The following is a 113,731-nucleotide window of genomic DNA, read 5'->3' as shown; positions in this document are numbered from 1 at the left end:
GCCGCGCTGTCGATGTCGTGCCAGATCGACGGCCACAGCCTGCACATCTCGCCCTCGATCGGGATCTGCCTGTATCCGGACGACGGGGTCGACGTCGAGACCCTGATGCGTCACGCCGACGCCGCGATGTACCAGGCCAAGGCGGCCGGCCGCAACAATTACCAGTTCTTCACCGAGCGCATGAACCTGGCGGCGGCGCGCCATTTCGAGCTCGAATCGAGCCTGCGCGGCGCGCTGGCGCGGGAAGAGTTCGCGCTGTATTTTCAGCCGATCATGTGCACCGAAACGCGCCGCCCGCGCGCGCTGGAAGTGCTGCTGCGCTGGCGCCGCGACGGCGCGCTGGTGGGACCGGACGAATTCATCCCGATCCTGGAGGAGAGCGGCATGATCATGGAGGTCGGCGAGTGGGTGATCCGCAGCGCCTGCGTCCAGGCCATGCAGTGGCAGCGCGAGGGGCTGGACGTGGTGCCGCTGGCGATCAACCTGTCGGCGCGCCAGTTCACGCACCAGGGCCTGGTCGACTCGATCCGCGCCATCGTCGCCGAGACGGGGATCGCACCGAGCCTGGTGGAGTTCGAGATCACCGAGACTGCCTTGATGCAGCACGGCGGCCAGACGCTCGAGATCCTGCGTCAGATAAACGCAATGGGGATGTGCCTGTCGATCGACGATTTCGGCACCGGGTATTCGAGCCTGGCCTACCTGAAGCGCTTCCCGGTACGCAAGATCAAGATCGACCGCGCCTTCGTGCGCGAGCTCGAAGCCAGCACCGAGGACCGCGCCATCGTGGCGGCGGTGATGGCGCTGGCCAACAGCCTGCAGTTGTCGGTGGTGGCCGAAGGGGTGGAGACCGAAGGGCAGTATGCCTTGCTGCGCTCCTTCGGGTGCCAGTATGCGCAGGGCTATCTGTTCGCGCGGCCGTTGCCGGCGGAGCAGGTGGCAAGCTTGCTGGCGGGGTGATTCCAGCGTACGCTGGACGCGTGGACGGACAAGCCGTCCACCCTACGTGTGTGCGGTAGGGTGGAAGGCTCGCCTTCCACGCGTTCAACCACCGTCAAACGATCGGGCTGCCCGGTGTCAATCCGCCAAGGTCGCCACCACCGGCGCATGATCCGACGGCTGCTCCCACTTGCGCGTCTCACGGTCGATGTGGCACGCGGTGCAGCGATCGGCCAGTGTCTTCGACAGCAGGATGTGATCGATGCGCAGGCCGCGGTTGCGGCGGAAGGCCATCTGGCGGTAGTCCCACCAGCTGTATTGCTTCTCGGGCTGTTCGAACAGGCGGAAGGCGTCCGACAGGCCGAGCGCCATCAGCTCCTGCAGCGCGGCGCGCTCTGGCAGCGAGAAGTGGATGCGGCCTTCCCATTCGGCCGGGTCGTGCACGTCGCGCGCTTCGGGCGCGATATTGTAGTCGCCCAGGATCGCGAACTGCTCGTGCGCTGCCATTTCCGCCGCCACCCAGGTGCGCAGTGCGTCCAGCCAGGCCAGCTTGTACGTATATTTGTCGGAACCGACTTCCTGACCGTTCGGCACATAGGCGCAGATGAAGCGCACGCCCCCGATCGTGGCCGCCAGCAGGCGCTGCTGAAGGTCTTCATAATGCGGGTTGTTCCTGACCACGTCCTCGATCGGAAGCTTCGACAGGATGGCCACGCCGTTATAGGTCTTCTGGCCCGAGAACGCGACCTGGTAGCCGGCGGCGTTCAGCTCGGCCAGAGGGAATTTGTCATCCGTGAGCTTGGTCTCCTGGATGCAGACCACATCGACCGGATTGGCTTCCAGCCATTGCAGGAGATGCGAGAGCCGGACTTTCAGGGAGTTTACGTTCCAGGTAACTATTTTCATTGTTCTATGTGTGTCATGGTAGAGTGTTGGCTGTAACATACTGTTGTGCGGCCAAGTTGCTTGCCAACGAGCTATTATCACCGAGTTCGCGATTGGCCATCGGGTGGTCGCTCTTTCCTTGGATGGAAGCGAAGGCGCCAAATTGGCTAAGTCGCAACAGGCGATAATAAAATTGATTAACAGGTTGCCAAAGAGTATTGCTCCATCGCCGGGTCAGCGCTATAAACGAGATCAGGTGGAGTTTGATACGAACGAACTCGGCAGTGTGAGTTTGTTGCTTTTCGGTAATAATAAAATTGCGTGAGGGCAACTTCCATTGTACCATTAGCGTGTCGTGAAGCAGGTTCGGTCGGACCACACGGTTGTCCAAGACCATCGACACGCGGTAGTGGTACTATTGTGAAATATTCGGTTTCACGAGTTAATAATCCGAACGCAGATTTGAAAAAGGACAGAAATGCGCAGTGCATTTGAAGCGTGGGCCCAGCGTGAGGGTCATATTGTTCGCCGCCGCGAAGACAAGCCCGAGGAATACCTCGTTTTTGAAACCCAGCGCCGTTGGGTGATCTGGCAGGCAGCGCTGGCGCATGGCGCCAAGGCGGCCGCCGACGCGCCGTCGAAGTTCGCCAAGGACGGCGTAGCGCCGGCGATCGCCCAGGACGAGGCTGCCGTGCGCAACCGCGTGCTGAACGAAGTGCTGGACGCCTTCAGCGAACTGGACGAGACCGCCGGCATGGAAGGCGTGCTCAAGGTCATCCAGGGCCTGAAGAAAAAGCAGAAGGCCGAGGCCGAAAAGGTCTGACCTCGTCCGCATGCCGACGCGTTACCGCCATTACAAGGGCGGCATCTACGAGCTGGTGTGCGAAGCAGTGCTGGAAGCCGATCACACACCCGTGATCGTCTATCGCGGCCAGGATGGTGTCGTGTGGGTAAGGCCCCGTGACGCCTTCTTCGAGACGGTGACGGTCGACGGCAGGATCCTGCCGCGATTCACCCTGCTCGACGCGACGTCCGCTTGACCGCAGGGCAGGGCTTCAAGAACGGCGCAATGCTGCCGTTAAAGAAGCATCTGCCTCTTGATGGTCGCCATGTCGTTTCTCCTTCGTCCGTTTGCCGCCGCCGTGTTGCCCGCCCTTGCCTTGCTGGGTGGATGCGCGACCATGTCCGAATCGCCCGTGCAGCAGCTCGAGGTGCGCGCCGTGCTCGATTATCGCGAGATCGGCGGGGTCGGTTGCATCCTCAGCAATGACGTGGGCCGCTGGTATATGATCGCCCCGGGGCGGGTGACCGTCACCCGCAGCAGCCAGCCGATCTCGATCAGCTGCAAGAAGGGCTCGGCCGCCACCGCCGCCGAAGTCGTCCAGGCCAGGCTCGATACCAGCAACCTGATGGGCAACCTGGTCATCAGCGCGGGGCTTGGCTACTTCGTCGACCGTCATTCGGGGGCGGGTTATGGCTATCCAGCCATCCTGACCGTCGTGATGCAGCCGTCCGCGCCGCCGCCCGAGGCGGCGGGAGCGAATCCGCTCGATACGCGGGTGTTCTGATCCATCAAGTAAAACGGCCCCGCATGCGGGGCCGTTGTCGTTGCATCGCCTCAGGCGGCGATTACACCCTCGCTTTACACCCGATTCATCAGGAACGTGGTCAAGAGCGGCACCGGACGGCCGGTCGCGCCCTTGTTCGCGCCCGATTTCCAGGCGGTGCCGGCGATGTCCAGGTGGGCCCAGGTGTACTTGCGGGTGAAGTTCTCCAGGAAGCAGGCCGCGGTGATCGAGGCCGCGCCCGGGGTGCCGATATTGGCCAGGTCGGCGAAGTTCGACTTGAGCTGGTCGTTGTAGATATCGCCCAGCGGGAAGCGCCATGCCACGTCGCCGGCCTGCTTGCCGGCATCCAGCAGTTCCTGGGCCAGGCCGTCGTGGGCCGCGTCGTCGCGCGTGAACAGGCCGCTGGTGTGGTGGCCCAGGGCCACGATGCAGGCGCCGGTCAGGGTCGCGATGTCGACCACGGCGGCCGGCTTGAAGCGCTCGGCGTAGGTGAGGGCGTCGCACAGGATCAGGCGGCCTTCGGCGTCGGTGTTCAGCACTTCGATGGTGGTGCCGTTCATCGCGGTGACGATGTCGCCCGGCTTGGTGGCGCGGCCCGACGGCATGTTCTCGCAGGCGGCGACGATGCCGATTACATTGAGTTTCAGGCCCATCTCGCCGATGGCGCGGAAGGTGCCGAGCACCGAGCCGGCGCCGCACATATCGTATTTCATCTCGTCCATGCCTGGACCGGCTTTCAGCGAGATGCCGCCGGTGTCGAAGGTGATGCCCTTGCCGACCAGGACCACCGGCGCGTCTTTCGACTTGCCGCCGTTGTGCTTGAGGACGATGAATTTCGGCGCTTCTTCGCTACCGCGCGTCACCGACAGGAAGCTGCCCATCTTGAGCGCTTCGAGCTGCTTGCGTTCCAGGACTTCGATGTCGAAGCCATAGTCGTCGGCCAGCTTGCGCGCGGTGGTGGCCAGGAAGGTCGGGGTGCAGACGTTGGGCGACAGGTTGCCCAGTTCCTTGGTCAGGTTCATGCCGTTGGCGATGGCCGCGGCCTGGGTCAGGGTCGCCTTGTCCAGGCCGGCGGCCGGGGCGGCCACGACGATCTTGCGCACGCCGGTAATGGCCGGATCTTTCTTGCTCTTCTGGCCGTCGGTGCGGAATTCGGCGTCGCTGGCGCCGATCACGAGCGCGCGCAGCGCCCAGTTTGCGTCGCGCTCTTTCACGCTCTCGAGCGGGAGTGCGATAATGGCGTCCGCCGCGCCCAGGGTGGAGAACACCTTCAGTGCGGCGGTGACGCCGGTAGTGAAGCTTTTCTCGCTGACGACTTCATCGGCGCCCAGGCCGACCAGCAGCACGCGCGTGGCGCTAACGCCGGTCACGCCGCGCAGCAGCAGGGTCGAACCCGGTTTGCCGCTGATGTCGCCCGACTTGAGCGCCGCGCTGATGTCGCCGTTCACATCGAGTGCTTTGGCCGCAGCCGACAGTTTCTTGTTCTCGTACACCGCAACCGCGATGCAGCCTGATTTCGCAGCGGCCAGGGTGTTTTTTGTGTCGAATGCTTTTATGCTAAAGTCCATTTGGTTCTCCGGTTCGATGTTTGGCGGCGGACTGCCTAATCTGCAATTATAACGACTCTATTGAATGATTTTCCGACGTTCCCTGCAACGTGAATTGGCGAGCGCCGCCGGCGCCACTTTTACGGTGCTGTTTTCCATCCTCGTCACCTGGACCCTGATCGCCATTCTCGGCCGGGCCGCGGGTGGCAAGGTGGCATCCGGCGACGTGCTGGCGCTGATCGTCTTCCGCAGCGCCGAGCTGCTGCCGATCATCCTGATCCTCACGTCCTTCATCGCCGTGGTGGCCACCGTCACGCGCAGCTACCGCGATTCCGAAATGGTTGTCTGGTTCGCCTCGGGTCAATCCCTCCTCGGATGGATCCGGCCGGTGCTCACGCTCGGCCTGCCGATGGTGGCGCTGGTGGCCGCGCTGTCCTTCGTCGTCACGCCCTGGGCCAAGATGAAGAGCGCCGAATTCGTCGAGCGCTTCCAGAAGCGCGAAGACCTGCAGCGCGTGGCGCCCGGCCAGTTCCGCGAATCCAGCTCGAGCGACCGCGTGTTCTTCGTCGAACGCAGCGCCGAGGGTTCGACCGTGGTGCAGAACGTGTTCGTCGGCGGCGTCGACGGCGACAGCCACTCGGTGGTGGTGGCCAAGCAGGGCGTGATCGAATCGGACGGCAAGGGCGGCCAGTTCCTGGTGCTCTCCAATGGCCGCCGCTACGAGGGCGTGCCGGGCCAGGCCGATTTCCAGACCATGGAATTCGAGCGCTACAGCATGCGCGTGGCGACCCAGGCGCCGATGATCGGCGCCGACGTGCCGGTAGCGGCGCTGTCCACGCCGGCGCTGCTGATCGCGCCCAACCGCTTCACCCAGGCCGAGCTGCTGGCGCGTATCGCGGCGCCGATCACCTGCCTGGTGCTGATGCTGCTGGCGATCCCGCTTGGGTTCGTCAATCCGCGCGCGGGTTCGTCGGCCAACCTGATCATCGCCTTGCTGATCTTCTTCACGTATAACAATCTGGTGCGCCTGTCCGAGGCCAGCGTCAAGCAGGGCAAGCTGGCCTTCGCCATGGGCTGGTGGCCATTGCACCTCGCTGCGCTGCTGGTGGTGGTGGGGCTGTTCGCGTGGCGCCTGAACGTGAACCACCGCTATCATCCGCTGGTCCTGATCAGCGCCTTCAAGCGCCGCCGTCACCTGAAGAAATCGCCGGCCGCCAAGCGCGAGGAGGCGCGCGCAGAATGAAAATCCTCCAACGCTATTTTGCCGTCAATATTTTCCAGGCGGTGGCCTTCGTCCTGGCCGCCTTCCTGGCCCTGGTCGCCTTCATGGACCTGACCAGCATCCTGCCGTCGGTCGGCAAGAACGACTTCGGCATGCAGCACGCCTTGCTGTACGTCCTGCTGCTAGTACCGGGCAATGTCTATCAGGTGATGCCGGTGGCCGCCCTGATCGGCACCATCTATACGATGGCGCAATTCGCATCGAGCTCGGAATTCACCATCATGCGCGCCTCGTCGATGTCGACCCGCCAGGCCGCCATGATGCTGTTCAAGATCGGCGCGGTATTCGTCCTGATTGCCTTCGTGTTCGGCGAACTGATCACGCCGCGCACGGCCCCGGTCGCCGAGCGCATGCGCCTGACCGCCAAGGGCGGTTCGGTGTCGGCCGAGTTCCGCTCGGGCATGTGGACCAAGGACAGCGTGCACGCGGAGGGCGTGCGCGGCAACATCACCGGCTCGCGCTTCTTCAACGTGCGCCGCATCGCGCCCGATGGCCAGCTCGAGGACGTGCGCCTCTACGAGTTCGACAACAATATGCGCATGCGCTCGATCGTCACGGCGGCGCGCGGCACCTATGGCGGCAACAATACCTGGCGCCTGTCCGACGTGACCGAGACGATGTTCGCCAACAGCCGCGAGCTGGCGGCGCCCGGTTCCGCAGTGCCGGCCGGGCAAACCATCCAGAGCACCTATGGCCACGAAACGGCCTCGGTCTCGACCCGCAAACTGGACAGCTACGTGCTCGCGTCCGAGATCACGCCCAAGATCCTGTCTGTGTCTCGCTCCGATCCGGAACGCATGTCGGCCGCCGAACTGGCTGTCTACACGCGCCACCTGGCCGAGAACCGGCAAGAGACCGAACGCTTCAAGGTCGCGTTCTGGAAGAAAGTCGTCGATCCGTTCTCGATCTTTGTGCTGATGGCGCTGGCGCTGCCGTTCGCCTACCTGCACACGCGCAGCGGCGGCGTCAGCCTCAAGATCTTCATCGGCATCATGATCGGGGTGAGCTTCCTGCTCATCAATTCGCTGTTCTCGCACCTGGGCGTGCTGACCATCTTGCCGGCCTTCCTGACGGCGGTCGCGCCAAGCCTGCTATTCCTGCTGATGGCGCTCGGGGCGCTGTGGTGGGTGGAAAGACACTGATGAAGCACGGACTGATCCTGTTCGCCCATGGCGCGCGCGCCGCTTCCTGGGCCGCGCCGTTCGAGCGCCTGCGCGACGCCACGCAGGCCCGGACGCCGGATGCCGAGGTAGTGCTGGCCTTCCTGGAGCTGATGACGCCCAGCCTGCCGGACACGGTGGCGGCGATGGTTGCGCGCGGCATCGACCAGGTTACCGTGGTGCCGGTATTCTTGGGGCAGGGCGGCCATCTGCTGCGCGACCTGCCGGCCCTGTGCGACACGATCCGCGCCGCGCATCCCGGCCTGGATCTGAACGTGGTCGGCGCCATCGGCGAAGATCCGGGCGTGCAGCGTGCTATGACCGATTATTGCGTGGCCTCGCTCGGTGCCCGGGGCGATTGAACGCACCGCCGTCACTACAGCGCCAGGTTGCCGACATGTGACAGCCAGCGCGCAACGACCGCTAGTTCTTCGTCGGAGAAGCCGTCGCTGATCCGGAGGTTCAGCTCCTTGAGCATCTCGCTGCTTTGTGCGCTCGCCTCCGCGCCGGCTTGAGTGAGTCGCAGCCGGGTTACGCGTCCGTCATCGTGGTCGGCAATTCGTTCAATGAGCCCGGAAGCTTCCATGCGCTTGGACAGATTGGTGGTCGCCGCCGGCGCTACCTGCAGTGCTTGCGCAATGTCGCCAACGGTGGCCTGGTTGCGTGACGCCAGCAGAAAAAGAAGCCCGACTTGGGCGGTGCTGATGCCTTCCCACGTTCCAGGCCTGGTTTCGGTCCAGCGCTGCAGTCGTCGCTGCGCTTGATTCAGTAGAAAAACAAAGCGAGGGGACTTGACCTGCTTGCTCATTTTGCACCCTTATTCGTTTCCAGATCATCGCCGAGGTCGACATGCTCGAGTTGTTCCAGCAGCCAGGATCCGACCCGAGGCCATAAGCGCTCTTCCGAGCGTTTGCGGAAGAATCCCATGTGCCCAATGGCTCGCATGTCAGCCTGACGCGGTGCAATCTGATGCCGCTCGATCTTCGCGTTGGTCAGCGGCGCAATGAGCATACTGATCGCCGCTGGATTGGCCCAGGGATCGTCGTCGAAGCCCAGCACCAGCAGTGGTATCCGCACACGAGACATGCGCCGCGCGGCATCCATGGCAGGATCATCGAAAAAATAGCGAGGAAGCGTCGTCCAGCGGCTCCACTGGAGCATCACATTGCGCGGCAAGTCCTCGCCGAGTCCGAGCTTGCGTCCTGGCATATAGCCCAGCACCCTGCACAGCAGCGGGGCCAGGACGCGCATGATGCCCCAGACCTTGGTTCGTTCTGCAGCTCCATTGATGGTCGCAGTCACGCCGGCATGTGATGCGACGAGCACGGCTGCGCGAAGCGAATTCGTATCCGCTGACAGAGCCAGGGCGTGTCCTCCCAGGCTATGTCCGACAGCCAGCATCGGTAGCGCCGGAAAGCGTGTGATCGCCCACCGTGTGACTGCGCCCACATCATCATCCATCCAGTCGGACATCGACACAGTCGAGCCGCGCAAACTGGCAGGCCGCGACCGTCCCGTGCCGCGGTAGTCGTAAGTTACGACATGGAGACCAAGTTTCACCAGATAGCGTGCGAAGGGCTCGTAATAGCGTTGCGTGACTGCTGTTCCGGGGTGCAGCAGCACAACTGCCTTCGCTCTCGTCGAGGTCCACAAGCTACCTTCGATATTGCCATGGACGGGAAGTGGGATTTGGAACGGTTCTGGATACATCGCATTCGCCACTTAGTTAACGTGTTAACTAAATTAGCATGACTGAGAGCCTGGTACAAGTCACGGAGCAAATGGAAGGTCTTGTAAAGCGTGCTAGGCCGTCTGGTGCTCGCGCCTGGCCAGCGCCTCTCCCATCATCACCAGCACCGGCCCATGGCCCGGCTCGAGGCCGCGCGCAAGGTCGGTGAGGGTCAGGCGCAGGATGCGCTCGTCGGCGCGGCTGCAGTTTTCCACCACCACCACCGGCAGGTCGGCGCGCCGCCCTTCGGCCAGCAGGCGCTCGGCGGTGGCCGCGGCTTCGCGGCCGCCCATGTACTGGACCAGCGTGTCGGTTTCGGGTAATGCGGGATGGTCCGGTTCGTCCGGCGCGGTGCTCGAGGTGAAGAAGGCGACGCTGCGCGCCAGGCCACGTTTCGTCAAAGGCTGCTTGGTCGCGGCGGCGGCGGCGACGGCGGTGGTGATGCCGGGGACGACCTCGACCTCGATCCCTTCGGCCTCCAGCGCGCGCAATTCCTCGTCGGCCCGGCCGAACAGCATCGGGTCGCCGCCCTTCAAACGAACGACCAGCGCATATTTTCGCGCGCACTCGACCAGCTGCTCGTTGATCAGGGTCTGCGCCATCGAGCGCTGGCCCGAGCGCTTGCCGACCGAGATCTTTTCGGCCCGCACGCACAATTCCAGCATCTCGGGCGTGACCAGGGCGTCGTACAGCACTATATCGGCCTGGGCCAGCAGGCGCGCACCGCGCACCGTGATGAGATCAGCCGCGCCGGGTCCGGCGCCTACCAGATACACTTTTCCCAGCACGGCCATACTGTCCTCTAGAACGATTACGCTTCGATGCGGATCATACCCGCTGCCACGGTCTGGTGGGTGACTTCGTCGATCAGGATGAAGGCGCCGGTGGCGCGGATGTCGGCGTAGGCGTCGGCCGCCAGCGGTTGCTGCACGGTCAGCTGCACGCGCGCGATGTCGTTCAGCTTCAGGCCTTCGGCGGGATGGCGTTCTTGCGTATTCACGTCCAGGATGGTGTCCAGGCGCGCCACCTTGGCCGCGGTCTGGCGCGTGCCGTGCTTGATCCAGTACTTGCGGCGCAGGTCGAGCGGTTCGTCGGCCATCCAGCACACATCGGCCGTCACCTGCTTGAGCAGGGTCGCCGGCTGCTCGCTGCCGGCCAGCATGTCGCCGCGCGAGACGTCCACGTATTCATTCAGCACCAGGGTCACCGACTGGCCGGCCACGGCCGATTCCAGCGAGCCGTCGAAGGTGACGATCTCTTTCACCGTCGCGCTCTGGTTCGAGGGCTGCACGGTCAGCTTGTCGCCGACCTTGACCACGCCCGATTCGATGCGGCCCATATAGCCGCGGAAGTCGTTGGCCTCGTGGCCATTGTGGCGCGCCACCAGCTGCACCGGGAAGCGGAACGGCGCGGCGTGCGACTGGTCATAGACCGACAGCGATTCGAGCAGCTCGATCAGGGTCGGGCCTTCGTACCAGGCCAGTTTGTCCGAACGGTCCACCACGTTGTCGCCGGCCAGCGCCGACAGCGGGATCGCGGTGATGTCCTTCAGGCCCAGCGAAGCGGCAAATTTTTGATATTCGGCGACGATGCGCTCGTAGACGCTGCGGTCGTAGTCGACCAGGTCCATCTTGTTCACGGCCACGACCACGTGCTCGATCTGCAGCAGCTTGGCGATGGTCGAATGGCGCTTGGTCTGCGTCAGCAGCTGTACGCTGCCGTCGTCGCCCAGCTTCACCTTCGACACGTCGATCAGGATGATCACGGCGTCGGCGGTCGAGGCGCCGGTGACCATATTGCGGGTGTACTGCTCGTGGCCCGGGGTGTCGGCGATGATGAACTTGCGCTTCGGCGTAGCGAAATAACGGTAGGCCACGTCGATCGTGATGCCTTGTTCGCGCTCGGCTTCGAGGCCGTCGGTCAGCAGCGACAGGTCGATGGTGTCGCCCACGGTGCGCTTGTGCTTGGCGCGCGAGACGGCGGCCAGCTGGTCGGCGAAGATGCCCTTGCTGTCGAACAGCAGGCGGCCGATCAGGGTGCTCTTGCCATCGTCCACCGAGCCGGCGGTGATGAAGCGCAGCAGGGTCGAGCCTGCCTGTTGGTTCAGTTTGTCTGTCATGGCGTTCATCAGAAATATCCCGCTTTTTTACGTTTTTCCATCGAGGCTTCGGAGGTCTGGTCGTCCATCCGGGTCGCACCGCGCTCGGTCACGTCGGTGACGGCGGTTTCGGCGATGATGCCGGCCACGGTATCCGCATCGGACGCCACCGGGCAGGTGCACGAGATGTCGCCCACGGTCCGGAAGCGCACGGTGCGCGTTTCGACGGTCTCGCCTTCGCGCGCCGGGGTCAATGGGGTCAGCGGCACCAGCAGGCCGTTACGCGGAATCACTTCGCGCTGGTGGGCAAAATAGATCGGCGGCAGCGCCAGTTTTTCGCGGGCGATGTACTGCCACACGTCCAGCTCGGTCCAGTTCGAGATCGGGAACACGCGCATGTTCTCGCCCGGGTGCACGCGGGTGTTATACAGATCCCACAGCTCGGGGCGCTGGGCTTTCGGATCCCATTGGCCGAACTCGTCGCGGAAGGAGAAGATGCGTTCCTTGGCGCGCGCCTTTTCTTCGTCGCGGCGGGCGCCGCCGATGCAGGCGTCGAAGCCGTATTCGGCGATCGTTTCCAGCAGGGTCACGGCCTGGGCCGCATTGCGCGAATCCGTCTGCGGATTGCGCAGGCGCACGGTGCCGCGCTTGATCGAGTCTTCGACGCTGCCGACGATCAGGCGCTCGCCCAATTCAGCTGCACGCGCATCGCGGAAGGCGATCACTTCGTCGAAATTGTGGCCGGTGTCGATGTGCACCAGCGGGAAGGGGAATTTGCCCGGGCGGAAAGCCTTCTCGGCCAGGCGCAGCAGGACCACCGAGTCCTTGCCGCCGGAGAACAGCAGGGCGGGATTGCTGCATTCGGCCGCCACTTCGCGCAGGATGTGGATCGCTTCCGATTCCAGCGCGTCCAGGTGGGCGGCGTTCACATCGCTCAGTACTACATTGTCGCTAACAGTTGTCATCGCTATGCCTGTTCTTTTCTCGGTTCGTGGCTCAAGCGGCCACGGATTTGATGCGAATAAGTTTGCCGTCCACCACGTGCAAGCCGCATTCCTTGGATTCCGGGTTTTCCCACCACCAGCGGCCGGCGCGCACATCCTCGCCCGGCTGGATGGCCCGGGTGCAGGGTTCGCAGCCGATCGACGGGTAGCCGCGGTCATGCAGGGCATTGTAGGGCACGTTGTTGCTGCGCAGGTAGTCCCAGACGTTCTGCTCGCTCCAGTCGGTCAGCGGATTGAACTTCTGCATGCCGTGTGCACGGTCGTCTTCCTGCGCCGCCAGTTCGGCGCGCGTGCTGGACTGGGCACGGCGCTGGCCGGTGATCCAGGCGCGCTTGCCGGCCAGGGCGCGGCCCAGTGGCTCGACCTTGCGGATACGGCAGCATTCCTTGCGCATCTCGACGCTGTCATAGAAAGCGTTCAGGCCGTGGTCCGCGACGTAACGCTCGACCGCCTCGGGTTGCGGGCGGTACAGGGCGATATCGTAGTCGTACGCTTGCTTGACGCGCTCGATCATCGACAGCGTCTCGGCATGCAGGCGGCCGGTTTCGAGCGAGAAGATCGCGATCGGCAGTTTTGCCTTCAGGATCAGGTCGGTCAGCACCATGTCTTCGGCCGCCAGGCTCGATGCGAACACGGCGGGCGTGAAATCGCGGGCAATACGGGTCAGTATCGCGTGGGTTTCATCCACGCGATGATGCAGGTCGCTCATGCTGAAAGCTCCTAGATGCCGGCGCCGATGTCGCGGTGTTCGGCCGGGGTATCGCGTGGAACCCGGCGGAACAGCGGGATCGGATTGTCGACCGTCGCCTGGTAGGTTTCCGAGAACACCGACAGGCCCTTGACGGCGTCGTGGATGCTGCGGTCTTGCCTGGTGGCGTAGGCGTCGAAGCCGCAGCGCGCCATCTGGAACAGCTGGTCGCGCAGCACGTCGCCGATGGCGCGCAGTTCTCCGGTCCAGCCCAGGCGCTTGCGCAGGTTGTAGGCGATCGAGTAGCCGCGGCCATCGGTGAATTTCGGGAAGTCGATGGCGATCACGGCAAAGCGCTGCAGGTCGTCCTTGATGGCGGCGGCGCTTTCGTCCGGCGCCAGCCAGACACCCAGTTCGGCGCGCGCGAGCAGCGCATCGCGCTGGGCCTGCCACACGGTCAGCGGCACGATGATCTTGCCGGCCGGGACTTCCACGCTCTCGGCCGTTTGGCCCTCGTCGAGTTTCAGAACGCTCCAGTCGTCATTGACCACTTCGCGACCCTTGATGATCTGTGGGTGTTGATCAAGCATAGTGGTCCTCTCCAACCAGTTCTTCCGCCGCGATCGGCGTGGCGTATACGTGTTCCTTGAATGGGGCGACGCCCAGGCGCTGCACGGTGTCGACGAAGCGCTCACCGTCGATGCGACAGCGCACATAGACTTCGAGCAGGCGTCCAATGACCTCAGGCATCTGCACCGCCGAGAACGACGGGCCGATGATCTTGCCGATGGCGGACTCATTGCCCTGGGCGCCGCCGATCGACACCTGGTACCACTCGCTGCCGTCCTTGTCCACGCCCAGCACGCCGATATTGCCGACGTGGTGGTGGCCGCAGGCATTGATGCAGCCCGAGATATTCAGTTCGATGTCGCCGATATCGTGCTGGAAGTCCAGGTCGTCGAAGCGCTCGGCGATGGCGGCGGCGATCGGGAGCGATTTCGCGTTCGCCAGCGAGCAATAATCGCCGCCGGGGCAGGCGATGATGTCGGTCAGCAGGCCGATATTCGGCGTCGCCATGCCTTTCGACTTGGCCAGCTGCCAGACCTCGAACAGTTTACCTTGCTCGACGTCGGCCAGCACCAGGTTCTGCTCGTGGGTCACGCGCACCTGGCCGAAGCTGAAGCGGTCGGCCAGCTCGGCCACGAAGTCCATCTGCTCGGCGGTGGCGTCGCCCGGCGGCACGCCGGTCTTCTTGAGCGACAGCACGACGGCGGCATAGCCCGGCACCTTGTGCGGCTTGACGTTGCGGTTGAGCCAGTTGGCGAAGGCACGGTTGTCTGCTTGCGCGGCGCCGACGTCGGTGTCGGCCAGCTCGCGGTAGGCATGCGGCTGGAACCACTTGGCGACGCGCTCGAACTCTTCTTGCGTCAGGGTCTCGGGACCATCCTTCAGGTCGGCCCATTCCTGCTCGACCTGGCGGGTAAACTCTTCGACGCCGAGGGCCTTGAGCAGGATCTTGATGCGGGCCTTGTACTTGTTGTCGCGGCGGCCGTGGGTGTTATACACGCGCATCACGGCTTCGGTATAGGTCAGCAGGTGCTGCCACGGCAGGAAGTCGCGGATCACGCTGCCCAGGATCGGGGTGCGGCCCATGCCGCCGCCGGCCATGAACTTGAAGCCCACCTCTCCGGCCTCGTTATGGACCACGGTCAGGCCGATATCGTGCACGGCGATCGCGGCGCGGTCTTCCAGGGCGCCATTGATGGCCACCTTGAACTTGCGCGGCAAGGCCAGGAACTCTGGGTGGAAGGTACTCCACTGGCGCAGGATTTCGGCGAAGGGACGCGGATCGATGATCTCGTCGGCCGCCACACCGGCGAACTCGTCGGTGGTAATGTTGCGGATGCAATTGCCCGAAGTTTGGATGGCGTGCATTTCGACCGAGGCCAGGTCGGTCAGGATGTCCGGCGTCTGCTCCAGCTCGATCCAGTTGTACTGGATGTTCTGGCGCGTGGTGAAGTGGCCATAGCCGCGGTCATACTTGCGGGCGATATGGGCGAACATGCGCACCTGGCTCGACGACAGCAGACCATACGGCACGGCGACGCGCAGCATATAGGCGTGGCGCTGCATGTACAGGCCATTCTGCAGGCGCAGGGGCAGGAATTCTTCTTCCAGCAGCTCGCCGGAGAGGCGGCGGGCGACCTGGTCGCGATACTGGGCGATGCGCTCGCGCACGATGAGGTGGTCGTAGTGGTCGTAGCGGTACATGTGCAGGGTCCGTAGGCAGAGGCGGATGGTGTTCGCCCATTAAATAATGTCCCGATGATACGGAGCTAAGCTTATATTCCAAACTACGGATAATTTATTTGCTTATATACGTAACCCGAATAAGCATCTTAGAATGTCGTTCGTTACCGGCTTGCTGTCTATTTAACAACAATAATTATCAAATGAATCTCCATCAACTACGCTTCGTGCGCGAGGCCGTCCGCCAGAACTACAATCTGACCGATGCCGCCAAGGCATTGTTCACCTCCCAGCCCGGGGTCTCGAAGGCCATCATCGAGCTGGAAGAAGAGCTTGGCGTCGACATCTTCACCCGCCACGGCAAGCGCATCCGCGGCCTGACCGAGCCGGGACGGCTGGTGCTGCAGTCGGTCGAGCTGATCATGCAGGAGATCGACAGCCTGAAACGCATCGGCAAGGAGTACGCCGCCCACGACAGCGGCAGCTTCACCATCGCCACCACCCACACCCAGGCGCGCTATATGCTGCCGAAGGTGGTGCAGGGCTTCATGCAGAAGTATCCGAAGGTGCGCCTGTCCCTGTTGCAGGGCAATCCCAAGCAGATCGCCGACATGGTCAAGAACGACCAGGCCGACCTGGCCATCGCCACCGAATCGATCGCCGCCGTCGACGGCCTGATCACCTTGCCCGCCTACCAGTGGGAGCACGTGGTGGTGGCGCCGCCGGACCACCCGCTGTTCAAGTCGCGCGCCATCTCGCTGGAAGAGATCGCTACTTACCCCGTGATCACGTATGATGCCGCCTTCGCCGGGCGCAGCAAGATCGACCACGCCTTCGGCCTGCGCAACCTGAAGCCGGACGTGCTGCTGGAAGCGATCGACGCCGACGTGATCAAGACCTATGTCGAGCTGGGCATGGGCGTCGGCATCATCGCCGGCATGGCCTTCGACCCCGAGCGCGACCGCAACCTGCGCGCGCTGCCGGTCGGCCACCTGTTCGGCATGAACACCTCGCGCGTGGCGATCAAGCAGGGCGCCTACCTGCGCAGCTATATCTATACCTTCATCGAGCTGCTGACGCCGACGCTCAATCGCAAGATGGTCGAGTCGGCGATGCGCGGTGGGGAAAACTACGAACTTTGATGGTCAAGGAATTAAAGATGGACAAGAACCCGGTCATTGCCTACTACGACAGCATCGCCGCCCACTACGACAACGCGTCCGCCGAGTATTCGGAAGAGCAGCAGGAAGACCTGGACGAGGCGCGTGAGCAGATCGCCACCTTGCTCAGCGGCCACCGAATCCTGGAACTGGGTTGCGGCAGCGGCGCCTGGACCGACGTGCTGGCCGAAACCGCCGAATCGGTGCTGGCCACCGACGCCAGCACATTCATGCTCGACCTGGCGCGCATGCATGGCGAAGACCTCGACAATGTCGAGTATCGCCTGGTCGATGCGCTGGCGCTGCCGGACGACCTCGCCAGCGGCGACGAAAAATTCACCGCCGTGTTCCTGGCCGGCCTGTGGGCCCACCTGACGCGCGAGCAGGGGGATGCACTGCTGGTGTCCCTGAAGAAGACGTTGGGCAAGGACGTGCTGCTGGTGATCTTCGACGACGCCTATGTGGAAGGCGAGAGCGCCACGACCGTGCGCACCGACCTGCTGGGCAATACCCATGAATTCCAGCTCGATGCCGACGGCGCGCGCCATGAACTGGTCAAGAACTACCCGACCGACAGCACGCTGCGCAAGCGCCTGGACAAGGTCGGCCGCGAGATCAAGATCGCGCGCTGGGAGTTCTACTGGGTGCTGACCTGCCGGCTGAAATAATGTCGCAGGATTTGCACATCTGGGTTGATGCCGACGCCTGTCCGGCCGTCATCAAGGACATCCTGTTCCGGGTGGCGGAGCGCTTGCAACTGAACGTCACGCTGGTCGCGAACCAGCTGATCCGGGTGCCGGGCTCGCGCTTCATCCGCGCGCTGCAGGTGCCGGCCGGGCCGGACGTGGCCGACGCCGAGATCGTCGAACGGGTGAATCCTGGCGACATCGTCGTCACCGGCGACATCCCGCTGGCGGCGCTGGTGCTGGACAAGGGCGGTTTGCCGCTCAATCCGCGCGGCGAGTGGTACACCAGGGACACCATCGCCCAGCAATTGACGATGCGCGCCTTCATGGAAGAGCTGCGCGGCAGCGGCGTCGACACCGGCGGGCCGGCCGCCTTTAGCCAGGCCGACCGCCAGCAGTTTGCCAATGCACTCGACCGCGAGCTGGCGCGGCGCCGACGGCCCAGCTAGTCGATTGCACGATCCTGCGGTGCGCGCGGCATTGCGCTAGATCGGTAGAGTTCGCTCATCAATTGAGGAGCGGACATGAAGTTCGACAGACCGGCAAGGATCAATCCGATCGACCGCCTGAAGGTGGTCGGCAAACCAACGCAGCGCATCGATGGCGCGCTCAAGACCTGCGGCGCCGCGCGATACGCATACGAACAGCAAGAGACGCCTGACGCGGTGTACGGCTACATCGTTGGCGCCGGCATTGCCAAGGGCCGGATCGTCTCGATCGACCTCGCGCCGGCGCGCGCCGCACCCGGCGTGCTCGGCATCGTGACGGCCGCCAATGCCGGCAAGCTCGGCAAGGGCGAATTTTCCGATGCGCGAGCGCTGGCCGGCCCGGAGGTCGAGCATTACCACCAGGCGGTGGCGATCGTGGTCGCCGAGACCTTCGAACAGGCGCGCGCGGCGGCGGGCCTGGTCACGGTGCGCTACGTGAGCACGCACGGCAGCTTCGACCTGGCCGCCGAGCGCGCCCGGGGGGCGGCCAAGCAACCGGTCAAGCCGAACCCCGACCTGGCTTCCGGTATCGGCGATTTCGATGCCGCTTTCGCCGCCGCGCCGGTCAAGCTGGACGAAACCTACACCACGCCCGACCAATCGCACGCGATGATCGAGCCGCATGCGACCATCGCAGCCTGGCAGGGCGATCGGCTGACCTTGTGGACAGCGAACCAGCTGGTGGCATGGGGCGTGCGCGACATGGCCAGCACGCTCGGTATGCCGAAGGAAAACGTGCGGATCGTGTCGCCGCACATCGGCGGCGGCTTCGGCGGCAAGGGCGGGATCATGGCCGACGCGGTGATGGCCGCGCTGGCGGCGAAGCAGGTGGGGCGGCCGGTCAAGGTGGCGCTGCAGCGTTCGCTCATCGCCAACAACACGACGCACCGCGCCGCCACCATCCAGCGCATCCGCATCGGCGCCGGCAGGGATGGCAGGATCACGGCGATCGGCCATGACAGCTGGTCGGGCAACCTGGGCGACAAGCCCGAGGGGGCCACGGCGCCTACGCGACTGCTGTATGCCGGCGCCAACCGCATGACAAAGCTCAGCGTGGCCCATCTGGACTTGCCCGAAGCCCACGACATGCGCGCGCCTGGCGAGGCGCCGGGCATGATGGCGCTCGAGGTGGCGATGGACGAGATGGCCGAGAAGCTCGGCCTCGATCCAGTCGAGTTTCGCATCCTGAACGACACGCAGGTCGACCCGGAGTCGCCCGACGTTCCGTTCTCCACGCGCCGCCTGGTCGAGTGCCTGCGCCTGGGCGCAGAGCGTTTCGGCTGGAACAAGCGCAGCACCAGACCCGGCGCGCGGCGCGACGGGCGCTGGCTGGTCGGCATCGGCATGGCGGCGGGCATCCGCGGCGCGCCGGTGGTCAAGTCGGCGGCGCGCGTGCGAATCGAGTCCGGCGGCGCCGTCATTGTCGAGACCGATATGACCGATCTCGGCACCGGGACCTACACCATCCTGGCGCAGACCGCGGCCGAAATGCTGGGGGTCGGGCTGGACCAGGTAGCGGTGCGCCTCGGCGACTCCGATTTTCCGGACGGGGCGGGATCGGCTGGCCAGTGGGGTGCGGCATCGTCGACTGCCGGCGTATACGCAGCCTGCGTCAAACTGCGCGAAAAGATTGCGCAGCAACTCGGCTTCAGTGGTACCAATGTCGAATTCACGGGCGGGCGGGTACGCGCGGATGGGTCCAGCCGGCTGCTACTCGACGCCGTCGCCAAGGGAGCGCTGAGTGCCGAGGATACGATGGAATACGGTGACCTGGATCAGCGGTTTGCCCAGCAAACCTTTGCCAGTCACTACGTCGAGGTCGGTGTGGACGCGGTCACGGGCGAGATCTGCATCCGCCGCATGCTGGCCGTGTGTGCGGCCGGGCGCATCATCAACCCCCTGGCCGCACGCAGCCAGATCATCGGCGGCATGACGATGGGAGCCGGCGCCGCGCTGATGGAACACCTGGTAGTGGACAAACGCACCGGTTTCTTCGTCAATCACGACCTCGCCGGCTACGAAGTGCCGGTGCACGCCGACATTCCGCACCAGGACGTGATCTTCCTCGATGAAGTCGATCCAACGGCCGGTCCACTGAAGGCCAAGGGCATTGGCGAACTCGGCATCAGCGGGGTGCCGGCCGCGATTGCCAATGCGGTCTATAACGCGACCGGGATCCGCGTGCGGGATTATCCGATCACGCTAGACAAGCTGCTCGATCGCCTGCCAGACATCGAGTCATGAACGCCGCACGGTCCGTATCGATCTCAGAATGAAAGAAATATTGGCCTGCGCACGGTACAGTTGCGCTATTGATAATAGTGTTGTACTTGTTATAATGAGGCAAGGGTGCACGCGCAATTGAAAGCGCGGCAGGATGCGCGATGGTCGGGCCGCCACGCGTAACCGTTCACGCCCATGTCAACCGGACGCAGGCGTGAACGTTGAGAGCTTGCCATGCACGCCAACGTCACACGCGATCGCCCCTTCGAACCTCTATCGTCAACATTCCCGCGGGTGGCCGCATGACGCGCACCCGCTACGGCCTGCGCTCGCCCGACAGCGCCGACGGCCGCAGCGGCGCCAGCCTGCTGATCGAGCGCATGTACTCCTGGCGCGGCTACCAGGGGGCAAGGCTCGACGCCGACGACCCACACCGCATCACCCTGACCGCCTCCGACCGGGACGAGGTAGTGGGCACCCTGACCATCGGGATCGATGCCGGCCACGGGCTGATGGCCGACCATATGTACAAGGAAGAACTGGATGCCTTCAGGCGCGAGGGTGCGCGCCTGGCCGAGGTCACCAAGCTGGCCTTCGACCATTCGGTCCAGTCCAAGCATGCGCTGGCCAGCGTATTTCATCTCGCCTTCATCTACGCGCGCGAAATGCACGGCTGCACCGACGCCGTCATCGAAGTCAATCCGCGCCATCGCCGCTTCTACGAACGCATGCTCGGATTTCGCCGGGTAGGGGAGCTGAAGGTGAATCCGCGGGTGAACGCGCCATCCTACCTGCTGCACGTCAGCCTGGCCTATGTGGCGCAACAGGTCGAGGCGGTGGGCGGCGCGTTCAAGCGCGGCATCGATACCGGCGAGCGTTCGTTCTATCCCTATTTCTTTTCGCCGGAAGAAGAACGCGGTATTGCGGCCCGGCTGCTGCGCACCGAGGGTGCCGACGCCGATCGCTGAACGCGCGCAGGTTTCGATGGTGGACTCAGGAAAAGAGTCTGGGATCGTAGTGCCAGCGCTTGAGCGTGGTAGCGCCGATCCCGGCGGCGCCATCATGCCTCGGATTGATCAACACATTGTATTCGTCGGGCACGATCACGGAAGGGACGAGCAGCAGCGCCGTCGTGCGTGCCATGACCCAGGCGTCGCCGACGGTCCTGGAGGTGAGCCCGGCCGGAATCGCATCCCATCCCGCGGGCGGTGGATCGAGCACCCTGCGCGCAGCCCACAGCGCTTCGGGAATGTCGATCCTGACCAGGTAGCGGTTGTACGGCAGGCCTTCACCGCTGAAGTAATGTACCGTCTCGAGCGTGGCCAGGGCAATGCTGCTCGCGGAATAGACGACAGGTGTGCCCTTGCTGTTCCATCGTCCTCCTGTCGTCCTGGCGCCGATGCCCTGCATATCGTGCGCGTTGTAGTCCGGCGTTTCGCTTGCGATGCGCCAGGCCGTGACGGTCACGCGTAGACCCCGCTTTGCGTCCTTGCGAGCAGTTCGGCCACCAGGCGCTGACCTTCGATGGTGTCCATATAGCTGGCAGGCGTGGCGCCAGCCAGCGCCGGAACCGGGCTGGCGAGCCAGCCGGCCACCCAGCGCGCCGCATCGAAGCCGTCCGGATCGCCCGATTGCTGCACCATGGTGTGCACCATGCCGATCAACATGCCCACCCCGAGCACACGCTCCGACTCGTCCCTGGAGAGGGGCGTGGCGCTTCTCTCCTTGCGATTGATCGTGGCCCGCGACAGGCCGAGGCTCGCGAGCAGGTGTTCCTTGCTGATGCCCATGTGCATGGAGAGTTCGCCGATACTGGAGGCGGGGACACCCTCGCGGATGAGCGCGATCCTGGCCTGTGGATCGACGTGGTAGAGCTGGCTCGCCTCGGCGACAAAATGGGCGGACTCTCCACTCGTGGCAGAGGTGGGATAGGCGGCGGCATCGGCCAGGCCGGATGCCGCGCCGCCATGGCCGGACTTGCGGGTGTGCGCTGCCGCTGCCGTTGCTTTCACATTTCGTGACATGGACATGATCGTCTCCTTTGATGCTTCACTCTACTTCAGGTGAGACAAACAGTCATTGAAGTATGGTCGCTGATTGATCGGTCGCAAGCGATGGCCCGACACAGCTCGGAAATCATTGTGGGCGCCATAAAAAACGCCGGCATGTGCCGGCGTCAGGCGTTCCCGCGGACGCGAGAACGAAAGAGGAAACCGTCGCAGGCCGCGGAACGCGACCTGTGCGGCCCTGCATGATTAGAACGAGTGACGCAGGCCGACGGTGAACACCGATGGATCGGCGCCCAGCGCGGTGGCTGGCGGGGTCACGTTGTTCGACGAAGCGTTGATGCCAAAGGCACCGCGGCCGTTGTTGCGCAGTTGGGCGTAGGTCGTGTAGATGTTGGTGCGCTTCGACAGCGAGTAGGTGTACGACACCGACACGGTGTTGCCCTTGGCATCGGTGTTGTCCAGCTTCTGCTGCTGGAAGTTCAGGAAGAACTTGTTCGCGCCGACGGCGTACGACGCGCCGATATTGGCGTTCGTGTATTCAGGGTTGACAGCGTTGCCGGCGCCTTCCAGCTCGGCCTTCATCCAGTTACCCTTGATTTCGAACGCGCCGAAGTTGTAGCCGGCGCCGAACGCCATTTCCTTGTCGTCGCCTTCGGTCAGGCGTTCGATGGTGTGGTAGCCGGCGCCCAGGTACAGGCCGCCGTTCTTGTATTCCAGCGATGCGCCCAGCAGGTCGCCCGACGGGTCGACGGTCGTTTCGCCGGTCGAGTAGGCGGCGTTGACGACGAAGCCCGACAGCGAGTTCGATTTGTAGTTGACCGAGTTGGCCAGGCGGCGGGTCAGGCGGCTGGTGCCGAAGGCCGACAGGTTCGAGCCGTACAGGCCCTGGCCGTTGATGTCGGTCGCAGCGGCGACGGCGGCGATCGGCGAGTATTCGCGGCCGACGGTCAGGGTACCGAAGTCGCCCTGCAGGCCGACCACGGCGCGGCGGCCGAAGGTCTGGGAGTCGGTGGCGCCGGTGTCGAGCGACACGCCGGCTTCGATGTTGAACAGGGCTTTCAGGCCATTGCCGAGATCTTCGGTACCGCGGAAGCCGAGGCGGCTGCTCGACTGGTTGCCCGAGCTGACGGTGGTACGACGGTCTTGACCCGGTGCGTCGGTGTCCTCGACCGCGATGGCGGCGTCCATCACGCCATAGATCTGGACGTTGGTCTGGGCTTGGGCGAACAGTGGCAGGGACGACAGCACAGCGGCAGCCAGGAACTTATACTTCATGAAGATCTCCAGTTTAGTTTCGACAAGATGTTGAGTTATCAATCAACTCAGATCGACAGCGATCTTATCGAGCCAATATGTCGAGTTCATGACATCCTGACTATGTTGTTTTTACGCAATAGCCCGAATAATATTCTTTACTTTCGGCCTCCGTAGAAAACTTTAGACGACATGTCCGCTCAGCGGCAGCACGATGTCGATGCGGGTGCCGGGCGGTTCGTCGCCGGCGATGGTGATGTCGCCGTGCATGGCCCAGACCCGCTCGCGCATGCCGACCAGGCCCAGCGACTGGGCTTTTTCCATGTCTTCGGCGCGGATGCCGCGGCCGTCATCCTGGATCGTCACCAGCAGCTCGCCGTTGGTGCGATACAGATTGAGCAGGACGTTCTGCGCCCCGGCATGGCGCGCGATATTGGTCAGCGCCTCTTGTACGATGCGAAACACCGCCGTGCTGGCAGCGTCGTCCAGGCGTAGCTCGGCCTCGTCGGCCAGCAGGGTGCAGCCAATGCCGTGGCGCTCGACGAATTCGTCGCGCAAGCCCTGCAGCGCGAAATACAGGCCGCCCTCGTCGAGGGCGCGCGGGCGCAGGTTGGTGGCGATCCGGCGCAGCGAGGTGATGGCGGTGAGCAGGTTGGTTTCCATGCCGGCGATCAGGCGCACGCTATCGTCCGGCAGTTGATCGACCCGGGTCAGCAAAGTCAGGTCCATACGCAGCGAGGCCAGCAACTGACCGAGGTCGTCGTGCAGCTCGCGCGCGATATGGGTGCGTTCTTCTTCGCGGATGCTTTGCAGGGCCGAGGACAGCTGGCGCAGCTGGTCGTGCGAACGCGCCAGCTTTTGCTGCACCAGGTGGCGCTCGGAGACGTCGCGCAAGATCACCGTAAACACGAGGCGGCCCTCGTGCTCGACGCTCGAGATCGATCCCTCGACGGGAAACAGCTGGCCGCCGGCGCGGATGCCGGTGACGGCGTAGTCGGTGGCGCGCCGTCCCGCGCGGCCGCCGCCGGCCGGGAAAAAGTCGAAGGGGGTGTGCGCTTCCGGCGAGGGCGGCTGGATGAAGCGCGACAGGCGGTTGCCCTGCATGGCGCTGACGCTGGAATTGAACATCTGCGCCGCGGCCGGGTTGGCCAGCAGGATGGTGGCGTCCTCGTCGACCGACAGGATGGCGTCGCTGGCGCTGTGGACGATGCGGCGGCTGTCGACGCCGCGCCCCTTGCGCTGCGGACTGCGGGCCCGGCTCAGGGCTGCGGCCATGTTGCCAGCGCAATAGCCGCCCAGAAAGCCGGCCACCAGCACGGCCGGACCGGAGCGGCGACTGCGTGCCCTGCGCTGAGATCTCATGCGGGATAGAGGAGGAAGGCCGCGGACGCGGACCGGGTCCTCTACATTACGCGCATGGAGACATGCGGGCGTTGAGACCAGACAAGGCGCCGGCGCTGGAACGCGCCGGCGCCGGCTTCACATCTGCTTGAACAGGTGCAGGAAGCTGCGGCTGACCTCGAGCTTTTCCGGGCGGCCCTTGACCAGCACGAGGTGACGGCCGCGGATGTCGCGCGTGACGCCCTCGATCGCATTCACGTTGACCAGGGTCGCGCGGTGGATCTGCCAGAACAGCGAGGGATCGAGCTCATCGGCCAGGTCGCGCACTGGCTTGCGGATCAGGGCTTCGAAGCCGGCCGTCTGCACGGCCGTGTATTTCTCGTCGGAACGGAAGAACAGGATCTCCTCCACCGGGATCATGCGCAAGTCCTGGCCGATGCTGGCCTGGATCCATTGCAGGTGTTTCTGCTTCGGCGCGGCGATCTTCTCGGCCAGCTGGCTCAGCATGGCCGACACGCTGTCGTTGACGCTGCCGGCGACCTGCGGCTTGTCCAGGCGCTCCTTGAGGCGGTCGACCGTGATCTTCAGGCGGTCCGGCTCGGTCGGCTTGAGCACGTAGTCGATCGCGCCGCGCTCGAAGGCTTCCACCGCGTATTGGTCGTAGGCGGTGACGAACACGATCTGGCTACCGTCGCCGATCTCGCGCGCCGCTTCCATGCCGGTCTTGCCCGGCATGCGGATATCGAGGAAGGTGAGGTCGGGATTCAGCTCGGCGACCAGCTGTACGGCTTCTTCGCCATTCTTCGCTTCGCCGACGATCTGCAATTCGGGCCAGGCTTCCTGCAGGCGCATGCGCAGCTGGTCGCGCATCAGTCTTTCGTCATCGGCAATAATCGCGGTAGGCATGGTGAGTCTCTTCTCAGGTTTATTATGCAATGATTATTCAATGAAACCGGGCGCCAGGCAAGCCGGGCCGCCAGCTCTCGGCCTCAAGCCTGTTTCGACAGCTGATAAGGCACTTCGATCGTCGCGATCACGCCGCTCGGGCTGTTGGCGCCGATGTGCAGGCGGGCGCTGTCGCCGTGCAGCAGCTTGAGGCGGTCGCGGATCGTCTGCAGGCCCAGGCCGGTGCCGTCACTCGGCACCACGCCGAAGCCCACGCCGTCGTCGGTCACGGTCACGCGCAGCTTGCTGTCGGCCACCTCGGCCACGATCCTGAGGGTGCCGCCTTCGGGCTTGCATTCCAGGCCGTGCTTGATCGCGTTCTCGACCATCGACTGCAGCATCATCGGCGGGAAGGCCGCGCTGCGCAGGCCGTCCGGGATCTGCAAGTCGACCGTGAGGCGTTCTTCCATCCGCATCTTGAGCAGGGCGAGATAGGCGCTGACCATGTCCACTTCGCGCCCGAGGCCGGTAAGCACCGCGTTGTCGCGCATCTGCGGCAGCACCGCCCGCAGGTACTGGATCAGGCTGCGCTGCATGGCCGAGGCGCGCGGCGGATCGACCCGGATCAGGTGCTCGACCGAGGCCAGCGTGTTGAACAGGAAGTGCGGTTCGACCTGGGCCTGCATCATCTGCATCTTGGTTTCCGACAACTGGCGCTGCATGGCTTCGCGCTCGGCGGCGGCGTTGGCGACCTGGGCCTCAGCATCGGCGCGCTTCTTGCCGCCCACCAGGGCCTTGGTGCCGAACAGGGCGAGCAGGAGCAGCAGCACGAAGTTCATGAACCAGGTCGAGGCCTGCTTGTGGTAGCGCGACACCTTCTGCTCGGCGGCATCCTCGACCGCCGCTTCGATGGCGTTGGACAATTCTTCGCCAATCTGGGGCGGCAGCTCGATGTGGACCGAATCGTCGCCCGGGTGGATATTGATGCCGCTACCGCCGATGGCGGGCGGCTTGGGCGGCAGCGGCGGATGGGGCGCCTCTGGTGCATCCGGATCGGCTGGCGGAACCGGTTCGGCAGGTTCCGCCGGCTCGGCCGCGCCGCCGCGCGCACGTGTACGCGGATTGAAGCGGATGCCGCTCTCGTCGATCAGGATGCTGGCTTCGCTGCGCCGCCCGGCATCGCGCTCGGCGCGGGCGATCTCTTCCTGGGCCGGGCCGTTGAACAATTCTTCTTGCAGGATGCCGGCGGCGGTCAGGGTCAGGCAGGCGAATAGCAGGAACTTCCACCACGATAGCTGGGTGACCCAGGTCGCCACCGCGTCGAAGGCCCGGTAGAGCCGGGACAGGATGCCCGTCAAATACTGTTGTGTCGAACTGCGTGCTTGCATGGTCGTCAATCTTGTATGTACGCCATCATCGATCGTCGCGGATGGAGCGTTGGAATGATGCAACTTTAACGCGCCGGACGCGTCAGGGCCAGTCCCCTGCGACAGCCTGCAGGATTCGGGGAATGGACGGTACTCATGCGCTGGAAATGATCGAACTCAACAGCTATTAATTAGAAACATTGCAAGGTATGATGATCTTCTCCGATGGCCGGGCCATGCCGGGACCAATCACAACCGATGACGAAAGGGTGTGCCGATGTCCGCTATTCCCCACAAATTCCGCCTCGTGACCCGCAGCGACTTCGACGGTCTCGTGTGCGCCGTGCTGCTCAGGCATCTCGAACTGATCGACGACATCCTGTTCGTCCATCCCAAGGACATGCAGGACGGCGAGATCGTGATCACCGCGCGCGACATCACGACCAATCTGCCTTACGTCGCCGGCGCCCACCTGGTGTTCGACCACCACCTGTCGGAAACCATCCGCAATACCGGCCGCCGCGAAAACCACATCATCCACCCCGAAGCGCCGTCGGCGGCGCGCGTGGTGTACGACCACTACGGCGGCGCGCGCACCTTCCCGGCCACCTGGAGCACGATGATGGCGGCGGTCGACAAGGGCGATTCGGCGCGGTTTACACGCGACGAGGTGCTCGATCCGCAAGGCTGGGACCTGCTGAACTTCCTGATGGATGCGCGCACCGGTCTCGGGCGCTTCCACGATTTCCGCATCTCGAACTACCAGCTCATGATGGACCTGATCGGCCATTGCGCCACCCAGGACGTCGAACAACTGATGGCGCTGCCGGACGTCGTCGAGCGCAGCACGCTGTATCGCGAGCACAGCGAGCGCTGCAAGGAACAGATCCGGCGCTGCGCCAAGGTCGAAGGCAACCTGGTGGTGCTCGACCTGCGCGAAGAGCCCGTCATCTATGCCGGCAACCGCTTCATCATCTATGCCCTGTTCCCCGAGACTAATATCTCGATCCACGTGCTGTGGGGCGTCAAGCAGCAAAACACCGTGTTCGCCACCGGCAAGTCGATTCTCAACCGGACCTCGAAGACGAATATCGGCGCGCTGATGCTGGAATACGGCGGGGGCGGGCACGAGAATGCCGGCACCTGCCAGGTGGACAACGAATTGGCCGAGGACGTGCTTGGAGCGCTGGTCAAGCGCATTACCAGCGAAGGCTAGTTGACACGTCATTCCCGCGCAGGCGGGAATCCAAGTCTTCTGGCGTCACCGCATAAGTATCTGTTCACGGCTGCGCATCGGCCTTGGATTCCCGCCTACGCGGGAATGACGGCTAAGCAGTATGCTGCCGCTGCGCCAGCAAATGCCGCGCCGCGTCGGCCGACAGCGGTTCGGAGAACCATTGGCCCTGCATCTGGTCGCAGCCGTGGTTGCGCAGGAACTCCACCTGGGCCTCGGTCTCGACCGCTTCGCCGACCACCGTGATGTCGAGGTTGCGGCCGATGTCGATCAGGGCCTTGGCCAAAGACCCGCCGCGACCGTGGTCGGCGATATTGTGCACCGCCGCCTTCGACAGCTTGACCTGGCGCACCGACAGCTGCTGCAGGAAGTTCAGGTCGGAGATGCCGCGCCCGAACTGGTCGATCGACAGCATGGCGCCGACGTCGCGCAACTGGGCCGCCAGGTCGCGTCCCAGTCCTGGATTCCTGATCAGGTCGGCCTCTGGGATCTCGATCTCGATGGTGCCGGGCGGCAGGCCGTAGCGTGACATGCGCTCGGCGATGCCTGCGATGAAGGTGGGCCGGCTGTACTCGCGGTGCGAGACGTTGACCGCCACCGGCAGCGCCGTATAGCCGGCATGGCGCAGGTCGCGCGCGAAGGCGCAGGCCTGGTCCAGCACCCGGTTGCCGATCTCGACGATCTGTCCACTTTCCTCGGCCTCGGCCAGGAAGGCCGCCGGCAGCATCACCCCGTTGACCGGATGGCGCCAGCGCAGCAGCGCCTCGAAGCCGCGCACCTTGCCGCTGCGCGCGTCCATGCGCGGCTGGAACAGCAGGAACAGTTCGTCGTCGTCGAGCGCGCTCTTCATGCTGCCGGCCAGGCTTGCGCGCGCCTCGCTGGCCAGGCGCATCTCGCTGGAATAGAAATGCACGCCGCCGCCAGAGTTCTTGGCCCGGTACATGGCCATGTCGGCCGCCCGCACCAGGTCGGCCGGGGTGTGGCCGTCGTGCGGGAAGGCGGCCACGCCCAGGCTGGCGCCGACCGGGATTTCGCTGCCGCGGAAGGCCACCGGCATGGTCAGCGCGCGGCGCACGCGCTCGACCATGCGCAGCGTGAAGCGCAGGCTGGGCTGGTCGACAAGCACCATCACGAACTCGTCGCCCGACATGCGCGCCGCCGTGTCGCTGTCGCGCACGGTCGCCTGCAGGCGTCGCGCGACCACCTTCAGTACCGCATCGCCGGCGTCGTGGCCGAAGGTGTCGTTGATGGCCTTGAAGTTGTCGAGGTCGATCAGCACCGCCGCCACCAGCGTCTGATGGCGCTGGGCCAGGTGCACCGCGTGGTCGAGCCGGTCCCACATCAGGGTGCGGTTGGCCAGGCCCGTCAGGCTGTCGTGGTTGACCTCGTGCTCCAGGCGGTCGGCGCGCTGCTTGCTGGCAGTGACGTCGACCAGGATACCGACGAAGTGCGATACCTGGCCATTGTCGTCGTGTACCGGCGTGATGTGCAGGTCGTTCCAGAACACTTCGCCGTTCTTGCGCAGATTGCGCATCACCACGTGCACCGAGCGCTGCGCGTGCAGCGCCTGGCGCATGCGGCTGCGCTCGTCCGCGTCCATCCCGGGCGCTGCCATGAAGCGCGAGTCGCGGCCGATGACCTCGTCGGCCCCGTAGCCGGTGATGCGTTCGAAGGCCGGGTTGACGTATTCGATCGGATGGTCGGCGCCGCCGTTATGGGCGATGATCACGCCGTTGCTGGCGGCGTTCAGGGCGCGCTTGTACAGGTTCAGCTGGCGCTCGTGCGCGCGGCGCCTGGAGATGTCGATGCCCATGCCGAACAGGTACTGGCCACCGGTGCAGTCGATGCGGGCGCCCCGCAGCAGGACGGGGGTTTCGCGGCCGCTGCGCGCGACGTAGTCGACTTCCATCTCGAGTTCGGTATTGTCCTCGAACATGCGATGGACCTTGTCGGCGAATTCGACCCGGTCGCGCGCGTCGAGCATCTCGAAAGCATTGGCTGTCGCGAGTTCCTCGGGCATCATTTCACAAACGCGCTCGAGGTTATGGTTCCACATCAGGATGCGGCCCTCGGGGTTCAGGATGTAGAAGGTGCCGGGCAACAGGTCGACCACGTCCTTGAGCGCGGTGGCGCCGAGGCGTTCGCTTTCGGACGGCGCGCCGGAGACCGGGATGACGGTGACGCTGTAGCCGCGCGCGGCGCCGCTCGCATCGAGCTGGGCGGCCAGTGCGACGATGGCCATACGCGGCGCAGGCGCCGGCAAGTCGACCCGGGCCGCGCCATCCTCGCGCAGGGCCGGCCATGGCGGCGAACCCAGCAACTGGGCGGCTTCCCGGCCGAGGGCGTCCGCGGCGGGAAGACCGAATAGTGTGGCGCACTGGGGATTCCAGGTAATGATCGTACCAGCCTCATCGGCCAGGAAGCTGACCTGCTCGGAGGGGTCGAACGCTGACATGGCGGGCCGCCTTTCTCGCTTCCATGCACGTGCTGCAGCAGCTCGTGCCTGTGTGAAGCCAGCTTACACCTGTTCCGAATTCACTTGGCAAGCGTTACGTACCGTGCGCAACAGCATCAGGCCGCAGGCGGCGCGGATGGGTATAGACCACGTGACGGCCTGCGCGCACGAAACCGGCCAGGGTCAGCCCGGCGCGGTCCGCCAGCCGTACCGCCATCGCCGTCGGGGCCGAGATGGCGGCCAGCAAGCCAATGCCGGCGCGCGCCGCCTTCTGCACCATCTCGAAGCTGGCGCGGCTGGTGACGAGCGCGAAGCCGTCGCCGGCGTCGATGCCGGCGCGCGCCAGCGCCCCGACCAGTTTATCCAGCGCATTGTGGCGGCCCACGTCTTCGCGCACCAGCAGCAAGTGGCCGTCTCGATCGGCCCAGCCCGCCGCATGCATGGCGCCGGTGGCCTGGTGCAGGCGCTGCTGGCCGGCCATGGCCGCCATGGCGCGCTGCAGCGCATGCGGCGCGAACAGGCCATCGGTCTCGCAGACGTCGCCGTCGCGCGGGTCGTTCTGGGCCATCTCGCGCTCGAACCAGGCCAGGCTGTCGATGCCGCACAGGCCGCAACCGGTCTGGCCCAGGCGTGCGCGCCGCGTCGCCTTCAGGCGCGCCATGGCGCCGGGCGCGATGCCGATGGCCAGCGCGATGCCGTTCGGGCCGGCTTCCACCTCGACTTCGCGCACGTCTTGCGCCGCGCGGACGATGCGTTCGGACAGCGAGAAGCCGACGGCGAAGTCTTCCAGGTCTTGCGGCGACGCCAGCATCACGGCGTGGCTGATGCCGTTGTAGACCAGGGCCACCGGCACTTCCTCGGCCAGCAGCTCGCTGCCGTTGTCGATCAGGCCATCGTGCCAGCTTGACGCCGGCACGCTGCTGGCGAGCGCGAACGTCTCGTCGCCGACCTCGCCGAAAGGCGCGCGCGCGTTCATGGCGCGGCCACGGCGGCACTGCGTTCGAGCAGCACGTCGATCGACTTCGCCGCCGGCACCTTGCTTTCCTTGGCGTGGTGCCACAGCGGAATCAGGGGATTGCACTCCGGGTAGTAACCGGCGATGCAGCCCGCCGGCACGTCGTAGGGCACGATCTGCAGGCCGTCGACGCGGCGCTCGATGCCGTCGTCGGCTTTGGTGCGCAGCGTCACGACGTCGCCCTTGTCCAGGCCGTAGCGCGCCATATCGGCTTGACCCATGAACAGCACCATGCGGCTGCCGTGCACGCCGCGGAAGCGGTCGTCGTGACTATAGATCGTGGTGTTGAACTGGCCATCGCTGCGGATCGTGAACAGGCGCAGCACTTCGGGGCCGCCGTCCATGTCCGGGTTGCCGGGCAGTTCGTCCGGCGCCGTGAATTCGGCCTTGCCGCTCTCGGTCTTCCAGATCCGTTCGGCGGCGCCGAGCGGCTTGCGGAAACCGCCCGGCGTCCACATGCGCTCGTTGAAGTCGTGGAAGATCTCGGGGAAGGTGACGCCCATGGCGTCGCGGATGGCGCCATAGTCCGCCACCCAGGCATCCCAGTCGACGCGCGGGTTCGGATCGAGCGTGGCCTTGGCGATGCCGGCCACGATGGCCGGTTCGGACAGCAGGGTAGGGGCGGCCGGCTCGGCCATGCCGCGCGAACCGTGCATGCACGAGGTGCTGTCTTCGACCGTCACCGCCTGCTCGCCCGTGCGCTGGCGGTCGATCTCGATCCGTCCCAGGCAGGGCAGCAGGTAGGCGGCCTTGCCGTGGATGACGTGATTGCGGTTGAGCTTGGTCGCGACCTGCACCGTCAGCGGAAGTTCGCGCCAGGCCGCTTCCATCAGGCGCGTCTCCGGCACGGCGCGCAAGAAGTTGCCGCCCAGGCCTATGAAGGCTTGCAGCTCGTGCTTCAGGATCGCTGCGCAGGCGTCGACCGTGGTCAACCCTTCGTCGCGCGGCGGCTCGAAGCCGTACTGCTCCTTGAGCTTGTCGAGCGGGGCGAGTTCGGGCTTTTCGGTGATGCCGACCGTGCGCTGGCCCTGCACGTTCGAATGGCCGCGCACCGGGCAGATGCCGGCCCCGGGCTTGCCGATATTGCCGCGCAAGAGCAGCAGGTTGACCAGCATGGTCACGTTCTGCACGCCGTTGCGATGCTGGGTCATGCCCATGCCGTAGACACCCATCGCGGCGCCGGCCTGGCAATAAACTTCGGCCGCCTGTTCCAGCGCGGCGCGCGGCAGGCCCGATTCGCGCTCGATCGCCTCCCAGCCGCAGGCGCGCACGGCGCGCTCGAATTGCTCGAAGCCGTGGGTGTGCTCCTGGACGAAGCCGACGTCGATCACGCGCTGTGCGCCGCTTTCCCTGGCGACGTCGTCCAGCGCGAAGACGACCTTGCACATGCCCATGATGGCGGCCGTGTCGCCGCCCGGCCTGATCTGGTGGTACTGGGTGCTGATCACGGTCTCGTGCCCGGTCAGCATCTCGACCGGCGATTGCGGATTGGTAAAGCTCACCAGGCCGCGCTCGCGCAGCGGATTGAAGGTGACGATCGGCACGTCGCGCTCCCGCACTTCCTGCAGCTGGTGCAGCATGCGCGGGCTGTTCACGCCCACGTTCTGGCCGAAGAACAGGATGCAGTCGGTGTGCTTGAAGTCATTGAGCCCCACGGTGCCGACGCCGACCCCGATGGTCTTTTGCAGGCCGACCGAGGTGCTTTCGTGGCACATATTCGAGCTGTCCGGCAGATTGTTATTGCCGTACATGCGCGCCAGCAGCTGGTACATATACGAGGTTTCCAGCGAGGCGCGGCCGGAGGCATAGAACACCACCTGCTTGCGCTCGCAGGCGCGCAGCCGGGCGCCGATCTCGGCGAACGCCACGTCCCAATCGACCGGGCGGTACTTGTCGCTGGCGGCGTCATAGCGCAGCGGCACCGTAAGGCGGCCATGGTCTTCCAGTGCGTGGTCGCTCCAGCTTTCCAGTTCGGTGAGCGTGTGGCGGTCGAAGAAGTCGGGGCCGATCGCACGGCTCGTGGTTTCCCAGGCGGTGGCCTTGGCGCCGCTGGAGCAGAATTCGAAAGGATGCGGGTCGGCCGGCTTGGCCCAGGCGCAGCTGACGCAGGCATAGCCGTCGGCCTTGTTCTGCTTGAGCAGCAGGCGCGTGTCCTTCAGCACCACGTGCTGGCCGCTCAGGGCTTTCTTGACGTCGTCGACCGACCCCCAGCCGCCGGCGGGCATGGTGGCGGCTTCGATGCGGACGGGTTTTTCTTGCTGGCTCATCGGGCTCTCCCTGCAGATGGAGGGTCTACCGTAGCCGCCACCTCCGCCGACTCTCGGTGCGAGCGCGCACATTGGCCGGGAATCATGAACAAATGACGGGTCATTAGAAGGGCGACGCACTTAAATTGAGATAACCGCAAATAACGCATTAGTTAAATACCTATCGTTTCAATAAAGATAATTGATTTCATAAATGACATACTCATCTATAAGATGGCTATCTCTGCTTGAACTTAAATAGGTTTTGACTATGAGTTTTGCTTTACCTTCTCCCGGCCGTCTGGCCTTGTGCGCACTGACGCTGACCGCCGGGGCCATGGCGCTGGCCCAGGGCGCTTATGCCCAGACCCTGACCAAGGACAATGGCGCCCCGGTCGGCGACAACCAGAACAGCCAGACCGCCGGCCCTGGCGGCCCGACCCTGCTGCAGGACGTGCACCTGATCCAGAAGCTGCAGCGCTTCGACCGTGAGCGCATCCCGGAACGCGTGGTGCACGCGACCGGCACCGGCGCCCACGGCAGCTTCGTCGTCACCGATGACCTGTCGGACCTGACCCGCGCAAAGATGTTCAAGCGCGATACCGTGACCCCGGTCTTCGTGCGCTTCTCGACCGTGATCCCGAGCCGTTCGGGCGCGGAAACCGTGCGCGACCCGCGCGGCTTCGCCACCAAGTTCTATACCCAGGAAGGCAACTGGGACCTGGTCGGCAACAACCTGCCGATCTTCTTCATCCGCGACGCGATCAAGTTCCCGGACATGATCCACGCGCTGAAGCCGGACCCGGTCACCAATGTGCAGGAACCCGAGCGCGTGTTCGATTTCTTCTCGCACGTGCCGGAAGCGACCGCCATGCTGACCCGTGTGTATTCGAACTACGGCACGCCGGCCAACTACCGCCAGATGGACGGCAGCAGCGTGCACGCGCTCAAGCTGGTCAATGCCAAGGGTGAGTATGTGTACGCCAAGTTCGCCTGGAAATCGCGCCAGGGCGAGCGCAACCTGCGTCCGCAAGAAATCCCACTGATTCAGGGCAAGAGCACGGCCCACGCCACGGTCGACCTGTACGAATCGATCAAGGCCGGCAAGTTCCCACGCTGGGACCTGACCGTGCAGGTGCTCAAGCCGCAAGAACTGGACAAGTTCGACTTCGACCCGCTGGATGCGACCAAGATTTGGCCCGGCATCCCGGAGCGCAAGGTCCGGCACCATGACCCTGGACCGCGTGCCTGACAACTTCTTTGAGGCGACCGAGCAAGTCGCGCTGGCGCCGGGCAACCTGGTGCCGGGCATCGAGGCGTCGGAAGACCGCATGCTGCAGGGCCGCCTGTTCTCGTACATCGACACCCAGCACCACCGCCTGGGCGCCAACTTCCAGTCGCTGCCGATCAACAAGCCGCTGGTCCCGGTGCGTAATCATCAGCAAGATGGCCAGGGCAATATCGATGGGCGCAAGGGCAGCGTGAACTACCAGCCGAGCCGCCTGGCGCCGCTGGTCGAAGACCCGAATGCCCGCTCGAGCAATCTGCCGCTGACCGGCACGACCCAGCAGCAGCGCATCGCGAAAACGCTGAACTTCCGCCAGGCCGGCGAGTTCTACCGCTCGCTGAGTGCCCAGGACCGTGACGACCTGATCGCCAACCTGTCGGGCGACCTGAAGCGTGTGCAGAACGTGGACAGCCGCGACACCATGCTGTCGCACTTCTGGAAGGCCGATGCCGACTACGGCAAGCGCCTGGTGAAGGCGGTGGGTGGCGATGCGGCGAAGATCGCGGCGCTGGCTGCGGCGCTGAAGGAGTAATCTCGCTGAAGGAGTGATCCGCTAGCAGGCGATGTCTCCCGCTAGCGTAAAAAAGTCGTCCCCGCGGAGGCGGGGACCCAAGTCTGCAAGCGTCACCACATGAATGTGCATGAGTGGCTGTGCTGAATAACTTGGGTCCCCGCCTGCGCGGGGACGACGTCTTTTGCTAGTGGCAGAAACGACGCGACTTGGCGGCGCTCAGGCCGCTGCGACTTCCTGCTTTGCCGGCAACGCGATCTCGTTGTTGACGCTGAACTGGTAATCCTTGAACACGTGCTCCGCGCTCAGGATCTGGTAGTTGCCGTCCGCCAGCAGGTGGGTAGTGTCCTTCAGGCGGTAGGTGTAGTGGCCGCAGGTCCAGCAATTGAAGTTGCGCATGTGCGTGCACAGGCAGGTCTTGTCCATCACGACCACTTTCTTCTGGTCGGGATGGGCCTGCACCTCGCGGTTGTACGAGTTGATGTAGGCGCAGTTGCCGGTGGCGTCCAGCAGGTAGCCGTAGGATTCGCAGCCCGGACGGATGCCGGAGCCGATCGCCGGGGTATTCTTGAGCATGCGCATCGGATAGCCGGTCGGCGACACGCCGTTGACTTCGATGTCTTCTTCGCTGGCGCGGAAGTATTCCTGCTTGACGCTGTCCGGCAGGCCGCACTCGTTGGTGACGGTGAAGCGGGTCGCCACCTGCACGCCGGCGGCGCCTTTTTCCATGAAGCCGGCCGCGTCCGAACCCGTAAACACGCCGCCGGCTGCGATCACCGGGATGCCCAGCTGCTCGGCCTGCATGAAGGCGTGGATTTCGTCCATGATGGTGTGCAGGTCATACTGCTTCCAGTCATCAAGGCCGAAGCCCAGGTGGCCGCCGGCCAGCGGGCCTTCGACGATGACGAAGTCCGGCTTGCGGTCCAGGCGCGACACCTTCTTGAGGAACAATTGCAGCGCGCGCACCGAGGACACGATGATGCCCAGGTGGGCGTCGCGGAAGCGTGGGTGATCCTTGATCAGCTCAAACGAACCCAGGTGCAGGCCGGCCGACAGGGTGATGCCGTCGATACCGGCGTCCAGTGCCGCACCCAGGCGCACGCGCAGGGTTTCCTTCGGCGCGTTCATGGTCAGCTTTTCCATGCAATTGACGTAGATAAGGCCATCGCCTTTCTTCGCTTCCATGGTCGAACCGACGTGGCGACGGGTCGCCTCGGCCAGGTGATCCAGGTCGAACTGGACCACCGCCTTGTTCATATTGTTGATGTTGAACTTGTAGGTCTTCGTCTTGTCTTTAACGAAGGTGGTGTCGAACTTGCGGTCGGACACGTCCTGCGACATGGCGTCGGAGATATGACCGATACCACCGAGGCGGGCCGCTTCGAGGGCCAGCTCGGACGTCGAAATGTCCACACCCATTCCGCCAATCATGATGGGCACATATTCCTTGTTGCCCATACGTAGGCGGAAATCATCAACACGTTTCATTGCTATCCTTAGACTACCTAATCTGCCCGGGGTTGCGGCGGCGCACAGCGTCACGAAAACGCATGAATTTCAAGGCGCCATTCTACTCCAAGCGGGGCAAGGCGCCGCGGAACCTGTCCACGCGTGCCTTGCTCTCAAGCCGGTCATGCCGGCCACATGCGACTCAGTTCTAAAAAATCAGTCGCGGAAATTATTGAAGGCCAGCGGCAGCTCTTGCACGTCCTTGCGCAGCATCGCCATCGCCGTCTGCAGGTCGTCGCGCTTAGCACCAGTAACGCGCACCGACTCGCCCTGGATGCTGGCTTGCACCTTCATTTTGCTTTCCTTGATCAGTTTGGTGATCTTTTTCGCATCTTCGGTCTCGATGCCGTTGCGCACCTTGATCACCTGCTTGACCTTGTCGCCGCCGATCTTCTCGACCTTGCCTTCGTCGAGGAAGCGTACGTCGACCTTGCGCTTCGACATTTTGTTGATGAGCACGTCCTTGACCTGGCTGAGCTGGAAATCGGAATCGGCCAGCAGCGTCAGTTCGCGCTCTTTTTGTTCGACATTGGCCGAGCTGCCCTTGAAGTCGAAGCGGGTCGTGATTTCCTTGTTCGATTGCTCGACCGCGTTCTTGACTTCGACCATGTCTGCTTCGCAGACCACATCAAACGATGGCATGGAGTGTCCTTATTCTATAAAGCGTTTAGATTAATCCCTCTATTTTAGCGGACAACGGCCCGAATCGCGACCGTTTTGCCAGGCTGGAAAGTAGGGAATGCCTGAACCACTATAATGAAACGACATTTTTTATCCAATACGTCATGCATCCAGACCTGCCCATCGTCCACGACCAGCCGCTCGCCGGGCTGAATACCTTCCGCATCCCCGTCACCGCCCGTCAATACCTGCGCGTCACGGGCGCCGAGCAATTGACGGCGCTGCGCGCCGACCCTTCTCTCGCGAATCTGCCGCGCCTGGTGCTGGGCGGCGGCAGCAACCTGCTGTTCACCCAGGACTTCGAGGGCCTGGTGCTGCACATGGCCGGCCAGGGACGGGAGATCCTGGGCGAGCAGGGCGACAAGATCCTGGTGCGCGCCCAGGCCGGCGAGAACTGGCACGCCTTCGTCGGCTTTACCCTGGCGCAGGGGCTGGGCGGGCTGGAAAACCTGTCCCTGATCCCCGGCACGGTCGGCGCCGCGCCCATCCAGAACGTGGGGGCGTATGGCGTCGAAACCAAGGATGTGTTTCACAGCCTGACGGCCTTCGACATGGCCAGCGGCCAGATCCTCACCCTGGACGCCGCCGCCTGCCGCTTCGGCTACCGCGACAGCATCTTCAAGCACGCCATTGGCCGCGATCTGATCGTGCTGGACGTCACCTTCGCCCTGCCGGCCGCCTGGCAGCCGAACCTGCGCTATGCCGAACTGGCGGGCGCGGTGCAGGAAGCGGGGCTGGCGTCACCGACGCCGCGCGAGATCGGCGCCATCGTCGAAGCGATCCGACGCCGCAAGCTGCCCGATCCACTCGAGATCGGCAATGCCGGCAGTTTCTTCAAGAACCCGGTGGTCTCGGGCGAGGAATGCCGGCGCCTGCTGGAGATGTATCCGAACCTCGTCCACCATGCCCAGCCGGACGGCAGCGAGAAGCTGGCGGCGGGCTGGCTGATCGACCAGTGCGGCTGGAAGGGAAAGAACATCGGCCCGGCCGGTGTCTATCACAAGCAGGCGCTGGTCCTGGTCAATCTGGGCGGCGCGATCGGGACCGATGTGGTGCGCCTGGCCCAGGCCATCCAGTCCGACGTGGCGGCCCGCTATGGCGTGGCGCTTGAACCCGAACCGGTTTTCATCTAAGGACTCGCACATGAAGAAGGCAATTGTCACCGGCCACACGCGCGGCCTCGGCGCCGCGGTCGCGGCCGAACTGCAGGCGCGCGGCATCGCCGTGCTGGGCCTGGCGCGCGGACGCTCACCACTGGCCGGCATCGAACAGATCGAGCTTGACATGGCCGATCCGGCCGCCCTGCAAGCCTGGCTCGCGGGCGATGCGCTGCGCGATTTTCTGCAGGATGCAGGCAATGCGCTCCTGGTGAACAATGCCGGCGTCGTCACGCCGGTCGGTCCGCTGGCCGCGCAGGATCCTGCCGAGGTGCTGCGCGCCGTTGCGCTCAATGTGGGCGCCCCGCTGGCGCTGGCCGCCGCCTTCGTGCGGGCCGCGCCAAAGGCCCAGCGCCGCATCCTGCACGTCTCGAGCGGCGCGGCGCGCAATGCCTATCCCGGCTGGGCCGTGTATTGCGCGACCAAGGCGGCGCTCGACCAGCATGCGCGCGCGGTCCTGCTCGACGGTGATGTGGGCGTGCGCGCCTGCAGCCTGGCGCCGGGCGTGATCGACACCGATATGCAGGCCGCGATCCGGGCCACGCCGGATGCCGATTTCCCGATGCGCGAACGGTTCGTCGCGCTGAAGGAGGGTGGCGCGCTGGATTCGCCCGAGGCATGCGCCAGGAAGCTGGTCGATTACCTGCTGGCGCCGGGATTTGGTAGCGAGCCGGTGGATGACTTGCGTAACTAGTTGACAGCCTTACGACACTTGTCGCATGATTGTGGCTACCGTCGCAATCTGGAGTGTTGTTCATGGCCGTCCCCTCGATCACCGAACTGAGCCTGCTGAAAGCCCTGTGGCGCCGGCAGCCGCTGAGCGCCCGCGAAATCCATGACACCGTGGTCGAGGAACTGGCCTGGTCGTATTCGTCGACCCGCAAGACGCTCGAGCGCATGCTCGAGAAAAACATGGTGCGCCAGGAAGTTCGCCATGGCGTGCAGGTGTACGAGGCGGTGAGCGACAAGGTCGACACCCTGGCCGCCTTCGCCCACGATTTCGGCCGGCGCGTGATGGAAATCGATACGCCGCTGCCGGTCAATATGTTCACCGGCAGCAAGCTGGTCGACGATGCGGAGCTGGCCCGCCTGGAGCAACTCCTCAACGACTGGCCCGACGACAAGGGCGATGCGCCATGAGCACGCTCGACCAGCTCGCCATCCGCTTCCTGTTCGCCAGCGCCGGCTGCCTGGCGGCGGGTCTGGCGGTATGGGGCGCGACCCGGCTGGCGCGGCGCGCGCTGCCGGCGCTGGGCATGCAGCGCTCGACCTGGCTGCTGGGCCAGGCCGCGATCGCGGCCACCTTCTTGCTGCTGCTGATGCCTCCTGCGCTGCAGGCGAATATGCTACCGGTGTTCGAAGTCGACGTGAGCGCGGCGGCGGCGAACCTGCCCGTTGTCGACAGGCCCCCCGAGACCGTCGCCGGCATGCTGGCGGTCGCCGTGGATGGGCGTTCGCCGCTGGCCTGGCTTGCCTGGGCCTGGGTGCTGGTCTACACGCTGGGCCTGGCATGGATGCTGGGCCGGCTCTGGCGCGGCCAGCGGACGCTGACCCGGTTGATGCGAGGCGGCGCGCGCCAGCCAGCTGCAAGCGGGCCGGGCATCGTCGAAGTCGACGCCCCGATCCCGCCCATGCTGGTCGGCCCGTTCAAGCCGCGCCTGCTGCTGCCGCTATCCTTGCGCGACATCGATCCGCTGCAGCGCGAGCTGATCGTGGCCCACGAACTGACGCACTGGCGTCGCGGCGACCTGTGGTGGCTGACGGTGGGCGCCATGCTGCAGGCCCTGTGCTGGTTCAATCCCGCCATGCGCCTGCTGCGCGAAAAGCTCAGCTGGGCGCAGGAACTCGGCTGCGACCGCGACGTGTTGCGCGGCCGGCCGCCGCGTGAACGCCGTGCCTATGCCGCCGCGCTGGTCGCGCAGCTGCGCATGCAGCATCATGGGGTGAACGGGGCCTTGGCATTCGGCGGTGTCAGTCCCGATACGCTGGCGGCCCGGGTCGAACTGATCCGCGCCCCGGGCGCGGCGCGCCACGCCGCACTGGCACGCGGCGCCGGACTTGCGATCCTGGCGCTAGCCTTCGCCGGCAACCTGGCGCTGCAGCCCGCGCTGGCCTGGAGCAGCCATCCGAAGACGCTCGATTGCACCCTCATGCTCGACGCCGCGAGTGGCGCGCGCCTGGTGGAGCAGGGCGATTGCGGCGTGCGCGCCACGCCGGCCTCCACGTTCAATATCGTCGTCAGCCTGATGGGCTATGACGCCGGCATCCTGGTCGACGCCCACACGCCGGCGCTGCCGTTCAAGAAGGGCTATATCGACTGGCTGCCGGCCTGGCGCACCACCACCGACCCGATCAGCTGGATCCGCAACTCGACCGTGTGGTATGCGCAGCAGGTGACCTCGCGCCTCGGTGTCGACGGCCTGCAATCGTATCTGCAGCGTTTCGACTACGGCAACCGGGACCTGTCGGGCGGCGTCACCGATGCCTGGATCGGTTCCTCGCTGCAGATCTCGGCACAGGAGCAGGCGGCCTTCCTGCGCAAGGTCGTCAACCGGGAGCTGGGCTTGACTGCGCAGGCCTATGACACGACGGCGACCCTGCTGCGCCTGCCCACGCTGCCGAATGGCTGGGACGTGTATGCCAAGACCGGCACCGCCGTGCTGGAGCAGCCGGCCGGCACGACAGAGCCGCCGCGTTCCTACGGCTGGTTCGTCGGCTGGGCCAGCAAGGACGGCCGCACGATCGTGTTCACGCGCCTGACCCTCGACCGGCAGCACCCGGAGCGCGCGGCCGGCCCGCTATTGAAAGAAGCCTTCCTGCGCGAACTGCCGTCAAGGCTGGACGCGCTCTAAACCTTATTTGAGGAACCCTTCATGAAGATCACAAGCCTGGCATTGGCCGCGGCTGGACTCGTCGCGTGCATGCCTTCCGCATCCGCCAGCGACTGGAACACGCCGCAGGAACCCTTCGCCCTGTCCAGCGACAGCTATTACGTCGGCACGCGCGGCCTCAGCGCGGTGCTGATCGCCTCGAAGCAGGGGCACATCCTGATCGATGGCGCCATCCCCGAGGCGGCAAGCCAGATCGCGGCCAGCGTCCGCAAGCTCGGTTTCAAGGTCGAGGACATCCGCATCATCCTCAATTCGCACGAGCACTTCGACCACGCGGGCGGGATCGCCGAGCTGCAGCGGCTGTCCGGCGCCGAGGTCAAGGCGACTGCAGCTGCGGCGCCGGTCCTGCGCTCCGGCAAGGCCAGCCGCGGCGATCCGCAATATGCCGGCCTGCTCGAACACGACATGACGCCGGTGGCCAAGGTCGGCATCGTGCGCGACGGCGAAACGGTCAAGGTTGGCCCGCTGGCAGTTACCCTGCACGCGACGCCCGGCCACACCCAGGGCGGCTCGACCTGGACCTGGATCTCGCGCGATGGCGGCAGGCGCGTGAACATGGTGTACGCCGACAGCCTGAACGCCATCGCCGCCGGGGCTTTCCGCTACAGTGGTGACCCGGCCTATCCCAACGCGCGCGGCGACGTGGAGCGCTCGATCGCGAAGGTCGCGGCGCTGCCTTGCGACGTGCTGGTCTCGGCCCACCCGGAGGGGAGCGACCTGTGGAAGCGCCACGCGCAGCGCGCCACGCTCGGCAACGCGGCCTTCGTCGACAAGACCGCCTGCCGCGCCTACGCCGACAAGGGCCGCGCGCGGATGCAGAAAACGCTGGCGGCGGAAGCGAAGACCCCGGCGATCGTCTGGCGCGACAATGCGAAGATCACTGAACTGTTCGACAAGGCCGGCGTCACCGGCACCTTCGTCGTGCAGGATGTCGCCATTGGTGAATTCACGGGCCACGACCGCCAGCGCGCCAGCATCCGCTATGTCCCTGCGTCGACCTACAAGATCCCCAATTCGCTGATCGGCCTGGCCACCGGCGCCGTCTCCAGCGTCGACGAAGTGCTGCCGTATGGCGGCGGGCCGACCTACCTGCCGCAATGGGCCAGGGACATGCCGCTGCGCGAGGCGATCAGGATATCGAATGTCCCGGTGTACAAGGAACTCGCGCGCCGCATCGGCATGCCACGCATGCGGGAAGGCCTGCGCCAGCTCGATTACGGCAATATGGATGCGGGGTCGGTCATCGATGCCTTCTGGCTCGAGGGGCCGTTGAAGATCAGTGCGGTCGAGCAGACTCGCTTCTTGGGCCGTCTTGCGCAAGGCAAGCTGCCGTTTCCGGCGCCGGCGATGGCGACGGTGCGCGAGATCGTGCGGCAGGAAGATAACCCGAATCTTTACGCGAAGACTGGATGGTATATGCCGGATGATCGCAAGAACCAGATCGGCTGGTGGGTGGGCTGGGTCGAGAAGGGTGGCAAGGTATATGCGTTTGCGCTCAATGCCGACATCACCGACGATACGGTTGGCGCCAAGCGGGTGCCGCTGGGGAAGGCGGCGTTGCAGGCGCTGGGACTCTTGTGAACGAGGGAGCAGCTAGCCGCAGATCTCGTGAAAGAGATCGCGCCAGGATGGGTTGAGTGACTGGATCAGGTTGATCTTCCAGTCGCGGTTCCAGCGTTTGAGTTGTTTTTCGCGGGTGATGGCGCAGATGATGTCGGTGTGGATTTCGTACCAGACGAGGTGTTTGACGTCGTACTTCTTTGTGAAGCTGGCGGTCGCGGCTTCCTTGTGTTGCCAGATACGTTTTATCAGGTCGGACGTGACGCCGATGTATAGCGTGCCGTAGGGGTGGCTGGCCAGCATGTAGACGTAGGAGGGTTTGTCCATCCGGCCAGTTTGCGCGGGCGGTCATGGGAGGCGTTTGTGGCTGCTCAAAGGACTGGGGTTCCCGCCTGCGCGGGAACGACGGTTTTGAGGGGAGTGGCAGAGGGATGCTCTCGCCCGCAGCTTTAGCACGTCGTTCCCGCGCAGGCGGGAACCCAAGTGCCTGCGCAAACCACCACAAACAAAAAGCCGCCCGCAGGCGGCTTCCCGTTCAACCCTGGCCGGCGTCACCGCCGGCCAGACTCACTCTTACTGCCCGCGCTTCGCGCGCGCCTTTGCGGCAATACGCATGCGCAGCGCGTTCAGCTTGATGAAGCCGCCCGCATCCGCCTGGTTGTAGGCGCCGCCGTCTTCGTCGAAGGTGGCGATGTTCATGTCGAACAGCGAATCGGTCTTCGAATCGCGCGACACGACGATCACATTGCCCTTGTACAGCTTGATGCGCACCCAGCCGTTGACGGTGGCCTGGGTGTGGTCGATCAGGGTCTGCAGCGCGACGCGTTCCGGCGCCCACCAGTAGCCGTTATAGATCAGCGAAGCGTAACGCGGCATCAGGTCGTCCTTCAGGTGCGCCACTTCGCGGTCCAGCGTGATCGATTCGATCGCGCGGTGCGCGCGCAGCATGATGGTGCCGCCCGGGGTTTCGTAGCAGCCGCGCGACTTCATGCCGACGTAGCGGTTTTCCACCAGGTCCAGGCGGCCGATGCCGTGCTTGCCGCCCAGGCGGTTCAGCTCGGTGAGGACGGCGGCCGGCGACAGGCGCTTGCCGTTCAGGCCGACGATGTCGCCTTTTTCGAATTCGACATCGAGGTATTCCGCTTCATCCGGCGCCTGCTCGGGCGACACGGTCCAGCGCCACATCGATTCCTCGGCTTCGGCGCTCGGGTTTTCCAGGTGGCGGCCTTCGAACGAGATGTGCAGCAGGTTGGCATCCATCGAGTACGGCGCGCCGCCGTTCTTGTGCTTCATGTCGACCGCGATGCCGGCGTCTTCCGCGTACTTCAGCAGTTTTTCGCGCGACAGCAGATCCCATTCGCGCCATGGGGCGATGATCTTGACGTCCGGTTTCAGCGCATAGGCGCCCAGCTCGAAGCGCACCTGGTCGTTGCCCTTGCCGGTCGCGCCGTGCGAGACGGCGTCGGCGCCGGTCTCGTTGGCGATCTCGATCAGGCGCTTGGCAATCAGCGGACGCGCGATCGAGGTGCCCAGCAGGTATTCGCCTTCATACACGGTGTTGGCGCGGAACATCGGGAACACGAAGTCGCGCACGAACTCTTCGCGCACATCGTCGATATAGATGTTCTCTGGCTTGATGCCGAACTTCAGCGCCTTGGCGCGCGCCGGTTCCAGCTCTTCACCTTGGCCGAGGTCGGCGGTAAAGGTGACGATTTCGCAGCCATAATTGTCTTGCAGCCATTTCAGGATGACGGAGGTGTCGAGGCCGCCGGAATAGGCAAGTACTACTTTCTTGATGTCGCTCATGGGAGTTCCAGTGATGGAGGGATGGTAGAGGAGTAATGGTCAGCTGGCGCGCAAATCCATCCTGTCATTACAACAGGACGGACGGCCAACGATCAAGCTTCGGGGGTAAAAAATTAATCTTCAATGCGACCGAGCAGCAGGTATTCGATCAGGGCTTTTTGCACGTGCAGGCGGTTTTCGGCTTCGTCCCAGACCACCGATTGCGGGCCGTCGATGACGCCGGCCGAGACTTCCTCGCCGCGGTGTGCGGGCAGGCAGTGCATGAACAGGGCGTCGCTGGCCGCGCGCGCCATCTTGGCTTCGTCGACGATGAAGCCGTCGAAGGCTTTCAGGCGCTCTGCGTTTTCCTTCTCGTAACCCATGCTGGTCCAGACGTCGGTATTGACCAGATGGGCGCCGGCGCAGGCGTCCGACGGGTTGTCGAACAGCGTGTAGCGCGTGGTGTTGACCAGGCCCGGATCCATCTCGTAGCCCTTCGGCGTCGAGACGTTCAGGTGGAAGCCGAACACTTCGGCCGCCTGCAGCCACGAGTACAGCATATTGTTGGCGTCGCCGATCCAGGCCACCGTCTTGCCGGCGATCGAGCCGCGGTGTTCCCAGAAGGTGAACACGTCGGCCAGCACCTGGCACGGATGGTGTTCGTTGGTCAGACCGTTGATGACCGGGACGCGCGAATTGGCGGCGAAGCGGTCGATGATGTCCTGGCCAAAGGTGCGGACCATGATGATGTCGCACATGCGGCTCATCACCTGGCCGGCGTCTTCGACCGGCTCGCCGCGGCCCAGCTGGCTGTCGCGGGTGTTCAGGTAGATGGCGGCGCCGCCCAGCTGGTGCATGCCGGCCTCGAAACTGAGGCGGGTACGGGTCGAGCTCTTTTCGAACACCATCACCAGGGTGCGGTCGACCAGCGGATGATAGACCTCATAGGCCTTGAACTTGCGCTTGATGATCGCCGCGCGCTTGATGACGTATTCGAACTCGTCACGCGTGAAGTCGGAGAATTGCAGGAAGTGCTTGATCGGAGTGGTGCCTGGCATAATCTGGTCTACTCGTTTGTTGTCCCTTGAATTATAAGGGCTTTTTCTTTCCGTTAGGGAAAGTGACTGTTTCTATTTCCTAATAGAGCGTCTGCGCCGACTCGTGCAGCAACTGCCCATACAGCTCGTGGCGCATGCGCGCGATCTTGCCGTCGGCGACCGCGTCCAGCACCGCGCACTGTGGTTCGGCCAGGTGGCGGCAGTTATAGTACTTGCAGCCGCCCAGATAGGGCTTGAACTCGACGAAGGCGCGCTCGAGCATCCCTTCCGTCAGGTGGTACAGGCCGAACTCCTGGAAGCCGGGCGAATCGATGATCGCCGAGGTCTTGCCGTCGACCTCGGGCAGCCAGTACAGCCTGGTAAACGTCGTGGTGTGCTTGCCGGTGTCGAGGGCGGCCGAGATTTCGCGCACCGCGATGTCGGCGTCCGGCACCAGGAGGTTGATCATCGACGACTTGCCCATGCCGGACTGGCCGATGAAGATCGACGAGTGGCCTTCGAGCAGCGGGGCCAGGGTGGCCACGGTCTGTTCGGGGTTCCCGGTGGCCGATACCTCGTGCACCGGATAACCCAGCGCGGCATACGGCGCAACGCGCTCGCGTGCGCGCGGCAGCAAGTCTTCGACGTCGGTCTTGTTCAGGATGAGGTGGGCCTCGATGCCGGCCGCCTCGCAGGCGACCAGCGCGCGCGACACCAGGTCGTCGGTAAAGCCCGGCTCGGTGGCGACGACGATGAACAGGCGCGAGATGTTCGCCGCCAGCAGCTTCGATTTATATTGGTCGGAGCGATAGAGCAGGGTGGTACGGTCCGCGATCTTTTCGATCACGGCCTGGTCGTTCGAGGTGCGCTTGAGGTGCACCACGTCGCCCACGGCCACATTGGTCTTCTTGCCACGCGTGACGCATTGCAGCTTTTCGCCGCCGGCGTCGGCCAGGTAATGGCGGCCGTGGGCCGCGATGATGGTGCCGGTCAATTCACTGTTCTTGTCGCTCATGCGCTGGTCATTCCAAGGTAAAGCGCATTCACTTTCGCGGCGCAGATAAAATCGTTTTCAGTCAGGGCGCCGCCGGCCGAGTGGGTACTCCAGGTCACGCGGCAGGTGGCGTATCCGACCGTCATGTCGGGGTGGTGATCCTGCGTGTCGGCGACCTGCGCCACCGCGTTGACGAGGGCGATGGTGGCGCGGTAGTCCGGCAGCTTGAATTCGCGCGACAGGATGCCGTCGATCGCGGTCCAGCCGGGTACGTCGGCAAGCAGGGCGTCGATCACCCACGGATCGAGCCCCTTGGCGTTGTGGATGCAGTCGCGATGCTCCAGCTTCATGCGCCCGCCATCGTCAGGTGTTTCACGCGCACCGAGGCCGGCGGATGCGAATCGTAGAAGGCCGAGTGCAGCGGGTCCGGGGTGAGCGTGGAGGCGTTGTCCTCGTACATCTTGACCAGGGCCGATACCAGGTGACGGCTATCGGTATGCTGGGCCGCGAAGGCGTCGGCCTCGAATTCGTGCTTGCGCGAGCTGATCGACGACAGCGGCGCCAGCGGGAAAGTAAACACTGGGAGCACCAGCATGAACAGGATCAGGGCCATGCCGTCGTTCGAGACGTTCATGAAGGGCAGCACGCCCAGGCCGGTATAGAACCAGGTCTGGCCTTTCAGGTAGCCGAGCAGGGCCAGGAAGGCCAGCGACATGGCGAACATCACGGCGACGCGCTTGACGATGTGGCGCAGCTTGAAGTGGCCCAGTTCGTGGGCCAGCACGGCTTCGATCTCTTGCGGCTCGAGGCGCGACAGCAGGGTGTCGAAGAACACGATGCGCTTGGCCCGACCGAAGCCCGAGAAATAGGCGTTGCCGTGGGCGCTGCGCTTGGAGCCGTCCATCACGAACAGGCCGCGCGATGCGAAGCCGACGCGCGCCATCAAGGCTTCTATGCGCTGCTTGAGGCTGGCGTCTTCGAGCGGGCTGAATTTATTGAACATCGGCGCGATCACGCTCGGGTAGATCGCAATCATGAGCAACTGGAAGCCGCTCCACACCAGCCAGGTATAGAACCACCACAGCTCGCCCGACTTGTCCATCAGGGTGAGTACGACCCACAGCAGCGGCAGGCCGATGATGGCGCCGACGATCGTGCTCTTGACCAGGTCGCTGAACCACAGTCCAGGGGTCATCTTGTTGAAGCCGAAGCGCTGCTCCAGCACGAACTGGCGATACCAGTCCAGCGGCAGGTCGAGCAGGCTGGAAATCACGCCGAAGGCGACTACCAGCGCCATCTGGTGCCACAGTCCCGGACCGGTCAGCGGCAGCAGGGCCAGCGACAGCAGTTGCAGGCCGCCCAGCAGGGTAAAGCCGATCAGGACCGCGCCGCCCCACAGCATGCCCACCAGGCCGAGGCGGGTCTTGGCAACGGTATAGTCGGCCGCTTTCTGGTGCGCCGCCAGCGGAACCTTTGGCGCAAACTCGGCCGGCACGCTGGCGCGATGGCGCGCGATGTGCCGGATGTGGCGCGCGGCCAGCCAGGTGCGCAGCACCATGGTGAGCGCGAAGAAAACGACGAACAAAACCGAAAACCCGAATGATGACATTCTGTGCCTGTGAGAAAATGCAGGATTAAGTGTAAAACACGACTAGGCAAAGAGAGAATTATGTCACAAGCTACACCAACCACCGAGTCCGCCGCAGCCCAGCGTCCAAACGAGTTCAACCTGGTCTGGGTGGACATGGAAATGACCGGCCTGGACCCGGACAACGACCGCATCATCGAAGTGGCGGTGGTCGTCACCGACCCAGAGCTGAACATCATCGCCGAAGGCCCGGTATTCGCCATCCACCAGTCGGACGCAACCCTCGACAAGATGGATAACTGGAACAAGGGCACCCACGGCAAGTCGGGCCTGATCGACCGCGTAAAAGCCTCGACCGTGACCGAAGCCCAGGCCGAGCAGGAACTGATCGCCTTCCTCAAGCAGTACGTGCCCTCGAACAAGTCGCCGATGTGCGGCAACTCGATCTGCCAGGACCGCCGCTTCATGGCGCGCGGCATGCCGAAGCTGGAAGCGTTCTTCCACTACCGTAACCTGGACGTGTCGACCCTGAAGGAATTGTGCCGCCGCTGGAAGCCCGAGGTTGCCACCGGCTTCAAGAAGCACCAGAAGCACACGGCCCTGGCCGACATCACCGAATCGATCGAAGAACTGCGCTATTACCGCGAGCACTTCATCCAGAAGTAATGTTGTATAAGTTGCAGTAAAAAACTGCGATGTATTGATAAGAAGGTATGCGACAATCGGCGGTATGGTTCCGCTCCCGCATACCGCTTTCTTGAGTGACGGCCAGGTAGCTGCGCGCATGCGCGGCCACGACTGGCAGGCGTCCAGCCTCGGCCCGGCCGACGGCTGGCCGCCATCGCTGCGCACCGCAGTGGACATGATGCTGCATTCGTCCTTCCCGATGTTCATCGCGTGGGGACCGCAGTTCGCCTTCCTGTTCAACGACGCCTACATCCCCATTTTGGGCGAACGCTATCCGTGCGCGCCCGGCCTGCCGTTCGCCGACGTGTGGCCCGAAGCCTGGCCAGACCTGCGGCCGCTGCTCGAGCGCACCATGGCGGGCGAGGCGGTGTTCTTCGAAGACCTCGAGATGAACCTGCTGCGCAATGGCTATCCCGAGCGCGCCTGGTTCACCTTTTCGTATGCCCCGTTGGTCGATGCGGTCGGCCAGGTCGGCGGCCTGTTCTGCACCTGCATGGAAACCACCGGCCGCGTGCTGGCCGAGCGGCGCGCCGCCTTCCAGCTCAGGGTGTCCGATGCGCTGGGCCCGATCGACGATCCGGGCGAGGTGATCGCCACCGCCAGCGCCTTGCTGGGCGTGGAGCTCGGCGCCGCCCGGGTGCTGTATGCCGAAATAGATCCGCTCAGCGGCCAGCTGGACGTGCCGCGCCTGTGGTCCCAGGATGGCGCCGCGCCGGCCGCGCTGCGCTCGCCGCTGCACGACTTCAGCCCCGCAGTGGTGGACGAGCTGCGCAGCGGCGCCGTGGTGCAAATCCACGACGCGGCCAACGACCCGCGTGCGCAAGACCTGCGCGCCGCCTGGCGCGACGAGCGCATCGGCGCCTTGCTGGTGGTGCCGCTGGTGAAATCCGGCCGCCTGATCGCCTGCCTGGGCGTCGATGCGCCGAACCCGCGTTCCTGGACTGCCCACGACGTCCAGCTCGCGCGCGACGTGGCCGAGCGCACCTGTGCCGCGGCCGAGACCGCGCGCGCCCAGGCGCTGCTGCGCGAGGAGCGCGACCGCAGCCGCGACATCTTCGACAATATCTCCGAAGGCTTCGCGCTGTTCGACCGCAACTGGATCATGCAGCGCATGAACGCCGAAGGCCTGCGCATCTGCTCCGTCACGCGCGAGGAGGTGATCGGCCGCAACCACTGGGAAGTATTCACCGCCATGGCCGACAGCGAGGCCGGCCACATGTACCACCGCGTGATGGACACGCGCCGCGCCAGCGCCGCCGAGCAATGCCACACCTTCCCCGACGGGCGCCGCATCTGGACCGATATCCGCGCCTATCCGACTCAGGACGGCGGCATCGCCAGCTTCTTCCGCGACATCACCGACCGCAAGCTGGCCGAAGAAAAACTGATGGACGCCGACCGCCGCAAGGACGAATTCCTGGCCATGCTGGCGCACGAGCTGAGGAACCCGCTGGCGCCGATCAGCGCCGCCGCCGAGCTGCTCCGTATGGGCAATATGGACGAGCGCCGCGTGCACCAGAGCAGCACCATCATCGGCCGCCAGGTGCGCCACATGACACGCCTGGTGGACGACCTGCTCGACGTGTCGCGCGTCACGCGCGGCCTGATCACGCTGGGCCAGGCGCGGGTGCCGGCGCGCGCCGTGGTCGAAGAAGCGGTGGAGCAGGTGCGGCCGACGATCGACGCGCGCTCGCAGCAGCTTGGCGTGCGCCTGCCTCCCGAACACGCCGCAGTGCGCGGCGACAAGGCGCGCCTGGTGCAGGTGGTGGCCAATGTGCTGGGCAACGCCGCCAAGTACACGCCGCCGGGGCGCGGCATCGACCTGCGCGCCGAGGTACTGGGCACGCGCCTGGTGCTCAGTGTGCGCGACGAAGGCATCGGCATGGACCGCGAGCTCACCGGGCGCGTGTTCGACCTGTTCACCCAGGCCGAGCGCTCGTCCGACCGGTCGCAGGGCGGGCTTGGACTGGGACTGGCCCTGGTCAAGCACCTGGTCGAGCTGCATGGCGGCACGGTGGGCTGTTCCAGCCCCGGGTTAGGGAAGGGCAGCACCTTCGTGATCAGCCTGCCGCTGCTGCAGGAAGAAGAAACGTCGGCGCCTGCGCCGGGGGCCGCTTGTCCGGCCGGCGCCGCGTCCTTGCGCGTGCTGGTGGTGGACGACAATCACGACGCCGCCGAGACGCTGGGCCTGCTGCTGTCGGCGCAGGGGCATGAGGTGGCGATCGAGCACGCCTCTCTGCCGGCGCTCGAACGCGCGCGTGGCATGCGGCCGGATGTTTGCCTGCTCGATATCGGGCTGCCAGAGATGGATGGGCGCGAACTGGCGCGGCGGCTGAAGGCCGACCCGGCGACGCGCGACGCAACGCTGATCGCCATCACCGGCTATGGCCAGCAGCAGGACCGCGACGCCGCGCTGGCTGCCGGCTTCGCGCATCATCTGGTCAAGCCGGTCAATGTCGATGTGCTGCTGCGCGTGCTGGACGGCGTGCGCACAAAAGAACATGCCAGTCAGTCAGAGACGTTTGCCGACGTCGTTCCCGCGCAGGCGGGAATCTAAGTAATTGGAGTAGCCACAAGAACAACCGAAGGAGACTAGATGAAAACAAAACGCACTGTCATCGCAAAATCACTGGCGCTTGTATTACTCTCCACCCTGGGCATTGCTTCCCACGCCGCCAACCCGATCGTCCCCGGCTGGTACGCCGACCCCGAAATCCGCATCTACGGCAACAAATACTGGATCTATCCCACTTACTCGGACCACTACGGCGCCCCGCGCACCTCGCGCGGATTCACTCCAGAGCAGGACGCCATGCGTGCCAAGTCCGACCTGATCTGGGAACCCTACCTGAAGCAGACCTTCCTCGATGCCTTCTCGTCGACCGATCTGGTCAACTGGACCAGGCACACCCACGTGCTCGACGTCGAAAACGTCTCGTGGGCGGCGTATGCGGTGTGGGCTCCGTCCGCCATCGAGCACAACGGCAAGTACTACCTGTTCTTCGGTGCCAACGACATCAAGGCCAACGGCCAACTGGGCGGCATCGGCGTAGCGGTCAGCGACCGGCCCGAAGGCCCGTTCAAGGATGCGCTCGGCCGCCCGCTGATCGACAAGATCCACAACGGGGCCCAGCCGATCGACCAGATGGTGTTCAAGGACGACGACGGCCAGGTGTATATGTATTACGGCGGCTGGAAGCACGCCAACGTCGTCAAGCTGGCGCCGGATCTGCTGAGCGTCGTGCCGTTCCCGGATGGGGCAACCTTCAAGGAGATCACGCCCGATCCGGCCTATGTGGAGGGTTCCTTCATGGCCAAGCGCAATGGCGTGTACTACTTCATGTGGTCGGAAGGAGGGTGGACGCGGCCGGACTATCGCGTCGCCTACGCCATGAGCAAGTCGCCGTTTGGACCGTTCAAGCGTATCGGCACCATCCTGCAGCAGGATACAACGATTGCCAATGGGGCGGGGCACCACTCGGTGGCCAATATTCCGGGCACGGATGACTGGTACATCGTCTATCACCGCCGGCCGTTGGGCGACAAGGACGGTCACCACCGCGAGACGGCGATCGAGCACTTGTACTTTAATGCGGATGGCACGATCAAGCCGGTGATCATGACGAAGGAAGGAGTGGCGCCGCGGCCGATTTCGACTGGAGGCTGAAAGTGGCGAGCGGCTGAGAAGACCGCTCCACGCGCTTGCAAGAGACCACGAAGCAGCCAAAGCAACGGTATTCGGGCGAAGAACGTGCGGGCAGTGCTATCGCTGATCGCTTTGTATGGCCGCTATCGACCCATTGCAGACGTTGACGGCTAAGAGAAGGACGGGCGGTTTGAACTCGGTGGTGACTTTTTTCGCGTTACCGCTCAATCTCTTTACGGTTTTAGGCCGTTGGTGCAGTAGATGGCGCTTGGGAATCTGTATCGTTGATTGCGTGCTGCAGTAGGTCCGGTAGGTTCGGATCGTCGTACGAGCGTACGCTGTTTGGTGGCAGGCTGGCGAACAGACGCTGCCAGAACGCGTTGGCACGGGTGTCGGCGCGAAAAATCGCTACCAACCACGGGCCGGTGAAGGTGCGCGCTAATGCGTGCACAGCCTCAAATGCCAAACCCTGGCGCCGATAACGCTTCAGAATGAACAAATCGGCCACCTCTTCGGCTACGCTGCCGTTCGGCAGCCTGAAGGGTTCGGTGACCACGAAGCCCGCCAGCACACCATCTTTTCTAATCCAATAGGCACCCTTGGCGGGGTCATTGATGTAATCGGCAATTTGTTCTGGAGAGGCATCGAACAAGCCGTCCGGACCTATGTCTTCATCCGCCCAATCGGAACCCTCGTAGTAGTACAGCTGGAACAGGCGGAACAGAGCCTCAGCCCCGCCTGGCGCGATCCTTTGCAGCGGATGCGACGGTGCGCTCATGCCTGCTCTCTTGTATCAAACATCTTCAGCGAATGATGTATTTGTGCGTCATCCATAGTATTTGAGAAGCTGGTTAGTGGAACGTCTGGTCCTGGCCGTTAGCGGAAGTCCTAGGAATGAAGTGTATGTGGTCGTTGCCCGTGAATCAACTTGAACCTGCGCAATACTTCGCCATTTGATCGCCTGCACTGTTTTTGGATGGCGCTGCACCTATTTCGTGCAAATGTGATGTAATGACGCTCTCTGCGCTCATCCTTGGTGCAATGCCATCCTTTCTTTTATCCATCCTGAGGCGGCCGCACCCGGTCGTCTTGCCGCCGATCGGCCAGGCGCGGGCTGCGTTCGGCGCGCTGTTCGGCCTCGCCCTGTCCGGCGTGCTGAGCCAGGTCGTGCTGGCTTGGAGCGCCCCGGGCGCCCACGTGGCCTGGCTGGTCGCCCCCATGGCCGCCTCCGCCGTGTTGCTGTTCTGCGTCCCCGCCAGCCCCCTGGCCCAGCCCTGGCCCGTCATCGGCGGCAATGTCGTCTCAGCCCTGGTCGGCGTCCTCTGCGTCCAGTTGCTGCCCGATCCGATGATCGCCGCGCCACTGGCGGGCGGCCTGTCGATCGCCATGATGTTCCTGCTGCGCTGCCTGCATCCGCCCGGCGGGGCGGTGGCGATGACGGCGGTGCTGGGCGGGCCGGCGGTGCATGAGGCCGGCCTGTCGTTCGCGCTGGCGCCGGTCGGCCTGAACACCGTACTGCTGGTGCTGGCGGCGATGCTGTACAACCGGGTAACCGGCGCCCATCACGTGCACAAGCCCGCGCCGGCGCCGCTAGATGTGGCGGCAGAGGACATCGACGCCGCGCTGGAACACTTTGGCGAAGCGCTCGACGTCTCGCGCGAAGACCTGGCCGTCATCGTCAACGATGCCGAGCACCATGCGGCCGAGCGGCGCGTGCGTCGACTGCATGCCGGCGACGTTGTGGTACCGCCGCTGGCGCTGCTCGAACCCGACATGCCGCTGGCGACGGCGCGCGCCATCCTGCTCGAACATGGATTGCCTTCATTGCCGGTGGTGGATGGGGAAGGGCGGCTGCTTGGCGTGCTGACCTTGAATTCCCTGCTGCGGGCGGCGGCCGAGGCGGAGGCGTGGAGCATCAAGGCGCGGGCGCTGATTGTGCTGCGCGGCCGCAAGGATGCCGAGCGGGTGGTGGAGCTGATGATTGTCGGGATTGCAGTGCAGGCCGGGCAGCCGGCGAGTGATGTGGCCACGCTGGCGGGCCGCCATGGCCTGGCGCGGGTGCCGGTGGTCGATGCGGCGGGAATGCTGGTGGGGATGGCAGGGCCGGTCGAAGTGCTCGATGCCTTGCATGGGGTGGCGTTGGCGACGCAGGGGTGGAGGTTGCGGCGTCGACGTGGGGATTGATATTGGCGCGGCGCTGATTTCGTAGACGATGATCGCGCTGTCAACGATCACCGCGTCGGCGGCATAGCCGCCGACCCTACAGGTGGATCAGGCCGATAAAAGTGAATCAGGCCGATCCAGGTGAATCAAGCCGATTCAGCCCCACAGCACTTCTTGAACTTCTTTCCGCTGCCGCAAGGGCAGTCGTCATTGCGGCCGACTTTCGGCTCTTCGCGTACCACGGTCTCGACCGCGGCCTTGCGCAGCGGCAGCCAGTAGCGGTAGATATCCGGCACGTTGGCCTCGATCTGCAGCGCCAGGGCGTGGATCTGGTGCGGACTGTCGACCAGGTCCAGCTCTTCTTCCTCGATCTCGTCGGCGCCGAGCAGGTAGATCGGGCGGATCAGTTCGGCAACGTCCGAGTTCTTGATCGGATCCCAGGAACCGGCGCGCAGTTCGACGCCTTCCCAGAAGCCCCAGCACCAGGCTTCCGGATCGATCAGCACCTTGCCTTCGAATTCATGTTCGACGAACAAAGGCTCGAATTCCTTGGGCGAGACTTCGAATGTGATCAGGATTTCGTTCATGAACCGCATAATCAGGTTCATGATCTTTTCCAACTCGCGCGGATTCTTCCACTTCGGCGCATCCGCCTCGCTTTCGCCCCACACCTTCGGCAGCCATTCGGAAGGCATGATGGTTTCCGGACCGATCGCGATCGCGGTCAGGTAGCCGTGCAGGGTGTCCATCGTCATCGCGTCGTCGGAGCAACGGTCGGACAAGAGGAACTGGTCGAGTTCGTCGAATTCTTTTTCGGAGAGGGGCTGTTCGAGATGCATGGGAGTGTCTGGTGATGGCGCGTGGGCGCCGGTTTTGCGTAAAGGCGCCAGTGTAACCGCTGCGCCGCCGGGCGACAGCAAAAACCTCGATCGGTATGGCAAGTGGCGGGGAGATGGCGCCGCGGCGCAACGGCCGCGGCGCCGGGACGGCATCAACGCTTGGCGTTGAAGGCCTTGGTCAGCTCGTCGGCCGCGAACTGCTGCGCTTCCTTGGCTTTCGGCACCACCGCGCCCATGCCGAAGAATTCGTGGGTCACGCCGGTGAAGTGGCGGTAGTTGACGGTCACGCCTTCCTTCTTGAGGCGGTCGGCGTAGGCCTTACCCTCGGTCATCAGCGGGTCGATCTCGGCGGTGATCACGGTGGCCGGCGGCAGGCCCTTGAGCGAGGTCGCCTTCAACGGCACGGCGTAGGGGCTCTTCGGATCGGCGCCGTAGTGCTTGAAGAACCAGCCCATCATCGCCTTGTTCAGCGGCTTGGCGTTGGCGTTCTTCTTGTACGACGCGTTGTTCATGTCGTTGTCGACTACTGGATACACCAGCAGCTGGTGCACCGGCAGCTGGGCTTTCTGGTCGCGCGCCATCATCGAGACCACGGTCGCCAGGTTGCCGCCAGCCGATTCGCCGGCTACCGCCACGCGGGTGGCGTCGCCATTGAAGCTCTTGGCGTTTTCGATCGCCCATTTGTAGGCGGCGAAAGCGTCTTCCGGCTGGGTTGGAAACTTATGTTTCGGCGCCAGGCGGTAGTCGGCCGAGACCACGATCGCCTTGGCCCCCTTGGCCAGCGCGCGCACCGACGCTTCATAGACCTTGGTGTCGGCAATCACGAAGCCGCCGCCGTGGTAGTACACGATGACGGGGAACGGGCCCTTGCCTTCAGGGGTGAAGATATGGACCGGGAAGCTGCCGCCCTTGCCCTGGACCGTCTGGGTCTTCATGGTCACGCCCGGTTCCGGCGCCGTGCTCTGGCCGGCGTCAGACAGCACTTTTTTCACCGCATCGGCGGCCGACGGCTGCTTGCGCGCTTCTTCCGGGCTCAGGGTTTCGATCGGCTTCGGTTTCAGCGATGCCATCGCGTCGAGCACCTTCTGCATGCTCGGCTCGGCCTTCGGCGGCTGGGCGGCGGTCTGGGCAATCGCGGTGCCGGCCAACATGCCGGCGGCCAGTGCAACCATGGTCAGAGTCAGTTTCTTCATATTTTTCCTTATCGGGTTTCTTGCCCGGCGCGACATGCGCCAGGGGTATTTCTGACATGAGACCTTGTAACAAAGCCGCACTCCGTGCGTAAACGAACTCAGCGCGCGTGAAATGCGGGCCATTTCCGCTTCGTGGTGCGTCGCCGTACAATAGGGACATGGATAACTTAACCACCGACAACGAAACGCCCGAGCATCCGTATGCGCGCCTCGATCCCGCCCTGGTGCTGGACGCGCTCGACAGTGTCGGCATGCATGGCGACGGTCGCCTGCTGGCCCTGAACAGCTACGAGAACCGCGTGTATCAGGTCGGCCGCGAGGAGGGCGGGCCGGTGGTGGTCAAGTTCTACCGTCCCGAACGCTGGAGCGACGCCGCCATCCTCGAAGAACACGGCTTCGTGGCCGAACTGGTGGAGCGGGAAATCCCGGTTGTGCCCGCGCTGCAGATCGATGGCAAGACCCTGCATGCCTTCCAGGGCTTCCGTTTTTCGGTCTTCCCGCGCCGCGGCGGACGCGCGCCCGAGCTGGGCGACCCGGCGGTACTGGAATGGATCGGCCGTTTCATCGGCCGCATCCACGCCCAGGGCGCGGTCAAGGCCTACGAACACCGGCCGGCGCTCGATCCGGTTACTTTCGGCCGCCAGCCGTACGACTTTCTGCGCCAGCACGATTTCATCCCACCCGAGCTGATGGCGGCCTGGTCGAGCGTGGTCGAGCAGGCGCTGGACGGCGTGGCGCGCTGCTACGAGCGCGCCGGAGAACTGCCGCTGCTGCGCCTGCACGGCGACTGCCACGGCGGTAACGTGCTGTGGACGCCGGACGGCCCCCATTTTGTCGATTTCGACGACAGCCGCATGGGCCCGGCCGTGCAGGACTTGTGGATGCTGCTCTCGGGCGAGCGCCAGGAAATGGTCGGCCAGATGGCCGACGTGCTGGCCGGCTATGAGGACTTCTGCGATTTCCACCCGCGCCAGCTGTACCTCGTCGAGGCGCTGCGCACCCTGCGCCTGATTCATTATGCGGCGTGGCTGGCGATGCGCTGGAGCGATCCTGCTTTCCCGGCCGCCTTCCCCTGGTTTAATACCCAGCGCTACTGGCAGGACCGTATTCTGGAGCTGCGCGAGCAGGTGGCCCTGATGGACGAACCGCCCCTATGGCCGGTGTAAGGGGGCGAATGGATGAGCTGAGCCCATATTGCCTTCCAGTTCCGCGTAGCATACTGAACGGATTTGCCGGATAATCGAACCGACCGCCGCCATTGAGACCTCGCATGGAACCAAACCCAGCCAAGCAAGACGAAGCCGACTTCTCGATCGACCTGTCGCAGGCCGCCGGCATGGCGCCGCCCGAGACGCCGCCGGAAACGCCTGATCCGTTGCCCGAATCCCCGCCTGAAGCCCCAGTGGCCGCCCCGGCGCCAGCCGCACGCAAGCCCCTCGAGATGCGAGAAATCCAGGAAGCGATCGCGCGCGTGGAAGCCGAGGCCAAGGCCAACGTCGCCTCTGAAAACCGCCAGACCGCCGAATCGCGCGCACGCACGCTGGCCGACGAGCGCGCCGCCATCGATGTGGCCGCCGCCGCAGCCGCAGTGGCCAACTCGCAGGCATCCGAAGACGCGATCGCGGCCAACCGCGACCGCCTGGAATCCCTGCGCGCCGCCTCGAAGGCCTCCGCCGAACGCCTGGAAGCGATCCGGCAAGAGACCGCCGAGCTGCGCGCGCGGGTCAAGAGCGATACCGAGATCCGCCTGGCGCTTGAGGCCCGTTCGCGTTCCGAAGAAGAAGCGCGGCGCCGCGCCGCGGTCCAGATGGAAGCCGAGGCCGAACTGGCGGCCAAGGCCGCCCGCGCCGCCGACGAGCTGGTGGCGCATACCGAACAGGCCAGGCTGCAGGCCGCCGAGCGCATGGCGGCGGTGGAAGCGGCCAAGGAAGAAGTGCTGCATAACGCCAGCGCCGACGCCCGCATCGCAATCCTGGCGCGCGAGCGCGAGCGCGCCGAAAAAGCGGCGCGCCAGACCGCCGAGAAACTGGCCGAGGCCGAAGCCGAGGCGCTCGACCTGACCCAGCAGCGCGAACGGGCCGACCAGGTGGCCCTGGCCTCGGCGTTCGCGCGCGCGGCAGCCGAAGCGCGCGCGCTGGAAGAAGCGCGCGCCATGGCCCACATCGAACAGGAGCGCGAGGCGATCGCGCTGGCCCAGGCCGAGTCCGAGCGCGTCGCGGCCCAGTCGCTGCGCATGCGCCTGCAGACAGAGAAGGAATTGCGCGACGCCGCCACCCACCGCGAGCGCCTGGAGCAAATGGCGGCTGCCAGCGCCGAGGCGCGGCGCGAGGCCGAGACCCGCATCCTGGCCGCGACCGAGGCCCGCATCGAGACCGACCGCAAGCTGCGCCTGGTGGCCGAAGACCGCGTCCGCGCCGAGGAAGAAGCGGACGAGCAGGTGCAAGCCCGGCTCGAAGCCGAGGCCGAGGCGGCGCTGGATGCGCGTGCGCGCCGCGCAGCCGACGAGGCGGCTGCGGCGGCGGCACTGCGCGAAGCCGAGGAACACCGGCGCGAGCAGGCGCTGGCCGAAGAAAAAGCGGCGCTGGCCCAGGCCGCGGCCGACGTACAGGCCGCGCGCAATGCCGATGAAGCCGAAGCGGTCGCATTCGAGGCCGAACTGGTCGAACTGCAGCGCCAGGCGGCGCAACTGGCGTCGAATAAGCGCGAAGAAACCGAACGCCTGGCCCAGCTCGAACGCGAGCGGGTGGCCGCCGAATCCCAGGCTCTCCTTGAGCTCGAGCAGAAAGTGGCGGCCGAGCGCGAATTGATGCTGGCGGCCCAGGCGCGCAGCGAAGCCGAGGCTGCCGCTGCGGCGGCGCTAGCCGCCAAGGCGCAGGCCGAGCGCCGTCTGGAAGAAGCCCAGCGCGCAACGTTCGAAGCGCAGCAGACCCAGACGGATGCGGTGGCCGAAGAAGCCGCGCAAGCCGAGGCCACGCGCGACGCCCAGCAGGCGCATGCGCGCCGGGCGCAGGAGCTGGCCCAGGCCCAGCAGGAGCGCACCGAAGTCGAGCGCCAGCAGGTAGCACTCACCGAGCAGGCGATCGGCGCCGAGCGCGAAGCCACGCAGGCCGCGCGCGAATCGTTGGCCCTGGTCGAGCGCAAGCTGGCCGCCCAGCGCGCCCAGGCCACGGCCGATGCCCGCGCCAACGAGGCGCAGGCGGCGCGGCTGGCGTCGGAACACGCCGCCGCCCAGGCCGCCGAAGCGCGGGCCGAGGCCGAGGAAGCGCAGGCCCGGCTGGCGCGCGAGCGCGAGCTGGTCGAGCAGGCGGCGGTGCAGGCGGCGGTCGAGAAACGCGAAGCCCAGCGCGCGCTGCTGGAACACGCCCAGGCCCACGCCGAAATGCAGCGCAAGGCGGCGCACGCCACCCTGCAGATGGCCGATGCGCGCAAGCACCTGGTGAATTTGGAAAGCAAGCGCCAGGACGAACAGGCCGCCGAACTGGCGGCCACCGAGCGCGTCATTGGCGAGCGCAAGGTGGAAGCCGGCCAGCGTTCGGTGTCGGCCGACCTGACGCGCGAGGTGTTGGGACGGTTCAAGCAGTCGCAGGCGAGGGCCGGCGACACCTCGGCCGCGCAGGCGGCGGCGAGGTTGGCGGAAGTGATTGCTGCCCAGCGCGAACTGGACCGGGATCTGGATGGTAAAACGGACCGGGACTAACGGCGTGGGCTGCGCTTGCGTTTAACTGCGGCCCGCACCCTACGCACGTCGTTCCCGCGCAGGCGGGAACCCAAGTTATTCGCGTCGCCGGCCACCTCGAACGTGCCATCAGTGCCGGCAAACTTGGGTTCCCGCCTTCGCGGGAACGACGGTATGCTTACTGTGCAGGTGCTGCTTGCGCCGGCACCGGCGCCCGATTTTCCATCCCACCCTGCGCCTGGCTAGGCGACACCGGATCCACCGGCCCCGTCACCGCACGCTTGACGAAATACTCGGTATCGCCAAAGCAGCTGGTCGGCACGCCCTTGTGCTGCTCGTACGAGATCTGCACGCGGCGGCCGATATTGCTATTGAGTTGCTGCACCACCGTCTCGTCGCGCACTGTGAAGGCGAAGCGCTCGGGAATCGCTCCCGGCATGCTCGACAGCAGGATCTCGCCCTCCCAGGTCTTGCACAGCCAGCCTTTCTTGGAGAACGTCTGCAGGTAGCCGGCGCGGTCGCCCTCGGAATACGCCCAGGTCAGGGTGAACCACGTGTACAGGGAACCGAGCACCGCCACGACGGCGACGACGGACAGCAGGATGGCGGTAGAACGGGCTTTGGGCATGGTCGGGCAGGCGATCAAAAAGGTTGGCACGGGTTGTCAATATTGCAGCGCAAACGCGGTGCGCGCTCATTCTGCCATGCCTTGCAGTAATCGCAAACTGCGAATCTCATCCGGGCCGCTAATTAACCGGTCCGCGCCGCCACCTCGGCCTCCTGGGCCGCAATCCTCCTGCGGTAGCGTATGGACGACCACAGCGACACCAAGATGAAGGCCAGCCCGGACAGCCCGGTGAACCATTCCGGGATGTGATAGTGCACGCTGGCAAACATGATCAGCGCCAGGATGCCGATCGCGTAGTGCGCCCCGTGCTCTAGATAGACGAATTCCTGCAACGTGCCCTTGTAGACCAGGAACACCGTCATCGAGCGCACGAACATGGCGCCAATGGCCAGGCCCAGCATGATGATCACGACGTCGTTGGTGATGGCGAAGGCCCCGATCACGCCGTCGAAGCTGAACGAGGCGTCCAGCACTTCCAGGTAGAGAAAGCCGCCGATGCTGCCTTGCGAGATCATGGCGCCGACCGAGGGGTCTTGTTCCTTCTCTTCGAGCAGTCCGCTCAGCCACTTGACGCCGATATACACCAGCACCCCGGTCACGCCGGCGATCAGCACCGCCAGCTTGCGCACCTCGGGCATCAGGCGCATGGCGCCGATCACGCACAGCAGGGTGAGCAGCACGGCCAGTCCTTCGGAGCCGTACTTACCGACCTTTTCCTCGAACCAGGTGATCCAATGCAGTTCTTTTTCCGTGTCGAAGAGGAAGTTCAGGAACACCAGCATCAGGAAGGCGCCGCCGAAGGCCGCGACCTCGGCATGGTGTTCGGTCAGGTGGCGCGAATACTCATTGGGATTGTCGATCGCCATATGCCAGACGTCGAACAGGCCGAGGCCGGTGGCGGCGGCGACGATCACCAGCGGGAACAGCAGGCGCATGCCGAACACCGCCACCAGGATGCCGACGGTCAGGAACAGCTTGCGCCAGAACTCGTTCCAGTGCTTGAGCACCGAGGCATTGACGACAGCATTGTCGAAAGAAAGCGACACTTCCAGCACGCCGAGGATGGCGGTGATCCACAGGGCCTGCAGCAGGCCAGGCAGTCCGCGGTGCTCGTAGCCCCACCAGCCGGCCAGGGCCATCAGGACAGCCGTGACGATGAAAGACCAGCGGAAGTGCCGCATACATACCTCTTGTCTGTATTGACTCGTTGGGTCAATATTACCGTTTCCCGGCCTGATGCGTCCGTTCCAAAAGTCTCCCACGAGGCCTTGCTTCTGAGATAATTCCGCCCAGCATTTTCACCTATAAGACATCATGGACATTATCTACCTCGCGACGCCCATACTGACCTGGATGGTGGTCGGTCCGATCAAGTTTCTCATTTCCAGCGTCCGCCTACGGCGCTGGGCCTTCGATCTGGTCGGCAATGGCGGCTTTCCCAGCAACCATAGCGCGGTCGTTTCCAGCATGGCCACCCTGATCGCCCTGCGCGAAGGCATGGACAATCCGGCCTTCGGCGTGGCGTGTGCGCTCGCCTTCATCGTCATGATCGACGCCAACAGCCTGCGCCAGCACGTCGGGCGCCACGCGGTGTCGATCAACCGCCTGCACGACGGCAAAGAGGACTACGTCATCCTGCGCGAACGCATGGGCCATACCAAGATCGAAATCGCTGGCGGCGTCCTGACCGGCATCGGCATGGGCTTCCTGATCAATGCCGTCTTCGGCGGCTTCTGATCATGTACATACAGCGGCGTCCACTTCCCGGACGTCCGCCTGTCCGTTTTACCCTGCATCTCGTCCGGGCTGGAATGCAGCTCATCGCCAAAAAACGCAGTTCATCCATCGAATTCGGCGTTATACAGGTTCGTCAATTGACGCCATCAGGGCCCTCCTGAATACTTCGCGCTGGCTGTATCTATTCTCATTTTTATAAAAAAGACCAAGTCCTTCTCTGGAGAACCACAATGCTGCGCAAAACCCTCCTCGTTCTAGCCATCGCTTCAAGCCTCGTCGCCTGCGGAAAGGATTCCGCCAAGGCCCCCGGCCAGGGCAAGGACAACAAGCCCACGCAGCTGACGGTGGCTCCCGAGGATGTATTGACGATCCAGAGCGACTCGATTTCGTCGGGCCCGGTGGTCACCGGCTCGATCCAGCCGGAACGCAAGGCCGACCTGCGCGCCGAAGTCTCGGCCATCGTGCTGCAGGTGCTCAAGGAGAACGGCGAGCCGGTCAAGCGCGGCGACGTGCTGGTGCGCCTCGACGAGACCTCGATCCGCGACACCCTGACCTCGGCCGAGGATGCGCAGCGCGCCGCCAGCCTGGCGCTGGAACAGGCCAACCGCCAGCTCGAGCGCCTCAAGACGCTGACCGCATCCGGCATGACCTCCGCCAAGGCCCTGGACGACGCCGAGATGGCGCGCAATAACGCCCTGAGCGAGCTGTCGGGCGCGCGGAGCCGCGTCGCCACCGCGCGCCAGCAACTGGCCCGCACCACCGTGCGCGCGCCGTTCGACGGCATCGTCTCCGAGCGCAAGGTCTCCAACGGCGACACCGCCAATATCGGCAAGGAGCTGGTGAAAGTCATCGATCCGACCAGCATGCGCTTCGAGGGCGCGGTGTCGGCCGATTCGGTCAGCACCGTCAAGGTCGGCCAGAAGGTCAATTTCCGCGTCAACGGCTATGCCGACCAGCAGTTCGCCGGCATCGTCAGGCGCATCGACCCAGCCGCCAACCCGGTCACGCGCCAGGTCGAGGTGTTGGTGGGCTTCGCCGACAAGGCCCAGCCGCGCGTGGCCGGCCTGTATGCCGAAGGCCGGGTCGATGCCTCCTCGAGCGATGCGCTGACCCTGCCCGAGTCGGCCCTGGTGAGGGTGGGCGACAACAACCACACCTGGCGCATCAAGGACAAGACGCTCTCGAAGGTCGCCCTGGTGGTCGGCGCGCGTGACCCGCGCACCGGCAACGTCGAGATCAAGCAGGGCCTGGCCGCTGGCGACATCGTGCTGCGCGCACCGACGTCGAACCTGAAGGATGGCCAGAAGGTCGACATGCCGGCCGCGCGTGTGGCCAGCGCCAGCGCCCCGGCCCAAGGCAAGTAACGCAGGAAAAGAATAAGGAAAACAACGATGTTCCTGTCTAATTTTAGTGTCAAGAATCCGATCCCGACGATCGTCATCATCGTCGCGATGATGGCGATCGGCCTCCTGGCCTTGTCCAAGTTGAAGGTCAATCAAGAGCCCGATGTCGAGATCCCGATCATCGTGGTCCAGATTCCGTATCCGGGCGCGTCGCCCGAGACCGCCGAGCGCGAGATCGTCAACCGCCTCGAGAAGCAGATGCTCGCGATCCAGGGCGTCAACGACGTCAATTCCGAGTCCTACGAAGGCGGCGCCTCGATCTGGATGGAATTCGACTTCGACCGCAACCTGATCGAGGCGTCCGACGACGTCCGCAATGCGATCGCCGCGGTGCGCTACAAGCTGCCGATCGAGATGCGCGAACCGGTGCTGCGCCGGGTCGATCCCTCGGCCCAGCCGGTGATGTCGCTGGCGCTGTCCTCGAGCAGCCAGAGCCACGCCGAAATCTCGCGTTATGCCGAAGACGTGCTGGCCGACGAGTTTCGCGCCATCGACGGCGTCTCGACCGTCAATGTCAATGGCGCGCTGCGGCGCGAGCTGTCGGTGCTGCTCCGCTCGGAAAAACTGCGCGAATTTAACGTCTCGGCGTCGGACGTCACCAACGCCCTGCGCACCGGTAACACCAATGCCCCGGTGGGCAAGCTGCGCAGCGAACTCGACGAGAAGGGCATCCGCCTGATCGGCCGCATCGAGCGTCCGGAAGATTTCTCGCAGATTGTCGTTAAGCGCAATGGCGAACAGATCGTGCGCCTGAACCAGGTGGCCGAGATCCAGGATGGCTTTGCCGACATCAATACGCTGTCGATGCGCAGCGGCAAGCCGAACGTCGGCCTGCAGATTTCGCGTTCGCGCGACGCCTCGACCGTTTCGCTGGCCAAGAAGGTGCGCGAAGTGGTGGAGCGCGAGAATGCGCGGCTGCCGCAAGGCACCAAGCTCGAAGTGGTGCGCGACGGCGGCGAGGACGCCCAGTCGAGCCTGAACAACGTGATCGAAGCGCTGGTGCTCGGCGCGATCCTCACCGTGTTCGTGGTGTATGCCTTTCTTAATTCCTGGCGCTCGACGCTGATCACGGCGCTGGCGCTGCCCACCTCGGTGCTGGCCGCCTTCATCGCCGTGTGGTTGTGCGGTTTCACGCTCAATTTCATGACCCTGCTGGGGCTGTCGCTGGCGATCGGCGTGCTGATCGACGATGCGATCGTGGTGCGCGAAAACATTGTGCGCCACATGGAAATGGGTTCCGACCGCCGCACCGCCGCCCTCGAGGGCACCGCCGAAATCGGCCTGGCGGTGGCTGCTACCACGTTCTCGATCATGGCCGTGTTCGTGCCGGTGGCGTTCATGCCGGGCGTGTCCGGCGAGTGGTTCCGGCCGTTCGCCCTGACCGTGACGTGCTCGGTGATCGTGTCGCTGTTCATTTCGTTCACGCTCGACCCGATGATGTCGGCCTACTGGGGCGATCCACCGGATCACCACAGCAAGCCCAAGAAAGGCATCGGCGGCATGCTCGACAAGTTCAACGCCTGGTTCGATCACCAGGCCGACCGCTACGGCAACGTGATCGCCTGGGCGCTGCACCACCGTCGGTCGATGGCCGTGCTGGCGGTGGCGAGCCTGGTCGGCGCGATGGTCCTGCACCACTTCTTTGGCGGCTCGAGCTTCCTGCCCAAGCAGGATTCGGGCAACCTGCAGATCGAGGTGCGTACGCCGGCATCGTCGTCGATCGAGTATTCGCGCCGCAAGTTGGAAGCGGCCGCCGAACTGGCGCGCACGCTGCCGGAAACCAAGGATACCAATAGCAACGTCAAGCTGTCTGGCGGGTCGATCTATGTCGACATCGGCAAGCGCGGCGAGCGCAAACGCAGCGCCAGCGAGATCGCTGTGGAACTGCGTGCCAAGATCAGCCGTCTGGTGGGCGCCGAATACACGGTCCTCGATGACCTGAACGGCAACGGCAAGCCGGTGCAGGTCGAATTCACCGGCCCGGATTCGCGCAAGCTCATGGAGCTGACCACCGCCTATATGGAGAAGCTGCGCGAAGTGCCGGGCGCGGTCGATGTCGCCCTGTCCGAGCAGGATCCAAAGAACGAGCTGCAGATCGTGCTCGACCGCGGCCTGGCCAATGCCATGGGCATCTCGGTCAACGACGCCGCCCAGTCGCTGCGCGTGGCCTTCGCCGGTATCGAGGTGGGCGACTGGGTCGATCCGACCAGCGAGACCCGCGACGTCGCCGTGCGCCTGCATCCGGACGACCGTGTCAATACCGAAAGCATCGAGCGCCTGCCGATTTCGGTCACCGGCACCGGCATGATGGTGCCGCTTGAGCAGATCGCCACCATCACCATGGGCAAGGGCCCGTCGGCGATCCGCCACAAGAACGGCGAGCGCATGATCACGGTCTCGGCCAATGCACAGGGCCGTTCGCCCGGCGAAGTCACGGCCGACGCCATGAAACTGGCGCGCACCTTCGACTTCCCGCCGGGCTACGGGCTGGCGCTGGGCGGCTCCGGCGAAGACCAGGCCGAACTGTTCACCCAGATGCTCATCGCGCTGTTCTCGGGCATCGCCCTGATGTACCTGATCCTGGTGATGCAGTTCGGTTCGTTCACCGCACCGATCGGCGTGATGCTGTCGCTGCCCTTGTCGCTGATCGGCGTGGTGCTGGCGCTGATCGTGACCAGCAACACGCTCAATCTGATGAGCATGATCGGCATCCTGATGCTCATGGGACTGGTGGCCAAGAACGCGATCCTGCTGCTCGACGCCGCCCGCGCCCTGGAACGCGAAGGCGTGGACCGCGAAGAAGCCCTGATGGCGGCCGGCCGCAAACGCCTGCGTCCGATCCTGATGACGACCTTCGCCCTGATCGCCGGCATGCTGCCGGTAGCGCTGGCCCTGGGCGACTCGGGCGAGTTCTACCAGCCACTGGCGATCGCCATCATCGGCGGCACGATCACCTCGACCGTGCTGACCCTGCTGGTGGTGCCGACCTTCTACGACAGCATCGAGATCGCCCGCGACCGCATGGTGGCCAAATATGGCCGCCGCGCCGAGCGCTGGAATACGCTGCCGGCCTTCCTGATGACCTTCGTGGAAGCGATCCTGACCCTGACCCTGGTGCGCCTGGTCTACCGCGTCATCGTGCGCATCGGCCGCTTCGTGACCGGCCGCGGCAAGGCCGTGCCGGCCTGATCCTGTCCCTGAGGGCGGCGCCGGCCGCCTGCTGCACCCGACACGGCCAGCCACGCGCTGGCCGTGTCTTTTTAGCAACGGGTTCGGTGCGCTCGCCACCGGATCCGAGGTGTCGCGCTAGTGTTTCCTGTTGTTATGTTCTAATGGCGGGCGGCTTGTCGGTAATTCGATGCTGAACTACTTGCCTTGCAGTACACAGTTTCTCAAGAATCCCGTTTTCTATCTTCCGCCCTTAGGTCTCCCCATGTCCGCACTCCCATCTTCCCCCGTCCTGGGCGATTCCGACCTGAACTGGCTTGCCGGCGGTGGCGAAATGGGTGAACTGATCCGCAGCATGGACTGGTCGCAGACGCCGCTTGGCCCCTTGTCCGATTGGCCGCAGAGCCTGCGCACCTCGGTCAGCCTGTGCCTGTCCTCGACCTTCCCGATCCTGGTGTGCTGGGGACCGGACGACATCCAGATCTATAACGACGCCTACCGCCCGATCTGCGGCGACCTGCATCCGGCGTCGATGGGGGCGCCGTTCAAGGTGGTGTGGGCCTCGGCGCTGCCGGTGGTGGGCGCGGCCTTCGAGCGTGCGCACCAGGGGGAGGGCGCCTATATCAAGGACCAGCAGATGTTCCTGGACCGCAGCGGCTACCTCGAGGAGGCGAATATGACCTTCTCGTTCTCGCCGATCCGCGACGAGTCGGGGACGGTGGGCGGGGTGTTCCACCCGATCACCGAGACCACGGCCCAGGTGCTGGGCGCGCGCCGTGCCCAGGGACTGCGCGACCTGACCGCCAGCCTGGCCTCGACCCGTTCGATGGCCGAGATCGGCCAGCAGTTGACGATCCATGTCGAGCGCATGAAGGCCGACGTGCCGTTCCTGCTGTTCTACCAGATCGACCAGGACAGCGGAATGCTGGAGCTGCGCGGCGGCGGCGGCCTGCCGCCGCATGGCGTGCTGGCGCCAGGTTCGGCGCCCCTGGACGACGCCTTCTGGCCATTCGCGCGCTGCGCCGCCGCGCATGCTGCCGCACAGGTGGACGACGTCGCGGCGCGCCTGGCCGGGATGACTTGCGGACCCTACGAGGATCCGCCGCGCTCGGCCCTGGTGTTGCCGCTGTCGCTGCCGGGCCAGCAGGAGCTGTTCGGCTTCGTGGTCGCCGGTGTGAGCGTGCGCCGCGCGCTCGACGCCGACTACCGCAATTTCTATGAATTGCTGGGCGCGGCCGTGAACACCGCGGTCGGCAATGTGCTCGCCTACGAGCAGGAACAGCGGCGCGCCGAAGAACTGGCCAAGATCGACCGCGCCAAGACCGCCTTCTTCTCGAACGTGTCCCATGAATTCCGTACTCCGCTCACCCTGATCCTGGGTCCGCTCGACGACGCCCTGGCCGATGACGCGGACAGCATGAGCGCTGCGCAGCGCAAGCGCATCGAGGTCACCCACCGCAATGCGCTGCGCCTGCTCAAGCTGGTCAACTCGCTGCTCGACTTCTCGCGCATCGAGGCCGGCCGGGTGCAGGCCAGCTACGTGGCGGTGGACCTGGCGCACCTCACGCTCGACCTGGCCGGCGTGTTCGAGTCGGCCATGGCCAAGGGCGGCCTGGAATACCGGATCGAACTGCAGGACCTGGGTCAGCCGGTGTATATAGACCGCGATATGTGGGAAAAAATCGTCTTCAACCTGCTGTCGAACGCCTTCAAGTTCACCTTGCACGGCGGCGTCACGATCAGCCTGCGCGAACACGAGGGCATGGCGCGGCTGTCGGTGCGGGACACCGGCACCGGCATTCCCGAACACGAGCTGCCGCGCATGTTCGAGCGCTTCCACCGCATCGAGGGCGCGCCCGGGCGCACCTATGAAGGCACCGGCATCGGCCTGGCCCTGATCCAGGAACTCGTGCGCCTGCACGGCGGGACCATCGCCGTGTCCAGCACGTTCGGCGAAGGCACGCGTTTCGACGTCGACCTGCCGTTCGGCCAGGCCCACCTGCCGCAGGACCGCATCCTGCAAGCCCCGGATACGATGGAAGACCGCCAGCGCATGGGTTCGGCCTTTGTCGAGGAAGCGCTGCGCTGGCTGCCGGACGCCGACGACCCTGCGCACGGCGAAGGACAGCCGGCGCCGATCGATATGGGTGGGGAGGGGCGCCCGCGCATCCTGATCGCCGACGACAATAACGATATGCGGGCCTACCTGAAGGCCTTGCTCGAGCCGCATGCCGAGGTGCGCGTATGCGCCGATGGCCAGGCGGCGTTCGAACTCGCGCTGGCGGATCCGCCCGATCTGCTGCTGAGCGACGTGATGATGCCGAAGCTCGATGGCTTCGGCCTGATCGCGCAGATCCGCGCCAGCGAAGCGCTGCGCCTGCTGCCGGTGATGCTGCTGTCGGCGCGCGCCGGCGAGGAAGCCAAGGTCGAGGGCCTGCAGGCCGGCGCCGACGATTACCTCGTCAAGCCGTTCTCGGCCAACGAGCTGCTGGCGCGGGTGCGCACCCAGGTGGAAATGGGACGCGAGCGGCGCCAGATGGAACGCGATGCGCGGGCGCGCGAAGCCCACGTGCGGGCCCTGATCGACGCCTCGCCGTCGATGCTGTGGACTACCGATAACACCGGCCAGTGCACCTACCTGAGCCAGCGCTGGTATGACTACACGGGCCGCACGCCGGAGCAGGACCTGGGCCTGGGCTGGCTCGAGAACGTCCACCCCGAGGAGCGCGACCGCGCCCGCGAAGCCTTCCTGTCCGCGAATGCGGCGCGCGCGCCGTTCTCGTTCGACTACCGCCTGCGCCGCCATGACGGCAGCTATCGCTGGTTCATCGACTCCGGCCTGCCGCGCGTCAATGCGGCGGGCGAACCGGACGGCTTCGTCGGCACGGTGATCGACATCCAGGTGCGCAAGACCTTGCAGGAGCGCTTCGAGCGGGTGTCCGAGGCGGGCGATATCGGCGTCTGGTACGCCGACGCGCCGTTTACGCAGTTCCAGATCAATGCCGAGATGGCCGTGCACTTCGGCCTGGATGGCGCACGCCCGGCCTCGGTCGACGCGCTGCTGGCGGCGGTCGACCCGGAAGACCGGGAACGGCTGGCCGCCAGTGTCGAACACGCGGTACGCGCAGGCGCGCCGCTCGACCTGGAGTTTCGTACCATGGCGGGCGGCGCGCCGCGCTGGCTGCGGGCGATCGGCTGGTGCGGCCTGGACAAGCACGGCCAGCCGGAACGCTTCGACGGCGTGACCCTCGACATCGACAGCCAGAAGCACGCCGAACAGGAACTGCAGCGCCTGGCCAGCGAGCTGGGACAGAAGAACCGCGCGCAGAGCGACTTCCTGTTCACCCTGGCGCACGAGCTGCGCAACCCGCTCGCCCCGATCCGTTCGGGGCTGGAGCTGATGCGCATCGGCGCCGCCAGCGGTGACGTGCAGGCCATCATGCGGCGCCAGGTCGACCACATGGTGCACCTGGTCGACGACCTGCTCGACATGGCGCGCCTGGCCGAGGGCAAGGTCACTCTGAAGCTCGAGCGGGTGCGGCTGGCCGACGTCGTGCGTGAGGCCGTCGACATGAGCATGCCGCTGATGGAGGCCCGCAAGCATGCGCTGACCGTTCGTCCGCCCGACGCGTCGCTGGCGCTGCACGCCGACCGCCACCGCGTGGCGCAGGTGCTGAGCAACCTGCTCAACAATGCCGCCAAATACACGCCGCAGGGCGGCGCGATCGAGATCGCGGCGCGGGTCGAGGCGCAGGAAGTGGCGATCACCGTATCGGACAACGGCATCGGCATCGCCGCGCCGGCGCTCGAGACGGTGTTCGACATGTATGCCCAGGCCCATCTCGGCACCGAGATGGCGCAGGGCGGGCTGGGCGTCGGCCTGAACCTGGTCCAGCGCCTGGTCAAGCTGCACGGCGGCCGGGTGGCGGCCAGCAGCGGCGGCGCCGGCATGGGCAGCCAGTTTACGGTGTGGCTACCGTTGCCGCAGGATGCGCTGGCTGGGCTGCCCTTCGCCGCCGCGCCCGCGCCGGCGACCGCGCCGGTCCCCGCCACGCCGGGCGGCGTGCTGCGCATCCTCGTGGTGGACGACAATGTCGACGCGGCCGAGACCTTGCAGGCCCTGCTCGAAATGAACGATCACACCGTCAGCGTCGCCAACGACGGCGCCGCGGCGCTGCGCCTGGCCGGCGAAGACCTGCCGCAGGTGGTGTTCCTGGATATCGGCCTGCCCGACATGAGCGGCCATGAGGCGGCCGAGGCGATGCGCCGTATCCCGGGCATGGAAGACGCGACGCTGGTGGCGCTGACAGGATGGGGGGCGGAGCAGGACCGGCGACGTTCGAGCGAGGCGGGGTTCGATCATCACCTGACCAAGCCGGCCGATTTCACGATGGTGGAGAATCTGATCCGCGACGTCGCAACGAAAAAGCGCACGACGGGCTAGCCGGCTGCGGCAGGTGCAGGCCTGAAAAAAAACAACCCGGCCGTGAGGGGCCGGGTGCTGATATCGCGTAGAGCTCTACCCGAGCGCTACCCCGAGCGCGCCCCGCGAGCAGGGCGCCGTTCGGTGGCTGGCCCAGTCGATTACTGGCCCGTGGTGCCGGTCGGCGGCGTGGTGGTGGTCGCCGGATCGGTGGTGGTGGTGCCGGTGGCGCCTTCCGCGGTGCCGGTGCCGGTGGCGCCGGTGGTGCCCGTTGCACCGCTGGTGTCGCCTGCGGTGCCGGTCGCGCCAGTGGTGCCGCTGGTGCCCATGTCGGTGGTGCCGGTGCCGGTGGTGCCGGTGCCGGTTGCGCCGGTGCCCACGTCACCCGTGGTGCCGGTGGCGCCCGAGGTGCTGCTTGGCATGGTCGCCGAGGTGTCGGCCGGGGTGGTGGTGGTCGCTGCGTCGTCCTTCTTGCAGGCGCCCAGCAGGGAAGCCAGGACGGCGGCGGTCAGCAGGATTTTTGGTGCTTTGGTCATTGCATTCATTTTTAAACTCCTCGTTTACGTCTATCTTTGTGCCGCAGTTTCCAGCTCATTGTGGTGAGGCGCTGGAAGGTCTGCGGCGCCAGTTAGTTCCACACTTTGCAATTCAAGGGCGGAACATTCAGGGAACCGACGCAATACGCGGCCCCGGTGCGTACTTCAATCCAACTGTGCCCATTAGACCGGATGCCCGGCTGCCGGTTCGTTAGATACCGCACTCTTGCGAAACTCCGTAACATTTTTTACAGAGTTTTCTTTCACCGGGCGTCAGGCACCCAGCTGTTCGTCTCCCGGTACCGGCCGGATGTTCCTGTCATCGGCGTTGCGCTTGATGTGATCGTTGCGGGCGATCTCTTCCAGCAGCGCGGGCACTTCCATAGAAATTTCTCGCGCCAAATATCCCAAGGTGCCAAGGCGCGCTGCCAGGCGGTCGCCGGCGCGCGCATGCAAGGCCACGCCCCAGCAAGCCGCCTGTTCCGGCGGTGCGCCGCGCGCCAGCAGGCCGGCGATGATGCCGGCCAGGACGTCGCCCGAGCCCGAAATGGCCAGGCCGATATTGCCCGCGCCTTCGTGTTGCCACAGCGTGCCGTCCGGCGTCGCGATCACCGTGCGCGCGCCCTTGAGCGCGATCACCGCATTCCAGTCGCGCGCCGCCTGCAGCGCCGGAGCGTCGGGCTGGCCGACGATGCATTCTTTCTCGAGGCCGGTCAGGTGGGCCATTTCGCCGCAGTGCGGGGTCATGATCACGGGCCGCGCGAAGCGCATCGGCTTGCCCTCGGGCCAGTCGTGCGGCATGTGCAGCATGACGTCCATCGCGCAGGCATCGAGCACCAGGCCGACGCCGGCTTCGTCCAGGCGCGGCAGCAGCGCGTGTACCAGGCGCGCTGTGCAGGGGGCGTCGCGCATGCCGGGGCCGATCAGCACCGCATCGACCTTGTCGGTCAGCGGATCCAGGCTGTCCAGGGCGTCGAGGTGGAAACCGTCGGTGTCGTTTTCAGTCAGGCCGATCACGCGCGCCTCGGGCATCGCCAGCGCCACCAGCTGGGCCACGCTGGCCCCGGTGGCGATGGTCAGCTTGCCGGCGCCGGCGCGCAGGGCGGCTGTGGCGGCCAGGATGATGGCGCCCGGCATTTCGCGCGAGCCGCCGAGCACCAGCACGTGGCCGCGCAATTCCTTGTCGCCCTCGGCCTGCGGCTGAGGCAGCGGCCAGGCCGCCAGGCAGGCGGCGTCGACGTCGTGCACGGTGTGATTGCTGGAATCCATGGTGGGGCGTCAAGCCTTGGGCGAGGTCGGCAAATCCTTGGCGACGGTGACCGGGGTGCCGGTCGCTTCCAGCGGCGCCACGAAGTTCACCAGGCGCAGGGCCAGGTCGCCGCGCTTGCCTTTATTGGGGTCGAATTCGTAGGACGTGACCGAGCAGTTCGGCACGTCGCCGGCGCGGTCGAATTCCAGGATCTTCGCCTCGTCGAGATGCTCGAACAGGTAGCGGAAGCAATTAACAGTGACCTGGTGGGCGACGATCAGCACGCGCTCGCCGCAAAAGTCGCGCTCGAGCGTGTCCATCACGCTGCGCAGGCGCAGGATGACGTCGCACCAGCTTTCGCCGCCGGGCGGGCGGAAATAGAACTTGCCGACGTGCTGGCGCTGCTCGTACAGGTCGGGGAAGTGGTGGGCGATGCCGTGCGTGGTGAGACGGTCGAGCACGCCAAATTCTTTCTCGCGCAGGCGCTCGTCGGCCAGCACGCACAGCAGCTCGTCGCGCTCTAGGCGCTGCATCAGGATGTTGGCCGTCTCGGCGGCGCGGACGTAGGGCGAATGCAGCACCACATTGGGACGCTGATGCGGCGGCAGGGCCGCGAACCAGGCGCCAAGGGCTTCGGATTGTTGCTCGCCCAGTTCGGACAGCGGCACGTCGACGTCGCGATCGGCGATGTCGATGCGGTGCCCGGCGGCGGCTTCGGCCAGGTCACGCGCAACGTTGCCCGCGCTTTGTCCGTGCCTGACCAGCCAGATTTCCTGTGGCCACTTCTGTTCCATCTTCGTCCGCCGAAAAGTTAACATGGCGTCATCATGACGGATTCGGCATGGCGTCAGCGCACGATTGCTGCCGCCCGCGGCGATGCTTACAGATGTTTACACGGCCTGTTCTTCGCCGTCGAGGTTGACGTCGGCGTCGTCCTGGAACACCCGCATATCGGTCTGGCCCAGCACCCGGCTGGTGACGCTGCCGGCCGCGATCGAGCCGCTGACGTTGAGCGCCGTACGGCCCATGTCGATCAGCGGTTCGACCGAGATCAGCAGGCCCGCCAGCGCCACCGGCAAGTCCATCGCCGACAGCACGATCAGGGCCGCGAAGGTGGCGCCGCCGCCGACGCCGGCCACGCCGATCGAACCGAAGGCGACGATCGCCAGCAGTGGCAGCAAGAAGCTTGCCGTGAATGGATCGATGCCGACCGTTGGCGCGATCATCACCGCCAGCATGGCCGGATAGATGCCGGCGCAGCCGTTCTGGCCGATCGTGGCGCCGAACGAGGCAGCGAAATTGGCCGTGCCTTCCGGCGTGCCCAGGCGCGCGGTCTGGGTCGCCACGCTCATCGGGATCGAGCCGGCGCTGGTGCGCGAGGTGAAGGCGAACACCAGTACCGGGAAAATTTTCTTCACGTAGCGCAGCGGGTTGAGCCCGACGCCGGCCACCATCGCCAGGTGCACGCAGAACATCAGCGCCAGCGCGGCATACGAGGCGACCACGAAATTGAGCAGGCCGAGGATGTCCTGCAGGCTGGAACCGGCCACCATCTTGGCCATCAGCGCGAACACGCCGAACGGGGTCAGGCGCAGCACCAGGGTCACCATGCGCATCACGATCACGTGGGCCACGTGCACGAAGCCGCTGAAGGACTGGAACACTTCCGGCTTCTTGCCGGCGATACCGACGGCCGAGATGCCGATGAAGACCGCGAACACCACCACCGCGATGGTCGAGGTCTTGCGCGCGCCGGTCATGTCGAGGAAGGGATTGGCCGGGATGAAGGACAGCAGCAGCGACGGCAGCGACAACTGCTGCGCCGTGGCCAGGTTGCCCTGGAGGTATTCGCCGCGCGCGACTTCGGCGCTCGACGCGGTCAGGCCCACGGCCGACAGGCCGAACAGCTTGGCCATCGCGATGCCGATGATGGCCGCGACCACGGTCGTGACGAGCAGGATGCCGATGGTGAGGGTGCTGATCTTGCCGAGCGACGCGGCGTCGCGCAGTTTCAAGATGGCCTGCACGATCGAGACCATGATCAGGGGAATGACGATCATCTGCAGCAATTTGACGTAGCCGCTGCCGATCACGTCGAGCCAGGCATTGGTCGCCACGATCGCGCTCGATCCCGCGCCATACACGGCCTGCAGCCCGGCGCCGAGCACAACGCCCAGGCCGAGGCCGGCGAACACGCGCTTGGTGAACGACGCATGGCGGGCCTGCATGCCATACAGGAGTGCGCAGATGGCGAGGGCGAGGGCCAGGTTCAGGAGAACGGGAAAGGTCATGACACTTGGGTTGAAGCAGGGAATCGCGCCATTCTATCGGCAAAGTTGCCTTGCCGTAGTGTTAATGTCACATTTGCTTATGCGCGCAACGCATATTGACGGAGGTTGATCGCGTGATCGCCGGCTTGTCGGATATCTGTTGCTGCACGGCGACGGAACATGAGTCATAACGCAAGGAAATACTCAATGCTTCCCATAAAGGGAACAATGTTTCTATAATCCAATGGATACCACATTTTTTATCCATGGGCTTAAGGCCAGCGAATCATGTTCAAACATCTCAGCATCAAGTCGCGCCTCATCTTCGTCATCGCCTTCCTGGCAGTCGAGCTGATCGCCGGCGCGGTCATCGGCATCTATAACCTCGGCATCGCGAATACCGAACTCAAGCAGATGTACGACCACCGCCTGGTGGGCCTGAGCCAGGTGGGTCAGGTCACCCAGCTGATCACCACCAATCAGCTGGCGGTTGCCAAGGCGGTCAACCTGGAAGACGTCGGCTCGCGCAATACCGCGCTGGAGTCGGTCGACGCGAATATCGTGGTGATCAGCAAAATCCTCGATAGCTACCGCCAGCTGCCGATGACCGATACCGAGCGCGCCCTGTACGAGCAGTTCACCGAGGCGCGCAAGGCCTTCGTCGAGCAGGGGATCCGCCCGGCCATGGCCGCGATTCGTGGCGGCGACAATGCCGGCGCCATTGCCCTGCTCAACGGCCAGATGACCAGGCTGTACCTGCCGGTGGCCGATCTCGGCGCCAAGCTGGTCAAGGAGCAGCAGGACGCCGCGCTGAAGGAATACCAGGCCTCGCAATCGACCTTCGAGCTCGTGCGCGCGGTCTGCCTGGCCGGCCTGGTGTTCGGCCTGATCATGGCCGCCTTCGTCGGCTGGGTGCTGGTGCGCGCCATCGTGCGTCCGCTGGAGCAGGCGGTCGCGATCGCCGGCGCCGTGGCCAAGGGCGACCTGACCCAGACCATCGAAGTGACCTCGAACGACGAGACCGGCCGCCTGCTCAAGGCGCTGAAAGAGATGAACGATTCGCTGGTGAAGATCGTGAGCCAGGTCCGCACCGGCACCGACAACATCGCCACCGCCTCGAGCCAGATCGCCGCCGGCAACCTGGACCTGTCCTCGCGCACCGAGCAGCAGGCCGGTTCGCTGGAGGAAACCGCTTCGTCGATGGAAGAGCTGACCTCGACCGTCAAGCAGAACGCCGATAACGCACGCCAGGCGAACGCCTTGGCCACCTCGGCCTCGGAAGTGGCGGGCAAGGGCGGCGCGGTGGTCGAGCAGGTGGTGCAGACGATGGGCGCGATCAACGCCTCGTCGACCCGCATCGTGGACATCATCGCCGTCATCGACGGCATCGCCTTCCAGACCAATATCCTGGCGCTGAACGCGGCAGTCGAAGCGGCGCGCGCCGGTGAGCAGGGCCGCGGTTTCGCGGTCGTGGCAGGCGAAGTGCGCAGCCTGGCGCAACGTTCTGCGGCAGCGGCCAAGGAAATCAAGCTCTTGATCGACGACTCGGTGGACAAGGTGCACCACGGCTCCGAGCTGGTCGAACGCGCCGGCGCCACGATGCAGGAAATCGTGCAGAGCGTGAACCGCGTGACCGACATCATGTCCGAGATCACCGCCGCCAGCCAGGAACAGACCGCCGGCATCGAACAGATCAACGGCGCCGTGGCCCAGATGGACCAGGTGACCACGCAGAATGCGGCGCTGGTGGAAGAGGCGTCGGCTGCGGCGGCCTCGCTGCAGGAAGAAGCGACCGCGCTGGCGCATACCGTGGGCGCGTTCAAGCTGACCAATGCCGTCACCAGCCGCGCCAGCGCTGCGGCGCCGCGCGTGACCACGACCTTGCCGGCGGTGGTGGCGAAGGCGCCGGTGAAGGCGGCCGCCAAGCCGGCCAAGGCCGCAGCATCGACCAAGCCAAAGGCGGAAGCCGCACCGACCGCCGCTGCGAAGCCGAAGAAGACCGAAACAGCGGACGTGGGAGACGGTTGGGAAGAGTTCTGATGGGGTGAGGAGGCTAGCTAGTTCGCGGCCTCCAACATTTAGTTAGCCATACCACGTCGTCCCCGCGCAGGCGGGGACCCAAGTTAGTATGCGCAGCCACCTGGATTTGCTTAAGTGGCATGCGGAGAAACTTGGGTCCCCGCCTTCGCGGGGACGATGTTTTGGGGGTAACGAAAAAATGGCGTTAGCGTGGGGCGCGCAGCTTGCGTAAACCGATCGCAAGCAATGCGAACGCCAGCACCGCCAGCGCCAGCAGCTGGCCCACCGGCAGGCGACCGGACACCGCCACATGCTCATACCGTGGCAACTGCGCCAGATCGTCCTGCGTCATCGCCCGCTCCTCGAACAGATACGGATAGAAAAAGCGCCGCAGCTGCGTGTGATACGCCGCGATGCGATCCTGGTACGCCAGCTGCGCCAACAGGTCGGTATCGGCCAGGCGATGCAGCAGCACCTGCACGTTCACCGACGCCAGCAGCAGGCCGACGCGCGCCGTCCAGCTTTCCCTCGCCTGCATGCTGGCGCGGTATTGGGCGACGTCGGCGGCCACCGCATCGTCGCCGGCCTGGTGCATCGCGTAATACCATTTCCAGTGAAAGCGTCCTTCGACCGGCGGCGTGTCCTTCCACTCGGGGTGGGTGCGGAAGAATTTTTCGAATGTCTCCGGCTTCGGGATGTCCCAGCCCGAGTGCACGGCCTGGCGCTGCGCCAGCGCCAGCTCGACGCCCTTGGAGACCGGCGACAGGCGCGCGATCGCGGCGTCGGCCAGCGTCGGCAGGATCATCGTCAGGCCGACCAGGCAGGCCAGCAGGATCGCGGCGGCGCTACTCGAGGTGCGAGCGCGCGCCGCTACCCAGCTCGCCAGGCCAAACCAGAAGGCGAGATAGAGCGTGGCCACCAGCGCGATCGCCGCGAAGCCCGCCAACCCGGCGCCGGCCGTCAGCGCGCCACAGGCCAGCGGCAGCAGGGTGGCCAGCCACACCAGGCCATAGCGCAAGCCGACCCGGCGGCGCCAGGTGTTGGCGGCGGCGGCAGGAAGCGACGCCAGCAGCCGCAGGCGGCCTGCTTCGCGCTCGCTCGACACCAGGTCGTGCATCAGCGCGATGACGAACAGCGGCGCCAGGAAGACCAGCACGAAGGCGAAGTCGAAGCGGCCCGGCATGGCCAGCTCGGGGTTGATGGCCTCGGATTCATACAGCTGCGAGTGCAGGCCGAGCAGGCGCACGCGCAAGGCCTGCGGCTGCAGGTCGCGCTGGCCGATGGCCACGAAGGCCAGCGGCGATGGCGGGTTCACCGTCAGGTGTGGCAGGTAGTAGCCGACCGAGCCGGCTTCGGCCGCGCCACCCTTGAGCTGCTTGGCGGCGATGGCTGCGTAGTCCTGCGCATGGCTGGCCGCGATGCGCTCGAGCGCCGCGCGCTGCTGGCCCACGGCCTGCAGGCCGGTCCAGACCGACAACGCGCACAAGAGCGCCAGCAGCACGATGGCGCCGACCGCCAGCCTGGAATGCGCCACCTGGCGCAGTTCAAATTTCAGCGTGTTCATTTGGCCTTCCTTTCGAGGCGTTTCGCGATCGGGTAAGCGGCGCCGAACAGGGCCAGCAGCCAGCCGCCCAGCACGGCGAAGGCGGGCCAGGCGTGGCGCGCCGCCACCTCGGCAAAGGGTACGGGTGGATAGCCGAAGCGCGGCGTGTCGTCCCAGTGATGCTTGTCGATGCGTTCGTCGCCGGCGCCTTGCGGCGAAACGACGTTGGCGTGCAGGCCGTTGAGCGACTGGACGAAGGCGTAGCGGTATTTTTCTCCCTCGACCAGGAAGCGCGCATGGCTGTCGAGATTGGTGCCAGCCAGCGCGGTCGACATGCGGCGCAGCGCGATCACGGGGCTGAACAGGCTGGCCGAGTGCACGATGGCGTTCTCCTGGCGCTGGCGCGCGAAGTCGGCGCGCATGAACTCGTCGAACAGTTCGCTCGTCATGCGTTCGCCTTCGGCCATCAGCAGGCCGCCGTAGTTCACCGGCAGGTCTTCGACCCGCTGCACGCCGTATTTCTCCAGCGTGCGCGCGCGGAAGGCATTGAAATAGGGATCGTCGGGATTGTGGCTGTCGCCGATCGCCGCCAGGCGCTCTTGGATGGCGACTTCGGTCTCGATGCGACTCGGCCGGCCGACATCGTCGGCGGCGAAGTCGGGCATCACGCGCGGCAGCAGGATCGCGGTGACGATCCAGCCGGCCACCAGGGCCAGCAAGGCGTCGCGCGCACGCGGCAGGCTGCTCGACACCAGCACCGCCACCACCACCCACAGCAGCAGATAGAGCGCATACCCGAGCAGCATCGTCAGCGCCTGCGGCGCCACTGCCGGATGCAGCAGGGCGATCGCGACCAGTGCGGCGAAGGCGGGCGCGCCGAGCAGCAGCGCCACACCGGCATGCGCGGCCAGCTTGCCGAGCAATAGCGTCGCGCCGGGGATGCCCTGCACGATCTGCAGGCGCAACTGGCCGCGCTCGCGTTCGCGCGCCACGCTGCCGAAGGCCAGGAACACGATCAGCAAGGGCGTGAGTACCTGCAGCACAAAGGCCGGCGTGAGCTGGCCGAAGCGCAGCAGCACCGAGGACTGGCCGGCGTCGCTGAAGTTGGCGCTGTTCTGGCGGTGGCCCTCGAGGAACAGCGTGTTGCCGGTGAAGGGATCGACGCCGAAGTCGAAGAAGGCGAGGGGGCTCAATGGACGGAACACGTAATGCCCGTAGTGCACCACGCGGTGCGGGTGACGGTCGGGTTGGCTATTCCACTGTTCGTCGGCCGTGCCCTGAAAGCGCGCGCGCTCGGCGTTCACGGCGTCGACACGTTCATGGCTGACCAGGATCGCGGCCAAGGTCAGCGCCAGCATCAGGATGCCGGCGGCCACCGCGACCTGGTTGCGCAGCATGGCGCGCCATTCGCTGCGGGCGATGGCGGGCAGCGCCTGCATCAGGGTGGCGCTCATGCCGCATCCTTTGTCTGGCTGGTTCCCGCATATCTCCGGTACAGGTCGCGCACGTCGTAGCGTTCGTCTCCGCTGGCCGTGACTTCGTGGCTGATATGGCCGCGCTCGAGAAAGCCGATGCGGTCCGCCACCTCGGCCGCGCCCAATAAATCGTGGGTGACCATGAAGATCGCACTGCCGCGTGCACGCAGGTCTTGCAGCAGGGCGTTGAACTCGCTGGTGGCTTGCGGATCGAGGCCGGTGGTGGGTTCGTCCAGCAGCAGCACCGGCACCTGGCGCGCCACGGCCAGCGCGATCGCGACCTTCTGGCGCATCCCTTTCGAGTAGCCGCCCAGGCGGCGCCGCCAAGCCGAGGCATCCAGGCGCACGGCGTCCAGGGCCTCGTCGATGGTGGCGTCGGTCCAGCTGCTGCCGGCCAGGCGCAGGAAGTATTCGATGTTCTCGCGCGCGTCCAGGTGCTCGTACAGGGCGACGTTCTCGGGCACATAGGCCAATTGGCCGCGCGCCGCCAGCGGATCGGCGGCGACGTCGATGCCGCATACGCGCACGCTGCCGGAGCGGGGAACCGTGAAGCCGAGGAAGGTGTTCATGGTGGTCGATTTGCCGGCGCCGTTGCCGCCCAGGAGAGCGTAGATCTCGCCGCGCGCGACGCGCAGCGACAGCTCGTTGAGCACGGGCGTGGACTGGTAGGCGACGGTCACGCCGTTCGCTTCCAGGGCAGGGGTAGTCATGGTCATCGTGGTCCTTTGTGGTGAAGCTGAAGCAGTGGGCGCACGCCGTGCGCGAACGCGCATGCGCGCCCGCAGGCCGGTTTGACGCGGCCTGCGAGGGATTCAAAGACGGATCAGTGGCGCGGAGGCGCCTGGCGGGAAGGAATCAGGTAGCGGCGCAGGACGACCGGCGCGGGGCGCGGCAGGCGCGCAAGGACGAAGGCGATGACGAGGAAGAGTGCCAGCAGTTGTGGCGATGCCGCTGGAAGGTCGGCGGTCGAATGGGAAGCGATCTGGCAGCTGACGCAGTCGGACAGCTGTTCGGACAGGTCATGATCGTGGAACGAGGCGCCCACGAGTTGCAGGGCAAGGCTCAGCGCGCACAGGCAGGCCAGCACCCGGCGCAGGGGTGCGCTCGCTGCACGATAAGGTGCGTGCTGACGTGTGGCCTGGAACTGCATGCGATCCCGATCGACGATGATGCGGGGCAGTATAGCCCAGCCGGCATCGAGCCGACAACCGGGCCGCACGCGGCACGGTGTACTTACTCGAAGGCGATCAGCAGCGCGGTAAGGCCGATACAGGCGGCGGCGATGACGCCGATGCGGGTGCGCAGGCGGCGGCCGCTGGAGACGATGTCCTTGGCGATGCCGCGCTTCGGCGCGCGTGGGTTGCTGCGGTCGACCGCGGTGGCGGCATGGATCGAAGAATGGTGGCGTTCGGTATGTTCGGTGTTCATGGTTAACTCCAACGCCGTCTCGAATGGAGACAGGCAAATCAATGAATGGCCGGCGTGAGCCGGGCGAAATATGAAGATGGTTCGCCGGTCAGGCGCGTGTGCGCGCTCGGCGGAAGCGGATTTACCGACAACTGCGCCGGCCCGCCAAGTCGGTCTGGTGACGCTGGCTGGAGTGAGGCGGGCGGTGGATGCGTGACATGCGGATGCCAGTACAAAAGCTTCGAAATCGGGATCCGGGACGGGAGCAAGACCTGCAAGTCTGGCTGCGTTCAGGACGTTATTTATTTTACATGTGTGCCCGGTATATACAAGGGGCGCACGATTGAGACAACGGATGTTTTCTCAGTGCAACAACCAATCCTAGCATGCCGTATGCGGTAGCAGAAGGGCGTATTTGCAGGTTCTCTGAGTTGACGCAACAGCCCGTCCAAAATGATGCGCTGCGCAATCGCAGTGCGCCATTTCCGCCATCGCGCGGTGCGCCGGCGGTGCGAAATGACGGCGCGTCACTCTGCGTACTCGCTGGCATGAAGATTGCGTAATCATCATCAGCGCAATGGAGCGCTGCGTGCGCCGCCAACGAAGGCAGCGCCCACCAAGACAACGACGTCTACCGGAACATGAATGCGTTCATGTCGGGTACGCGTCTTTTTTTTTGCCTGACTACATTGGGATTGCGATGAAAAATCAGAAGCTTGAAGCGAAGAGCGTAGCGGCGGCGGATGTCGACGAAGTCGACGTCACGCGCAGGAAGGTCATTCATGGCGCAGGTCTGGTAGCGGGAGGAAGCTTGATGGGGCTGGCAACGGGCGGCGTGTGGGCGGCGGGTTCGGACAAGCCGGAAAAGACCGAGATCAAGATCGGCTTCATCCCACTGACCGATTGCGCGTCGGTGGTGATGGCCTCGGTGCTGGGCTTCGACAAAAAGTATGGCGTGAAATTCGTGCTGAGCAAGGAAGCCTCGTGGGCCGGGGTGCGCGACAAGCTGGCCAACGGCGACCTGGATGCGGCCCATGTACTGTACGGGCTGCTGTACGGCGTCCAGATGGGCATCGGCGGCCAGCGCAAGGACATGGCGGTGCTGATGGGCCTGAACAATAACGGCCAGGCGATCACGCTCTCCAAGCAGCTGGCGACCAAGGGTGCCGTGGATGGCCAGTCGCTGGCCAAGGTGATGCGCACCGAAAAACGCGAATTTACCTTCGCCCAGACCTTCCCGACCGGCACCCACGCGATGTGGCTGTATTACTGGCTGGCGGCCAACGGCATCAACCCAATGAAGGAAGCGAAGGTCATCACGGTGCCGCCGCCGCAGATGGTGGCCAATATGCGGGTCGGGAATATGGACGGCTTCTGCGTCGGTGAGCCGTGGGGCCACCGCGCCATCATGGACGGCATCGGCATCACCGCCATCACGACCCAGGACATCTGGCGCGACCATCCCGAGAAGGTGCTGGGCTCGACGCTGGAGTTCGCGAAGAAGCACCCCAACACCTGCCGCGCCATGATGGCCGCCATCATCGAGGCCGGCCGCTGGATCGACGCCTCGATGGCCAACAAGAACAAGATGGCCGAGGTCATCGCCGCCAAGTCGTACGTCAACACCAGCAAGGACGCGATCGACCAGCGCATCATGGGCCGCTACCAGAACGGCCTTGGCAAGACCTGGGACGACCAGAACTACATGAAGTTCTACAACGACGGCGCGGTCAACTTCCCGTATCTGTCGGACGGCATGTGGTTCATGACCCAGCATCGCCGCTGGGGCCTGCTCAAGCAGGATCCCGATTACCTGGCCGTGGCGAGCGCGGTCAACCAGGTCGCGCTGTACAAGGATGCGGCGACGCTGGCCAAGGCGCCGGTGCCTGCGAGTCCGATGCGCAGCTCGAAGCTGATGGACGGCACCGTATGGGACGGCAAGGACCCGAAAGCCTACGCCGCCTCGTTCAAGGTCAGGGTCTGATTTTCATTTGCTGTCATCTTGTCTGAATAGGGGAATGCCATGAACGCTATCCTGAAATCCGAGCACCATGCGCCTGCAGGTGGCGGCGCGACCGTTGTTACGTTGCCGCTTGCCGTCGAGGCGCCTGCCGCCAGTGCCACGCCTCCTGCACGCAAGCCGGCGCCCGTCGTGCGCGGCGCGCAGCCGTTCGCCAGGGCGGTAAAGGCGGTTCTGCCGCCGGTGGTGGGCATCGCCTTCGTGGTGCTGGTGTGGCAGCTGATCGCGACCCGCAACGAGACCTTCCCGTCGCCGCTGGTGACTTTCCAGGAAGCGCTCAAGCTGTTCGCCGATCCCTTCTATCACAACAGCCCGAACGACCAGGGCATCGGCTGGAACGTGCTGGCATCGCTCAAGCGCGTGGCCGTGGGCTTCGGGCTGGCGGCACTGGTGGGCATTCCGCTGGGTTTCATCATCGGGCGGGTGAAGTTCGTGAACGGCATGTTCGGCCCGATCATCAGCCTGCTGAAACCCGTGTCGCCGCTGGCCTGGCTGCCGATTGGCCTGCTGGTGTTCAAGTCGGCCGATCCGGCGGCGATCTGGTCGATCTTCATCTGCTCGATCTGGCCGATGATCATCAATACGGCGGTCGGCGTGCAGCGCGTGCCGCAGGATTACATGAACGTGGCGCGTGTGCTGAACCTGTCGGAGTGGAAGATCCTGACCAAGATCCTGCTGCCGTCGGCGCTGCCGTACATCCTGACCGGCGTGCGCCTCGCCATCGGCACCGCATGGCTGGTGATCGTGGCGGCCGAGATGCTGACCGGCGGCGTGGGCATCGGCTTCTGGGTGTGGGACGAGTGGAACAACCTGAACGTGGCGAACATCATCATCGCCATCGTCGTGATTGGCGTGGTGGGGCTGCTGCTCGAGCAGGCCCTGGTGGCGCTGGCGCGGGCACTGACGCACGAACAAGTGGCTAACTGATTAAGGAGCGCGATCATGGATGACCTTCAAACCAAATTCATCGACATCACCGGCGTGGAGATGGCGTTTCATACGAAGAAGGGCGTGTTCCAGGCGCTGCAGGGGATCGACCTGCAAGTGCGCAAGGGCGAGTTCATCACGCTGATCGGGCACTCGGGCTGCGGCAAGTCGACCTTGCTGAACCTGATCGCCGGCTTGTTGAAACCGACGGCGGGCGTGCTGCTGTGCGCGAATCGCGAGATCGCCGGGCCGTCGCCGGAGCGGGCGGTGGTGTTCCAGAATCACTCGCTGCTGCCGTGGCTGACCTGCTACGAGAATATCCATCTCGGGGTCGAGCGGGTGTTTGGCGGCGCCGAGACGCGGGTCCAACTGCGCGAGCGGACCATGGCGGCGTTGGCGCTGGTGGGCCTGACCAGTGCCGAGGCGAAGCGGCCGCATGAGATATCGGGCGGCATGAAGCAGCGGGTGGGCATCGCGCGGGCGCTGGCGATGGAGCCGAAGGTGTTGTTGATGGATGAACCGTTCGGAGCGCTCGACGCGTTGACGCGGGCGCATTTGCAGGACGAGCTGCTCAAGATCGTGGCTGCGACCAGGTCCACGGTGGTGATGGTGACGCACGATGTGGATGAGGCGGTGCTGCTGTCGGATCGGATCGTGATGCTGACCAATGGGCCGGCTGCGACCATCGGTGAAATCGTCGAGGTGGGACTGGAGCGGCCGCGCGATCGGGTCGCGCTGGCGCAGGATGCGCGCTATACCGAGCATCGCAAGGCGGTGCTGGAGTTCTTGTATCGCAAGCAGGCGCATCCGGCAGCGGAAGCGGCGTAGCTAGCCAGGCGCCGGTTGGGGATAGAACTGCCACAGGAAGGAGGGTACCGACTGGCGCCATTCTTCCTCGGTCTGGTCCGGCACCGCGCGCAGGTCGAGTATCCATTCGCGCACGACCCTGCCGGCGGCGATCTCGACATAGATCTCGTCCGGGTAGATATTCCGAGGCGGGTAGCCGGTCCGGCGGCGCTCGCCGTGCCAGCCGCGGATGATGCCGCTGAACCAGGTCGCGGCGAGTGGTACTACATCGTCCGGAAAGAGTAGCGATAGACCGATTTGCGGGTTGAATCCGGTCAGGTACAAGATGCGCTCATGGCCGCATTCCCGGATTTCCCAGGTGCCGTAATAGCCATTCGAACAGCCGGGCCAGGGCTTGAAGCGTGGCGGCGAAGCCAGTGACTTGCGATATGGCTCGAGCGCAAAGGTGTCGATCGAATAGACGAGGCCATCGACAGTCATGCGCTCGGCGAAGTCCATCGTCATGGGGCGTTCCTCCAGCTCAGGCCGGGCTCAGGGGGCTTTCTTCTTCTGCACCTGACGCTGCTGCTGCTTGCGCTGCGTCTGGTTGCGGTTCTGCTTGGCTTCGTACAGCGCGACGGCATCCAGCTTGGCCTGGGCGACCGTACGCAGTTCTTCCTTGTCGTCGTGCGCGACGAAGTACTCTGCGTCCTGCGCATCGACCACCAGTTTGATCGCCGCCTCGTCGTCGAGGTTGTAGATTTCGGTGAGCAGGGTTGTTACTTCATCGAGAAAGTCTTCGTATGTCATGGGGCGGTCGTCGTTGAGCGAAAGGGGAGGGGCAAGAATAAGCCGAGAACAAAAACGCCAGCCTGAAGGCTGACGTTCTTACTATTGAATCTTCGGTGGGCCGCGAACTGGGCTCGAACCAGCGCTAAGCCAAGGGGAGGGAATAGTAGCCTATCAGGAGTCGCATCACAAGTACGGCAGATGTTGAGTCGGCCATGTCTACCCTTGGCCTGCAAGGGGCGCTACGTCACGCTGCTAGTCTTAGATCGACAAGTCAACACCTCGCAAGGTCATCAACCGACCGTCGTAGGCAAGCTGCCGATCAACTTGCACCCGCATTCCGTCATACATCCCTCGACCGCAACGGGCATCCCGTCGATTGTCAATGTTTCGTGGGCAGTAATGATCTTGTTGACACCGTGCGGTTTGCCACCGGGATAGGGCAGCGGGCAGTCTACTTTGTCACCCAACCGGGCTATCGCTCTTCCCCTGATGTCGTGCTTGGGTGAACCGCTAATCACTGTGCCGCCGTGATCGGTTTTGTCTCCGACTGTAATGATTTTCAATGACATTCGGCTCTCCAATAGAATCAGTGACGTCAGTAGATTGGACAGTACGACACGAGTTCGACTGCCTCATGAAGCCCCACTTTGCACATGCTTTATTGCTGCCAAAGCTTCAGGCGCATTACTCTGCAACGCAGGACCATCAGGAGTATCAATGCTTCCTTGTGTCGACGGACACGGACAACACGTGGGGCAAGCCACATTGCCGCTTTCGGCTTGCGCTCGCTTTTTATTTCTGCGCTGGGAGGAACTGCCAGACAGACCAAGGGCAGCAGTCCAACCAGTTGGGTTACGTGTGTTCGAATATATATGGAAGCCCCCCACCAACCTAATCGGGAACCGCGTAGACATCGCGCCGTATCGGGATCGTAGTAACGGTATCCGTTGTAATGCAGTCCGGTCTCTTCATAAAAGTACTGCCCCTAGAAGCGGAACGGTTGCCAGATCTCCTGCCTGTACCGCTCGCATATCTCGCTCACACCTTCAAAACCCATTGTATTACCGCTTGGAGATCTAACTGACGACACGATCATCGGCTCGGACTGATTTTGAAAATCGTCCCGTCAATTTCATTTATTGATAAGCGAAAGTCACCTGATGATCCCGATAAGAAGAAGCAAAGCGCGCTGGCAACATAATAAACATCGTAAAATGACGAAGTGATTAATTCTCTTGGCTTGTCTATTTCAAGGCGAACACTTCCGTTCGCATTCATGACGTAAGCATGATTTTTTTGTCCCGTTTCGAATGGTCCCTCCACAATGGCAATGCTGCGGAAATCGTTTAACGGCACGGCGAGAACTCCCCATGGTTTCAGCACTTCATATTTTTGTCCATTGTGTTCCCATGATGCCCCAACTGGCAGTAGTTCCCTCACGGTTAATCGCTTCGGGTTCTGTGTTTTGTCGTAGCTCGGGTCTAGTTCGATATGTCTGAATTTCTGTAATTTAGTCATTGCCTGTCTCTGCGTAAGCGGGTCCGGTCTGACATTCGGCACGGCCTCCGCAATTAGAGTCAATCTTTTTATTTTTCCGCTATCTTTCTCATTGCTTGTTCTGCGACTATAACCGCTTCACCGGCAGGAATAGAAAGCGGCCAACATTCTACAGCTAGCCTTGATAAACTATTTAAATCGGAAAGCGGAATGGATCCGAGATTGTTTTCAGCCTGCTCCAAGTAAGCGGTTAGCTTCTTTCGAACAAAATTCAATTGTTCGGGAGTGACTGGGCAGGATTGACATTCGAACACGGTCTCTGCAACGGTCCTCAGTGAATCAGTTCAGGCCGTGCCCAAATTTCAGACCTGGCCCCCATTTATGACCGTGAGGTGGGTTTGCCCGGGGTCCGCTCAAAGGTAATGTCGAAACTTAGATCGCCTTGCTTGGCATCATAAAAAAATATTGCCTGACCCCATTCACAGGGCTCTAAAAAGGCAGAGCTTGGATGGTCGCTTATGAATTTTACATTTAAAGATTTCTCGCATGCTTTTAATATCTTTGACTCAAGAACGCTAGATTCGAAAAATTCGATAAGGTCAAATAGAAAAGTTATTGCGCACACTACTCCAGTGTCGACTTCAATCACGATATCGGCCGATCGTCCGAAAATGCTAATTTTTTTTAATGAGCGATATTGTGTTTGCCCTTCATCTGTTCGAGTGGGCGGTGAGCATAGTCTTGCGATAGACTCCGTTAGAGCGCCTTTTTCGTCAACCGCTATGGGCGTCAAATTAAGTGAGATCAATCCGTGTTTTAAATCTAGTTTTGCAGTATGCATGTTCAATTCCCGTACGCGATGATTCGTCCTGTATCTACAAGGTTTGGTTTATCCTTATTTTCTATGAAATATTGTTTGGCTCCACCCTTTCCAAGGTTTGGATTGTTTTTTGCAACACCAACTGCCATGCAGGTATCCTTAGTAAGAACGTAGCCGTGGACTTTGGTGCGCATAGGACGTGCATCTCGGCTCTTCCAATTTCCCTTGTGGGCAACCTGCACCGAGTCATTGTATTGCCTAGCACTACGGGCTCCTACTACTGCTTCAGACTTTACCAAATAGTTTCCTGGAGCATCTCCATGCGGATAAAGGGTATAAAGCACGGTGCCCTTTCTCACGACGACATTTTTATAGCTGTCCACACCGTTGTACGGGTCGCGACCTTGCCAAGACTGTGCAACGGCAGAAGGATTACGGCCTTGACATGGATCGCAGGTGGCACAACCGTTCTTTAACGCATTCTGCTTCTTCGGTGCTAGACCCAGCGGATCGATCCATTGGACAGGGTTTGGTGCATATGTGTGAGTATTGAATCCACCTAGCAATCCAATCGGATCTTTGCTTACAAAGCGACCGCTAAGCGGGTCGTAATACCGATGCCGGTTGTAATGCAGTTCCGTTTCATCATCGAAATACTGCCCCTGAAACCGTATCGGATTCCTTATCCCGGCCTTGCTCGCCGCCTCGCTGATCGCTTCCTTCGCCTGCCCCCACGCCTTGTACTGAGCCGACCACGCAACCGTTCCTTCGCAATCAGTCAACTCCTGCGGCGTACCAAGATGATCGCATTGATAGAAGGCGATCTCATCCTTACCGAACGGCTCGGCTTCTTGCTCGAACTCGCCGTTCCATAGCGGATCGAGCGCGATGTCGTACTTGCCGTCGTTGCCCGTCATCAGCGCTTTGACATCGGTCATAGGCGCCAGTCGAAGCGCTCGGTTCCGGGTAGCCTGCATCAGCGGCACGAAGCTGTCGCGCTCGTACACATAGTGCACCGTCCGTTCGTCCGCCGCATAGCCTTGGTGTACGCTGCTTTCCAACGCCAGCGTGTCGCCATCCCAACCATACATGGTTCGGGCAGTCTCCCGAAAGGCAGTGCCCTTCATTACACCACTGTGCTTGGCGATGCGCCGCCCGAGCGGATCGTAGGCAAAACTAGTGACACCATGCCAGGTCGTGGCGCGGGTCATCCGGTTGAACGCATCCCATTCATACTCGGACCGGAGGCCGTCCTGGGTACGTTCCACGACGTTTCCTCGTTCGTCATAGCGGTATCGCACACCGGCATATTCCTTGAGCAGGTTGTCCAACAGTTTCGGCAGTGGGACACGGCGCCTAATGGGCTCGTGCTGCGCGGTATTGGGTGCCTGGATGTTCCCAGCCGGATCGAACGCGAAGGTTTCACGACCCAGTGCGCTGTTCGCCGCCAGCAGCCGTCCGACCGCGTCGTAGCGGTATTCGATGCGGCCGCGCCGGTTGTCTTCGAGGCTGGTCAGTTGGCCGGACTGGTCGTAGCCGTAGCGCCGCACGATTGCGGCCTGCATGCCGACCTGGACGTCGGGACGGTACTGGTCGGGGGAGAAATGCCGGTCCTTCCGACCGACCAGCGCGATTGCACCGAGCTGCTGTTCGATCAGGCGTCCAACCGGGTCGTACTTCATCTTCTGCTGCAGGCCATTGGCCTGGTTGCGGCTGGTTTCCTGGTACAGCGCGTCGCGCTCGAAAGTGACGAGCTCTTGCCCGTCGAGCAGAAGGCCATGCACGTGGCCGGCGCCGTAGGTCAGCCATTCGATGCGGTGGCCGTCGGGGCGCGTAGTGCCGATACGCTGGTTGAGTTCGTCATGGTGGTGGTGCCAGACGGCAGTGCGCTTGTCGGCATGGAACGGGCCCTGATAGTGCTGGTGCTCGCGTACCAGGTTGCCGGCGTCATCGTAGAACCATTGCAGCCTGGCGTGCTCGTTCTTCGCTTCGGCTAACTGGCCGTTGGCGTTGTAGGCAAAGGTTTCGATCTGCTCCAGCTTGCCAGGGGCTGCGGCCCGCCGTTGCACGAGCCGGCCCATGGGATCGAATTCGAGCTGCGTAGTTACGCCGGCTTCGCCGGTCTCCGCCAGCACGCCACTGGCCTCGTCATAGCGGTACTCGGTGGCCTTGCCGTCGAACCCCTGTTCCCGCAGCAGGCGTCCGACCGGATCGTACTGGAAGCGGTAGACGCTGTCGTTCTCGTTTTCCAGTGCGGACAAGCGGCCAAGCGCATCCCACCGGTATTGCAGACTGTGCCCCAACGCGTCGGTGCGCTTGGCGATCAGCCCGGCCGCGGTGTAGCGGTAGGAGACGGTGCGTTGCATTGCGTCGATGTGCGCCAGCAGCCGACCTTCGGCGTCGTGACGAAATTGCTCTTCGGCGCCGTCGGGATGGATGACGGCTTCGAGTTGACCAGGATGATTCCCGCTGCCGGAGCCTTCACCGCGCGCCTGCGCCAGCGTTTCGGCACCGAGCGGCGTGTAGCGGTAACGTGTCGCATTGCCGGCAGCGTCGATGCTCTTGACCAAGCGCTTGCGGTTGTCGTATTCCCACTGGCGGCTGTGCCCGGAACAGTCGGTATAGCCGGCGAGCTGGCCGTCCGGAGAGTAAATGAGTTTCGTCACGCCGCCTTTGGCATCGGTGACTTCGACAGGCTGGCCAGCCTTGTCATACGCGTACTGGGTCTTGTTACCGCGCGGGTCTATTTCCTCGACCAGGTGGCCCTGGGCATCGTAGTCGCGCTTCCAGGTGCCGCCTTCGGCATCGCGGATGCCGGTGACATGGTGCTGGCCGTCATACTCGAAGTGGACCTGGCTGCCGTCCGCGCGGGTGTGGGTGAGCAGGTTGCCGTGGTCGTCGTAACGATAATGCTCGCTGCTGCCGTCGGTATGAATATGACGGACGACGTTCTTGGCGTCATCGCGGAACAGCCATTCCTCAAGTCCGTCGGGATACACGGTGCGGTAGGTATAGCCAGCGATGTCGTAGTAGTAGCGGGTCTCTTGGCCTAGCGCGTCGGTGACATAGGTCAGGCGGATGTTCTTGTCCCACTCCAGCCTGGTGTCGTCGATGCCGTCGTCGGCCCACTCGCGGATCGCCTTGGCGTGAAGCCCGCTGTCGATGCTGGTGTCATAGGCGAGGTTCATGCCGCGCCCGGTGCGGTCGGTATAGCGGGTGACGAGATGGCGGTCGTACTGGTAGTGCCAGGCGGCGCCGTTTTCGTCCTGGGCTTGGAGCAGGTCGCCGTGGTCGTCGTAGTCGTAGGCCGCAAGCTGGCGCAGCAGCTTGCCATCCTTGATTTCCCACAGCGCGCGGATGTGGCAGCTGTCGGGATCGATCTGGGTACCGACGTGGGCGACGATGGTCTCGCCCTGTTTGCTGACGATATCGCTGAGCACCTCCTCGCCGGCATAGGGCCCGTTGGCGACAACGTGATCGTAGCGCAGGCCAAGGGCGGCACCGTCACGGGAATGCAGCGCGATCAGCCGGAAATGCTCCTTGCCAAAGTCGGCTGCCTTGGCGCGTACCGTGTCCACCAGCTCATAGGTTTCGCGCCAGGGACTAGGTTCGCCCTCGGGCAGCGGCATTCCGAAGTCGAGCGTGAGCAGGGCGGCGCTCACGCGGGTGAGTGTGATTTGTTCGACCGGATCGTAGTGCCGCTGGCCGATGCCCAGCCACGGGTAGCGGTGGCTGCGACCGTCGGCGGCGTGATAGAGCAGGGCGGTGGGCTTGCCTTGGCCGACGACATCGATGCGGGTGGTGTACGGGGTAAGCCAGCGCGCGCCGAGACTGCCGCGGTCATAGGCGCTCAACTGGCTGCGGTAGGTGCGGTTCCATCCGATGGGGAGCGGCGCATCCAGTACGAAATCGGTATGGGTGAAGGTTTCGGCGCCGGTGGCGAAGCTGATCGAGTGTGCGGTGCCGCCTTTTGCAGGGCACAGCTTGCAGGCATTGGCGTCGCCCTTCGCCGGGCTTTGCCGGCCGCTCGCTCCCAACTCGTGGCCGGGGTTGTTCTTCTTGTGGTCCGCGCCCTTGGCGGAAGGGACCATCGCCGGATGCCTTCGCTTGTGCTTGACGACCGCGTCGCGCAACCGCACTAGCAGCCACCGGATGCTCATCTGCGCCTGTTCGTCGGCCAGTGCGGCAAGCTTGCCGCGAAACGCCGGCTTGAAGTCCGTTAGGTGACCGATGATACCCGTGACACCCGCGACCGCGCTCTGCGGCAAGTGGCTGGCCGCCGCTGCGGCAACGTAGTTTGCGGTATTTTTGTATTGTCGGCCAAGGGCGCCAAGCATACGGCGCAAGCTGCTTTCTACCTTGGGGTCGTGCAACTTGCTCTCCACTTCCGCCGGAGAAGCCACTTCGAACAGCGGTTCCTTGCCGATGCAGCGGTTCAGGATCTTGATCAGATCGTTCGAAATACCGTCAGCAGTATCGGCGCAATCGTCGAGGATGCCCGCGAGTTTCCCCATCGCGCTGTCGACAAAGGTCTCGATCTCGCCGGCCAGCCTCGCGTTGAGGTGCACGATCAGCACTTCAATTAGTGCGCTGCCAAGATCCTTGACACCCAACGCCAGCTTTTGCCGGACCAGGTGCAATGCCGGGCGCAGGCTCATGCGAGCCGCACCCATTGCCGGCGGCACCGGAACGACGCCGATCAAGTTGATGCCGAGGCTGACCCAGTGCAGGAAATCGACTTCCTTCTTGTTGACGGTCTTCTGGATCACCCCAACCATATCCATGATGGCGTCGACCAGCGCCATGATGTTGCCGATCACCGGCAGGCTGCCGGCCACCGTGCTCAGGCGCTCCAGCGTGACGTAGTCGTTACTGATCTTGCGTAGCCATTTATCGAAGGCGGCGGCGCCGGCGCCGACATCTTGCTGATCTATGGTGTTGAGTGGGGCGACTGCGACTTCCGGCGCGCGTTCAGTGGGCTTGGGCGGGGGCTGCTTGGTCTCGGTCATGGTGGCTTTTTATATGACGGATTTTTTCGGGATCGAGGACAGCACTTCAGCGCCGATGCGCGGCAGCGATCCGGGTAAGCTGAGGGTAGAGGCGACGGCACCCGCAGGCTCACCGGCACTTACAGCCCCGTAGGTATGTAGGGCCGCCGCGCCCCCTGGAAGCTTGCCTAAAACATCGGCCATGCCCGCCTGTCCAACCGACGCCAGCAATGCTTGCGCGCCGCCTTTGGGCAGCGACTGCACCGCGCTTGCCGCTTGCTCCGCGGCTTGCGCAATCGCGCCGACCATGCCGGCTGCGCCGTTGAGACTGCCTGCCGTCGCATCGGGGGCAGCCTCGGTCAGCGGCATGGCCGGCCATTCGGTGCCCTGGCCGAAATAGCTGCCTTCATCCCACGGATCGCGTGGATCCTTGCCGTAGCTGACCGTGGCCATTCCCATCGGCAGGCCGGCCACGCTGGCAAATCCGTTGCTATCGAGTGTCCCCTGGTGGACACCACCTTCGGCGTCGACGACGGTATAGTCGCCTCCCTGGATGCCTTGCTTGCTGCCGCCCTCCAGGTTCACGTACTGGTGGTACAGCGCAAGCTGTCCCGGCGGCAGTTGCACGGTCTGCGGCAAGGTCGGCGTGCCTTCGCTCTTGCCGGGGACGAAGCTATGTTGCGCCGCATGCTGGCGCCAGTTGCCGCTGGTGCCATGGACGATTCCCGATGCATTCCAGCGGCTGAAGCTGGTGCCGCCGTTGATCACCACTTCTTCCTTTGCCGTGATCGTGATCCGATTGGCGGTATGGGTGATGTTGAGCTTGGCCAAGATGTTGACGCTGTCCTTCAAGGCGGTGATGTCAATGTCGGCGCTGGCCGCCACCAGCTTCATGCCGGCCTTGTAGGCAAACATGCGCACCGCTTCCTTCACGCTAACGAGCAGGCTCTTGCCCGCGCTCAGGCTGGAATGGCCGCCGCTGGTCAGGGCGGTGTGCTCCACGCTCATCAAATGGGTGGATCCCTGCGAGGTGGTCTCGATACCGGCGGGGCTGGCCAGGGTGAGGTGAGGAGCCTGGAATTCCGGAAATTCGCCTTGCGCCGGTGCGCCGCCCTGGCCTTTGATGGCGTCGGCCTGCGCTTGCAGCGCGGCGACGACCTGGTCCTGGTCGCCTGGCAGGTGCGCCTGCGCCTGCTGTGCGGCCTGCGACAGGCTGTCGTGCAACTCATGGCCCTGGGCCAGACGCGCCAGGGTCTCCGTCATGTCGGTGATATGGGCGCGGGCGTTCGGGCGACCTTCGGTGCTGAGCAGCAGGCCCTGCTGTGCGCGCACCACGCCGTGGCCGTCGGAGCGCAGCTCGAAGCCCTGGCCGCGCGCATCCTTGCGTCCGGCGTTGTCGTCGATACGGTTGATATGGCCGAGGCTGAGCTGGCTGGCCAGATGGTCGCTCTTGAGCTGCGCCTGGATCTTCCCCTGTGTGTCGTCCAGTACCAGATGATTGCTGCGTCCGCCGGGCGTATTGCCACCCGTGGCGCTCAGTTCCCGGCTTCTGAGCCCCATCAGCGCTTGCTGTTCGGGCAGCTTCCACGGCGGCATATAGCTCTGGTTGTATACGGAGCCGGTCACGATGGGATGGTCGGGATTTCCATCGAGCCATTGCACTATCACTTCCGATCCAACCCGCGGATGGCTGGTCAAACCCTTCTCGCCGCCGGCCCAGTTGCTGCTTACTCGTACCCAGCAGCTACCGCTTTCGTCCCGGTCCCAGTGAAACTTGATCTGGATGCGGCCGTACTGATCGACGTTCAGGCTGCCCTGGCCTTGCGCGCCGACCACGATGGCGGTCTGCAGAGCCAGCAGCTTCGTGTCCGTGCTGTTGAAGCCGCGTCCCGGGCGCCAGAGCACGGACTTGCTCTGGCAGACCAGGCGGTTCTTGTACTCCGCTTCAGCGTCCTTGCCTTGCAGGTAGTTGTTGCTGGCCTCGTGATGCACTTCCAGGACCAGAAATTCGCCGTCTCCGCTTTCGCCGAAATGGTCGAGCAGCTTGAACCATCGGCCCGCAGCGACCCGCCGACAGTTACCCTGGGCCTCAACCATCTTGCCGCGGGCCTCGATTTCTTCCATGCGCAGGCGTGCAAGCTGGTCGGCGCCGGACTGGTGCTTGAAGCCGTAATGCCCTTCGTAACTGTGCACTTCCAGCCGCGGAATATCACCTTGTTCGTTGACGGTGACAATGTCTGCATGTACAGAGCGTGGATTCTTGAAGTCGAAGCCGCTCACTGCCGCTTTACTGGAAGCCCACTGGCGCAATGGACTCCAGTCGCCAATCGCGTTTTCTTCCGTGGCGCCGCCTGCTCGCTGGAAGCGAATGCCGGGCGATGCTCCGTCGATCGGTTCCGAGGTGCGCGTGTCGTCGCAGACCTTTAAGACGTGACCTTCATTGGCATGCTCGTACCAATAGCTGTAGCCGGCCGCTTCCCAGCGCCGGCATAAGTAGTTATGGTCGGTCTCGTCCCATTGCGTGTCCATCGTGCGCTGTGGCTGTTCGCCGGCGACGGACCACTCCCACTCAGGCAAGCTGCCGTAGCCGGCGAAGATCGTCTCGGCCTGTTCGCTCAGGTTTTGTGTATGGAACAAGCGATTGTTTCGGCGCAGACGTGTGTATGCGAACCATGGCTTCAAGACGGCCTCATAGAAGGCCAGGCCGCCGTCGGTTTTGACCAGCCTGAATGCCGCGACATAACCGGTGAATGGACGCAGGCTGCCGTCGTCCTGCACCAGCGAGACGCACAGCAACTTGCCATGCATCGCCTCGAGTGCTATCCGGGCATCGTCGCTCAGCAGTTCCACCTTGAACTCAAAATCGCGCGACAGGTATTCCGAGCCTTCGAACCGGTTCACCATCAGCGTGGCCTGAGGGCCATCCTTCTTCGGGAACGACAAGCGCAACAGGCGGGTACGTTGGTGGGCTTCCAGCAGTGATTGCAGGGCAGTCATCGTTTTGCGCATCAGTTGGTCTGGCCGCAGTCCGTCTTGAACGCCTCCTCTAAGCACGTCTGGACTTGCAGCGAGCTTTTGACTGTAGACATTAATTGCGAGTGGCCAATGACAAGGCGCAAATCTATGCGAAGTCGAGCCACGCTGCAGCTTTAGCGGCAATGTTGGAGCTTCGCTGCTTCAGGAAACCAACGGATTAAGACGAGGTAGCTATACGCGCACTGGCGCGCGTGGTGTATCACGCGGCGGTATTGGATGGGCTTTTGCGCGTCACAGGTACGGCACAGCAGGAGGAGGGGCTGCGGAAGAAACAAAAAAGGCGTTACGATCGCTCGCAACGCCTTCATTTGATACTGCAAATTCGTGGTAGGCCGTGCGTGGCTCGAACACGCGACCAACGGATTAAAAGTCCGCTGCTCTACCAACTGAGCTAACGACCCGAAGAAACGAGATTATAGGGCCCGGCCTCGAGCCTGTCAATTGCCGAGCCCGATCAGGGCGATGCTAACGCCCGACAATCACTTCAGCGAAGCCAGTCGATCGCGCGCCGTCTGCGCCGCGCTCGAGTCCGGGTACTTGGACACCAGCGTCTGCAGCGACTTCTTCGCGTTCTTGTTGTCCTTCAGCAGGGCGTAGCTGCTGGCGATGTTCAGCATGGCGTCCGGCACCTTGGCGCTGTCGGCGTAGGTGGTGGTCACGACCTGCTGGGCCGCGATGGCCTTCTTGTAGTCGCCCAATGCGTAGTAGGTGTTGCCCAGCCAGTACTGCGCATTCGACGCGTAGGCCGATTGCGGATACTGCTTGACGAATTCCTGCAGCGCGACGGAGGCGCCCTTGTAGTCGCCCGACTGGAACTGGGCGGTGGCGGCCTCGTAGGCGGTCTTCTCGGTCGGCATCACTTCGGCGGTCTGGCCGTCGATGACTTCCTGGCGCGGTTCGAACCGTTTCATGCGCGCGTCCAGGTCGGCGTACAGCTGCTTCTGGCTTTCCTGGGCCTTGGACAATTCATTCTGCAGCACTTCGATCTGGCCGCGCAGGCGTGCGATCTCGCGCATGGTCTGCTCGTGCTGGTTCAGCATCTCGATCTGGACCGTCTTGTCCGATTTGCCGTCGATGCGCGCGGTCAGGTCGCGCGTGATGTTGTCGACCTTGGTGCGCAGGTCCAGGATGGCCTTGCGTGCTTCGTCGTCATCGAACGGGCCGGCCACGGCGTGCAGCGGCATCCACAGGGCCAGGACGAGGCAGGCGAGGCGGGACGGAGACAGTTTGATCATAAGCGTTGCTCTTTCTAAACCGGTTGCTGAGATAAAACGGGGCGGGTAGCAGTCTGCACTGCGTCCCGCCCCGTGTCAATCGGCTGAATCAGCCGTATTGATTACTGGTAAACGATGTCAGCGCGGCGGTTTTCAGCCCAGGCTTCTTCGTTGCTGCCGGTTGCTTTTGGCTTTTCTTCGCCCAGCGAGACGGCTTCCATCTGACCTTCCGACACGCCCAGCGATGCCATCGAGCGACGGACGGCTTCAGCACGCTTCTGGCCCAGGGCCAGGTTGTACTCGGTGCCGCCGCGTTCGTCGGTGTTGCCTTGGATCAGGACTTTACGCGAGGTGTTCTTGGTCAGGTAGCCCGAGTGGTTCTGCACCACTGGCTGGCCGTCGGCGCGGACCACGAAGCTGTCGTAGTCGAAGTAGACGCTACGGTTGGCCAGGACGCCTTTTGGATCGTTCAGTGGATCGACGGTGCCGGTTTCCACTGGGCGGATGTCACGTGCGTCAGCAACTGGTGCTGCTGGCTCTGGCGACTTTTCAACGACTGGGGTTTCTTCCAGTTTGGTTGGCGACGAGCAAGCAGCCAGCAGGGCGGCAGCGGAAGCGATGAAGGCGAGACTCTTGAAGTTGCGCATGGATTTTCTCCTGTTCTGGTTAAGGTTTTACTTCTTACTTCATGAAAGGACCCCAGCTGGGCTCCCGAATGTTTCCCGCTTTGGTCGTCAAGCGTTGCTTGACCCGTCCATCCACAGACACCACTGCAAGCGAGACGCGCCCGCCGCCCTTGGTTGCATACATGATGTACTTGCCGTTAGGCGAAAAACTCGGTTCGGTGGCCCCATCGGCCAGGCGAAGTTCCCGGCCGCTTGCCAGGTCCATCGCGTATAAGGAGAAAGCGCCGCCGCGCTGCGAAATCCAGGCCAGCGTCTTGCCGTCGGACGACACGCGTGGGCTGATGTTGTAGTTGCCGTTGAACGTCACGCGGGTGGCGTTGCCGCCCGAGACGCTCATCTTGTAGATCTGAGGACCGCCGCTGCGGTCGCTCGTGAAGTAAATGGTCTGGCCGTCGGCCGAGAACTGCGGCTCGGTATCGATGCCAGGATTATTGGTCAGGCGACGGTGGCCGCTGCCGCTCGAATTGACGGTATAGATTTCCGTATTGCCGTCCTGCGACAGGGCGACGGCCAGGGTCGAGCCGTCCGGCGACCACGAAGGCGCGGAGTTATTGCCCTTCTGGTTCGAGATCACGTTGCGGCGGCCGGTCATCAGGTCTTGCAGATAGACCACCGGCTTGCGGTTTTCCATCGAGACGTAGGCGACCTTCATGCCGTCCGGCGACCAGGCCGGCGAAATGATCGGTTCCTTGCCCTGGGTGGCGATGATCTCGTTCTCGCCGTCGGCGTCGGCCACGGCCAGCGCGAAGCGGCTCGCCGCGCGGTCTTCCTTCACATACGCGATGCGGGTCGAGAAGATGCCGCGCACGCCGGTCAGCTTTTCATAGACGTCGTCGGCGATGCGGTGCGCCTGCAGGCGGGTGTAGCGGGGCTGGACTTCGCCGCCCAGCTGCGAGATTTCGCCGCCCTTGACGGTGTCGAGCAGCTTGTAGCGGATCGCGAAGCGGCCGTCCGGTTGGCGCGCCACGCTGCCGACCACGAGCGCGTCTGCGCCACTGGCCTTGAATGCGCCCAGGTTGACCTTGCCGACGTCGGCATCGCTGATCACCTGGCCGGCGTCGATGACCTTGAACACGCCGCTGCGCTCGAGGTCGGCACGGATGACGGCCGAGACCTTGTCAGGAGCAACGGATTCGTCGGCAAAGGCGGCGATGGCCACCGGAATCTGGTTACTGCCAACGCCGGCGATTTCGATCTGGATCTGCGCATTGGCTGTAGTCCCTATCGCAAGGGAAACGCTGAACAGCAAAATGTGAAGTTTTTTCATGGTGTCTCTAGTAAAACTGGTTCGAACCGAATCAATCGTAATCTTTCATCGAGAAATTCACGTCAAGCGTACGCTCCACGGTCCCGTCCTTCTTCTTGGGAAGTGGAGATGCTTTCTTGATACCATTTTCCACTGCTCTGTCAAATTCTGGCACACCGCTGCTTTTCACGAGGCGTACCGACATGATTTCGCCGGTTGGCAATTGCTCCACCCGGAAGGTGGCGCGCGGATTGCCGGCCACGTCGGTATTGCCCGGATAGGCCGTCGCGCTCTTGATCGCGGCGGTGATCGCGGCGATGTAACCGCCATCGCTGCGCGGACCGGTCGATTTCACAGCGGTGCCGGTGCTGCCCATGGCGCCCGCCATGCGCTTGAGTTCTTCCTGACGGAATTTCTCCAGCTTGGCGGCTTCGGCCTTGGCGGCAGCGGCTTCCTTTTTCTTCTTCTCGGCAGCAGCCGCGTCGGCCTTCTTCTTCTCGGCGGCTTCGTTTTTCTTGCGCTCGGCTTCCTCGAGTTTCTTTTTCTCGGCTTCGTCGCGCTTCTTCTGTTCAGCTTCTTCGCGTTTCTTCTCTGCGGCTTCCTCGCGCTTCTTCTCCTCGGCTTCCTTGCGCTTCTTCTCTTCGGCAGCAGCCTTCTTCGCTTCTTCTTCCTTGCGCTTCTTTTCCTCGCGCAACGCGATCTCAGGATCGGGCGTCGGCGCAGGGCGTTCCACCACCGTCTCCGGCGGAGGAGGAGGCGGCGGCGGTTCCGGCGCAGGCTCGGGCTGCGGCTCGGGTTCCGGCGCCGGCTCGGGCGGCAATTCGGGCGCCGCGGCGGTCTGCACCGACATATCCCACACCTCGGCCTCGACCGATACCGGATTGACCTTCTGCCAGCTCACGCCGATCGCCAGGAAGGCCAGCAGCGCCGCGTGCACCGCCACCGCCAGCAGGAACGATGGCAGTGGTTTCGGTTCTGGCGGCACGTAGTAGGGCGAGCCGTCGTTGGCTGACTTCTTTGCGGTCATATCTTCGGCGTCACTGGGTGGCCAGGCCGACCCGGTTGATGCCCATCTTCTTGGCTTCCGAAATCAGCTGGATCACGTCGTCGTATTTGCTGTCGCGGTCGCCTGCAATCAGGACCGGAAAGTCCGGATTCTCTTCGTGCAGTGCGCGCAGGCGCTGGAGCAGGGCGGAGCGGTCGGCCACTTCGTCCTGGGCGACCTTCACCTTGCCGTGCACGCCGATCGACAGTTTGTTGCCCGGCTCGATGGAAATCTGGATATACGTGTCCGGCGGCAGCGCGGATTTCTCGGCGCGCGGCAGATTGACGACGCTCGGCGCTTCATTCGCAGGCACCGCCATGAAAATGATGAGCAGCACCAGCATCACGTCGATATACGGCACGACGTTGATCTCGGCTTTGAACTTGCGGCGACGTCCGCCGCGCATGCTGCTGGAAAATGACATCCCGATGCTCTCCCGGTTCTCGTGGGCGGATCAGCGCGACTGGCGCTGGAGGATGTTCGAGAATTCTTCGACGAAGCTCTCGAAGCGGTTCGCCAGGCGGTCGATGTCGTGGGTGAAGCGGTTATACGCGACCACGGCAGGGATTGCGGCAAACAGGCCGATCGCGGTCGCGATCAGCGCTTCGGCGATGCCGGGAGCGACCACCGCCAGGGTGGCTTGCTCGACGCTGGCCAGGCCGCGGAACGAGTTCATGATGCCCCACACGGTGCCCAGCAGGCCGATGTACGGCGAGACCGAACCGACCGAGGCCAGGAAGTTCAGGTGCGAATCGAGGGTGTCGAGTTCACGCTGGAACGAGGCGCGCATGGCGCGGCGGGCGCCGTCGAGCACCGAGTTCATGTCCAGCGCTTCGCGCGATGCCTGCTTGCCCTTGATGAATTCGCCCATGCCGGCTTCGAAGATGCGGGCCAGGGGGCCGCTCTGGTCGCGCTGGCTGCTGGCGCTCTGGTGCAGGGTGTGCAGGTTGCCGCCGGCCCAGAAGCTGCGCTCGAACTGCTCGGTCTGCGCGCGGGCGGCGCGGATCGCGAACACCTTGCGGAAGATATAAGTCCAGCTCACGATCGACAGCAACAATAGCAAGGCCATGATCAGCTGCACCAGGATATGGGCATTGGCGATCAGGGAGACAAACGAAAGGTCGTGGGTTGCAGTCATCGTAAGCTTATTTGTGTAAATATCAGGCGGCACGCATTTTAGCAGCCACGTCGTCTGGCAGGGAGCGGGGGCGAGTGGTTCTTACATCAACACAGCCGATTTTCACGTTGGCCGAATTGAGCAGCACCTCGCCGCACCATGCTTCCTGGAGAAACTGCACCGAGGCTCCGCCCACTTTCGCCACGCTGGTGCGGATGCTCAGTTCATCGTCGAGACGGGCGGCCCAGCGGTAATCGAGGGTCATGCTCCTGACGACGAAGGCCGTATGGTCGACGTCGATCAGCGCTTGTTGTTCGATCCCGAGCGCGCGCAGGAACTCGGTACGGCCGCGCTCGAAGAACTTCAGGTAGTTGGCATGATAGACAATGCCTCCGGCGTCGGTATCTTCGTAATAAACCCTGACTGGCCAGTTGTACACTGAAGGCATTCTTTGTTGCCGAATTAATGAAAACGGGAAATATTTTACGCGACTTTCCACTTTAATATGTACGCTGACGTACGTTGAAAGTGGAAAAGTTTTACGTACTGATAGCACGGGGTCGTGCTTTTGAGCAGTAGTAGACTTGAAACGTAGTTAAAAGACCAATCACTGTAACACTTTCTCACAAATGATAGGTGGGGGATTGGTCTTCCTGGTTAGGTATGGGGGTCGATTAACCCCGGCGCACGGCGAACGGCGAGAAGCCCTGGCACGTCGGCATCAGCTCGATGCTGTTGACGTTGACGTGCGGCGGCAGCGTCGCGATCCAAAAGGCGGTATCGGCGATGTCCTTGGCGGTCAGCGGTTGCGTGCCTTCGTAGACCTTGGCCGCGGCGTCGTCGTCGCCCTTGAAGCGCACGTTCGAGAATTCGGTGCCGCCGCACAGGCCCGGCGCGATATTGGTGGCGCGCACGCCGGTCCCGACCAGGTCGGCGCGCAGGTTCAGCGTGAACTGCTCGACGAAGGCTTTAGTTGCGCCATACACATTGCCGCCCGGGTAAGGGTAGTGGCCGGCCACCGAGCCGATATTGATCACCAGGCCGCTGCCGCGCGCCACCATGTCCGGCAGCACGGCGCGGGTCATGGTCACCAGGCCCTGGCAGTTGGTCGCAATCATGGTGTCCCAATCTTCCAGCGGCACCTCGTAGGCCGGCGCCGTGTTCAGCGCCAGGCCGGCATTGTTCACCAGTACGTCGATCTGTTTCCACTCGGGCGGCAGACCCGACAGGGCGGCCTCGATCGAGGCGCGGCTGGTGACGTCCAGGGTCACGGCCAGGGCGGCCTCGCCCAGTTCGCGCGCCAGGTCGGCGATACGGTCGGTACGGCGCGCGGCCAGGACGACGCGGTGGCCGTGGGAGACGAAAGTGCGCGCCATTTCGGCGCCGAAGCCGGCCGATGCGCCGGTGATGAAGACGTTCATGATGGGTCCTTGGGTGGCAACAGGGTGACAGGCGGGAGAGGCAAGGCGCACTGCCGAACCGTAAAATTGTAGCCGAAACGACCATGAGTCCGCTGGGGGCGGCGCTTTCTCGGCCGGCACAGCGGTTTCCTTGCCCTACGATGGGGAGTTCAGTACAATTTGGAGTCCTTACGTCTCACGTAACTGGCGAAACACCGCGTGTGCGCACCATTCGGATGCACGGCGCGGCAAAGGTGGGTACCCACCGGGGAACGTGAGACGCCATACGCCGTTCGCCTGGGCAGCCATCAACCGGTACGCGTTCGATCGCGGCTGCCTGCGCCCGTGCCTACGGCCCGCCCCGGCTCCCGCCTTCCCATGCCACCAGTTGCCTGGATTACTATCGATTGGAGTTTTACATGTTTGCCAAAGATCATACGCTCGCCAATATCGACCCGGAACTGTGGGATGCAATTCAAAAAGAAAACGTTCGCCAGCAAGACCACATCGAGCTGATCGCCTCCGAGAACTACACCTCGCCGGCCGTGATGGAAGCGCAGGGCTCGCAGTTGACCAATAAATATGCCGAAGGCTATCCAGGCAAGCGCTACTACGGCGGCTGCGAATACGTCGATGTCGCCGAGCAGCTGGCGATCGACCGCCTGAAGGAACTGTTCGGCGCCGAAGCCGCCAACGTCCAGCCGAACTCGGGTTCGCAAGCCAACCAGGGCGTGTTCTTCGCCATGCTCAAGCCTGGCGACACCATCATGGGCATGTCGCTGGCCGAAGGCGGCCACCTGACCCACGGCATGTCGCTGAACATGTCGGGCAAATGGTTCAACGTCGTCTCGTACGGCCTGACCCCAGAAGAAGACATCGACTACGAAGCGCTCGAAAAGCAGGCGCACGAGCACAAGCCGAAGATGATCATCGCCGGCGCGTCGGCATTCGCCCTGCGCATCGACTTCGAGCGCATCGCCAAGGTCGCCAAGGACGTCGGCGCCTACTTCATGGTCGACATGGCCCACTACGCCGGCCTGATCGCCGCCGGTGAATACCCGAACCCGGTGCCGTTTGCCGACTTCGTCACCTCGACCACCCACAAATCGCTGCGCGGCCCGCGCGGCGGCATCATCCTGATGAAGGCCGAGCACGAAAAGGCCATCAACTCGGCGATTTTCCCTGGCATCCAGGGCGGCCCGCTGATGCACGTGATCGCCGGTAAGGCCGTCGCGTTCAAGGAAGCGCTGTCGCCGGAGTTCAAGGAATACCAGAAGCAGGTCGTCAAGAACGCGAAAGCCCTGGCTGAAACCCTGATTGCACGCGGCCTGCGCATCGTGTCGGGCCGTACCGAATCGCACGTGATGCTGGTCGACCTGCGCGCCAAGGGCCTCACCGGCAAGGAAGCGGAAGCGATCCTGGGCCAGGCTCACATGACCTGCAACAAGAACGGCATCCCGAACGACCCGCAGAAGCCATTCGTCACCTCGGGCATCCGCCTGGGCAGCCCGGCCTTCACCACTCGCGGCTTTAAGGAAGAAGACGCGGTCACCGTGGGCAACCTGATCGCCGACGTGCTGGACAACCCGCACGACGCCGCGACCATCGAGCGCGTGAAGGGCGAAGTCAAGAAGCTGACCGACAAGTACCCGGTCTACGCGCGTTAATTGCAATTCTCCCGGACCGGTTCACCGGTCCGGTCGCATCATCCAGCAATACTGCAGCCCCGGCCCCATGAAATGTCCCTTTTGCCAGCATGAAGAAACACAAGTCCTCGATACCCGCGTATCGGAGGAAGGGGACGCCATCCGGCGCCGGCGCCGCTGCGGCAAGTGCGACAAGCGCTTCACCACCTATGAGCGCATCGAGCTGTCGATGCCGATCATCGTCAAGAAAAATGGCAGCCGCACTGAATTTGCCTCTTCCAAGCTGCGCGGCAGCCTGATGCTGGCGCTGCGCAAGCGCCCGGTCTCGGCCGAGGCGATCGACGGCGCCGTTGCATCGATCGAGGAAAAGCTGCTCACCAGCGGACGGCGCGAAGTCGACAGCGTGTATGTCGGCGAGCTGGTGATGGAACAGCTCAAGCGGCTCGACAAGATCGCGTATATCCGCTTCGCTTCCGTCTACAAGAATTTCGAGGACCTGGATTCCTTCCAGGCGGCGCTGGCCGAAGTTGGGCATCAGCGCAAGCTCGACAACTGACCTCGTTTCCAAGTTCCTTTTTTTGCCCTGCGCACCCTTGCGGCCACGCATGGGCGCCAGAGCCCTGCCTGATAACTTCTCTGCTCGTACATCGTTAGCGGAGGATAGGCATGCAGGCGCATCTTCCCGGCCGCCCGGGCGGCTTCACCATGATCGAAGTCCTGGTGGCCTTGTTCGTGCTCGCGGTCGGCGTGGTCGGCGCCAGCGCGGCGCAACTGGCGGCGCAGCGCACGCGCCAGCATGCGGCGCTGAGTTCCGAAGCGGCGATGCTGGCCACCTCACTGGCCGCACGCATGCAGGCCAACGTCCACGTGGCGAGCCTGCCGGATGGCGCCAACCCTTATTTTCCGCTCGATTACAAGGCGCTCGATGCTGGCCCGCCCGCGGGTGGCGCGCCGTGCTTTGGCGTCGGCGCCTGCGATCCGCTGGCACTGGCCGCCTACGACCTGCGCGAGACGCGCCTGGCGCTGCACCGGGGCTTTCCATCGGGCCGCATCGCGGTCTGTCGCGACGGCGAGCCGTGGGATGCGGAGCATAGCCGCTACCGCTGGGCGTGCAACGGGGACGAGACTGCGCCGGTGGCGATCAAGATCGGCTGGCATGGCACCGATGACGGGCCGGGCTATGTGTTGCTGGTGGCGCGATGAGGGTCTTGGGCACATTCGGGCGCCAGGCCGGCCTGACCATCGCCGAACTGATGGTGGCGATGGCGCTTGGCCTGGCGGTGCTGCTGGCCAGCGGCTCGCTGCTGATCACCAGCGTGCGCGCGCATGCCGCCGTCATGGAGGCGTCCGAGATGGACGATAGCGGCCGCTACGCCGTCGATGCACTGGCACGCGCCGTCCGCCTGGCGGCGCACGTCGACTGGGCGGCGCATCCTGTCGTCGACCCGGCAGCGCCGGCGCGGCTGGCCGGCCTGGACGCCAGTTCGCTGGAGCGTACCGGCGTCGGCATCGATGCGGTCTTACCCGACTAAGCCAATGGCAGCGACGTGCTGGCCTTGCGCTTTCCCGGCAGCGGCGCACCGCCGGGTGGCGATGGCGCCACCCTCGATTGCGCGGGCTTTCCCGTGCACCGCGACGAAGACGGCTGGAGCATCTTTTATGTCGCGCGCAATGCCCAGGGCGATGCCGAACTGCGTTGCAAGTACCGGGGAGCGAGCAGCTGGTCGTCGGATGCGGTGGCGGGCCGGGTCGACGGCTTCCAGGTGCTGTACGGTCTGGATGCCGACGGCGACCGCGTCCCGGACCGCTACGTGAATGCGACCGAGCTGGGCGCGCTCGACGCGGCGCTGGTACTGGCCGGCGCCACGCCCGACGAACGCGCGGCCGACTTGCGCAAGCGCACCCACTGGAAACGGGTGGCGCTGGTGCGGGTCGCGCTGCTGCTGCATGGGCCGCCCCTCAATCCGGGCGCCGACGATAGCATCGTCTACGACTTGTTCGGGCCAGACCATGGCGCAGCCTTTTCCAGTGGCGATCAGGGCACGCGGCTGGTGGGGACGGCGCTCGATGACGGTCACGAGCCACGCATGCGCAAGGTCTACGGCGCGACCATCGCCTTGCCAGTGGCGCCGGATTGAACGTCGCATGCGCACCATTCACTCACCGTTCCGGCGGCGGGAAGGCGGCATTGCGCTCCTGACCGCCCTGGTGCTGATGCTGGCGGTGCTCATGACCGGCATCGCGTCCACTCGCGGCGCCATGCAGGGCGCGCGCGCCGCCGCGCATGAACGCGACCGCGTGCTGGCACTGCAGATGGCCGACGCCGCACTGCTGGATGCGGAGCGCGACATCGAAGGCGGCGCTGAGCCTGGTTCGGCGCGCGCCAACGCGATCGCCGGCGGCAGCGCGGACGCCTTCGTCGCCGGTTGCGGCGGCGGGCGGCCATACAGCGGCCTGTGTGCGCACGCGGCCAATCCCGACCAGCTAGCCGAACTGCTGGCCGAGGAAGACGGCCCGGCCATCCTGTTCGGCAGCTTTACCGGCTTGAGCATGCCGGACGGCGCGGGCGCACTGCCGCTCGCGGCGCCACGCTACCTGATCGAGCTGATGCCGGCGGCGCCCGACGGCCAGCTGTACCGGATCACGGCGCGCGGCGCCGGCAGCATGCCCGGCACCCATGCCGCGCTGCAGGCCTATTACCGCAAGCCGTCCGATGGCGCCCCCGGTCGGCGTGTCGGCTGGCGCGAACTGGGGAACTGGAGTGAAGCGTTCGCGGTGCCAGCCGCCAGCGCGGCGGGCCACCCGTTTGGAAGGGGCAGACGATGAGACGCGGCAGCAATGGGTTCACGCTGGTCGAACTGATGGCCGTGCTGGCCATCCTCGCCATCCTGGCAGCGCTCGTCTATCCCTCGTATGCGCAGCAGATGGTGAAGGCGCGCCGCATCGAGGCCCAGCTGGCGCTGCTGGACATCATGCAACGCCAGGAGCAATACCGCGCGCTGCGCCACTCCTATCTGGCGTTCTCGATCGATACCGACGATGCCGATACCGGCGAATTTCCGCCCTGGATCGGCAACAGCGCCGCCACCAGCGCCTATGAGCTGGACGGCGACGCCTGTCCCGGCCAGGATATCGCCCACTGCATCGAGCTGCGCGCCCGGCCGGGCACCGCCAATGTGGACACCGGTTTCGCCGACCCGGACTGCGGCGTCCTGACGCTCGACAGCACCGGCCGGCAGGCGGCCAGCGGTCCGTCGTCGCGCTGTTGGCCATGAAGCCAACAATGAGACTGCATCGCTGCGCAGGCCTGTCCCTGGCCGAGCTGGTGGTGGTGCTGGGCATGGTCGCGGTGACGGCGGCGGTGGCCGCCCCCGACCTGCATGCGCTGGTGCGCGGCCAGCAGCTGCGCACCGCCTCGGGCGACCTGCATGGAGCGATCCAGCTCACCCGTTCGCAGGCGATCGCGCGCAACGAGCGGGTCAAGCTCACGCCCAACGACGAGGCCGGCCGCGACTGGTCGCGCGGCTGGACCGTCTATGTCGATCGCGACGACGACCGCCGTCCGGGCGAGGGCGACGAGATCCTGGCCGTGCGTGCTCCTCTGCCAAACGGCATGCAGGTCAGCTATTCCTTCACCAGCCCTGCGCCGCCGCAATACATCGCCTACAATGGCGCGGGACGCAGCTGCAGCGATACCAACAGCGCGGCATCGCGTCTTGGCACGCTGTCGCTATTCCATGGCGGCCAGGTGCGCCGTATTAAAATCAATATGCTCGGGCGCGCACGCCTGTGCAATCCCGCCCGCGAAGACGGGTGTGACGGCGCCGCGGCGCCGCCCTGAAGGAAAAAGATGGCGACCAACGAGATGGCGACCGAAGAAATGGCGACGAGCTATAGCGAACTGATCCTGAACGATACCGACGGCATGGCCTTGGCCCTGGACTGGGCGGCGCGCGGCATGTACATCACCGCGCCGAATCCGCGCATCGGCTGCGTGATCGTCAAGGACGGCATCGTGATCGGCGCCGGCCACACCCAGCCCGCCGGCCAGGCGCACGCCGAAATCCAGGCCCTGCGCGATGCCGCGGCGCGCGGCAACGACGTGCGCGGCGCCACCGCCTACGTCACGCTGGAACCGTGCAGCCACCATGGCCGCACGCCACCATGTTCGGACGCCCTGGTGCAGGCCGGCTTGGGACGGGTGGTGGCGGCCATGGTCGACCCGAATCCGCTGGTGGCCGGCCGCGGCCTGGCCCAGCTCGAAGCCGCCGGCATCCAGGTCAAGGCCGGTGTGCTGGCCGAGGCGGCGCAAGAGCTGAACGTCGGCTTCTTCTCGCGCATGGTGCGCGGCCTGCCGTGGGTGCGCCTGAAGGTGGCGGCCAGCCTGGACGGCGCCACCGCACTGGCCGGCGGCGAGAGCCAGTGGATCACGGGCGAGGCGGCGCGCGCCGACGGCCATGCCTGGCGTGCGCGCGCCAGCGCGATCGTGACCGGCATCGGCACCGTGAAGGCCGACGATCCGCAGTTGACGGTACGCGGCGTCGACACGCCGCTGCAGCCGCGCCGCGTGATCGTCGACAGCCGCCTGGAGATCGACCCCGACGCCCGCATCCTGCAGGGCGAACCATGCTGGATCGTGGCCGCTGTCGAGAATCATGACAAGGCCGCGGCCCTGCAAGCGGCTGGCCACGAAGTGCTCATGCTGCCGAACGCGCGCAGCAAGGTCGACCTGCCGGCGCTGATGCGCGAGCTGGGCCGGCGCGAGATCAACGAAGTGCACGTCGAGGCAGGTTCCAAGCTGAACGCGTCGATGGTGCGCGAAGGCTGCGTCGACGAGCTGCTGGCCTACCTGGCGCCAAGCCTCATCGGACCGGGGCAGGGCATGTTCGACCTGCCCGCGCTCGAGCGCCTGGCGGACCGCCGCCAACTGCGCTTCCACGACGTGGCGCGCGTGGGCGACGACCTGCGCATCCTGGCCCGCTTCGTCGAACCGGCCGCCTGATACTGAATTTGACTTAACACGAAGGAATCACATGTTTACTGGAATCGTCGCTGCCGTCGGCAACATCACTTCCGTCTCGCCACTGGCGGGCGGCCTGGACGCCGGCGTGCGCCTGGTCGTCGACGCCGGCCCGCTGCCGCTGGCCGACGTCGCCCTGGGCGACTCGATCGCCATCAATGGCGCCTGCATGACCGTGGTCGAGAAGACCGACAATGCGTTCACCGTCGACGTCTCGCGGGAGAGCCTGAACAAGACGGTGGGCCTGGAGAGCGCAGGCGAAGTCAACCTTGAAAAAGCGCTGACCCTGGCCGAGCGCCTGGGCGGGCACCTGGTCTCGGGCCACGTCGATGGCCTGGGCGTGGTGCATAGCTTCGAACCGGTCGGCGAATCGTTCGAGCTGATCGTCGATGCGCCTCATGAGCTGGCCAAGTTCCTGGCCTACAAGGGCTCGGTCGTGGTCAATGGCGTGTCGCTGACCGTCAACCGGGTCGAGGATCTCGACGCCGACGGCAAGAAGATCTGCCGCTTCTCGATCAACCTGATCCCGCACACGATCGAGGTCACTACCCTCAAGCATCTGAAAGCCGGTTCGCAGGTCAACCTGGAGATCGACCTGATCGCCCGCTACGTGGAGCGCATGCTGGCAAGATCTGGCGGCGTCCCGCTGTAAGAATCCCGGTACGCATCGACCGTCGTCAAGCCCGTCAGTCCTGCAAGGTGCACCGGCTGTCCGGTGCGGGAGACTCGAGGTCGATGAGATAGTCCGCGACGATTTCATCGACACACGCATTCCCGCCGATCAGGGCCACGCCGTGCTGTTCACCTTCGACGGTGAGCAGGCTGGCGTCAAGCGTCCTGGCCAGGCTGATCCCCCCTTCGTGCGGGGTCGCCGGGTCGCGGGTGACCGACACGACCAGTGTTCTCGGAAGTCCCTCGATATCGACGGCATAGGGATAGCCAAGCGTCGGTTCCACTGGCCACGCCTCACAGATATCCCGTGCCGAGACCGGCCGGCCAGTGGCCAGGAATGGCGCAACCTCGAACACCGCATGCTTCATCGCGCTCTCCTCCTCGGGAGTATGGCGTTCTTCGTCGAGGCACTCGATCGCGATTTGTGCCTCGTTGGCGTTGCCGTAGCTGCCATCGGCATGACGCGACTGGGCCAGGTCACGCAGGAGCATTAGAGGTTCTCCATTCCCGGCTTTCAGTGCGCTGATGCCCTGGATGACGGCTGGCCAGCCCGACTCGCTGTACAGGGGCAGGACCAAGCCGTTGAGTGCGCCAGTGTAGGTCAGCTTGCGCCCGTCCGCGGTGACGATCGGTTTGTCGATCAACGCTTGCAGGAGCTGCTGGAAGACGGCGGTCGCCTGGCTCGGATCGGTGCCGAGCGGACAGTCTGGCGAGCTGGCCCAGAAGGCCGCCATATTGTCGAAGCCGCGTTGAAAGCCCGCGAACTGAACCAGCCGGCGCGCGGCGGTGCCAGTCAGAGGATCGACTGCGCCGTCGAGCACCAGCGCCCGCACGTTGTGAGGGAACATTTCGGCATACACGGCGCCCAGCCGCGTGCCGTAGCTGGCGCCGGCGAATGTCAGCTTTTCGTCGCCGAGCACGGCGCGCAGTACGTCCATGTCGCGGACCACGTCGCGGGTGCCGACGTTGGCCAGCACGTCCTCTCCGCCAGAGCGCGCGGCGCACTTCCTGTACACCTGGCGGGTCTCGTCTTCGGTGTAGTCCTCGACCCCGGAGTTGAGCGTGGAGAGTGTCACGTCGGCCTCGCGCTCGGCATCCGTAAAACAATCCAATGCCGGAGTCGACGCCCCGACCCCGCGCGGGTCGAACCCGATCAGGTCGAATCGTCTCCTGATCGGACTATCGGCCAGGGCATTCGCCACCGTCGCCGCGTAGCCCATGCCGGAAAAGCCGGGGCCGCCCGGGTTGAGCAGGATCGAGCCAATCCGGTTGCCCGGCTCGCCCTTCGCCGCCACCCGCAGCAGCGCAATCTGCGCCGTTCTTCCCTCCGGATTCCGATAGTCGAGCGGCACCTGGAGCCGGGCGCATGTCAAGGTCTTCTCGGCGAATTCCTTGGCTTGCGCGTCTGTGGTGGCGTAGCTGTCGCAAGGGCCGAACGTCAGCTGCTGGTCGTAGAAGCGCGCCAACCCTGGCGAGATATCGCCAGGCGTCTGTGCCTGATCCGGGCCGGAGTTGCCGCCACAGGCGCCAAGCATCAGGCTCAGCGCCACGAGTTTTGCTGTCCCGGCCATGTGCCAACGCCGGCCGTCAGCCTTGCGCGTATCTGATGTGTTCATCCAAGCAGCTTCCTTTCTATTTGATTACTGAAGCATTGCTTCAGGAATACAAATTGGCGGGGCAGAGCGGTGGTATCGCTCCAAAGCGCTTAGTTTCAACCTCGATCATTGTGGGAACATGGCGGCGTAGCCGCGGTGGCAGGGGTGTGATGCAGGAGCGGAGTCAGCGCATCGCGCGCCAGGTGAGGGTAAAGGCGACCGCCAGCGCCGCCGCCGAGATCAGCACCGTCCACAGGAGGCTGCCGAAGCTGATGCCGTCGCGCCAGACGCACAGGCCGTAGGCCAGCGCCAGCAGGCCCAGGCCGGCGGGACGCAGCCAGCGCCACGCGACGGCGCGCAGCGACCGGCCGCGCCATCGTTCCCAATGCTCCGGCATGGCCAGCGCCAGGCAGGCGAAGCCGCCATAACTGGCCAGGCAGGCGGCAACCAGCAGCAGCGCCGTCATGCCCGCACGTCGGCCTGGCGCGCGCCGCCTCGGGCCGGTTTGACGCCAAGGCGGCGTGCACCCCACGCTGCCAGCAATGCCAGTGCCAGCAGCAGCAAATCCACGCCCGCCACCGCCCAGTTCCCGCTTGCGAGCGCCCGGAGCGGATGGTCGCCGGTGGTGACTGCATTGAGCAGGACGCA

102 protein-coding genes, 1 tRNA gene, 2 pseudogenes and 1 riboswitch (2 of these 106 only partly in view) are annotated in these 113,731 nt (G+C 64.4%); of the genes and pseudogenes, 44 read left to right on the top strand and 61 right to left on the bottom strand.

What is annotated here, in order from left to right; genetic code table 11:
* A protein-coding gene (locus tag SOM28_RS19960) for a bifunctional diguanylate cyclase/phosphodiesterase (RefSeq protein ID WP_320469194.1) crosses the window boundary here: on the top strand, window positions 1–960 show its final stretch. Its footprint begins 1,656 nt before the window's first position; the window shows 960 of its 2,616 coding nt (coding positions 1,657–2,616); its start codon lies beyond the left edge, outside the window; the stop codon is at window positions 958–960.
* Between the two features lie 117 nt (window positions 961–1,077).
* Here the strand turns inward: SOM28_RS19960 and xth are convergent, their stop codons facing one another.
* Together xth and SOM28_RS19950 are read right to left on the bottom strand one after the other, a co-directional pair.
* Window positions 1,078–1,845, bottom strand: coding sequence for an exodeoxyribonuclease III (xth, locus tag SOM28_RS19955; protein ID WP_320469193.1), 768 nt, complete (start codon window positions 1,843–1,845; stop codon window positions 1,078–1,080).
* A gap of 13 nt (window positions 1,846–1,858) precedes the next feature.
* A complete protein-coding gene (locus SOM28_RS19950; RefSeq protein ID WP_148044080.1) occupies window positions 1,859–2,170 on the bottom strand; it encodes a hypothetical protein in 312 nt (103 codons plus the stop codon).
* 132 nt (window positions 2,171–2,302) lie between these two features.
* Here SOM28_RS19950 and SOM28_RS19945 point away from each other — a divergent pair, with 132 nt between their 5' ends.
* From SOM28_RS19945 to SOM28_RS19935, 3 genes are all read left to right on the top strand, one after another.
* On the top strand, window positions 2,303–2,647 hold the full coding sequence (locus SOM28_RS19945) for a phiTE_015 family protein (protein WP_123071079.1): 345 nt from the start codon (window positions 2,303–2,305) through the stop codon (window positions 2,645–2,647).
* Window positions 2,648–2,657: 10 nt separating this feature from the next.
* The gene (locus SOM28_RS19940; RefSeq protein ID WP_123071080.1) at window positions 2,658–2,864 is read left to right on the top strand and encodes a DUF1653 domain-containing protein; all 207 of its coding nucleotides are present in this window, start codon (window positions 2,658–2,660) and stop codon (window positions 2,862–2,864) included.
* A gap of 141 nt (window positions 2,865–3,005) precedes the next feature.
* Window positions 3,006–3,392: a hypothetical protein gene (locus SOM28_RS19935; protein WP_123071081.1), complete on the top strand. Its 387-nt coding sequence runs from the start codon at window positions 3,006–3,008 to the stop codon at window positions 3,390–3,392.
* A gap of 74 nt (window positions 3,393–3,466) precedes the next feature.
* On the opposite strand, the gene SOM28_RS19930 is transcribed toward SOM28_RS19935, so the two are convergent.
* Complete coding sequence (locus SOM28_RS19930) at window positions 3,467–4,960, bottom strand: leucyl aminopeptidase (RefSeq protein ID WP_320469192.1); 1,494 nt, start codon at window positions 4,958–4,960, stop codon at window positions 3,467–3,469.
* Between the two features lie 64 nt (window positions 4,961–5,024).
* Here SOM28_RS19930 and lptF point away from each other — a divergent pair, with 64 nt between their 5' ends.
* From lptF to SOM28_RS19915, 3 genes are read left to right on the top strand one after another with little or no spacing between them, the layout of a single operon-like run.
* The gene (gene lptF / locus SOM28_RS19925; RefSeq protein WP_123071083.1) at window positions 5,025–6,182 is read left to right on the top strand and encodes an LPS export ABC transporter permease LptF; all 1,158 of its coding nucleotides are present in this window, start codon (window positions 5,025–5,027) and stop codon (window positions 6,180–6,182) included.
* Window positions 6,179–7,363 carry an LPS export ABC transporter permease LptG gene (gene lptG / locus SOM28_RS19920; protein ID WP_320469191.1) on the top strand — a complete coding sequence of 395 codons (1,185 nt, stop codon included), beginning with the start codon at window positions 6,179–6,181 and terminating at the stop codon, window positions 7,361–7,363. The genes lptF and lptG overlap by 4 nt, the downstream gene beginning before the upstream one ends.
* Window positions 7,363–7,743: a sirohydrochlorin chelatase gene (locus tag SOM28_RS19915; RefSeq protein WP_320469190.1), complete on the top strand. Its 381-nt coding sequence runs from the start codon at window positions 7,363–7,365 to the stop codon at window positions 7,741–7,743. Before lptG ends, SOM28_RS19915 begins: the two co-directional genes overlap by 1 nt.
* A gap of 14 nt (window positions 7,744–7,757) precedes the next feature.
* On the opposite strand, the gene SOM28_RS19910 is transcribed toward SOM28_RS19915, so the two are convergent.
* From SOM28_RS19910 to SOM28_RS19875, 8 genes are all read right to left on the bottom strand, one after another.
* Window positions 7,758–8,189 carry a MarR family winged helix-turn-helix transcriptional regulator gene (locus SOM28_RS19910; protein WP_147934694.1) on the bottom strand — a complete coding sequence of 144 codons (432 nt, stop codon included), beginning with the start codon at window positions 8,187–8,189 and terminating at the stop codon, window positions 7,758–7,760.
* Window positions 8,186–9,091: an alpha/beta hydrolase family protein gene (locus SOM28_RS19905; protein ID WP_320469189.1), complete on the bottom strand. Its 906-nt coding sequence runs from the start codon at window positions 9,089–9,091 to the stop codon at window positions 8,186–8,188. Before SOM28_RS19905 ends, SOM28_RS19910 begins: the two co-directional genes overlap by 4 nt.
* A 93-nt stretch (window positions 9,092–9,184) precedes the next feature.
* Complete coding sequence (gene cobA / locus SOM28_RS19900; protein ID WP_320469188.1) at window positions 9,185–9,904, bottom strand: uroporphyrinogen-III C-methyltransferase; 720 nt, start codon at window positions 9,902–9,904, stop codon at window positions 9,185–9,187.
* A gap of 17 nt (window positions 9,905–9,921) precedes the next feature.
* On the bottom strand, window positions 9,922–11,238 hold the full coding sequence (locus tag SOM28_RS19895) for a sulfate adenylyltransferase subunit 1 (RefSeq protein WP_123071087.1): 1,317 nt from the start codon (window positions 11,236–11,238) through the stop codon (window positions 9,922–9,924).
* Complete coding sequence (gene cysD, locus SOM28_RS19890; RefSeq protein WP_123071088.1) at window positions 11,238–12,173, bottom strand: sulfate adenylyltransferase subunit CysD; 936 nt, start codon at window positions 12,171–12,173, stop codon at window positions 11,238–11,240. The genes SOM28_RS19895 and cysD overlap by 1 nt, the downstream gene beginning before the upstream one ends.
* Window positions 12,174–12,204: 31 nt before the next feature.
* Window positions 12,205–12,921 carry a phosphoadenylyl-sulfate reductase gene (locus SOM28_RS19885; RefSeq protein ID WP_320469187.1) on the bottom strand — a complete coding sequence of 239 codons (717 nt, stop codon included), beginning with the start codon at window positions 12,919–12,921 and terminating at the stop codon, window positions 12,205–12,207.
* Window positions 12,922–12,932: 11 nt separating this feature from the next.
* Window positions 12,933–13,490, bottom strand: coding sequence for a DUF934 domain-containing protein (locus tag SOM28_RS19880; RefSeq protein ID WP_320469186.1), 558 nt, complete (start codon window positions 13,488–13,490; stop codon window positions 12,933–12,935).
* Window positions 13,483–15,171, bottom strand: coding sequence for a nitrite/sulfite reductase (locus SOM28_RS19875; protein ID WP_320469185.1), 1,689 nt, complete (start codon window positions 15,169–15,171; stop codon window positions 13,483–13,485). Before SOM28_RS19875 ends, SOM28_RS19880 begins: the two co-directional genes overlap by 8 nt.
* A 182-nt stretch (window positions 15,172–15,353) precedes the next feature.
* On the opposite strand from SOM28_RS19875, the gene SOM28_RS19870 reads away from it, so the two are divergent.
* The 5 genes from SOM28_RS19870 (at window position 15,354) to SOM28_RS19850 (ending at window position 20,675) form a co-directional block, all read left to right on the top strand.
* A complete protein-coding gene (locus tag SOM28_RS19870; RefSeq protein WP_123071092.1) occupies window positions 15,354–16,292 on the top strand; it encodes a CysB family HTH-type transcriptional regulator in 939 nt (312 codons plus the stop codon).
* A gap of 17 nt (window positions 16,293–16,309) precedes the next feature.
* Window positions 16,310–16,978 (top strand): class I SAM-dependent methyltransferase, encoded by a 669-nt coding sequence (locus SOM28_RS19865; protein WP_320469184.1) that lies wholly within the window; start codon window positions 16,310–16,312, stop codon window positions 16,976–16,978.
* Between the two features lie 11 nt (window positions 16,979–16,989).
* Window positions 16,990–17,445, top strand: a complete 456-nt coding sequence (locus SOM28_RS19860; RefSeq protein WP_123071095.1) for a YaiI/YqxD family protein — start codon at window positions 16,990–16,992, stop codon at window positions 17,443–17,445.
* A 75-nt stretch (window positions 17,446–17,520) separates the two neighbouring features.
* Window positions 17,521–19,728 carry an aldehyde oxidoreductase molybdenum-binding subunit PaoC gene (gene paoC, locus SOM28_RS19855; protein WP_320469183.1) on the top strand — a complete coding sequence of 736 codons (2,208 nt, stop codon included), beginning with the start codon at window positions 17,521–17,523 and terminating at the stop codon, window positions 19,726–19,728.
* Window positions 19,729–20,009: 281 nt separating this feature from the next.
* Window positions 20,010–20,675, top strand: a complete 666-nt coding sequence (locus tag SOM28_RS19850; protein ID WP_320469182.1) for a GNAT family N-acetyltransferase — start codon at window positions 20,010–20,012, stop codon at window positions 20,673–20,675.
* A gap of 25 nt (window positions 20,676–20,700) precedes the next feature.
* Here the strand turns inward: SOM28_RS19850 and SOM28_RS19845 are convergent, their stop codons facing one another.
* From SOM28_RS19845 to SOM28_RS19820, 6 genes are all read right to left on the bottom strand, one after another.
* Entirely contained in the window at window positions 20,701–21,174 is a 474-nt protein-coding gene (locus tag SOM28_RS19845) for an RES family NAD+ phosphorylase (protein ID WP_320469181.1), read from the bottom strand.
* The gene (locus SOM28_RS19840) at window positions 21,171–21,737 is read right to left on the bottom strand and encodes an Xre family toxin-antitoxin system antitoxin (RefSeq protein WP_320469180.1); all 567 of its coding nucleotides are present in this window, start codon (window positions 21,735–21,737) and stop codon (window positions 21,171–21,173) included. Before SOM28_RS19840 ends, SOM28_RS19845 begins: the two co-directional genes overlap by 4 nt.
* Before the next feature lie 225 nt (window positions 21,738–21,962).
* Window positions 21,963–22,991, bottom strand: coding sequence for a porin (locus SOM28_RS19835; protein WP_123071752.1), 1,029 nt, complete (start codon window positions 22,989–22,991; stop codon window positions 21,963–21,965).
* Window positions 22,992–23,153: 162 nt separating this feature from the next.
* Entirely contained in the window at window positions 23,154–24,332 is a 1,179-nt protein-coding gene (locus SOM28_RS19830) for a PAS domain-containing sensor histidine kinase (RefSeq protein ID WP_320469179.1), read from the bottom strand.
* A gap of 117 nt (window positions 24,333–24,449) precedes the next feature.
* Complete coding sequence (locus tag SOM28_RS19825; RefSeq protein WP_147934680.1) at window positions 24,450–25,217, bottom strand: LytR/AlgR family response regulator transcription factor; 768 nt, start codon at window positions 25,215–25,217, stop codon at window positions 24,450–24,452.
* An 83-nt stretch (window positions 25,218–25,300) separates the two neighbouring features.
* Window positions 25,301–26,584 (bottom strand): sensor histidine kinase, encoded by a 1,284-nt coding sequence (locus tag SOM28_RS19820; RefSeq protein WP_320469178.1) that lies wholly within the window; start codon window positions 26,582–26,584, stop codon window positions 25,301–25,303.
* 256 nt (window positions 26,585–26,840) lie between these two features.
* Between SOM28_RS19820 and SOM28_RS19815 the strand changes: the two genes are divergently transcribed.
* On the top strand, window positions 26,841–27,779 hold the full coding sequence (locus tag SOM28_RS19815; protein ID WP_320469177.1) for an exopolyphosphatase: 939 nt from the start codon (window positions 26,841–26,843) through the stop codon (window positions 27,777–27,779).
* A 112-nt stretch (window positions 27,780–27,891) separates the two neighbouring features.
* Here SOM28_RS19815 and SOM28_RS19810 read toward each other — a convergent pair whose 3' ends face one another.
* From SOM28_RS19810 to SOM28_RS19800, 3 genes are all read right to left on the bottom strand, one after another.
* Entirely contained in the window at window positions 27,892–30,252 is a 2,361-nt protein-coding gene (locus SOM28_RS19810; protein WP_320469176.1) for a sensor domain-containing protein, read from the bottom strand.
* Between the two features lie 94 nt (window positions 30,253–30,346).
* Window positions 30,347–31,228: a formate dehydrogenase accessory sulfurtransferase FdhD gene (fdhD, locus tag SOM28_RS19805; RefSeq protein WP_320469175.1), complete on the bottom strand. Its 882-nt coding sequence runs from the start codon at window positions 31,226–31,228 to the stop codon at window positions 30,347–30,349.
* Window positions 31,225–33,534: an FdhF/YdeP family oxidoreductase gene (locus SOM28_RS19800; RefSeq protein WP_320469174.1), complete on the bottom strand. Its 2,310-nt coding sequence runs from the start codon at window positions 33,532–33,534 to the stop codon at window positions 31,225–31,227. The genes fdhD and SOM28_RS19800 overlap by 4 nt, the downstream gene beginning before the upstream one ends.
* A 250-nt stretch (window positions 33,535–33,784) precedes the next feature.
* Here SOM28_RS19800 and SOM28_RS19795 point away from each other — a divergent pair.
* Window positions 33,785–35,333 (top strand): annotated as a pseudogene (locus SOM28_RS19795) (catalase).
* A gap of 198 nt (window positions 35,334–35,531) precedes the next feature.
* On the opposite strand, the gene SOM28_RS19790 reads toward SOM28_RS19795, so the two are convergent.
* Window positions 35,532–36,800: a nitronate monooxygenase gene (locus tag SOM28_RS19790; protein WP_123070871.1), complete on the bottom strand. Its 1,269-nt coding sequence runs from the start codon at window positions 36,798–36,800 to the stop codon at window positions 35,532–35,534.
* 177 nt (window positions 36,801–36,977) lie between these two features.
* Window positions 36,978–37,463, bottom strand: a complete 486-nt coding sequence (locus tag SOM28_RS19785; RefSeq protein ID WP_123070872.1) for a YajQ family cyclic di-GMP-binding protein — start codon at window positions 37,461–37,463, stop codon at window positions 36,978–36,980.
* A gap of 143 nt (window positions 37,464–37,606) precedes the next feature.
* Between SOM28_RS19785 and murB the strand changes: the two genes are divergently transcribed.
* The 6 genes and pseudogenes from murB to blaOXA all read left to right on the top strand — a co-directional run bounded on the left by murB (window position 37,607) and on the right by blaOXA (window position 43,131).
* The gene (murB, locus tag SOM28_RS19780) at window positions 37,607–38,635 is read left to right on the top strand and encodes a UDP-N-acetylmuramate dehydrogenase (RefSeq protein WP_320469173.1); all 1,029 of its coding nucleotides are present in this window, start codon (window positions 37,607–37,609) and stop codon (window positions 38,633–38,635) included.
* A 10-nt stretch (window positions 38,636–38,645) separates the two neighbouring features.
* Window positions 38,646–39,353 carry an SDR family oxidoreductase gene (locus tag SOM28_RS19775; protein WP_320469172.1) on the top strand — a complete coding sequence of 236 codons (708 nt, stop codon included), beginning with the start codon at window positions 38,646–38,648 and terminating at the stop codon, window positions 39,351–39,353.
* A gap of 62 nt (window positions 39,354–39,415) precedes the next feature.
* Entirely contained in the window at window positions 39,416–39,799 is a 384-nt protein-coding gene (locus SOM28_RS19770) for a BlaI/MecI/CopY family transcriptional regulator (protein ID WP_320469171.1), read from the top strand.
* A complete protein-coding gene (locus tag SOM28_RS19765) occupies window positions 39,796–41,511 on the top strand; it encodes a penicillin-binding transpeptidase domain-containing protein (RefSeq protein WP_320469170.1) in 1,716 nt (571 codons plus the stop codon). The genes SOM28_RS19770 and SOM28_RS19765 overlap by 4 nt, the downstream gene beginning before the upstream one ends.
* Before the next feature lie 21 nt (window positions 41,512–41,532).
* Window positions 41,533–42,375 (top strand): annotated as a pseudogene (gene bla / locus SOM28_RS26330) (subclass B3 metallo-beta-lactamase); the annotation flags it as partial.
* Entirely contained in the window at window positions 42,364–43,131 is a 768-nt protein-coding gene (gene blaOXA, locus SOM28_RS26325; RefSeq protein ID WP_414675186.1) for a class D beta-lactamase, read from the top strand. The pseudogene bla and the gene blaOXA, both read left to right, overlap by 12 nt.
* Before the next feature lie 12 nt (window positions 43,132–43,143).
* Here blaOXA and SOM28_RS19755 read toward each other — a convergent pair whose 3' ends face one another.
* From SOM28_RS19755 to SOM28_RS19730, 6 genes are all read right to left on the bottom strand, one after another.
* A complete protein-coding gene (locus tag SOM28_RS19755) occupies window positions 43,144–43,437 on the bottom strand; it encodes a GIY-YIG nuclease family protein (protein WP_320469168.1) in 294 nt (97 codons plus the stop codon).
* Between the two features lie 246 nt (window positions 43,438–43,683).
* Window positions 43,684–44,916, bottom strand: coding sequence for an argininosuccinate synthase (locus SOM28_RS19750; RefSeq protein WP_123072145.1), 1,233 nt, complete (start codon window positions 44,914–44,916; stop codon window positions 43,684–43,686).
* Window positions 44,917–45,029: 113 nt separating this feature from the next.
* Window positions 45,030–45,953, bottom strand: coding sequence for an ornithine carbamoyltransferase (gene argF, locus SOM28_RS19745; RefSeq protein WP_320469167.1), 924 nt, complete (start codon window positions 45,951–45,953; stop codon window positions 45,030–45,032).
* A gap of 79 nt (window positions 45,954–46,032) precedes the next feature.
* Entirely contained in the window at window positions 46,033–46,947 is a 915-nt protein-coding gene (gene rsgA / locus SOM28_RS19740; RefSeq protein WP_147934666.1) for a ribosome small subunit-dependent GTPase A, read from the bottom strand.
* The gene (locus SOM28_RS19735) at window positions 46,944–47,276 is read right to left on the bottom strand and encodes a 4a-hydroxytetrahydrobiopterin dehydratase (RefSeq protein ID WP_320469166.1); all 333 of its coding nucleotides are present in this window, start codon (window positions 47,274–47,276) and stop codon (window positions 46,944–46,946) included. The genes rsgA and SOM28_RS19735 overlap by 4 nt, the downstream gene beginning before the upstream one ends.
* The gene (locus SOM28_RS19730; RefSeq protein WP_320469165.1) at window positions 47,273–48,535 is read right to left on the bottom strand and encodes a M48 family metallopeptidase; all 1,263 of its coding nucleotides are present in this window, start codon (window positions 48,533–48,535) and stop codon (window positions 47,273–47,275) included. Before SOM28_RS19730 ends, SOM28_RS19735 begins: the two co-directional genes overlap by 4 nt.
* Window positions 48,536–48,595: 60 nt before the next feature.
* On the opposite strand from SOM28_RS19730, the gene orn reads away from it, so the two are divergent.
* The 3 genes from orn to SOM28_RS19715 all read left to right on the top strand — a co-directional run bounded on the left by orn (window position 48,596) and on the right by SOM28_RS19715 (window position 52,868).
* Window positions 48,596–49,180, top strand: coding sequence for an oligoribonuclease (orn, locus tag SOM28_RS19725; protein ID WP_123072140.1), 585 nt, complete (start codon window positions 48,596–48,598; stop codon window positions 49,178–49,180).
* 91 nt (window positions 49,181–49,271) lie between these two features.
* Window positions 49,272–51,758 (top strand): hybrid sensor histidine kinase/response regulator, encoded by a 2,487-nt coding sequence (locus SOM28_RS19720; RefSeq protein WP_320469164.1) that lies wholly within the window; start codon window positions 49,272–49,274, stop codon window positions 51,756–51,758.
* Between the two features lie 39 nt (window positions 51,759–51,797).
* The gene (locus SOM28_RS19715; protein WP_123072139.1) at window positions 51,798–52,868 is read left to right on the top strand and encodes a glycoside hydrolase family 43 protein; all 1,071 of its coding nucleotides are present in this window, start codon (window positions 51,798–51,800) and stop codon (window positions 52,866–52,868) included.
* A gap of 220 nt (window positions 52,869–53,088) precedes the next feature.
* Here the strand turns inward: SOM28_RS19715 and SOM28_RS19710 are convergent, their stop codons facing one another.
* Window positions 53,089–53,625, bottom strand: coding sequence for a GNAT family N-acetyltransferase (locus SOM28_RS19710; protein ID WP_320469163.1), 537 nt, complete (start codon window positions 53,623–53,625; stop codon window positions 53,089–53,091).
* A 263-nt stretch (window positions 53,626–53,888) separates the two neighbouring features.
* Between SOM28_RS19710 and SOM28_RS19705 the strand changes: the two genes are divergently transcribed.
* Window positions 53,889–55,031, top strand: coding sequence for an HPP family protein (locus SOM28_RS19705; RefSeq protein ID WP_320469162.1), 1,143 nt, complete (start codon window positions 53,889–53,891; stop codon window positions 55,029–55,031).
* Window positions 55,032–55,156: 125 nt separating this feature from the next.
* Here SOM28_RS19705 and SOM28_RS19700 read toward each other — a convergent pair whose 3' ends face one another.
* Together SOM28_RS19700 and SOM28_RS19695 are read right to left on the bottom strand one after the other, a co-directional pair.
* Entirely contained in the window at window positions 55,157–55,849 is a 693-nt protein-coding gene (locus SOM28_RS19700; protein WP_320469161.1) for a UPF0149 family protein, read from the bottom strand.
* A gap of 152 nt (window positions 55,850–56,001) precedes the next feature.
* Entirely contained in the window at window positions 56,002–57,042 is a 1,041-nt protein-coding gene (locus tag SOM28_RS19695) for an alpha/beta hydrolase (protein ID WP_320469160.1), read from the bottom strand.
* A gap of 158 nt (window positions 57,043–57,200) precedes the next feature.
* Here SOM28_RS19695 and SOM28_RS19690 point away from each other — a divergent pair, with 158 nt between their 5' ends.
* Window positions 57,201–58,208, top strand: a complete 1,008-nt coding sequence (locus SOM28_RS19690; protein WP_320469159.1) for a serine/threonine protein kinase — start codon at window positions 57,201–57,203, stop codon at window positions 58,206–58,208.
* A gap of 104 nt (window positions 58,209–58,312) precedes the next feature.
* On the top strand, window positions 58,313–60,739 hold the full coding sequence (locus SOM28_RS19685) for a coiled-coil domain-containing protein (RefSeq protein ID WP_320469158.1): 2,427 nt from the start codon (window positions 58,313–58,315) through the stop codon (window positions 60,737–60,739).
* Between the two features lie 157 nt (window positions 60,740–60,896).
* On the opposite strand, the gene SOM28_RS19680 is transcribed toward SOM28_RS19685, so the two are convergent.
* Both SOM28_RS19680 and SOM28_RS19675 read right to left on the bottom strand, forming a co-directional pair.
* Window positions 60,897–61,376 carry a DUF8785 domain-containing protein gene (locus tag SOM28_RS19680; protein WP_307719582.1) on the bottom strand — a complete coding sequence of 160 codons (480 nt, stop codon included), beginning with the start codon at window positions 61,374–61,376 and terminating at the stop codon, window positions 60,897–60,899.
* Window positions 61,377–61,468: 92 nt separating this feature from the next.
* Window positions 61,469–62,527, bottom strand: a complete 1,059-nt coding sequence (locus SOM28_RS19675) for a DUF475 domain-containing protein (protein ID WP_320469157.1) — start codon at window positions 62,525–62,527, stop codon at window positions 61,469–61,471.
* Between the two features lie 133 nt (window positions 62,528–62,660).
* Between SOM28_RS19675 and SOM28_RS19670 the strand changes: the two genes are divergently transcribed.
* The 4 genes from SOM28_RS19670 to SOM28_RS19655 all read left to right on the top strand — a co-directional run bounded on the left by SOM28_RS19670 (window position 62,661) and on the right by SOM28_RS19655 (window position 72,098).
* Window positions 62,661–63,083: a divergent PAP2 family protein gene (locus tag SOM28_RS19670; protein WP_320469156.1), complete on the top strand. Its 423-nt coding sequence runs from the start codon at window positions 62,661–62,663 to the stop codon at window positions 63,081–63,083.
* Window positions 63,084–63,313: 230 nt separating this feature from the next.
* Window positions 63,314–64,447, top strand: a complete 1,134-nt coding sequence (locus tag SOM28_RS19665; RefSeq protein ID WP_320469155.1) for an efflux RND transporter periplasmic adaptor subunit — start codon at window positions 63,314–63,316, stop codon at window positions 64,445–64,447.
* Window positions 64,448–64,474: 27 nt separating this feature from the next.
* Entirely contained in the window at window positions 64,475–67,675 is a 3,201-nt protein-coding gene (locus SOM28_RS19660) for an efflux RND transporter permease subunit (RefSeq protein ID WP_320469154.1), read from the top strand.
* Window positions 67,676–67,919: 244 nt separating this feature from the next.
* On the top strand, window positions 67,920–72,098 hold the full coding sequence (locus SOM28_RS19655) for an ATP-binding protein (RefSeq protein WP_320469153.1): 4,179 nt from the start codon (window positions 67,920–67,922) through the stop codon (window positions 72,096–72,098).
* A 140-nt stretch (window positions 72,099–72,238) separates the two neighbouring features.
* On the opposite strand, the gene SOM28_RS19650 is transcribed toward SOM28_RS19655, so the two are convergent.
* The 4 genes from SOM28_RS19650 to SOM28_RS19635 form a co-directional block, all read right to left on the bottom strand.
* Entirely contained in the window at window positions 72,239–72,622 is a 384-nt protein-coding gene (locus tag SOM28_RS19650; protein ID WP_123072126.1) for a hypothetical protein, read from the bottom strand.
* Window positions 72,623–72,886: 264 nt separating this feature from the next.
* Window positions 72,887–73,882, bottom strand: a complete 996-nt coding sequence (locus SOM28_RS19645) for an NAD(P)H-hydrate dehydratase (protein WP_320469152.1) — start codon at window positions 73,880–73,882, stop codon at window positions 72,887–72,889.
* A 9-nt stretch (window positions 73,883–73,891) separates the two neighbouring features.
* A complete protein-coding gene (locus SOM28_RS19640; RefSeq protein ID WP_320469151.1) occupies window positions 73,892–74,656 on the bottom strand; it encodes a histidine phosphatase family protein in 765 nt (254 codons plus the stop codon).
* A 96-nt stretch (window positions 74,657–74,752) separates the two neighbouring features.
* Window positions 74,753–76,153, bottom strand: coding sequence for an L-cystine transporter (locus SOM28_RS19635; RefSeq protein WP_320469150.1), 1,401 nt, complete (start codon window positions 76,151–76,153; stop codon window positions 74,753–74,755).
* Between the two features lie 267 nt (window positions 76,154–76,420).
* Here SOM28_RS19635 and SOM28_RS19630 point away from each other — a divergent pair, with 267 nt between their 5' ends.
* The gene (locus SOM28_RS19630) at window positions 76,421–78,172 is read left to right on the top strand and encodes a methyl-accepting chemotaxis protein (RefSeq protein ID WP_320469149.1); all 1,752 of its coding nucleotides are present in this window, start codon (window positions 76,421–76,423) and stop codon (window positions 78,170–78,172) included.
* A gap of 184 nt (window positions 78,173–78,356) precedes the next feature.
* Here the strand turns inward: SOM28_RS19630 and SOM28_RS19625 are convergent, their stop codons facing one another.
* The 5 genes from SOM28_RS19625 to SOM28_RS19605 form a co-directional block, all read right to left on the bottom strand.
* Window positions 78,357–79,715, bottom strand: a complete 1,359-nt coding sequence (locus SOM28_RS19625; protein WP_320469148.1) for a DUF3526 domain-containing protein — start codon at window positions 79,713–79,715, stop codon at window positions 78,357–78,359.
* The gene (locus SOM28_RS19620) at window positions 79,712–81,148 is read right to left on the bottom strand and encodes an ABC transporter permease (RefSeq protein ID WP_320469147.1); all 1,437 of its coding nucleotides are present in this window, start codon (window positions 81,146–81,148) and stop codon (window positions 79,712–79,714) included. Before SOM28_RS19620 ends, SOM28_RS19625 begins: the two co-directional genes overlap by 4 nt.
* The gene (locus tag SOM28_RS19615) at window positions 81,145–81,879 is read right to left on the bottom strand and encodes an ABC transporter ATP-binding protein (protein WP_414675183.1); all 735 of its coding nucleotides are present in this window, start codon (window positions 81,877–81,879) and stop codon (window positions 81,145–81,147) included. Before SOM28_RS19615 ends, SOM28_RS19620 begins: the two co-directional genes overlap by 4 nt.
* A 113-nt stretch (window positions 81,880–81,992) precedes the next feature.
* Window positions 81,993–82,319 (bottom strand): hypothetical protein, encoded by a 327-nt coding sequence (locus tag SOM28_RS19610; RefSeq protein ID WP_320469145.1) that lies wholly within the window; start codon window positions 82,317–82,319, stop codon window positions 81,993–81,995.
* A gap of 83 nt (window positions 82,320–82,402) precedes the next feature.
* On the bottom strand, window positions 82,403–82,597 hold the full coding sequence (locus SOM28_RS19605) for a hypothetical protein (RefSeq protein WP_123068704.1): 195 nt from the start codon (window positions 82,595–82,597) through the stop codon (window positions 82,403–82,405).
* 793 nt (window positions 82,598–83,390) lie between these two features.
* Between SOM28_RS19605 and SOM28_RS19600 the strand changes: the two genes are divergently transcribed.
* The 3 genes from SOM28_RS19600 to SOM28_RS19590 are packed head-to-tail and all read left to right on the top strand — an operon-like array spanning window position 83,391 to window position 86,351.
* Window positions 83,391–84,560 (top strand): CmpA/NrtA family ABC transporter substrate-binding protein, encoded by a 1,170-nt coding sequence (locus SOM28_RS19600; protein WP_320469260.1) that lies wholly within the window; start codon window positions 83,391–83,393, stop codon window positions 84,558–84,560.
* A 39-nt stretch (window positions 84,561–84,599) separates the two neighbouring features.
* Complete coding sequence (gene ntrB, locus SOM28_RS19595; protein ID WP_320469144.1) at window positions 84,600–85,523, top strand: nitrate ABC transporter permease; 924 nt, start codon at window positions 84,600–84,602, stop codon at window positions 85,521–85,523.
* A 15-nt stretch (window positions 85,524–85,538) separates the two neighbouring features.
* Window positions 85,539–86,351 (top strand): ABC transporter ATP-binding protein, encoded by an 813-nt coding sequence (locus SOM28_RS19590; RefSeq protein WP_320469143.1) that lies wholly within the window; start codon window positions 85,539–85,541, stop codon window positions 86,349–86,351.
* On the opposite strand, the gene SOM28_RS19585 is transcribed toward SOM28_RS19590, so the two are convergent.
* From SOM28_RS19585 to SOM28_RS19510, 16 genes are all read right to left on the bottom strand, one after another.
* The gene (locus SOM28_RS19585) at window positions 86,352–86,834 is read right to left on the bottom strand and encodes a hypothetical protein (RefSeq protein WP_320469142.1); all 483 of its coding nucleotides are present in this window, start codon (window positions 86,832–86,834) and stop codon (window positions 86,352–86,354) included.
* Between the two features lie 27 nt (window positions 86,835–86,861).
* Window positions 86,862–87,119: a hypothetical protein gene (locus SOM28_RS19580; RefSeq protein ID WP_123068712.1), complete on the bottom strand. Its 258-nt coding sequence runs from the start codon at window positions 87,117–87,119 to the stop codon at window positions 86,862–86,864.
* Window positions 87,120–87,391: 272 nt separating this feature from the next.
* Window positions 87,392–87,670 carry a PAAR domain-containing protein gene (locus tag SOM28_RS19575; RefSeq protein ID WP_320469141.1) on the bottom strand — a complete coding sequence of 93 codons (279 nt, stop codon included), beginning with the start codon at window positions 87,668–87,670 and terminating at the stop codon, window positions 87,392–87,394.
* Between the two features lie 523 nt (window positions 87,671–88,193).
* The gene (locus SOM28_RS19570) at window positions 88,194–88,619 is read right to left on the bottom strand and encodes a hypothetical protein (protein WP_320469140.1); all 426 of its coding nucleotides are present in this window, start codon (window positions 88,617–88,619) and stop codon (window positions 88,194–88,196) included.
* Between the two features lie 358 nt (window positions 88,620–88,977).
* On the bottom strand, window positions 88,978–89,439 hold the full coding sequence (locus SOM28_RS19565; protein WP_320469139.1) for a hypothetical protein: 462 nt from the start codon (window positions 89,437–89,439) through the stop codon (window positions 88,978–88,980).
* 2 nt (window positions 89,440–89,441) lie between these two features.
* Window positions 89,442–94,427: an RHS repeat-associated core domain-containing protein gene (locus tag SOM28_RS19560; protein ID WP_320469138.1), complete on the bottom strand. Its 4,986-nt coding sequence runs from the start codon at window positions 94,425–94,427 to the stop codon at window positions 89,442–89,444.
* A 9-nt stretch (window positions 94,428–94,436) separates the two neighbouring features.
* Window positions 94,437–97,415, bottom strand: coding sequence for a type VI secretion system Vgr family protein (locus SOM28_RS19555; RefSeq protein WP_320469137.1), 2,979 nt, complete (start codon window positions 97,413–97,415; stop codon window positions 94,437–94,439).
* A gap of 352 nt (window positions 97,416–97,767) precedes the next feature.
* Window positions 97,768–97,843 (bottom strand) — tRNA-Lys (locus SOM28_RS19550).
* A 78-nt stretch (window positions 97,844–97,921) separates the two neighbouring features.
* Window positions 97,922–98,677, bottom strand: a complete 756-nt coding sequence (ybgF, locus tag SOM28_RS19545) for a tol-pal system protein YbgF (RefSeq protein WP_320469136.1) — start codon at window positions 98,675–98,677, stop codon at window positions 97,922–97,924.
* A gap of 101 nt (window positions 98,678–98,778) precedes the next feature.
* A complete protein-coding gene (pal, locus tag SOM28_RS19540) occupies window positions 98,779–99,303 on the bottom strand; it encodes a peptidoglycan-associated lipoprotein Pal (protein ID WP_123068696.1) in 525 nt (174 codons plus the stop codon).
* 34 nt (window positions 99,304–99,337) lie between these two features.
* Window positions 99,338–100,609, bottom strand: a complete 1,272-nt coding sequence (gene tolB / locus SOM28_RS19535) for a Tol-Pal system beta propeller repeat protein TolB (protein ID WP_123068695.1) — start codon at window positions 100,607–100,609, stop codon at window positions 99,338–99,340.
* A 31-nt stretch (window positions 100,610–100,640) separates the two neighbouring features.
* Window positions 100,641–101,615 carry a cell envelope integrity protein TolA gene (tolA, locus tag SOM28_RS19530; protein WP_320469135.1) on the bottom strand — a complete coding sequence of 325 codons (975 nt, stop codon included), beginning with the start codon at window positions 101,613–101,615 and terminating at the stop codon, window positions 100,641–100,643.
* Between the two features lie 10 nt (window positions 101,616–101,625).
* On the bottom strand, window positions 101,626–102,057 hold the full coding sequence (locus tag SOM28_RS19525) for a biopolymer transporter ExbD (RefSeq protein WP_123068693.1): 432 nt from the start codon (window positions 102,055–102,057) through the stop codon (window positions 101,626–101,628).
* A 30-nt stretch (window positions 102,058–102,087) separates the two neighbouring features.
* Window positions 102,088–102,771, bottom strand: a complete 684-nt coding sequence (tolQ, locus tag SOM28_RS19520) for a protein TolQ (RefSeq protein ID WP_123068692.1) — start codon at window positions 102,769–102,771, stop codon at window positions 102,088–102,090.
* Window positions 102,772–102,793: 22 nt separating this feature from the next.
* Window positions 102,794–103,198: a tol-pal system-associated acyl-CoA thioesterase gene (ybgC, locus tag SOM28_RS19515; protein ID WP_123068691.1), complete on the bottom strand. Its 405-nt coding sequence runs from the start codon at window positions 103,196–103,198 to the stop codon at window positions 102,794–102,796.
* Between the two features lie 226 nt (window positions 103,199–103,424).
* The gene (locus tag SOM28_RS19510) at window positions 103,425–104,171 is read right to left on the bottom strand and encodes an SDR family oxidoreductase (RefSeq protein ID WP_320469134.1); all 747 of its coding nucleotides are present in this window, start codon (window positions 104,169–104,171) and stop codon (window positions 103,425–103,427) included.
* A 169-nt stretch (window positions 104,172–104,340) separates the two neighbouring features.
* Window positions 104,341–104,460, top strand: a riboswitch (ZMP/ZTP riboswitch).
* Window positions 104,461–104,569: 109 nt separating this feature from the next.
* Between SOM28_RS19510 and glyA the strand changes: the two genes are divergently transcribed.
* From glyA to SOM28_RS19460, 10 genes are all read left to right on the top strand, one after another.
* Window positions 104,570–105,817, top strand: a complete 1,248-nt coding sequence (gene glyA, locus SOM28_RS19505; RefSeq protein ID WP_320469133.1) for a serine hydroxymethyltransferase — start codon at window positions 104,570–104,572, stop codon at window positions 105,815–105,817.
* A gap of 67 nt (window positions 105,818–105,884) precedes the next feature.
* The gene (nrdR, locus tag SOM28_RS19500; protein ID WP_123068688.1) at window positions 105,885–106,352 is read left to right on the top strand and encodes a transcriptional regulator NrdR; all 468 of its coding nucleotides are present in this window, start codon (window positions 105,885–105,887) and stop codon (window positions 106,350–106,352) included.
* 110 nt (window positions 106,353–106,462) lie between these two features.
* Entirely contained in the window at window positions 106,463–106,999 is a 537-nt protein-coding gene (pilV, locus tag SOM28_RS19495) for a type IV pilus modification protein PilV (protein WP_320469132.1), read from the top strand.
* A gap of 5 nt (window positions 107,000–107,004) precedes the next feature.
* Window positions 107,005–107,328, top strand: coding sequence for a PilW family protein (locus SOM28_RS19490; protein ID WP_320469131.1), 324 nt, complete (start codon window positions 107,005–107,007; stop codon window positions 107,326–107,328).
* Window positions 107,329–107,343: 15 nt separating this feature from the next.
* Entirely contained in the window at window positions 107,344–107,934 is a 591-nt protein-coding gene (locus SOM28_RS19485; protein WP_320469130.1) for a PilW family protein, read from the top strand.
* A gap of 7 nt (window positions 107,935–107,941) precedes the next feature.
* Window positions 107,942–108,622, top strand: a complete 681-nt coding sequence (locus SOM28_RS19480; protein WP_320469129.1) for a pilus assembly PilX family protein — start codon at window positions 107,942–107,944, stop codon at window positions 108,620–108,622.
* Entirely contained in the window at window positions 108,619–109,071 is a 453-nt protein-coding gene (locus SOM28_RS19475; RefSeq protein WP_320469128.1) for a type IV pilin protein, read from the top strand. The genes SOM28_RS19480 and SOM28_RS19475 overlap by 4 nt, the downstream gene beginning before the upstream one ends.
* An 8-nt stretch (window positions 109,072–109,079) precedes the next feature.
* Window positions 109,080–109,637, top strand: coding sequence for a GspH/FimT family pseudopilin (locus SOM28_RS19470; protein ID WP_320469127.1), 558 nt, complete (start codon window positions 109,080–109,082; stop codon window positions 109,635–109,637).
* An 84-nt stretch (window positions 109,638–109,721) separates the two neighbouring features.
* A complete protein-coding gene (ribD, locus tag SOM28_RS19465; protein WP_320469259.1) occupies window positions 109,722–110,798 on the top strand; it encodes a bifunctional diaminohydroxyphosphoribosylaminopyrimidine deaminase/5-amino-6-(5-phosphoribosylamino)uracil reductase RibD in 1,077 nt (358 codons plus the stop codon).
* Between the two features lie 31 nt (window positions 110,799–110,829).
* The gene (locus SOM28_RS19460; protein ID WP_320469126.1) at window positions 110,830–111,468 is read left to right on the top strand and encodes a riboflavin synthase; all 639 of its coding nucleotides are present in this window, start codon (window positions 110,830–110,832) and stop codon (window positions 111,466–111,468) included.
* Window positions 111,469–111,502: 34 nt separating this feature from the next.
* Here SOM28_RS19460 and SOM28_RS19455 read toward each other — a convergent pair whose 3' ends face one another.
* From SOM28_RS19455 to SOM28_RS19445, 3 genes are all read right to left on the bottom strand, one after another.
* The gene (locus SOM28_RS19455) at window positions 111,503–113,104 is read right to left on the bottom strand and encodes an alpha/beta hydrolase (protein WP_320469125.1); all 1,602 of its coding nucleotides are present in this window, start codon (window positions 113,102–113,104) and stop codon (window positions 111,503–111,505) included.
* Between the two features lie 163 nt (window positions 113,105–113,267).
* Entirely contained in the window at window positions 113,268–113,549 is a 282-nt protein-coding gene (locus SOM28_RS19450) for a DUF3325 domain-containing protein (protein ID WP_320469124.1), read from the bottom strand.
* Window positions 113,546–113,731: the end of a PepSY-associated TM helix domain-containing protein gene (locus tag SOM28_RS19445; protein WP_320469123.1), read on the bottom strand. The gene runs 1,380 nt beyond the window's last position; only the last 186 of its 1,566 coding nucleotides appear in the window; the start codon falls outside the window, past its right edge; the stop codon is at window positions 113,546–113,548. The genes SOM28_RS19450 and SOM28_RS19445 overlap by 4 nt, the downstream gene beginning before the upstream one ends.

Source organism: Massilia sp. CFBP9026 (assembly GCF_034045165.1).
Lineage (GTDB): Bacteria > Pseudomonadota > Gammaproteobacteria > Burkholderiales > Burkholderiaceae_D > Telluria > Telluria arenae.
The sequence above is the reverse complement of the archived record's forward strand: the minus strand, read 5'-3'. Positions and strand labels throughout refer to the sequence as shown.

Coding starts and splice junctions, on each gene's coding strand:
- SOM28_RS19930 (WP_320469192.1), bottom strand. CDS start 4,960: ATGGACTTTAGCATAAAAGCATTCGACACAAAAAACACCCTGGCCGCT.
- SOM28_RS19850 (WP_320469182.1), top strand. CDS start 20,010: ATGACGCGCACCCGCTACGGCCTGCGCTCGCCCGACAGCGCCGACGGC.
- SOM28_RS19675 (WP_320469157.1), bottom strand. CDS start 62,527: ATGCGGCACTTCCGCTGGTCTTTCATCGTCACGGCTGTCCTGATGGCC.
- SOM28_RS19875 (WP_320469185.1), bottom strand. CDS start 15,171: ATGTACCGCTACGACCACTACGACCACCTCATCGTGCGCGAGCGCATC.
- SOM28_RS19735 (WP_320469166.1), bottom strand. CDS start 47,276: ATGAAGCTGGAGCATCGCGACTGCATCCACAACGCCAAGGGGCTCGAT.
- SOM28_RS19510 (WP_320469134.1), bottom strand. CDS start 104,171: ATGAACGTCTTCATCACCGGCGCATCGGCCGGCTTCGGCGCCGAAATG.
- SOM28_RS19600 (WP_320469260.1), top strand. CDS start 83,391: ATGGGGCTGGCAACGGGCGGCGTGTGGGCGGCGGGTTCGGACAAGCCG.
- SOM28_RS19610 (WP_320469145.1), bottom strand. CDS start 82,319: ATGCAGTTCCAGGCCACACGTCAGCACGCACCTTATCGTGCAGCGAGC.
- SOM28_RS19825 (WP_147934680.1), bottom strand. CDS start 25,217: ATGCCTACCGCGATTATTGCCGATGACGAAAGACTGATGCGCGACCAG.
- xth (WP_320469193.1), bottom strand. CDS start 1,845: ATGAAAATAGTTACCTGGAACGTAAACTCCCTGAAAGTCCGGCTCTCG.
- SOM28_RS19570 (WP_320469140.1), bottom strand. CDS start 88,619: ATGACTAAATTACAGAAATTCAGACATATCGAACTAGACCCGAGCTAC.
- cysD (WP_123071088.1), bottom strand. CDS start 12,173: ATGACAACTGTTAGCGACAATGTAGTACTGAGCGATGTGAACGCCGCC.
- SOM28_RS19685 (WP_320469158.1), top strand. CDS start 58,313: ATGGAACCAAACCCAGCCAAGCAAGACGAAGCCGACTTCTCGATCGAC.
- tolQ (WP_123068692.1), bottom strand. CDS start 102,771: ATGACTGCAACCCACGACCTTTCGTTTGTCTCCCTGATCGCCAATGCC.
- SOM28_RS19455 (WP_320469125.1), bottom strand. CDS start 113,104: ATGAACACATCAGATACGCGCAAGGCTGACGGCCGGCGTTGGCACATG.
- fdhD (WP_320469175.1), bottom strand. CDS start 31,228: ATGAACGCGCGCGCGCCTTTCGGCGAGGTCGGCGACGAGACGTTCGCG.
- SOM28_RS19835 (WP_123071752.1), bottom strand. CDS start 22,991: ATGAAGTATAAGTTCCTGGCTGCCGCTGTGCTGTCGTCCCTGCCACTG.
- SOM28_RS19910 (WP_147934694.1), bottom strand. CDS start 8,189: ATGAGCAAGCAGGTCAAGTCCCCTCGCTTTGTTTTTCTACTGAATCAA.
- SOM28_RS19560 (WP_320469138.1), bottom strand. CDS start 94,427: ATGACCGAGACCAAGCAGCCCCCGCCCAAGCCCACTGAACGCGCGCCG.
- SOM28_RS19615 (WP_414675183.1), bottom strand. CDS start 81,879: ATGACTACCCCTGCCCTGGAAGCGAACGGCGTGACCGTCGCCTACCAG.
- SOM28_RS19580 (WP_123068712.1), bottom strand. CDS start 87,119: ATGACATACGAAGACTTTCTCGATGAAGTAACAACCCTGCTCACCGAA.
- SOM28_RS19880 (WP_320469186.1), bottom strand. CDS start 13,490: ATGCTTGATCAACACCCACAGATCATCAAGGGTCGCGAAGTGGTCAAT.
- SOM28_RS19935 (WP_123071081.1), top strand. CDS start 3,006: ATGTCCGAATCGCCCGTGCAGCAGCTCGAGGTGCGCGCCGTGCTCGAT.
- SOM28_RS19840 (WP_320469180.1), bottom strand. CDS start 21,737: ATGTCCATGTCACGAAATGTGAAAGCAACGGCAGCGGCAGCGCACACC.
- SOM28_RS19650 (WP_123072126.1), bottom strand. CDS start 72,622: ATGAATGCAATGACCAAAGCACCAAAAATCCTGCTGACCGCCGCCGTC.
- ybgF (WP_320469136.1), bottom strand. CDS start 98,677: ATGATCAAACTGTCTCCGTCCCGCCTCGCCTGCCTCGTCCTGGCCCTG.
- SOM28_RS19635 (WP_320469150.1), bottom strand. CDS start 76,153: ATGACCTTTCCCGTTCTCCTGAACCTGGCCCTCGCCCTCGCCATCTGC.
- cobA (WP_320469188.1), bottom strand. CDS start 9,904: ATGGCCGTGCTGGGAAAAGTGTATCTGGTAGGCGCCGGACCCGGCGCG.
- SOM28_RS19830 (WP_320469179.1), bottom strand. CDS start 24,332: ATGAGATCTCAGCGCAGGGCACGCAGTCGCCGCTCCGGTCCGGCCGTG.
- lptF (WP_123071083.1), top strand. CDS start 5,025: ATGATTTTCCGACGTTCCCTGCAACGTGAATTGGCGAGCGCCGCCGGC.
- SOM28_RS19640 (WP_320469151.1), bottom strand. CDS start 74,656: ATGGAACAGAAGTGGCCACAGGAAATCTGGCTGGTCAGGCACGGACAA.
- SOM28_RS19865 (WP_320469184.1), top strand. CDS start 16,310: ATGGACAAGAACCCGGTCATTGCCTACTACGACAGCATCGCCGCCCAC.
- SOM28_RS19945 (WP_123071079.1), top strand. CDS start 2,303: ATGCGCAGTGCATTTGAAGCGTGGGCCCAGCGTGAGGGTCATATTGTT.
- SOM28_RS19810 (WP_320469176.1), bottom strand. CDS start 30,252: ATGTCAGCGTTCGACCCCTCCGAGCAGGTCAGCTTCCTGGCCGATGAG.
- blaOXA (WP_414675186.1), top strand. CDS start 42,364: ATGCAGAAAACGCTGGCGGCGGAAGCGAAGACCCCGGCGATCGTCTGG.
- SOM28_RS19755 (WP_320469168.1), bottom strand. CDS start 43,437: ATGGACAAACCCTCCTACGTCTACATGCTGGCCAGCCACCCCTACGGC.
- tolA (WP_320469135.1), bottom strand. CDS start 101,615: ATGACCGCAAAGAAGTCAGCCAACGACGGCTCGCCCTACTACGTGCCG.
- SOM28_RS19525 (WP_123068693.1), bottom strand. CDS start 102,057: ATGTCATTTTCCAGCAGCATGCGCGGCGGACGTCGCCGCAAGTTCAAA.
- SOM28_RS19565 (WP_320469139.1), bottom strand. CDS start 89,439: ATGCATACTGCAAAACTAGATTTAAAACACGGATTGATCTCACTTAAT.
- SOM28_RS19870 (WP_123071092.1), top strand. CDS start 15,354: ATGAATCTCCATCAACTACGCTTCGTGCGCGAGGCCGTCCGCCAGAAC.
- SOM28_RS19885 (WP_320469187.1), bottom strand. CDS start 12,921: ATGAGCGACCTGCATCATCGCGTGGATGAAACCCACGCGATACTGACC.
- SOM28_RS19605 (WP_123068704.1), bottom strand. CDS start 82,597: ATGAACACCGAACATACCGAACGCCACCATTCTTCGATCCATGCCGCC.
- SOM28_RS19480 (WP_320469129.1), top strand. CDS start 107,942: ATGCGCACCATTCACTCACCGTTCCGGCGGCGGGAAGGCGGCATTGCG.
- SOM28_RS19815 (WP_320469177.1), top strand. CDS start 26,841: ATGTCCGCTATTCCCCACAAATTCCGCCTCGTGACCCGCAGCGACTTC.
- SOM28_RS19895 (WP_123071087.1), bottom strand. CDS start 11,238: ATGAACGCCATGACAGACAAACTGAACCAACAGGCAGGCTCGACCCTG.
- orn (WP_123072140.1), top strand. CDS start 48,596: ATGTCACAAGCTACACCAACCACCGAGTCCGCCGCAGCCCAGCGTCCA.
- SOM28_RS19690 (WP_320469159.1), top strand. CDS start 57,201: ATGGATAACTTAACCACCGACAACGAAACGCCCGAGCATCCGTATGCG.
- SOM28_RS19655 (WP_320469153.1), top strand. CDS start 67,920: ATGTCCGCACTCCCATCTTCCCCCGTCCTGGGCGATTCCGACCTGAAC.
- SOM28_RS19710 (WP_320469163.1), bottom strand. CDS start 53,625: ATGAGCGCACCGTCGCATCCGCTGCAAAGGATCGCGCCAGGCGGGGCT.
- ybgC (WP_123068691.1), bottom strand. CDS start 103,198: ATGCCTTCAGTGTACAACTGGCCAGTCAGGGTTTATTACGAAGATACC.
- SOM28_RS19915 (WP_320469190.1), top strand. CDS start 7,363: ATGAAGCACGGACTGATCCTGTTCGCCCATGGCGCGCGCGCCGCTTCC.
- SOM28_RS19700 (WP_320469161.1), bottom strand. CDS start 55,849: ATGCATCTCGAACAGCCCCTCTCCGAAAAAGAATTCGACGAACTCGAC.
- SOM28_RS19450 (WP_320469124.1), bottom strand. CDS start 113,549: ATGACGGCGCTGCTGCTGGTTGCCGCCTGCCTGGCCAGTTATGGCGGC.
- rsgA (WP_147934666.1), bottom strand. CDS start 46,947: ATGAGCGACAAGAACAGTGAATTGACCGGCACCATCATCGCGGCCCAC.
- pilV (WP_320469132.1), top strand. CDS start 106,463: ATGCAGGCGCATCTTCCCGGCCGCCCGGGCGGCTTCACCATGATCGAA.
- SOM28_RS19705 (WP_320469162.1), top strand. CDS start 53,889: ATGCCATCCTTTCTTTTATCCATCCTGAGGCGGCCGCACCCGGTCGTC.
- SOM28_RS19800 (WP_320469174.1), bottom strand. CDS start 33,534: ATGAGCCAGCAAGAAAAACCCGTCCGCATCGAAGCCGCCACCATGCCC.
- SOM28_RS19475 (WP_320469128.1), top strand. CDS start 108,619: ATGAGACGCGGCAGCAATGGGTTCACGCTGGTCGAACTGATGGCCGTG.
- lptG (WP_320469191.1), top strand. CDS start 6,179: ATGAAAATCCTCCAACGCTATTTTGCCGTCAATATTTTCCAGGCGGTG.
- SOM28_RS19670 (WP_320469156.1), top strand. CDS start 62,661: ATGGACATTATCTACCTCGCGACGCCCATACTGACCTGGATGGTGGTC.
- ribD (WP_320469259.1), top strand. CDS start 109,722: ATGGCCTTGGCCCTGGACTGGGCGGCGCGCGGCATGTACATCACCGCG.
- paoC (WP_320469183.1), top strand. CDS start 17,521: ATGAAGTTCGACAGACCGGCAAGGATCAATCCGATCGACCGCCTGAAG.
- SOM28_RS19715 (WP_123072139.1), top strand. CDS start 51,798: ATGAAAACAAAACGCACTGTCATCGCAAAATCACTGGCGCTTGTATTA.
- SOM28_RS19470 (WP_320469127.1), top strand. CDS start 109,080: ATGAGACTGCATCGCTGCGCAGGCCTGTCCCTGGCCGAGCTGGTGGTG.
- SOM28_RS19585 (WP_320469142.1), bottom strand. CDS start 86,834: ATGACGATGGACTTCGCCGAGCGCATGACTGTCGATGGCCTCGTCTAT.
- murB (WP_320469173.1), top strand. CDS start 37,607: ATGCATCCAGACCTGCCCATCGTCCACGACCAGCCGCTCGCCGGGCTG.
- SOM28_RS19820 (WP_320469178.1), bottom strand. CDS start 26,584: ATGCAAGCACGCAGTTCGACACAACAGTATTTGACGGGCATCCTGTCC.
- SOM28_RS19575 (WP_320469141.1), bottom strand. CDS start 87,670: ATGTCATTGAAAATCATTACAGTCGGAGACAAAACCGATCACGGCGGC.
- SOM28_RS19770 (WP_320469171.1), top strand. CDS start 39,416: ATGGCCGTCCCCTCGATCACCGAACTGAGCCTGCTGAAAGCCCTGTGG.
- SOM28_RS19765 (WP_320469170.1), top strand. CDS start 39,796: ATGAGCACGCTCGACCAGCTCGCCATCCGCTTCCTGTTCGCCAGCGCC.
- SOM28_RS19660 (WP_320469154.1), top strand. CDS start 64,475: ATGTTCCTGTCTAATTTTAGTGTCAAGAATCCGATCCCGACGATCGTC.
- SOM28_RS19785 (WP_123070872.1), bottom strand. CDS start 37,463: ATGCCATCGTTTGATGTGGTCTGCGAAGCAGACATGGTCGAAGTCAAG.
- SOM28_RS19940 (WP_123071080.1), top strand. CDS start 2,658: ATGCCGACGCGTTACCGCCATTACAAGGGCGGCATCTACGAGCTGGTG.
- SOM28_RS19775 (WP_320469172.1), top strand. CDS start 38,646: ATGAAGAAGGCAATTGTCACCGGCCACACGCGCGGCCTCGGCGCCGCG.
- SOM28_RS19790 (WP_123070871.1), bottom strand. CDS start 36,800: ATGAAACGTGTTGATGATTTCCGCCTACGTATGGGCAACAAGGAATAT.
- SOM28_RS19730 (WP_320469165.1), bottom strand. CDS start 48,535: ATGTCATCATTCGGGTTTTCGGTTTTGTTCGTCGTTTTCTTCGCGCTC.
- SOM28_RS19625 (WP_320469148.1), bottom strand. CDS start 79,715: ATGAACACGCTGAAATTTGAACTGCGCCAGGTGGCGCATTCCAGGCTG.
- SOM28_RS19645 (WP_320469152.1), bottom strand. CDS start 73,882: ATGGATTCCAGCAATCACACCGTGCACGACGTCGACGCCGCCTGCCTG.
- SOM28_RS19750 (WP_123072145.1), bottom strand. CDS start 44,916: ATGAGCGACATCAAGAAAGTAGTACTTGCCTATTCCGGCGGCCTCGAC.
- SOM28_RS19665 (WP_320469155.1), top strand. CDS start 63,314: ATGCTGCGCAAAACCCTCCTCGTTCTAGCCATCGCTTCAAGCCTCGTC.
- SOM28_RS19460 (WP_320469126.1), top strand. CDS start 110,830: ATGTTTACTGGAATCGTCGCTGCCGTCGGCAACATCACTTCCGTCTCG.
- nrdR (WP_123068688.1), top strand. CDS start 105,885: ATGAAATGTCCCTTTTGCCAGCATGAAGAAACACAAGTCCTCGATACC.
- SOM28_RS19555 (WP_320469137.1), bottom strand. CDS start 97,415: ATGCGCAAAACGATGACTGCCCTGCAATCACTGCTGGAAGCCCACCAA.
- argF (WP_320469167.1), bottom strand. CDS start 45,953: ATGCCAGGCACCACTCCGATCAAGCACTTCCTGCAATTCTCCGACTTC.
- tolB (WP_123068695.1), bottom strand. CDS start 100,609: ATGAAAAAACTTCACATTTTGCTGTTCAGCGTTTCCCTTGCGATAGGG.
- SOM28_RS19630 (WP_320469149.1), top strand. CDS start 76,421: ATGTTCAAACATCTCAGCATCAAGTCGCGCCTCATCTTCGTCATCGCC.
- SOM28_RS19950 (WP_148044080.1), bottom strand. CDS start 2,170: ATGGTACAATGGAAGTTGCCCTCACGCAATTTTATTATTACCGAAAAG.
- SOM28_RS19695 (WP_320469160.1), bottom strand. CDS start 57,042: ATGAAGAAACTGACTCTGACCATGGTTGCACTGGCCGCCGGCATGTTG.
- SOM28_RS19905 (WP_320469189.1), bottom strand. CDS start 9,091: ATGTATCCAGAACCGTTCCAAATCCCACTTCCCGTCCATGGCAATATC.
- glyA (WP_320469133.1), top strand. CDS start 104,570: ATGTTTGCCAAAGATCATACGCTCGCCAATATCGACCCGGAACTGTGG.
- SOM28_RS19590 (WP_320469143.1), top strand. CDS start 85,539: ATGGATGACCTTCAAACCAAATTCATCGACATCACCGGCGTGGAGATG.
- ntrB (WP_320469144.1), top strand. CDS start 84,600: ATGAACGCTATCCTGAAATCCGAGCACCATGCGCCTGCAGGTGGCGGC.
- SOM28_RS19620 (WP_320469147.1), bottom strand. CDS start 81,148: ATGAGCGCCACCCTGATGCAGGCGCTGCCCGCCATCGCCCGCAGCGAA.
- pal (WP_123068696.1), bottom strand. CDS start 99,303: ATGCGCAACTTCAAGAGTCTCGCCTTCATCGCTTCCGCTGCCGCCCTG.